105 protein-coding genes, 1 pseudogene and 1 riboswitch (2 of these 107 cut by a window edge) are annotated in these 114416 nt (G+C 64.8%); of the genes and pseudogenes, 78 read left to right on the top strand and 28 right to left on the bottom strand.

The annotated features are described in order from the left end of the window. The 3 genes from FHS03_RS10210 to FHS03_RS10200 all read right to left on the bottom strand — a co-directional run. On the bottom strand, positions 1–306 hold the 5' portion of the coding sequence (locus tag FHS03_RS10210) for a DUF29 domain-containing protein (protein WP_183440863.1). The gene continues 150 nt to the left of window position 1, outside the view; the window shows 306 of its 456 coding nt (coding positions 1–306); the start codon lies at positions 304–306; the stop codon falls past the left edge of the window. 76 nt (positions 307–382) lie between these two features. Continuing rightward, positions 383–838 carry a DUF29 domain-containing protein gene (locus FHS03_RS10205; RefSeq protein ID WP_183440862.1) on the bottom strand — a complete coding sequence of 152 codons (456 nt, stop codon included), beginning with the start codon at positions 836–838 and terminating at the stop codon, positions 383–385. 82 nt (positions 839–920) lie between these two features. Beyond that, entirely contained in the window at positions 921–1664 is a 744-nt protein-coding gene (locus FHS03_RS10200; RefSeq protein WP_183440861.1) for a substrate-binding periplasmic protein, read from the bottom strand. 212 nt (positions 1665–1876) lie between these two features. Between FHS03_RS10200 and FHS03_RS10195 the strand changes: the two genes are divergently transcribed. The 11 genes from FHS03_RS10195 (at position 1877) to FHS03_RS10145 (ending at position 16852) form a co-directional block, all read left to right on the top strand. Beyond that, positions 1877–3904: a methyl-accepting chemotaxis protein gene (locus FHS03_RS10195; protein ID WP_183440860.1), complete on the top strand. Its 2028-nt coding sequence runs from the start codon at positions 1877–1879 to the stop codon at positions 3902–3904. A gap of 7 nt (positions 3905–3911) precedes the next feature. Next, the gene (locus FHS03_RS10190) at positions 3912–4748 is read left to right on the top strand and encodes an HDOD domain-containing protein (RefSeq protein WP_183440859.1); all 837 of its coding nucleotides are present in this window, start codon (positions 3912–3914) and stop codon (positions 4746–4748) included. Between the two features lie 125 nt (positions 4749–4873). Further along, positions 4874–5995, top strand: a complete 1122-nt coding sequence (locus tag FHS03_RS10185) for a hybrid sensor histidine kinase/response regulator (protein WP_371871644.1) — start codon at positions 4874–4876, stop codon at positions 5993–5995. Further along, entirely contained in the window at positions 5992–8565 is a 2574-nt protein-coding gene (locus FHS03_RS10180; RefSeq protein WP_229426140.1) for a hybrid sensor histidine kinase/response regulator, read from the top strand. The genes FHS03_RS10185 and FHS03_RS10180 overlap by 4 nt, the downstream gene beginning before the upstream one ends. 94 nt (positions 8566–8659) lie before the next feature. Beyond that, positions 8660–10177, top strand: a complete 1518-nt coding sequence (locus FHS03_RS10175; RefSeq protein WP_183440857.1) for a RecQ family ATP-dependent DNA helicase — start codon at positions 8660–8662, stop codon at positions 10175–10177. A 19-nt stretch (positions 10178–10196) separates the two neighbouring features. Further along, positions 10197–11258: a ligase-associated DNA damage response exonuclease gene (locus tag FHS03_RS10170; RefSeq protein WP_183440856.1), complete on the top strand. Its 1062-nt coding sequence runs from the start codon at positions 10197–10199 to the stop codon at positions 11256–11258. Next, positions 11251–12882 carry an ATP-dependent DNA ligase gene (locus FHS03_RS10165; protein ID WP_183440855.1) on the top strand — a complete coding sequence of 544 codons (1632 nt, stop codon included), beginning with the start codon at positions 11251–11253 and terminating at the stop codon, positions 12880–12882. Before FHS03_RS10170 ends, FHS03_RS10165 begins: the two co-directional genes overlap by 8 nt. Beyond that, a complete protein-coding gene (locus FHS03_RS10160; RefSeq protein ID WP_183440854.1) occupies positions 12879–15362 on the top strand; it encodes a ligase-associated DNA damage response DEXH box helicase in 2484 nt (827 codons plus the stop codon). The genes FHS03_RS10165 and FHS03_RS10160 overlap by 4 nt, the downstream gene beginning before the upstream one ends. Beyond that, on the top strand, positions 15359–16012 hold the full coding sequence (gene pdeM / locus FHS03_RS10155) for a ligase-associated DNA damage response endonuclease PdeM (RefSeq protein ID WP_183440853.1): 654 nt from the start codon (positions 15359–15361) through the stop codon (positions 16010–16012). The genes FHS03_RS10160 and pdeM overlap by 4 nt, the downstream gene beginning before the upstream one ends. Positions 16013–16154: 142 nt before the next feature. Next, positions 16155–16508: a KGG domain-containing protein gene (locus FHS03_RS10150; protein WP_183440852.1), complete on the top strand. Its 354-nt coding sequence runs from the start codon at positions 16155–16157 to the stop codon at positions 16506–16508. A 110-nt stretch (positions 16509–16618) separates the two neighbouring features. Then, positions 16619–16852, top strand: a complete 234-nt coding sequence (locus tag FHS03_RS10145) for a hypothetical protein (protein WP_183440851.1) — start codon at positions 16619–16621, stop codon at positions 16850–16852. A gap of 87 nt (positions 16853–16939) precedes the next feature. Here the strand turns inward: FHS03_RS10145 and FHS03_RS10140 are convergent, their stop codons facing one another. Continuing rightward, on the bottom strand, positions 16940–19240 hold the full coding sequence (locus FHS03_RS10140; protein WP_183440850.1) for a catecholate siderophore receptor Fiu: 2301 nt from the start codon (positions 19238–19240) through the stop codon (positions 16940–16942). A gap of 261 nt (positions 19241–19501) precedes the next feature. On the opposite strand from FHS03_RS10140, the gene FHS03_RS10135 reads away from it, so the two are divergent. The 5 genes from FHS03_RS10135 to FHS03_RS10115 are packed head-to-tail and all read left to right on the top strand — an operon-like array spanning position 19502 to position 23904. Then, positions 19502–20143 (top strand): PepSY-associated TM helix domain-containing protein, encoded by a 642-nt coding sequence (locus tag FHS03_RS10135; RefSeq protein ID WP_183440849.1) that lies wholly within the window; start codon positions 19502–19504, stop codon positions 20141–20143. A gap of 8 nt (positions 20144–20151) precedes the next feature. Next, entirely contained in the window at positions 20152–20667 is a 516-nt protein-coding gene (locus FHS03_RS10130; protein WP_050412078.1) for a DUF2271 domain-containing protein, read from the top strand. 9 nt (positions 20668–20676) lie between these two features. Further along, positions 20677–21495: a DUF4198 domain-containing protein gene (locus tag FHS03_RS10125; protein WP_183440848.1), complete on the top strand. Its 819-nt coding sequence runs from the start codon at positions 20677–20679 to the stop codon at positions 21493–21495. Positions 21496–21526: 31 nt separating this feature from the next. Then, a complete protein-coding gene (locus FHS03_RS10120) occupies positions 21527–22546 on the top strand; it encodes an FAD:protein FMN transferase (protein WP_183440847.1) in 1020 nt (339 codons plus the stop codon). Further along, entirely contained in the window at positions 22543–23904 is a 1362-nt protein-coding gene (locus tag FHS03_RS10115; protein WP_183440846.1) for a sulfite reductase subunit alpha, read from the top strand. Before FHS03_RS10120 ends, FHS03_RS10115 begins: the two co-directional genes overlap by 4 nt. A gap of 81 nt (positions 23905–23985) precedes the next feature. Here FHS03_RS10115 and FHS03_RS10110 read toward each other — a convergent pair whose 3' ends face one another. The 6 genes from FHS03_RS10110 to FHS03_RS10085 all read right to left on the bottom strand — a co-directional run bounded on the left by FHS03_RS10110 (position 23986) and on the right by FHS03_RS10085 (position 28305). Beyond that, complete coding sequence (locus tag FHS03_RS10110) at positions 23986–25194, bottom strand: DUF2325 domain-containing protein (protein WP_183440845.1); 1209 nt, start codon at positions 25192–25194, stop codon at positions 23986–23988. Positions 25195–25209: 15 nt separating this feature from the next. Then, a complete protein-coding gene (locus FHS03_RS10105) occupies positions 25210–25554 on the bottom strand; it encodes a hypothetical protein (protein WP_183440844.1) in 345 nt (114 codons plus the stop codon). Between the two features lie 68 nt (positions 25555–25622). Then, positions 25623–25805, bottom strand: a complete 183-nt coding sequence (gene hemP / locus FHS03_RS10100; RefSeq protein ID WP_176346825.1) for a hemin uptake protein HemP — start codon at positions 25803–25805, stop codon at positions 25623–25625. A gap of 165 nt (positions 25806–25970) precedes the next feature. Continuing rightward, entirely contained in the window at positions 25971–26786 is an 816-nt protein-coding gene (locus FHS03_RS10095) for a helix-turn-helix domain-containing protein (RefSeq protein WP_183440895.1), read from the bottom strand. 323 nt (positions 26787–27109) lie between these two features. Further along, positions 27110–27754 (bottom strand): response regulator, encoded by a 645-nt coding sequence (locus FHS03_RS10090; protein WP_050412086.1) that lies wholly within the window; start codon positions 27752–27754, stop codon positions 27110–27112. 83 nt (positions 27755–27837) lie between these two features. After that, positions 27838–28305, bottom strand: coding sequence for a universal stress protein (locus FHS03_RS10085; RefSeq protein WP_183440843.1), 468 nt, complete (start codon positions 28303–28305; stop codon positions 27838–27840). Between the two features lie 383 nt (positions 28306–28688). Between FHS03_RS10085 and FHS03_RS10080 the strand changes: the two genes are divergently transcribed. From FHS03_RS10080 to FHS03_RS09990, 19 genes are all read left to right on the top strand, one after another. Next, positions 28689–29510, top strand: a complete 822-nt coding sequence (locus tag FHS03_RS10080) for a protein phosphatase CheZ (RefSeq protein WP_183440842.1) — start codon at positions 28689–28691, stop codon at positions 29508–29510. Next, entirely contained in the window at positions 29510–31381 is a 1872-nt protein-coding gene (locus tag FHS03_RS10075) for a chemotaxis protein CheA (RefSeq protein WP_183440841.1), read from the top strand. Before FHS03_RS10080 ends, FHS03_RS10075 begins: the two co-directional genes overlap by 1 nt. Positions 31382–31621: 240 nt before the next feature. Continuing rightward, positions 31622–33022: a 3-isopropylmalate dehydratase large subunit gene (gene leuC / locus FHS03_RS10070; RefSeq protein WP_183440840.1), complete on the top strand. Its 1401-nt coding sequence runs from the start codon at positions 31622–31624 to the stop codon at positions 33020–33022. A 33-nt stretch (positions 33023–33055) separates the two neighbouring features. Next, positions 33056–33178, top strand: a complete 123-nt coding sequence (locus tag FHS03_RS10065; protein ID WP_082219731.1) for an entericidin A/B family lipoprotein — start codon at positions 33056–33058, stop codon at positions 33176–33178. A 52-nt stretch (positions 33179–33230) separates the two neighbouring features. Then, positions 33231–33878, top strand: coding sequence for a 3-isopropylmalate dehydratase small subunit (leuD, locus tag FHS03_RS10060; RefSeq protein ID WP_183440839.1), 648 nt, complete (start codon positions 33231–33233; stop codon positions 33876–33878). A 12-nt stretch (positions 33879–33890) separates the two neighbouring features. Then, on the top strand, positions 33891–34961 hold the full coding sequence (gene leuB, locus FHS03_RS10055) for a 3-isopropylmalate dehydrogenase (RefSeq protein ID WP_183440838.1): 1071 nt from the start codon (positions 33891–33893) through the stop codon (positions 34959–34961). Between the two features lie 66 nt (positions 34962–35027). Then, positions 35028–36155 carry an aspartate-semialdehyde dehydrogenase gene (asd, locus tag FHS03_RS10050; RefSeq protein ID WP_183440837.1) on the top strand — a complete coding sequence of 376 codons (1128 nt, stop codon included), beginning with the start codon at positions 35028–35030 and terminating at the stop codon, positions 36153–36155. Positions 36156–36467: 312 nt separating this feature from the next. Beyond that, positions 36468–39338 (top strand): motility hub landmark protein FimV, encoded by a 2871-nt coding sequence (locus FHS03_RS10045; protein ID WP_229426139.1) that lies wholly within the window; start codon positions 36468–36470, stop codon positions 39336–39338. A gap of 64 nt (positions 39339–39402) precedes the next feature. Further along, positions 39403–40224 (top strand): tRNA pseudouridine(38-40) synthase TruA, encoded by an 822-nt coding sequence (truA, locus tag FHS03_RS10040; protein WP_183440835.1) that lies wholly within the window; start codon positions 39403–39405, stop codon positions 40222–40224. A 13-nt stretch (positions 40225–40237) separates the two neighbouring features. After that, complete coding sequence (locus tag FHS03_RS10035) at positions 40238–40930, top strand: phosphoribosylanthranilate isomerase (protein ID WP_183440834.1); 693 nt, start codon at positions 40238–40240, stop codon at positions 40928–40930. Then, complete coding sequence (trpB, locus tag FHS03_RS10030) at positions 40914–42155, top strand: tryptophan synthase subunit beta (protein ID WP_183440833.1); 1242 nt, start codon at positions 40914–40916, stop codon at positions 42153–42155. Before FHS03_RS10035 ends, trpB begins: the two co-directional genes overlap by 17 nt. Positions 42156–42190: 35 nt before the next feature. Next, on the top strand, positions 42191–42991 hold the full coding sequence (trpA, locus tag FHS03_RS10025) for a tryptophan synthase subunit alpha (protein WP_183440832.1): 801 nt from the start codon (positions 42191–42193) through the stop codon (positions 42989–42991). A 293-nt stretch (positions 42992–43284) separates the two neighbouring features. Beyond that, positions 43285–44157: an acetyl-CoA carboxylase, carboxyltransferase subunit beta gene (accD, locus tag FHS03_RS10020; RefSeq protein ID WP_050412101.1), complete on the top strand. Its 873-nt coding sequence runs from the start codon at positions 43285–43287 to the stop codon at positions 44155–44157. 76 nt (positions 44158–44233) lie between these two features. Further along, complete coding sequence (folC, locus tag FHS03_RS10015; protein ID WP_183440831.1) at positions 44234–45523, top strand: bifunctional tetrahydrofolate synthase/dihydrofolate synthase; 1290 nt, start codon at positions 44234–44236, stop codon at positions 45521–45523. Positions 45524–45558: 35 nt separating this feature from the next. After that, on the top strand, positions 45559–46614 hold the full coding sequence (locus tag FHS03_RS10010; RefSeq protein ID WP_183440830.1) for an SPOR domain-containing protein: 1056 nt from the start codon (positions 45559–45561) through the stop codon (positions 46612–46614). A 29-nt stretch (positions 46615–46643) separates the two neighbouring features. Further along, positions 46644–47132: a CvpA family protein gene (locus tag FHS03_RS10005; RefSeq protein ID WP_183440829.1), complete on the top strand. Its 489-nt coding sequence runs from the start codon at positions 46644–46646 to the stop codon at positions 47130–47132. Between the two features lie 39 nt (positions 47133–47171). Next, positions 47172–48695, top strand: coding sequence for an amidophosphoribosyltransferase (gene purF, locus FHS03_RS10000; RefSeq protein WP_183440828.1), 1524 nt, complete (start codon positions 47172–47174; stop codon positions 48693–48695). After that, positions 48695–49927, top strand: a complete 1233-nt coding sequence (locus tag FHS03_RS09995; RefSeq protein WP_183440827.1) for a cystathionine gamma-synthase family protein — start codon at positions 48695–48697, stop codon at positions 49925–49927. The genes purF and FHS03_RS09995 overlap by 1 nt, the downstream gene beginning before the upstream one ends. Positions 49928–50070: 143 nt before the next feature. Further along, positions 50071–50607, top strand: coding sequence for a hypothetical protein (locus tag FHS03_RS09990; protein WP_183440826.1), 537 nt, complete (start codon positions 50071–50073; stop codon positions 50605–50607). 6 nt (positions 50608–50613) lie between these two features. Here the strand turns inward: FHS03_RS09990 and lexA are convergent, their stop codons facing one another. Further along, entirely contained in the window at positions 50614–51255 is a 642-nt protein-coding gene (gene lexA / locus FHS03_RS09985; protein WP_183440825.1) for a transcriptional repressor LexA, read from the bottom strand. A 238-nt stretch (positions 51256–51493) separates the two neighbouring features. Here lexA and rpsF point away from each other — a divergent pair, with 238 nt between their 5' ends. The 10 genes and pseudogenes from rpsF (at position 51494) to FHS03_RS28130 (ending at position 58027) form a co-directional block, all read left to right on the top strand. Beyond that, a complete protein-coding gene (gene rpsF, locus FHS03_RS09980; protein ID WP_050412109.1) occupies positions 51494–51880 on the top strand; it encodes a 30S ribosomal protein S6 in 387 nt (128 codons plus the stop codon). Positions 51881–51898: 18 nt separating this feature from the next. Further along, positions 51899–52189 (top strand): primosomal replication protein N, encoded by a 291-nt coding sequence (gene priB / locus FHS03_RS09975; RefSeq protein WP_183440894.1) that lies wholly within the window; start codon positions 51899–51901, stop codon positions 52187–52189. 30 nt (positions 52190–52219) lie between these two features. Further along, a complete protein-coding gene (gene rpsR, locus FHS03_RS09970) occupies positions 52220–52510 on the top strand; it encodes a 30S ribosomal protein S18 (RefSeq protein ID WP_050412111.1) in 291 nt (96 codons plus the stop codon). Positions 52511–52541: 31 nt separating this feature from the next. Further along, positions 52542–52994, top strand: coding sequence for a 50S ribosomal protein L9 (rplI, locus tag FHS03_RS09965; protein WP_050412112.1), 453 nt, complete (start codon positions 52542–52544; stop codon positions 52992–52994). 121 nt (positions 52995–53115) lie between these two features. Continuing rightward, positions 53116–54504: a replicative DNA helicase gene (locus tag FHS03_RS09960; RefSeq protein WP_183440824.1), complete on the top strand. Its 1389-nt coding sequence runs from the start codon at positions 53116–53118 to the stop codon at positions 54502–54504. Positions 54505–54568: 64 nt separating this feature from the next. Continuing rightward, positions 54569–55195: a DUF47 domain-containing protein gene (locus FHS03_RS09955; protein ID WP_050412114.1), complete on the top strand. Its 627-nt coding sequence runs from the start codon at positions 54569–54571 to the stop codon at positions 55193–55195. Positions 55196–55232: 37 nt separating this feature from the next. Next, positions 55233–56243, top strand: a complete 1011-nt coding sequence (locus tag FHS03_RS09950; RefSeq protein WP_183440823.1) for an inorganic phosphate transporter — start codon at positions 55233–55235, stop codon at positions 56241–56243. Between the two features lie 276 nt (positions 56244–56519). Further along, positions 56520–57065 (top strand): helix-turn-helix domain-containing protein, encoded by a 546-nt coding sequence (locus tag FHS03_RS09945; protein ID WP_229426138.1) that lies wholly within the window; start codon positions 56520–56522, stop codon positions 57063–57065. Then, positions 57053–57532, top strand: a pseudogene (locus FHS03_RS28135) (GNAT family N-acetyltransferase); the annotation flags it as partial. The gene FHS03_RS09945 and the pseudogene FHS03_RS28135, both read left to right, overlap by 13 nt. 21 nt (positions 57533–57553) lie before the next feature. Continuing rightward, positions 57554–58027: a GNAT family N-acetyltransferase gene (locus tag FHS03_RS28130; protein ID WP_229426147.1), complete on the top strand. Its 474-nt coding sequence runs from the start codon at positions 57554–57556 to the stop codon at positions 58025–58027. On the opposite strand, the gene FHS03_RS09935 is transcribed toward FHS03_RS28130, so the two are convergent. Both FHS03_RS09935 and FHS03_RS09930 read right to left on the bottom strand, forming a co-directional pair. Then, a complete protein-coding gene (locus FHS03_RS09935) occupies positions 58020–60383 on the bottom strand; it encodes a GspE/PulE family protein (RefSeq protein WP_183440820.1) in 2364 nt (787 codons plus the stop codon). The genes FHS03_RS28130 and FHS03_RS09935 overlap by 8 nt on opposite strands. A 14-nt stretch (positions 60384–60397) precedes the next feature. Further along, a complete protein-coding gene (locus FHS03_RS09930; RefSeq protein ID WP_183440819.1) occupies positions 60398–61291 on the bottom strand; it encodes an MBL fold metallo-hydrolase in 894 nt (297 codons plus the stop codon). 205 nt (positions 61292–61496) lie between these two features. Between FHS03_RS09930 and FHS03_RS09925 the strand changes: the two genes are divergently transcribed. The 9 genes from FHS03_RS09925 to FHS03_RS09885 all read left to right on the top strand — a co-directional run bounded on the left by FHS03_RS09925 (position 61497) and on the right by FHS03_RS09885 (position 79425). Next, complete coding sequence (locus FHS03_RS09925; RefSeq protein WP_183440818.1) at positions 61497–63095, top strand: GAF and HD-GYP domain-containing protein; 1599 nt, start codon at positions 61497–61499, stop codon at positions 63093–63095. Beyond that, positions 63092–65347, top strand: a complete 2256-nt coding sequence (locus FHS03_RS09920) for a CHASE2 domain-containing protein (protein ID WP_183440817.1) — start codon at positions 63092–63094, stop codon at positions 65345–65347. The genes FHS03_RS09925 and FHS03_RS09920 overlap by 4 nt, the downstream gene beginning before the upstream one ends. 131 nt (positions 65348–65478) lie before the next feature. Beyond that, positions 65479–66171, top strand: a complete 693-nt coding sequence (locus tag FHS03_RS09915) for a ShlB/FhaC/HecB family protein (RefSeq protein WP_183440816.1) — start codon at positions 65479–65481, stop codon at positions 66169–66171. Positions 66172–66391: 220 nt separating this feature from the next. Next, positions 66392–67966, top strand: coding sequence for a ShlB/FhaC/HecB family hemolysin secretion/activation protein (locus tag FHS03_RS09910; RefSeq protein WP_183440815.1), 1575 nt, complete (start codon positions 66392–66394; stop codon positions 67964–67966). A 27-nt stretch (positions 67967–67993) separates the two neighbouring features. Further along, positions 67994–73513 carry a two-partner secretion domain-containing protein gene (locus tag FHS03_RS27920; protein WP_221208091.1) on the top strand — a complete coding sequence of 1840 codons (5520 nt, stop codon included), beginning with the start codon at positions 67994–67996 and terminating at the stop codon, positions 73511–73513. Then, complete coding sequence (locus FHS03_RS09900) at positions 73479–74363, top strand: FecR family protein (RefSeq protein ID WP_183440814.1); 885 nt, start codon at positions 73479–73481, stop codon at positions 74361–74363. Before FHS03_RS27920 ends, FHS03_RS09900 begins: the two co-directional genes overlap by 35 nt. Positions 74364–74484: 121 nt before the next feature. Beyond that, the gene (locus FHS03_RS09895; RefSeq protein ID WP_221208103.1) at positions 74485–76656 is read left to right on the top strand and encodes a heavy metal translocating P-type ATPase; all 2172 of its coding nucleotides are present in this window, start codon (positions 74485–74487) and stop codon (positions 76654–76656) included. Continuing rightward, positions 76653–77048, top strand: coding sequence for a Cu(I)-responsive transcriptional regulator (gene cueR / locus FHS03_RS09890; protein ID WP_183440812.1), 396 nt, complete (start codon positions 76653–76655; stop codon positions 77046–77048). Before FHS03_RS09895 ends, cueR begins: the two co-directional genes overlap by 4 nt. A 21-nt stretch (positions 77049–77069) precedes the next feature. Further along, positions 77070–77288, top strand: a riboswitch (cobalamin riboswitch). 70 nt (positions 77289–77358) lie between these two features. Next, positions 77359–79425 carry a TonB-dependent receptor gene (locus FHS03_RS09885; protein WP_183440811.1) on the top strand — a complete coding sequence of 689 codons (2067 nt, stop codon included), beginning with the start codon at positions 77359–77361 and terminating at the stop codon, positions 79423–79425. 16 nt (positions 79426–79441) lie between these two features. Here FHS03_RS09885 and FHS03_RS09880 read toward each other — a convergent pair whose 3' ends face one another. Then, entirely contained in the window at positions 79442–80203 is a 762-nt protein-coding gene (locus FHS03_RS09880; RefSeq protein WP_183440810.1) for a sulfite exporter TauE/SafE family protein, read from the bottom strand. A 210-nt stretch (positions 80204–80413) separates the two neighbouring features. Between FHS03_RS09880 and FHS03_RS09875 the strand changes: the two genes are divergently transcribed. Then, entirely contained in the window at positions 80414–81070 is a 657-nt protein-coding gene (locus tag FHS03_RS09875) for a PEP-CTERM sorting domain-containing protein (protein WP_229426137.1), read from the top strand. A 6-nt stretch (positions 81071–81076) separates the two neighbouring features. Here the strand turns inward: FHS03_RS09875 and FHS03_RS09870 are convergent, their stop codons facing one another. Beyond that, on the bottom strand, positions 81077–81766 hold the full coding sequence (locus tag FHS03_RS09870; protein ID WP_183440809.1) for an FMN-dependent NADH-azoreductase: 690 nt from the start codon (positions 81764–81766) through the stop codon (positions 81077–81079). 118 nt (positions 81767–81884) lie between these two features. On the opposite strand from FHS03_RS09870, the gene gcvA reads away from it, so the two are divergent. Both gcvA and FHS03_RS09860 read left to right on the top strand, forming a co-directional pair. Next, positions 81885–82787 (top strand): transcriptional regulator GcvA, encoded by a 903-nt coding sequence (gene gcvA / locus FHS03_RS09865; RefSeq protein WP_183440808.1) that lies wholly within the window; start codon positions 81885–81887, stop codon positions 82785–82787. Positions 82788–82798: 11 nt separating this feature from the next. Further along, positions 82799–83518 (top strand): glutathione S-transferase, encoded by a 720-nt coding sequence (locus FHS03_RS09860; protein WP_183440807.1) that lies wholly within the window; start codon positions 82799–82801, stop codon positions 83516–83518. Here FHS03_RS09860 and FHS03_RS09855 read toward each other — a convergent pair whose 3' ends face one another. From FHS03_RS09855 to FHS03_RS09845, 3 genes are all read right to left on the bottom strand, one after another. Continuing rightward, positions 83519–83719, bottom strand: a complete 201-nt coding sequence (locus tag FHS03_RS09855) for a heavy-metal-associated domain-containing protein (RefSeq protein WP_183440806.1) — start codon at positions 83717–83719, stop codon at positions 83519–83521. 63 nt (positions 83720–83782) lie between these two features. After that, positions 83783–84661 carry a haloalkane dehalogenase gene (locus FHS03_RS09850; RefSeq protein WP_183440805.1) on the bottom strand — a complete coding sequence of 293 codons (879 nt, stop codon included), beginning with the start codon at positions 84659–84661 and terminating at the stop codon, positions 83783–83785. 1 nt (position 84662) lies between these two features. After that, positions 84663–85253, bottom strand: a complete 591-nt coding sequence (locus FHS03_RS09845; protein ID WP_183440804.1) for a TetR/AcrR family transcriptional regulator — start codon at positions 85251–85253, stop codon at positions 84663–84665. 130 nt (positions 85254–85383) lie between these two features. Here FHS03_RS09845 and FHS03_RS09840 point away from each other — a divergent pair, with 130 nt between their 5' ends. The 3 genes from FHS03_RS09840 to FHS03_RS09830 are packed head-to-tail and all read left to right on the top strand — an operon-like array spanning position 85384 to position 86764. Further along, complete coding sequence (locus FHS03_RS09840; protein WP_183440803.1) at positions 85384–85635, top strand: AbrB/MazE/SpoVT family DNA-binding domain-containing protein; 252 nt, start codon at positions 85384–85386, stop codon at positions 85633–85635. Then, the gene (locus tag FHS03_RS09835; RefSeq protein ID WP_183440802.1) at positions 85629–85976 is read left to right on the top strand and encodes a type II toxin-antitoxin system ChpB family toxin; all 348 of its coding nucleotides are present in this window, start codon (positions 85629–85631) and stop codon (positions 85974–85976) included. The genes FHS03_RS09840 and FHS03_RS09835 overlap by 7 nt, the downstream gene beginning before the upstream one ends. 8 nt (positions 85977–85984) lie before the next feature. Then, on the top strand, positions 85985–86764 hold the full coding sequence (locus FHS03_RS09830) for a DUF4349 domain-containing protein (protein WP_371871641.1): 780 nt from the start codon (positions 85985–85987) through the stop codon (positions 86762–86764). A gap of 45 nt (positions 86765–86809) precedes the next feature. Here the strand turns inward: FHS03_RS09830 and FHS03_RS09825 are convergent, their stop codons facing one another. From FHS03_RS09825 to FHS03_RS09815, 3 genes are all read right to left on the bottom strand, one after another. Further along, positions 86810–88630 (bottom strand): PhoH family protein, encoded by a 1821-nt coding sequence (locus FHS03_RS09825; RefSeq protein WP_183440801.1) that lies wholly within the window; start codon positions 88628–88630, stop codon positions 86810–86812. Between the two features lie 239 nt (positions 88631–88869). Beyond that, positions 88870–89340 (bottom strand): peroxiredoxin, encoded by a 471-nt coding sequence (locus FHS03_RS09820; protein WP_183440800.1) that lies wholly within the window; start codon positions 89338–89340, stop codon positions 88870–88872. A gap of 69 nt (positions 89341–89409) precedes the next feature. Further along, positions 89410–89793 carry an Mth938-like domain-containing protein gene (locus FHS03_RS09815; protein WP_183440799.1) on the bottom strand — a complete coding sequence of 128 codons (384 nt, stop codon included), beginning with the start codon at positions 89791–89793 and terminating at the stop codon, positions 89410–89412. Positions 89794–89982: 189 nt separating this feature from the next. Here FHS03_RS09815 and FHS03_RS09810 point away from each other — a divergent pair, with 189 nt between their 5' ends. Continuing rightward, positions 89983–91206 carry a pyridoxal phosphate-dependent aminotransferase gene (locus FHS03_RS09810; RefSeq protein ID WP_183440798.1) on the top strand — a complete coding sequence of 408 codons (1224 nt, stop codon included), beginning with the start codon at positions 89983–89985 and terminating at the stop codon, positions 91204–91206. A gap of 46 nt (positions 91207–91252) precedes the next feature. Continuing rightward, positions 91253–92575 carry a homoserine dehydrogenase gene (locus tag FHS03_RS09805; RefSeq protein WP_183440797.1) on the top strand — a complete coding sequence of 441 codons (1323 nt, stop codon included), beginning with the start codon at positions 91253–91255 and terminating at the stop codon, positions 92573–92575. A 102-nt stretch (positions 92576–92677) separates the two neighbouring features. Here the strand turns inward: FHS03_RS09805 and FHS03_RS09800 are convergent, their stop codons facing one another. The 5 genes from FHS03_RS09800 to FHS03_RS09780 all read right to left on the bottom strand — a co-directional run bounded on the left by FHS03_RS09800 (position 92678) and on the right by FHS03_RS09780 (position 97356). Further along, a complete protein-coding gene (locus tag FHS03_RS09800; protein ID WP_183440796.1) occupies positions 92678–92995 on the bottom strand; it encodes a BON domain-containing protein in 318 nt (105 codons plus the stop codon). 212 nt (positions 92996–93207) lie between these two features. Then, a complete protein-coding gene (locus FHS03_RS09795; RefSeq protein WP_307729536.1) occupies positions 93208–94596 on the bottom strand; it encodes a sigma 54-interacting transcriptional regulator in 1389 nt (462 codons plus the stop codon). Then, on the bottom strand, positions 94593–95204 hold the full coding sequence (locus FHS03_RS09790; protein ID WP_183440794.1) for a hypothetical protein: 612 nt from the start codon (positions 95202–95204) through the stop codon (positions 94593–94595). The genes FHS03_RS09795 and FHS03_RS09790 overlap by 4 nt, the downstream gene beginning before the upstream one ends. Then, complete coding sequence (locus tag FHS03_RS09785) at positions 95194–96615, bottom strand: HAMP domain-containing sensor histidine kinase (protein ID WP_183440793.1); 1422 nt, start codon at positions 96613–96615, stop codon at positions 95194–95196. The genes FHS03_RS09790 and FHS03_RS09785 overlap by 11 nt, the downstream gene beginning before the upstream one ends. 90 nt (positions 96616–96705) lie before the next feature. After that, the gene (locus FHS03_RS09780; RefSeq protein WP_183440792.1) at positions 96706–97356 is read right to left on the bottom strand and encodes an energy transducer TonB; all 651 of its coding nucleotides are present in this window, start codon (positions 97354–97356) and stop codon (positions 96706–96708) included. Between the two features lie 152 nt (positions 97357–97508). On the opposite strand from FHS03_RS09780, the gene FHS03_RS09775 reads away from it, so the two are divergent. Both FHS03_RS09775 and FHS03_RS09770 read left to right on the top strand, forming a co-directional pair. After that, complete coding sequence (locus tag FHS03_RS09775; RefSeq protein ID WP_183440791.1) at positions 97509–98159, top strand: response regulator transcription factor; 651 nt, start codon at positions 97509–97511, stop codon at positions 98157–98159. A 1-nt stretch (position 98160) separates the two neighbouring features. Then, positions 98161–99522 (top strand): sensor histidine kinase, encoded by a 1362-nt coding sequence (locus tag FHS03_RS09770; protein WP_229426136.1) that lies wholly within the window; start codon positions 98161–98163, stop codon positions 99520–99522. Here the strand turns inward: FHS03_RS09770 and FHS03_RS09765 are convergent. Together FHS03_RS09765 and FHS03_RS09760 are read right to left on the bottom strand one after the other, a co-directional pair. Further along, positions 99494–100954 carry a sensor histidine kinase gene (locus tag FHS03_RS09765; RefSeq protein ID WP_183440790.1) on the bottom strand — a complete coding sequence of 487 codons (1461 nt, stop codon included), beginning with the start codon at positions 100952–100954 and terminating at the stop codon, positions 99494–99496. The genes FHS03_RS09770 and FHS03_RS09765 overlap by 29 nt on opposite strands. Next, a complete protein-coding gene (locus FHS03_RS09760; protein WP_183440789.1) occupies positions 100955–101650 on the bottom strand; it encodes a response regulator in 696 nt (231 codons plus the stop codon). 89 nt (positions 101651–101739) lie between these two features. Here FHS03_RS09760 and FHS03_RS09755 point away from each other — a divergent pair, with 89 nt between their 5' ends. From FHS03_RS09755 to FHS03_RS09690, 14 genes are all read left to right on the top strand, one after another. Continuing rightward, complete coding sequence (locus tag FHS03_RS09755) at positions 101740–102807, top strand: porin (protein ID WP_183440788.1); 1068 nt, start codon at positions 101740–101742, stop codon at positions 102805–102807. A 3-nt stretch (positions 102808–102810) separates the two neighbouring features. Continuing rightward, positions 102811–103773 (top strand): tripartite tricarboxylate transporter substrate binding protein, encoded by a 963-nt coding sequence (locus FHS03_RS09750; protein WP_183440787.1) that lies wholly within the window; start codon positions 102811–102813, stop codon positions 103771–103773. A gap of 26 nt (positions 103774–103799) precedes the next feature. Beyond that, positions 103800–104885 carry an ABC transporter substrate-binding protein gene (locus FHS03_RS09745; protein ID WP_183440786.1) on the top strand — a complete coding sequence of 362 codons (1086 nt, stop codon included), beginning with the start codon at positions 103800–103802 and terminating at the stop codon, positions 104883–104885. Positions 104886–104912: 27 nt separating this feature from the next. Next, positions 104913–106688 carry an ABC transporter permease gene (locus FHS03_RS09740; RefSeq protein ID WP_183440785.1) on the top strand — a complete coding sequence of 592 codons (1776 nt, stop codon included), beginning with the start codon at positions 104913–104915 and terminating at the stop codon, positions 106686–106688. Positions 106689–106716: 28 nt separating this feature from the next. Further along, positions 106717–107787, top strand: coding sequence for an ABC transporter ATP-binding protein (locus tag FHS03_RS09735; RefSeq protein WP_183440784.1), 1071 nt, complete (start codon positions 106717–106719; stop codon positions 107785–107787). A gap of 338 nt (positions 107788–108125) precedes the next feature. Next, positions 108126–108872 carry a beta-ketoacyl synthase chain length factor gene (locus FHS03_RS09730; protein ID WP_183440783.1) on the top strand — a complete coding sequence of 249 codons (747 nt, stop codon included), beginning with the start codon at positions 108126–108128 and terminating at the stop codon, positions 108870–108872. Then, positions 108865–109638: a lysophospholipid acyltransferase family protein gene (locus FHS03_RS09725; RefSeq protein WP_183440782.1), complete on the top strand. Its 774-nt coding sequence runs from the start codon at positions 108865–108867 to the stop codon at positions 109636–109638. Before FHS03_RS09730 ends, FHS03_RS09725 begins: the two co-directional genes overlap by 8 nt. Beyond that, the gene (locus FHS03_RS09720; RefSeq protein WP_050412155.1) at positions 109631–109885 is read left to right on the top strand and encodes a phosphopantetheine-binding protein; all 255 of its coding nucleotides are present in this window, start codon (positions 109631–109633) and stop codon (positions 109883–109885) included. Before FHS03_RS09725 ends, FHS03_RS09720 begins: the two co-directional genes overlap by 8 nt. A 13-nt stretch (positions 109886–109898) precedes the next feature. Continuing rightward, positions 109899–110174, top strand: coding sequence for an acyl carrier protein (locus FHS03_RS09715; protein ID WP_229426135.1), 276 nt, complete (start codon positions 109899–109901; stop codon positions 110172–110174). 1 nt (position 110175) lies between these two features. Further along, positions 110176–110721 carry a COG4648 family protein gene (locus FHS03_RS09710; protein WP_183440781.1) on the top strand — a complete coding sequence of 182 codons (546 nt, stop codon included), beginning with the start codon at positions 110176–110178 and terminating at the stop codon, positions 110719–110721. Further along, positions 110711–112471 carry an ApeI family dehydratase gene (locus FHS03_RS09705; protein WP_229426134.1) on the top strand — a complete coding sequence of 587 codons (1761 nt, stop codon included), beginning with the start codon at positions 110711–110713 and terminating at the stop codon, positions 112469–112471. The genes FHS03_RS09710 and FHS03_RS09705 overlap by 11 nt, the downstream gene beginning before the upstream one ends. Positions 112472–112485: 14 nt before the next feature. Continuing rightward, positions 112486–113574, top strand: a complete 1089-nt coding sequence (locus FHS03_RS09700) for a class I SAM-dependent methyltransferase (RefSeq protein WP_183440780.1) — start codon at positions 112486–112488, stop codon at positions 113572–113574. Next, entirely contained in the window at positions 113567–114310 is a 744-nt protein-coding gene (locus FHS03_RS09695) for a glycosyltransferase family 2 protein (protein WP_183440779.1), read from the top strand. The genes FHS03_RS09700 and FHS03_RS09695 overlap by 8 nt, the downstream gene beginning before the upstream one ends. Further along, positions 114307–114416, top strand: partial view of a lysophospholipid acyltransferase family protein gene (locus tag FHS03_RS09690; protein WP_183440778.1) — the start only. The gene runs 832 nt beyond the window's last position; the window shows 110 of its 942 coding nt (coding positions 1–110); its start codon is at positions 114307–114309; its stop codon lies beyond the right edge, outside the window. Before FHS03_RS09695 ends, FHS03_RS09690 begins: the two co-directional genes overlap by 4 nt.

The following is a 114416-nucleotide window of genomic DNA, read 5'->3' as shown; positions in this document are numbered from 1 at the left end:
GCTTGGACTTTGGTCGAGAAGCAGCCGGATATGCTTGCGTTGTATGCGGATAGTGGCCTCCCAACTGCTGGTTTTTCTGTGCGGCTGGAATTGGCATTTCAGCAGGTGCTGGATCAAGATCTCCAGCCGGCTGGCCAAGGCGTGGCGGTGGTTTGCTGACATGCCGTTCAACTCTTCGATGAGATGTTCCCTGTCCAGCTGTTCAAGCTGGCCGCTGCGCAGCAGCGCGGTCTGGGCCTCCAGCCACAGCACGAAGTCGTCTTCGTAATCGGGCAGGGCGGGTGTTTCGTCTTTGAAGTCGAGCATGGTCGGCACCTCCTCGAATCAAACTAGCAGTGAGGGTGGGGATGTCCAGGGAAATTCGGCCGGTGTATGTTGAATGTCAGGGCAGGAAGTCGGCATTCAGCAGTTTTTCGATGGTGTATGGCAGCTGGGGTGGAAAGCTGGCATCCGGCAAGCCGGTTTCGTTCGCCGCCTCCTTGAGCACGTGCGGATAGGCTTTTTTGCAGTATTCCGGCAGTCGATGGCGCAGGCTGGGACTGGTTTCCAAGAGCGCGTCGATTTCCCTGCGTTGCTCGTGGATGGTGGAATGCCAGCTCCGGCTCTTGCGCTTGGGCTGGAATTCGCACTTAAGCAGATGCTTGATGAGCACCACCAATCGGCTCCCCAGCTCGCGATGTAGGCTGCTTGACATGCCGTGCAATTCCTCGGTCAGGTTCTCGATATCCAGTTGGCCAAACTGGCCGCTGCGCAGCAGCGCGGCCTGGGCGTCCAGCCACAGCGCGAAGTCTTCTTCGTAGCCGGGCTGGATGGGCGTTTGGTCTTTGAAATCGAGCATGATCGGCACCTCCACTAATCAAGCTAGCAGCGCAGGGGGCGATGTCCAGGGAAATGCAGCGGGCTTATGTGGAATATCAGCGCTACTCGTATTTGCTGAGAATGCGCAGCCAAGCCGGATCGTCCTTGAGCTTGCGGATCACGGGCGCCAGGCGCTCGTAGACTTCGGCCTGCCCCTGCGGCACGAGGAAGCGGCGTTCGGTTTGCCGGCCCGGAAGATTGAACAGCGTGAAGCGGTTTTCGGCATTGTGGCTCTTGAGGTAGTAGCGCGCCACCGATTCCGAGACGGCGACGCAGTCGATGCGGTCCAGGCGCAGTTTTTCCAGATTGATTTCTTCGCTCAGGGCGTCGGCGCGGTGCAGGCCTTCGCGGCGTATCCATTCATCGATGCCGGGATAGACATAACCCAGCGTCAGGCCAATGGTCTTGCCATACAGCGCGCCGGCCACGGCCGGGTTGGCGGGCTGTTCGCGGCGCGACACCAGCACGAAGCGGTCAATGGCGAACGGGGTGGTCCACAGGTATTTGCGCTGGGCTTCGTCGTTGAGCCAGGCCGGCATCATGCCGATGACGATGCCGTCAAGCTTGCCGTTTTCGAGCTGCATTTGCAGGCGCTTGCGCGGCAGGTAGTTGAGGCGGAAGCTGAGGTCGCCGAGCTGCTGCCGGTTGAGATAGTCGATCAGGTCGGGATACAAGCCCTGGCCGCCGCCGCCGATGAGGAGGGGCGCGAAATTGGCGCTGGTGTAGACATTTACCACCTCGGCCCGCGCCGGCAGGGCCGTGAGCATGGCGCAAAGGAGCGCCAGGGCGGACAGGACTTGTCTCATAATGGGCAATATATCACTGCGGTTTCTGGCCGGGTAGCCAAGCTTTCCGGTACGGTTGAGAGTTAGTGTTTGATAGTTGTTGCAAAGCAACATGAATTTTGCAACGGATTCTCACCAAATGTCACGTCGAGACGGTAAATCGGCCTATGATGGAAACAAGCCGTATCGCACGGCAAGCTAAGTGCTCCCCACGACTGTAGCGAGGTTTTCTCATGAATACCAATTCCCTTCTGGCCAGGCTCAAGCTCTGGCAAAAATTCCTGATTCTGAGTGTGATCGCGGTGGTGTTGGCCGCCATTCCTACCTATTTGTATATGAACGAGGCCGGCAAGGCGCTGGCCGCCTATGAAAGCGAGCTCGATGGCTTGCCGGCCGCCGTCAACGGCCTGCGCGTTGTACAACTGACGCAACAGCACCGCGGCCTGTCGGCGCTGGCCCTGGGCGGCATCGCGGCGGCGCAGGAAAAACGCCGCGCCAAGCAGGCCGAAGCCGACGCCGCTTACGCCGAGCTGGATAAGCTGGTGGCCTCGCTCAACGACCGCGCCATCAGCGAGGCCAAGGATGTGGCCAAGCGCGAATGGGAAGCGCTGCGCGCCGCCGTCAGCGACGGCAAGATCACGGTGCCGCAAAGCTATGCGGCGCATACGGCCCTGGTGCCCAAGCTGCTGAAGATGAATGACTTGATCGGCGATGCCTTCGGCCTGAGCCTGGACCCGGACAAGGAAGGCTATCAACTGATCCAGGCCATGTTCTACCAGTTGCCTTACCTGACCGAGGAACTGGGCAAGACGCGCGCCAAAGGCGCCGGCCTGCTGGCCAAAAAAGAAGCCAGCATCGAAGACCGCCAGATGCTGTCCGGGATCACCGGGCGCGTCACCGACCGCCTGGACCAGACCGTGACGGCCTTCGGCAAGGCCGCCGCTGCCAGCCCGGAAATCGGGCGCGAGCTGGGACCGGCGATGCAGGAAGCGGCCGACATCGCGCGCAAGGCCATCGAGCTGGCGCAAGAAAACATCGTCAAGCCCGAGCAACTGAGCTACTCCGGCGAGGAATACGTGGCCTTCACCACGCGCGCCATCGATATGCAGTTCGCCTTGAACGCGGCCGCCGCCAAACTGCTCGACAAGATGCTGACCGAGAAGATCGCGCGCTTCCACCAGCAGCGCTGGATGATGCTCGGCTCCATGTTTGCGCTGGTGCTGCTGGCGGCCTATATCGCAGTGCTGATCGCGCGGTCCATCACGGTGCCGCTGCATTCGGCCATCGGCGTGGCGCAGCAGGTGGCGCAGGGCAAGCTGGGCACGCAGTTTGAGGTGGGGCCGGAAAATGAGGTCGGTTCCCTGCTGCGGGCCTTGAAGACCATGAGCGAGAGCTTGCGCGGCATCGTCGGCGAGGTGCGCGGCAGCATCGACAATATCAACGCCGCCAGCCGCGATATCGCCACCGGCAATGCCGATGTCTCCTCGCGCCTGGAATCGCAGGCCTCCAATCTGGAGGAAACCGCGTCCTCGATGGAGGAACTGACCTCCACCGTCAAACAAAATGCCGACAATGCGCGCGAGGCGAACGGTCTGGTGGCCACGGCCGCCGGCGTGGCGGAAAAGGGCGGTGAAGTGGTGTCGCAGGTGGTGCGCACCATGGGCGAGATCAACGACAGCTCGCGCAAGATCGTCGACATCATCGGCGTCATCGACGGCATCGCGTTCCAGACCAATATCCTGGCCTTGAACGCGGCGGTAGAGGCGGCGCGCGCCGGCGAGCAGGGGCGCGGCTTTGCGGTGGTGGCGTCCGAGGTGCGCAATCTGGCCCAGCGCTCGGCCAGCGCCGCCAAGGAAATCAAGGATCTGATCGGCCATAGCGTCGAGCGCGTGGAGCTGGGCAACAAGCTGGCGGGCGACGCCGGCCGCGCCATGCAGGAGGTGCTGAACAGCGTGCATGGCATCACGCGCATCATGGCCGACATCGCCAGCGCGTCGCAGGAGCAGGGCATGGGCATCGACCAGGTGAACCAGGCCGTCACGCAGATGGACGACACCACGCAGCAGAACGCCGCCCTGGTGGAGCAGACCGCCGCCGCTTCGGCCAGCCTGCAGGAGCAGACGCAGACGCTGGTGAAGGCGATCAGCATCTTCACGCTGGGCGACGAGTCGCCGACGGCGTTGATGAAATTGCCGCCGCCAGCGCCGCCGGCGCCGCGCCGCCAGGGCAGTATGCGCACCTTGCGCGCGGCCACAGTATAATTTTGGAATGGAGAAGATCAAGGACTTTGCACTCATCGTATCGGAGGCCCAGCGCGGCGAGCTGGTTTTTCCCACCAGCGTCAATGCGGCGCTATCCCTGCAGCTGACAGTCGCCGACCCCGACTGCCATGATGAAGACGTCATCCGCAAAGTCCTTGCCGAGCCGGTGCTGGCGGCGCGCGCCGTCGCCCTGGCCAATTCCGCCGTGTTCCGCTCCAATGGCGCCGCCCTCGTCACCAGCGTGCGCGCCGCCGTGCAGCGTCTGGGCTACCGCAATCTCTACACGCTGGCCGCGGCCATGGTGGTGCGCCAGTTCGGCAGCCGCATCCGTGATCCGCAATTGCGCGCCAAGGCCGAGCAATTGTGGAAGTACTCGGCCCATGTGGCCGCGCTGTCCTACCTGATCGCCAAGCGCATCACCCTGGTCGATGCCGACACCGCGCTGTTCGCGGGTATCATGCATGAAGTCGGTGGCTTCTATCTGCTGTCGCGCGCCGACACCATGCCCGGCCTGCTCGAAGAGCCGGAAGACTGGATGGGCGCCGCGCTCGAAATCGTGGCGCGCGAGCTGATGAAAAAGCTGATGGTGCCGGAGCCGGTCAGCGCCGCCATCGTCGCCCTGCGCGGCGGCGCGGTCAGTTTCCCGCCGGCCGGCCTGCGCGACACGCTGCTGCTGGCCAAGCACCTGTGTCCCGTGCTCTCGCCCATGCCCCATTCCGACGACCATGTGCTGCTGCGCACGGCCGCCCTGGCCCAATACCTGGCCGACTATCCCGCCATCTCGGCCCTGCTGCAGGAAGCCACCGGCGACGCCGACGCCATGAGCGCCGCGCTGCTGGTCTAAGCCGCCCCCTGTCCGTCCAGCGGTCGCACAGGGGGCGTGTACGCTTGAACATTTTGTTGGCAAAAGGTAAAAAACTGGTAGCATGGAATGCTGCCCAACCTTAGCAAACAATGAAGAGCTGTAAAGTGAGCGCCCCCGTCCCCCCCATCCATATCCTGCTTGTCGACGATACCGAGGCCAATCTGCTGGCGGTCGAGGCCCTGCTGACGCGGCCGGGCGTGGTGGTGCTGAAGGCGGCTTCCGGCCCGCAGGCGCTGGAACTGCTGCTGGTGCACGAGGTGGCGCTGGCCCTGGTCGATGTGCAGATGCCCGGCATGGACGGCTTCGAGCTGGCCGAGCTGATACGCGGCAGTGAGCGCACCCGCGCCATTCCCCTGATTTTCCTGACCGCCGCCACGCGCGAAGCGGGTTACAGCTTCCGCGGCTACGAGGCGGGCGCGGTCGATTTCATGTTCAAGCCGATCGACAACCAGGCCTTGCTGAGCAAGGTGAATGTCTTTGTCGAGCTGTATCAGCAAAAGCGCCAGATGGCGCAGCAGATGGCCGAGCTGGAACGCGCGCTGCGCCTGAACGAGATGTTCACCGCCGTGCTGGGCCACGACCTGCGCACGCCGCTGTCGGTGGTGATGAACGGCGCCATGCTGCTGCCGCTGATGACCGACCACCCCAAGGTAGCCGTGACGGCGCAGCGCATCCAGAGCAGCGCGCGGCGCATGGCGCAGATGGTGGACCAGCTGCTCGACCTGGCGCGCATCCGTTCCGGCCAGTTGCAGCTCAACGCCAAGCCGCAGGATGTGGAAGCCTTGTGCCGTGCCATCGCCGACGAGTTCCATCCGCCCGATAAGCCGGTGCGGGTGCGCATCGCCAGCCAGGGCGATACCCAGGCTTGCATTGATGCCGGCATGTGCTCGCAGATCATGTCCAACCTGATCGGCAATGCGCTGCTGCATGGTGAACCGGATCACCCGGTGCAGCTGCTCATCGACGGCAGCGCGGTCGGGACGATTCGTCTCGCGGTGCACAACCAGGGCGTGATCGAGGCCGCGCGCCTGGCGCATCTCTTCGAACCGTTCCAGAGCGCCGAGAACCGCCGCTCCGGCCAGGGGTTGGGCTTGGGCCTGTACACCGCCAGCATGTTCGCGCGCGCCCACGGCGGCGATATCGGCGTCGCCTCCGATGCGGCCCTGGGCCAGACCGTGTTCACCGTCAGCTTGCCGCGCCGCCAGGTTGCGGAGGCGGCCGCATGAGCGGCCGGATGCAGGCGCGCATGAGCGGGCAGATGGCCGGCGCGCTGGCGGCCGGACGTGGCGAACAGACGGCGCCGCAGGGCTGGCGGCCCGTGGGCGGCGGCGCCTGCGGCCAGCTGGTGCGCGATTTCGACTGGGCGGCCACCAGCCTGGGACCGATGGCGCAGTGGCCGGCGGGCTTGCGCAGCACAGTGGAGCTGGTGCTCAATTCACCCATTGCCATGGTGCTGATGTGGGGACCGGATCACATCATGATTTATAACGATGCCTATGCGATCGTCGCGGGCGGCCGCCACCCGGCGGCGCTGGGCGGCTCGGTGCCGCTGATCTGGCCCGAGGTGTGGGATTGGAACCAGGCGGTGCTGGAGGCGGGTTTTCGCGGCGAGCCGCGCGAGCATCGCGGCGCCCACCTGGTCCTGGAACGCAACGGCGTGCCGGAAGATGTCTGGCTCGACCTGTATTACAGCCCGGTGCGCGATGGCGGCCAGGTGGGCGGCGTGCTGGGCACCGTGGTGGAAATCAGCGACCGCAAACAGGCCGAGCAAGCCTTGCGCACCAGCCAGGACCGGATGGCGGCCATCTTCGGCCAAGCTTCGGTGGGCCTGGCGGAGCTGACGCTCGATGGCCGCTTCCGCCGCGTCAACGGCGCGCTGTGCCAGATGCTGGGCCGCGGGCGCGACGAGCTGCTGGTCCTGCATATGGACGACATCATCCATCCCGACGATATGAACGAGAACCGGCGGCGCGTGGCGCGCCTGGTGGCCGACGGCACGCCCTTCACGCTGGAAAAGCGTTACCGCAAGCCGGACGAGAGCTGGGTCTGGATTTCCAGCTGCATGAGCCGCCTCGATGACGAGCAAGGCCAGCCCCTGGCCCTGATCGCCGTCAAGACCGACATCACCGAACGGCGCCGCGTGGAAGTGGCGCTGCGCGATCTGAACGACACGCTGGAACAGCGCGTCGGCCGCGAAATCGCGGAGCGCGACAAGGCCGAGGCGGCGCTGCGCCAGTCGCAGAAGATGGAGGCGGTGGGCCAGCTCACGGGCGGCGTGGCGCATGACTTCAACAACGTGCTGCAGATCATTTCGGGTAGCCTGCAGATGCTGTCGCAGCAGCTGGACGGCGATGCGCTGGCGCGCAAGCGCCTGGCCATGGCCGTGGCGGCGGTGGAGCGCGGCGCCAAGCTGTCCTCGCAGCTGCTGGCCTTTGCCCGCCGCCAGCCCTTGCAGCCGGTGGTGGCCGACCTGGGCCGGCTGGTGACGAATATGGATGAACTGCTGCGGCGCGCCCTGGGCGAGGCCATCGACATCGTCACCATCGGCGGCAGCGGCTTGTGGAATACGCTGGTCGATCCGGGCCAGATCGAGAACGTGATCCTCAACCTGGCCATCAATGCGCGCGACGCCATGGCCGGCGCCGGCCGCCTGACCATTGAACTGGGCAATGCGGTGCTGGACGAGTACTACGTCAACAATCTGCTGGACGTGGCGTCGGGCCAGTACGTGCTGCTGTCGGTCAGCGATACCGGCTGCGGCATGGCGCCCGAGGTGCTGGAGCGCGCCTTTGAACCCTTCTTCACCACCAAGGCCGAAGGCGAGGGCACGGGCCTGGGGTTGTCCATGGCCTACGGCTTCGTCAAGCAAAGCCGCGGCCACATCAAGATCGTCAGCGAGCCAGGCCAAGGCACGACGGTGCGCATCTATCTGCCGCGCAGCATGCAGGCCGAAACGCCGGAGGCGGCCGAGGTTTCGCCCGCCGTCAGCGGCGGCAGCGAAACCGTGCTGGTGGTGGAGGACGACGCCGGCGTGCGCGGCGTGGTGGTCGATATGCTGCAAGCCCTTGGCTACCGCGTGCTGCAGGCGGAGGACGCGCAGGACGCCTTGCAGGTCTTGCAGGGCGATGCCGCTATCGACCTGCTGTTTACCGACGTCGTCATGCCTGGTCCGCTGCGCAGTACGGAACTGGCGCGGCTGGCGCGCGAAAAGCTGCCGGATCTGGCGGTGCTGTTTACCTCCGGTTATCCGCAGGACGCCATCGTGCATGGCGGCCGCCTGGATGCCGGGGTCGAGCTGCTGAGCAAACCGTACAAGCGCGAAGACCTGGCGCGCAAGCTGCGCCAGGTGCTGCAGGCGCGCAGCCAGGCCATGCAGCAGCGCCGCCGCCAGCAGGAGATGGAGAGCCGCGACCGCCTGCTGCCGCCGCAGCCGGTGCTGCCGCATCACGGCTCGCTGCGCGTGCTGGTGGTGGAAGACAATCCCGATTCGCTGGAAATGGTGTGCGAGCTGGTGGGCATGCTGGGCCACACCGTGACCGGCGTCGGCGACGGCGAGCGCGCCTGGACGCTGCTGGAGGAACAGGGCTTCGACATCCTGTTCACCGATGTCAGCCTGCCCGGCATATCCGGCATCGAACTGGCGCGGCGCGCCCTGCGCGGCGGCTGCGCGCGCCGCATCATCTTCTCCACCGGGTACGGCAAAGATGCGGTGGAGCAGCTCGATTTCAGCGCCAGCCTGCTGCGCAAGCCCTACGATCTGGCCGACTTGCAGGCGGCACTCGATATGCCGCTGTGACGCGCTGCTGAGCGGGCGATGTCCGCCGTTTTCCTACGCGCGCACCGCGCCGAGTCCTATGGCGCGCCGCCGCGCCGCGGCCTACATTGAGGGCATGAAAACGGATGAGATCAAAACTGCCGGCCATATCCAGCGCCTGCTGCGCGAGGTGTTTGGCCTGAAACGCCTGCGCCCCGGGCAGCAGGCGGTGCTCGATAGCGTGCTGGCCGGCCGCGATACCCTGGCCCTGATGCCGACCGGTAGCGGTAAATCGCTGTGCTACCAGTTGCCGGCCGCGATGCTGGACGGGACGGTGGTGGTGGTCTCGCCGCTGATCGCGCTGATGCAGGACCAGACCGATAAATTGCAGGACACGGGACTGGACGCGGCTCAGCTCAACAGCAGCCTGGCGCGCGCCGAGGAAGAGGCGGCGCTCGACAGCATCCGCGCCCGGCGCAGCGACATCGTCTTCTGCACACCGGAGCGCTTGGCCACGCCGGAGTTCCTGCAGCTCTTGCGGCGCACGCACGTTGCCCTGCTGGTGGTGGATGAAGCGCATTGCATCTCGCAATGGGGGCATGACTTTCGCCCCGCGTATCTGGAGATCGGCGCGGCGCGCGCGGCCCTGGGGCGCCCGCCGGTGCTGGCCTTGACGGCGACCGCCACCGAGGAAGTCGTGGCCGATATTGCGCGCCAGCTCGACGCGCCCAGCCTGCACGTGGTCAATACCGGCATTTACCGCAGCAATCTGCATTACCGCGTGATCCAGAGCACCAATCCGCGCGAAAAACTGGCGCTGGCGCTGGAGATCGTGCGCGAAACGGCGGGCGCCGGCATCGTCTACGCCGCCACTGTCAAGGCGGCCGAGGAAGCCCATGCCCTGCTGCGCGAAGCCGGGGAAAGCGTGGCCTGCTACCATGGCAAGCTGCGCGCCGTGGAACGCCGCCAAAGCCAGCAAGCCTTCATGGACGGCGCCTGCCGCGTGCTGGTGGCGACCAATGCCTTCGGCATGGGCATCGACAAGCCCGATATCCGATTCGTGCTGCATCTGCAGATCCCTGCCACGCTGGAAGCTTACTACCAGGAGTCGGGCCGCGCCGGCCGCGATGGCGCGCCGGCCGTCTGCATGCTGCTGTATCTGCATGAAGACAAGCGTGTGCAGCAGTATTTCCTGGCACGCTCGTATCCCTCGGCGGCGGAGCTGCGCCAGGTGCATGAGGCGGTGCTGGGGCAGGCGCCCGGCCGTTTGGCCGATCTGAAACAGGCCTTGCCGGAGATGGGCGATCTGCGTCTCAAGGTTTGCCTCAAACTGCTCAAGGATGGGGAACTGCTGCGGCAGAACCGCCAGCTCTGCTATCTGGCCGGAAAGGCTGCGGCGAAAGCCGCGCTGTTCGATGCGCTGGCCGCCGGCTACGAGCAGAAACAGGAGCGCGACCGCGCCGCGCTGGAACAAATGGTAGGCTATGCGCAAAGCGGCTATTGCCGCTGGAAGCTGCTGCTCGATTATTTTGGCGACGAGACGGCCGGCGTCGAACGCTGCGGCGTGTGCGACAACTGCCTCGCGCCGCCGCAGGTGCAGCCTTTGCCGGGTGAGTGGGTGGAGCCTATGCCGGCATCGGCCGCCTTTCTTTAACGGGGAGGATGGACGCGCCATGTCCGATATGGTGGTCGTGCGCAAGGAGGGCCTGTTCTGCGTGCCGGGCGGCTTTTACATCGACCCGTGGCGGCCGGTGGAGCGCGCCGTCATCACGCATGCCCACAGCGATCATGCGCGCTTCGGCCATGGCCGCTATTTGGCGGCTGTACCCGGCGTCGGCGTGCTCAAGGCGCGCCTGGGCGAGATCGCCGTGCAGGGCCTGGAATACGGCGAACAGATCGACCACAATGGCGTACGCATCTCGCTGCATCCGGCCGGCCATGTGCTGGGATCGGCCCAGGTGCGCATGGAATGCGGCGGCGAAGTCTGGGTCGCATCGGGCGATTACAAGGTCGAGAGCGACGCCACCTGCGCGCCCTTCGAGCCGGTGCGCTGCCATACCTTCATCACCGAATCGACTTTCGGCCTGCCCATCTACCGCTGGGAAGCGCAGCAGGAAACCTTCGCGCAGATCAATGCCTGGTGGCGCAGGAACGCCGCCGCCGGCCGCTGCAGCGTGATGCTGTGCTATTCCTTCGGCAAGGCGCAGCGCATTCTCAGCGGCCTCGATGCCGGCACCGGGCCGATTGTCTGCCATGGCGCGGTGGAAGCGCTGAACCGCGTCTACCGCGCGGGCGGCGTGGCGCTGCCGCCAACGCGGATGGTGCATGAAGTGGAGAAGGCCGACCTGGCGCGCGCCATCGTGATTGCGCCGCCGTCGGCCGCCGGCTCGCCCTGGATACGGCGCTTCGGCGATTTCAGCGATGCTTTTGCCAGCGGCTGGATGCTGCTGCGTGGCGCGCGCCGGCGGCGCGGCGTGGATCGCGGCTTCGTGCTGTCCGACCACGCCGACTGGCCAGGGTTGATGCAGGCCATCCATGCCAGCGGCGCGCAGCGTGTGATCGTCACCCACGGTTCGATCCCGGTCATGGTGCGCTGGCTGAACCAGAATGGTTTCGATGCCCATGCTTTCGACACGGAATACGGCGACGACGAGGCCGAAGACGCCGCCGCCGATGCGCTGGCCGGCGAGGGCGCGGGCCTGGCCACGGCGGCAGCGGGAGAGCGCGATGCGTGAGTTCGCCGCCCTGTACGCCGAGCTGGATGAGACCACCTCCACCAGCCGCAAGCTGGAAGCGCTGATTGCCTACTTTCGCAGCGCGCCGCCGGAGAACGCCGCCTGGGCCGTCTACTTCCTTGCGGGCGGCAAGCCGCGCCAGGCCGTGCCGCTCAAACTCCTGCGCCAGTACGCCACCGAATACGCGGGACTGGATGAATGGCTGTTCGACGAGTGCTATCACGCCGTCGGTGATCTGGCCGAGACCATCGCCCACATTCTGCCGGCGCCGCGGCAGCGCAGCGATGCCGGCCTGGCCGAATGGGTCGAAGGCCGTATCGCGCCCTTGCGCGGCGCGCCGCCCGGTGTGATCCGCGAGGCGCTGTTCCGTTATTGGGACGAACTCGAAACACGCGAGCGCTTCCTGCTGCTTAAGCTGATCGGCGGCGGCTTCCGCGTCGGCGTCTCGCGCCTGCTGGTGACGCGCGCGCTCAGCACCCTGGCCAATCTGGACAACAAGCTGATGGCGCAGCGCCTGATGGGCTGGACCGATGGCAGCGTCAAGCCCACGGCGCAGGGCTTCCAGAATCTGCTCAGCGCCGCGCCGCAGGAAGGGGCAGGGCAAACGGGCGGCCAACCCTATCCCTTCTTCCTGGCCCACCCGCTGCAAACGGCGCCCGCCACGCTGGGCGATCTGCACCAGTGGCAGGCCGAATGGAAATACGACGGCATGCGCGCCCAACTGGTGCGGCGCGGCGGCCAAAGCTGGCTATGGTCGCGTGGCGAAGACTTGATCACCGACCGCTTCCCTGAACTGGCCGCGCTGCCGCTGCCGGACGGCACGGTGGTCGATGGCGAAATCCTGGTCTGGCGCGAGGGCGACGTTCCCGCCTCCTTCGCCGATCTGCAAAAACGCATCGGCCGCAAGACCCTGTCCACGCGCCTGCTGGCCGAGCTGCCGGCCATGCTGGTGGCCTACGATCTGCTGGAGCAGAATGGCCGCGATCTGCGCCGCCTGCCGCAGGCGGAACGGCGCGCGCGGCTGGAGACGTTGTTGCGCGAGCGGCCAGCGGCACACTGGCGTTTGTCGCCGTTGATCCGGGCCGAAAGCTGGGAAGAGTTGGCGCGCATCCGCGCCGAGTCGCGTGCGCGTGGCGTTGAAGGCATGATGCTGAAGGCCATCGATGCGCAATATGGGGTGGGCCGTGTGAAGGATGTGGGCACTTGGTGGAAGTGGAAAATCGATCCCTACAGCGTGGACGCGGTGCTGATCTACGCCCAGACCGGCCATGGCCGGCGCGCCTCGCTCTACACTGACTACACCTTTGCCGTCTGGGATGGGAAGGACGGCGAGCGCAAGCTGGTGCCATTTGCCAAAGCCTATTCCGGCTTGAGCGACGCCGAAATCGCGCAGGTGGATAAAGCCATCCGCAGCACCACGATAGAAAAATTCGGTCCGGTGCGCAGCGTGCGGCCGACCATGGTGTTCGAAATCGGCTTTGAGGGCATTGCGCTTTCTCCGCGCCACAAGTCCGGCATCGCCGTGCGCTTCCCGCGCATTTTGCGCCGCCGCGAAGACAAGGCCATCGAGGATGCCGATACGCTCGGCGTGCTGCAAGGCTTGCTGGCGCAAGGTGCCGCGTGAACAGCCGTTTCCTGCCCCCGCTTGAAGCCTGGTTCGCCGCGCGCGGCTGGCAGGTTTTTCCTTTTCAGCGCGAGGTCTGGCAGGCGGCGCAGGAGGGACAATCCGGCCTGCTGCATGCCAGCACCGGGGCCGGCAAAACCTATGCGGTCTGGTTCGCGGCCTTGCTGCGCGCGGCAGCATTGGCAGCACCGGCAGCACCGGCAGCGCGCAAGCCACCACGCGGCCTGCGCCTCTTGTGGCTGACGCCCATGCGCGCGCTGGCCGCCGATACCCTGCGCGCCTTGCAGGAGTCGTCCGCAATGCTGGCGCCGGACTGGCGCATCGAGTCGCGCACCGGCGATACCTCGTCGGCGGCGCGGGCGCGCCAGGCCAGGCAGCTGCCGGAGGTGCTCATCACCACGCCGGAAAGCCTGTCGTTGATGCTGAGCCAGAATGCAGCGCGCTCCCAGTTCGAGCGCCTCGACATGGTGGTGGTCGATGAGTGGCATGAGCTGATGGGCAATAAGCGCGGCGTGCAAGTGCAGTTGGCGCTGGCCCGCCTGCGCCGCTGGCAGCCGCAGCTTGTGGTGTGGGGCTTGTCGGCCACGCTGGGCAATCTGGAACGCGCCCGCGACGTGCTGCTGGGCGGTGCGCATGGCGTGCTGGTCGAAGGCGCGCTGCGCAAGCAAATCCTGGTCGATACCTTGATTCCCGAGCACCCGGCGCGCTTTCCCTGGGCCGGCCATCTGGGCTTGCAGATGTTGGAAGCGGTGGCGCGGGAAATCGCAGGCCATGGCGCCACGCTGGTGTTCTGCAATACCCGCTCTCAGGCCGAGCTGTGGTATCAGAACCTGCTGGCCGCGCGTCCCGACTGGGCCGGCCTGATCGCCCTGCATCACGGTTCGCTGGATAAGGAGGTGCGCGACTGGGTGGAACTGGGCCTGAAACAGGGCAGGCTGCGCGCGGTGGTCTGCACTTCCAGCCTGGATCTGGGCGTGGACTTCCTGCCGGTCGAACGTGTGCTGCAGATCGGCAGCGCCAAAGGCATCGCGCGCCTGCTGCAAAGGGCGGGACGCTCCGGCCACGCGCCAGGACGCTCTTCGCGCCTGACCCTGGTGCCCACGCATAGCCTGGAGCTGCTGGAAGCGGCCGGTGCGATCCAGGCGGTCAAGGAGCGCGATATCGAAGCGCGGCGCGCGCCGGACAAGCCGCTGGATGTGCTGGTTCAGCACCTGGTGACGGTGGCCTTGGGCGGCGGCTTCCGCAGCGAGGAGCTGCTGGAGGAGGTGCGCGGCGCCTGGTCCTACCGCGCCCTGGGCGATGAGGAGTGGCAGTGGGCGCTGGACTTCGTGGCGCGCGGCGGACAAAGCCTGATTGCCTATCCCGAGTACCGGCGCGTGCTGCCGGACGAGGAAGGCGTGTATCGCGTCCCAGACCAGGCCATCGGACGGCGGCACCGCATGAGCATCGGCACCATCGTCTCCGACGCCAGCATCCAGGTGAAATTCCTGCGCGGCAGCCGCATCGGCAGTGTCGAGGAGTCCTTTATTTCGCGCTTGAAGCAAGGCGACCATTTCCTGTTTGGCGGCCGCATACTCGAATTCGTGCGCGTGCACGAGATGACGGCCTATGTGCGGCGCGCCAGCGGCAGCCGTGGCGCCGTGCCGCGCTGGCAAGGCGGCAAGATGCCCCTGTCCTCGGAATTGGCGCATGCGGCGCTGGAGCAGTTGCGGCGCGCCGCCACAGGCGAATACGCCAGCGCCGAGATGCGGGCCATCCGTCCGCTGCTGGAGATCCAGCAGCGCTGGTCGGCCCTGCCTACGCCCGGACAAACGCTGGCCGAAAGCCTGCGCAGCCGCGAAGGGCGGCATGTATTCATCTATCCCTTTGCCGGACGCTCGGTGCATATCGGACTGGCGGCCTTGCTGGCCTACCGTCTGGGGCAGCGCAAGCCGGCCAGCTTTTCGATTGCCGTCAATGACTATGGCTTTGAACTGCTGAGCGCCGATGCGGACAGCGACTGGGCCGAGTACTTCGATCTGCCCCATGGCGCCGAGGTGGCGCTGTTCTCGTCCGAACACCTGCTGGAAGACGTGTTGGCCAGCCTGAACGCGGCCGAATTGTCGCAGCGGCGCTTTCGCGAGATCGCGCGCATCGCGGGGCTGGTGTTCGGCGGCTATCCCGGGCAGCCGAAAAGCCAGCGTCAGTTGCAGGCCTCTTCCTCGCTGTTCTTTGAAGTCTTCCGCAAGCACGATGCAGGCAATCTGCTGCTGACGCAGGCGCAGCGCGAAGTCCTGGAGCAAGAGCTGGAATTGGGTCGTCTGCGCGTCACGCTGGACGAATTGCGGCAACGCGCCGTGAGCTGGCATGAGACGGCGCGTCCCACCCCATTCGGCTTTGCGTTGATGGTGGAGCGCTTCCGCGAAAAGCTCAGCACCGAAAAGCTGTCCGACCGCATCGCCCGCATGCTGCGCGAGCTGGAAAAGGCGGCCGGACCATGAGCGCGCACGCCATCGAGCTGGCCGGGGAGAGCGTGCTGCTGCTGGCGCAAAAAGCCCTGTACTGGCCGCGCCAGCGCACCCTGGCCGTGGCCGACATCCACTTCGGCAAGGCGGCCAGCTTCCGCGCACAAGGCATTCCCGTACCGCGCGGCACCACCACGCAAAATCTGCAGGCGCTGGATGCCTTGCTGGCCGCGCATGCGGTGCAGCGCATCGTCTTTCTTGGCGACTTTCTGCATGCGAAAGCGGCCCATGCCAGGGCAACTTTGCAGGCCATGCAAGCGTGGCGCGCACGCCATGCGGAGCTGGAACTGTTGCTGGTACGCGGCAATCATGACCGCCATGCCGGCGATCCCGCGTCCTCGCTGCGCATTGGCGTGGTGGACGAGCCTTACAGCATCGGCCCCTTCGCCTTCTGTCACCATCCCGATACAGCGGCGCCGGGCTATGTGCTGGCGGGCCATGTGCATCCGGTGTTTGTGCTGCGCTCCGCCTGGGAGCACTTGCGGCTGCCCTGTTTCCTGCAGGGGGCGGCACGCATGATCTTGCCCTCATTCGGTGCATTTACCGGCGGCCATGTGGTTACACCGCTGCCGGGGGAGCGGATTTTCTTGACGGCAGATGATCTTGTTTTCCCGATAGAAAGTTGATCGTGGGAATGTAAGGAAAAATCGCTAAAGATTTGAAACCGGTACACAGATTCTTCCTACAGTTGCTCTTGCGGGCGTCCTATACTTTCCCTCAAGGGCATGCACTACTATAGGCCCTCCTTTATAGATCAGGAGAAGTATCATGGCTTCGACGAATCAGGGAAACCGGCAGGGCAATAAGACAGGCAGCAAGCAGAGCGGTGACACCAGCACGCGCGGCTTCGCCTCCATGGACCCGCAACGCCAGCGCGATATCGCCTCGGCGGGCGGCCGCGCCGCGCACGAAAAAGGTACGGCCCACGAGTTCACGCCGGAAGAGGCGCGCCGCGCCGGCGCGATGAGCCACAAAAACGACGGCAACCGCCAGAGCGCAGCGGCCGGCAGCCGCAGCGGCGGCAACCGCAATGAGCAGAGCGCCGACACGGCCGACAAGTTACAGGGACAGGAAAATCTGGCCAGCCAGCAAGGCGGCAACCGCAGCGGCGACAAGGCGTAAGCCGGTCGCGTCACCTGGAGCATCCCGCTCCACCCATGAAAAACGGGGACCGGCGCGCGCACGGCGCGCAGTCCCCGCTATCCCCCTACAGCCTGCTGCAAGGAGGCAATATGAATTCCCAACAGGACAAGTCCAGCCAAAATTTTGTGCTGGTTGATACGGAACATCCCGAAATCGGCAATGTGGACCTGATCGGCGACGTGGCCGACCTCGAAGTCCGCCCCGTCAACAAGCCCCTGCCCGGCAACCGCCAGAGCACGCTCAACCCCGGTTCGCGCCAGGGCGGCGAGCCCCCCGGCAGCGAAGGCGGCGCCCCCGGCCCCGACGCCAGCTCCGGCGTCTAAGCCCCTTTGATCTAGCGCAAAAAATGTCCCACCCCAGTGCCTGACACCAGGGTGGGACATTCTTTGATTTAGCGCAAACCCGAGGGCTTAGAAGGTGAAGTTGGCGCTGACCTGGCCGGAGCGGCGGGCGCCCAGGACGACGCGGCTGCCGCCACTGTTCAGCGATTCGAGGTAGAACTTGTCGAACAGGTTGTAGACGTTGAACTGGAGGCTGACGTTCTTGTTGACCTTGTAGCTGAACATGGCGTCGGCCACGAAGTAGGATGGGATGCCTTGGGTGCCGGCGATCACCGGGGTCTTCGGATCGACATTGCGCTTTTGCTCGGAGGAGTAGCGCATGCCGCCGCCGAAGGTGAACTGCTCGCCCAGCTTGTAGGTGCTCCACAGCGTGGCGGTCAGATCCGGGGTCCAGCGCGTGGCCACGCCGGCCGCGTTGCCGCCGGTGGTGCCTTCGATGATCTTGGAATTCATGGTGGCGATGCCGGCCGTGATGTTCCAGTTCGGCGTGATCTGGCCGACGGCGCCCAGTTCCACGCCTTCCACGCGGCGCTTGCCGAGCTGGGACCAGGTGTGGCTGACCGCGTCTTCCAAGGTCAGCTCGTTCTTGTTCTCGCTGCGGTAGACGGCGGCGGTCAGGGCCAGTTTCTTCTCCAGCACATCCCACTTGGTGCCCAGTTCGGCATTGCTGGTTTTCTGCGGCGCCATATTCGGATTGGCGACGGAACCGGCGGAGGCGGCCAGCGAGAAGTTGGCGCTGCCCGGCGGCGTCTGCGAATTGGCGAAGGACAGGTAGATGCTGCCGTTCTCGGCCGGCTTGTACAGCGCGCCCGCTTTCCAGCTCACCAGCTTGCCCGATTTTTCCAGGCGGGAACCGACCAGGGTGCCGACCGGAATGGTTTGCGGGACGGACGCGGCTTGCACGGTGGCGCCCGTGGTTTCGGTGTTGTAGCGTTCGACGCGCAGGCCGCCATTCAGCTGCCATTGGGCGTTCAGCTTGATGGTGTCGAAGGCGTATACGGCGGCGGTGCGGGTGCGGCCCTTGGTGAAGGCGCCGGTCAGGGCCGGGGCGTAGCCGGGCAGGGCGTCGTCGCGGTTAGGTTGGTACAGATTGGCGTTGCCGGCGGTGCCGAGGCCGCCGCGTACCGGGGCGAATTGTTCTTCCGACAGCAGTTCGAAGCCGGTGGACAGGGTGTGGCCGATGGCGCCGGTATTGAATTCGCTGACGATATTGGTGGTGTTACCCATGATTTCGTTTTCCTGCAGCACGCTCTGGCGGATGCGCATCACGCTCCAGTCGGCCTGGGCCAGCGGCACGACCACGTCCTTGCCGTCGACTTTCACGGTCTTGCTGGTGGTGACCGAGTGCACGCCGGTCAGGATGCGGTCCATCTTGGTCTTGCCGTAGCGCGTGGTATTGGTCAGCGTGGTTTTGCCGCCCAGTTCATGCTCGATCTTGGCCGTGACCATATCGGCGTCGACCTTGGCGAAATCGCTGGCGTAGCCGTAGAAGTTGTTGCGGTCCACGCGCGGCGCGGTGCGCAGGCGCTCGTCGGTCTGATAGTAGCTGGGCACGCCCACGGCCGGGGTGCCGCCATCCGGCGTATTGTCCTGGCGCACGTGTTGCGAGTACAGGTAGAGGCGGGTGCCGCCGCCCAGACCCCAGGCGATGGACGGGGCCAGCGCATGGCTCTTCTTCTGGATCACCTTGCGGCCCATGACGCCGCCATCCTGGACCATGGCGTTGATGCGGAAGGCGCCCGAGTCGCCGAAGCGGCGGTTCAGATCGATGGTGCCGCGCTTGGTTTCGCCGCTGTCGTAACCCAGGGTGGCGCTGGTCGCGTCTTCGCGCGAGGGCAGCTTGGTGACCAGGTTGACGTAGCCGGAAGCGGCGCCGCGGCCGATATCGGCGCCGGCCGGGCCTTTCGCCACTTCCACTTGTTCCACATTGAAGGCGTCGCGCGTGACGGCGCCCAGGTCGCGGATGCCGTCGACGAAGATCGAGCTTTGCGCCGCGAAGCCGCGCATCTGGAAGGTGTCGCCGGCGCTGGTGTTGCCGTTTTCGCCCAGTTGCAGGGTGATGCCGGGGGTGTTGCGCAGCGCTTCGACGATGGAGGAGGCGCCTTGTTCCTGGATCACGTCCTTTTTGATGACGGTAATGGTCTGGGTGGTGTCGAGCAGGGGCTGGGTCAGCTTGGGCGAGGAGACTTTTTCGACCTTGTACGGCGCTTCGGCATTGGCTTTGGCCTCAACCTTGACTTCCGACAGGGTTTTCTCGGGGCTCTGGGCCTGGGCGGCCAGCGGCAGGCCGACGGCGGCCAGGGCAAACAGGGATTGGCTCAGCAGGGGCTGAGCTGCAAGCGTATGCTTGCGGCTGCGGATATGGGACAAGGGATTCTCCAGGTGACGTGGTGTGGCTGGCGGCTTCGGTCTGCAACTGGAGCTGGCTGGCTGAATATTTTTAAGAGCGTAGATGATAATGCTTCTCAGTTGCATTATCAAGGTAACTTTCATGTATCAAGCTACATCTGTTGCGGCAAAAGTATCGTAATGTAACGGTTGTCCAGCCTACATTGACTCCGCAAATGATAATCATTATCATTTAGTGTTCATGTCAGTTAATTTGAAGGAAAGTGCAAAGTGAGCGGTCCCATGCAAGTCCCCGCGGCAGCCCGTCAAGCCAGCCGCGCCGTCTGGTTGCGGCATTTACACCAGTGGCATTGGATCAGCTCCGCGCTTTGCCTGCTGGGCATGTTCCTGTTCAGTATCACCGGCATCACGTTGAACCACGCCTCCCAGATCGAAGCCAAGCCCAGCGTGGTGCGCAAACAGGCCAGCGCGCCGGCGCCGCTGCTGGCCCAGCTCAAGACCTTCGGCGCGGAACATGACGGCGAAAAAGCCCCCTTGCCCGAAGCGGCCGAACGCTGGCTGCTCGACACCTGGTCGCTCAAGGCGGGCGGGCGCAGCGCCGAATGGTCGGCCGACGAAGTCTATCTGCCGCTGCCGAAGGCGGGCGGCGACGCCTGGGTGCGCATCGGCTTCGAGGATGGCGCGGCCGAATTCGAAAACACCGACCGCGGCTGGATCTCCTGGCTTAACGACGTGCACAAGGGGCGCAATACCGGCGCCGCCTGGAACTGGTTCATCGACATCTTCGCCGCCACCTGCCTGGTGTTCTGCATTACCGGTTTGCTGATTCTGAAATTCCACGCCACCAACCGTCCCTTCACCTGGCCCATGGTCGGACTGGGCGTGCTGATACCATTTGTTATAGCCCTGCTGTTTATTCATTAAGGACCACCATGAAATTACGCTACTCCATCGCGCTCAGTCTTCCCCTGGTCAGCGCCACGGCCATGGCTGCCGACCTGTCGCTCAAATTTGAAATTCCCCAACTGAACGTGGCGGAGTACCACCGTCCTTACGTCGCCGCCTGGCTGGAAAACGCCGACCAGAAAGTGGTCGCCAACCTGGCCGTGCTGTACGACACCAAGAAGAAGGACAATGCCGGCACCAAGTGGCTGAAGGACATGCGCCAGTGGTGGCGCAAGAGCGGCCGCGACGTCGCCATGCCGCTGGACGGCGTGAGCGGCGCCACGCGCGCGCCGGGCGAGCATACCCTGAGCTTCCCGGTCGCCCAGGAAGCGATCAACAAGCTGCCGGCCGGCCAATACCAGCTGGTGGTGGAAGCGGCGCGCGAAGCCGGTGGCCGCGAGCTGGTGAAAGTGCCGGTGGCGTGGCCGCCGAAATCGGCGCAGAACTTTGCCGGCAAGGGCAAGGAAGAACTGGGTGCCGTATCCGTGCTGGTCAAACCATAAGAGGCGCAGATGAAACTGACTAAGACCCTGATCGCGCTGGCCCTGGCCGGCGCCGCTTTCGGCGCCCAGGCGCACCGCGCCTGGATGGTGCCGTCGTCCTCCCTGGTGGAAGCGAAGGAACCGTGGGTGACGGTGGATGCCGCCATCTCCGAAGGCCTGTTCGACATCGACCACGTGCCGCTGAAACTGGACGGCATCTTCGTGCTCGCTCCGGACGGCGCCCGCGTGCCGCTGGAAAACGCCAGCACCGGCCGCCTGCGCTCGACCTTCGACGTGAAGATGGCCAAGCCGGGCACCTACAAGATCGCCCTGGTGTCGCAAAACGTGACGGCCAGCTGGAAGGTCAACGGTGAAGTCAAGCGCTGGCGCGGTTCGGAAGAAGCCTTCGCCAAGGAAGTGCCGGCCAATGCCGACGAGCTGAAAACCACGCGCACCAACGCGCGCCTGGAAACCTTCGTCAGCGCCAATTCGACCGACGAGGCGGTGTTCAAGCCGACCGGCACCGGCCTGGAACTGGTGCCGGTGACGCACCCGAACGATATGCGCGCCGGCGAGAAGGCCACCTGGCGCTTCCTGCTGGACGGCAAGCCGGCGGCCAACCTGGGCTTCAGCCTGGTGCCGGGCGGCGTGCGCTATCGCGGCACGCTGGGCGAGATCCGCCAGAACACCGACGCCAAAGGCGAAATCACCTTCACCATCCCGGCAGCGGGCATGTATATGGTGAACGCCAGCTGGCCGGCTGCCGCGCCTGCGGTAGCGGGCCAGGCGCCGCAGATGCCGGCGCGCCGCGTGACCTACGCGGCCACGGTGGAAGTGCTGCCGCAGTAAGCGGCGCTTCCCCGCCAAAACAAGAGTAGCGATGCGCCGGGTTCTCCTGCCTCACCATATCTCCCCCGACCCGGCGCCCGCCGACGGCGTCTTGCGCGAATTCGGCGGCGCCAGCATGGGCACCAGCTGGTCGGTGCGGCTGGTGGAGCAGGGCGCGTCCGCGCCGCTGCAGGAAGGCTTGCAGCGGCAGCTCGACGCGGTGGTGGCCGAAATGAGCCACTGGGAAGCGGACTCCGACCTGGGCCGCTTCAACCGTGCCGCGGCGGGCAGCTGGCAGGCCTTGCCTGCGGCCTTCTTTGACGTGCTGTCCTTTGCCATGAACGTGGCGCGCGATTCCGGCGGGGCTTACGATCCCTGCGCCGGGGCGCTGGTCAATCTGTGGGGCTTCGGCCCCGGTTCCCGTTTCAAGGACGACGATTTCGCGCCGCCCGCGCCATTCCAGGTGCAGGCCGTGCTGGCGCAGCGCGCCGGCCAGGGCGTGAAGCTGGACCAGGCTTCGCGCGCCGCGTGGCAGCCGGGCGGCGTCCAGCTCGACCTGTCGGCCGTGGCCAAGGGCTATGGCGTGGATCGCCTGGCGCAGTATCTGGAAGCCCTGGGCATCCGCCATTATCTGGTGGAAGTGGGCGGCGAATTGCGCGGCGCCGGCGTCAAGCCGGACGGCCAACCCTGGTGGGTGGCGCTGGAACAGGTGGGTGCCGCAGTGCAGGACGCGCTTGGCGTGGCGCCGATTGTCGTCGCCCTGCATGGGCTGGCGATCGCCACCTCGGGCGACTACCGCCGCTTCTTCCAGCAGGGCGGCCAGCGCTACTCGCATACGATAGACCCGCGCTCGGGCGCACCGATAGAAAACAGTCTGGCTTCCGTCAGCGTGGTGCATGCGCACTGCATGGCGGCCGATGCCTGGTCCACCGCGCTGACGGTGCTGGGGCTGAAGGACGGACTGGCGCTGGCCGAAAGCCGGGGCCTGGCGGTGCGCTTTGTGGCGCGCGAAGGGGAAGGGCTGCGCGAATATATGAGCAGCCATTTCCGTGCAATGCTGGAAGAAGAATGATCCTTACCAATGATCCCGGCAGGCTGGCGCTCACCGCCGCCTGCGTGTTCGGCTACGGCCTGGTGTGCCTGCTGCCGTATCTGCGCGTGCGCCGCAAGCGGCTGGCGGCGGCTGCCGCCAAGGCCGCGGCGGCGCGCAATCCCGGCTGGATAGTCGCCTACGCCAGCCAGACCGGCAATGCCGAAGAACTGGCGCGGCAGACCGCCGACACGCTCGGCCTGGCCGGCATTACCGTGCGCCTGGCCGAGCTGGGCGAGCTGACGGCGGCCGAGCTGCAGGGCGCGGAACGCGCGCTGTTCCTGGTCAGCACCTATGGCGAAGGCGATGCGCCCGACGCGGCGGCCGCTTTTGCCGGCCGCCTGATGGGCGGCGCCGTGCCGCTCAAGCAATTGCACTACGCCGTGCTGGCGCTGGGCGACCGCAGCTACGGCCACTATTGCGGCTTTGGCCGCAGCCTCGATCAATGGCTGCAGGAGCAAGGCGCGCAAAGCCTGTTCGAGCGTATCGAAGTGGACCGCAGCGCGCCGGCCGCGATTGCCGCCTGGCGCCAGCAACTGAGCCATCTGGCCGGCACCAGCGACGCGCCCGACTGGAGCGCGCCCGCCTTCGACGGCTGGCTGCTGGCCGAGCGCCGCCTGCTCAATCCTGCCAGCGTGGGCGCGCCGCTATACCACCTCGAATTGCAGGCGCCAACTGACGCGCCCTTGAACTGGCAGTCGGGCGATCTGGTGCAGATTGCCGCGCCGGGCGATCCGGCGCGCGCGCGCGAATACTCGATCGCCTCGATTCCGCAGGATGGCCGCGTGCACCTGGTGGTGCGCCTGCATCTGCACGAAGACGGCAGCTGCGGCATGGCCTCCGGCTGGCTGTGCCGCCAGGCTGAAATCGGCGACACGGTGCAGATGCGCCTGCGCCAGCACAAGCGCTTCCGCCTGGAGGGCAATGCCGGCCGGCCGCTGATCCTGATCGGCAACGGCAGCGGCATCGCCGGCCTGCGCGGCCACCTCAAGGCGCGCGCCCTGGCCGGACAAGCGCGCAACTGGCTGCTGTTCGGCGAACGCAATGCCGAGCACGACGCCATCTACAGCGAGGAGTTGGACGCCTGGCAGCGCGCCGGCCTGCTGCCGCGTCTGAACCTGGCCTATTCGCGCGACGCCGAGCGCAGCTATGTGCAAGACCAGTTGGCCGCCCACGCCGACGAGTTGCGCGCCTGGGTCGACGATGGCGCCGCAATTTATGTCTGCGGCAGCCTCGACGGCATGGCCGCCGGCGTCGACAAGGCGCTCGAAACCATCCTCGGCCGTCCCGCCCTCGACGCCCTGACCGCCTCCAGCCGCTACCGCCGCGACGTCTACTAAACCCCCAGCAAACAGCCGAGCCCGTGTCCACCTTGGGGTCAGACCCCAATCGGACACGGGCTCGGCTGTTGGAGCGGGGGCTTAGGGAGTGAGTTCTTCGAGGCCGCGCTGCAGGCTGGAGATGCTGGGGTTGTCGATGAAGACGCAGCGTTTGCCGGTGCGTTTGCAGAAATCCTTCACGCGCCAGTAGGCGCTGTGGCTGATGCAGCCGGTTTGGCAGATGACGAGGTCGGCGGCGGCCAGGCTCGCTTCGAGCTTGTTGGCATTGTCTTCGAGCCCGCCGTCGTGGTGGGCGAACTGGGCGCCGACGCGCTCGATCAGGGCGCGGTAGGTGGCGACATTGCCGCTGCGCCCGCCCACGCACAGCACGCTGCGCTCGTTGAGGCTGACCGGCATCTTCATGATGTGTTCGACCACGGGCGGCGCTTGCGGCGGCGTGTCGGCGGCCAGGGCGGCGTTCAGCGTGGCGTCCTGGGCCTGGGCTTGCAACTGGGCTTGCGCCAGGCTCAGCTCGCGGCGCAGTTCAGCCACCTGGTTGCGCAGTACGCGTTCGCGTTCGTCGGTCTGGCTCAGGCGCTGGGCCAGGCGTTCGCGCGTTTCCAGGCCCGGAATCGAGCTGCGCAACTGCTCCAGTTCGCTGCGCAGCGAGTCGATGATGCTGTCGCGGCCCACGAGTTGGGCGCGCAGCTGCATCAGCTGGCTGGCCTGCTGTTCCTGCTCGGCCGTGCGTTCCAGCTGCACGGCGGCGCTGCGCTGCTGCAGACGGACGATTTCGCGCGCCTGGCGCGTATTTTCTTCGAGGGTGCTGTTAAAGCGGTTGAGGTCGGCGCGCACGCAGGCGCCCGCCTGGTGCTGGATCATGTGCAGGTCGCGGCACATTCTTTCTTCCAGCTCGGTGCTGCAGCGCGGATGGGTCAGGCCGGCCCAGAAGGCGCCCGCCACATCGCCATTGGCGACGGCGGCACGCCACAGCTCGGCGAGCTGCTCGGTGCATTTGGCGGCGCGAAAACGCAGCAAGACGGCCGCGTAGCGCCGTTCCAACTCTTTTTGCACCGCTTCCGACAGCTTGTTGCGCGTGCCGCATTCGCTGACCGTGCCGACGTGGATTTCGTAATCGTCGGCCAATACCTTGCCGCCCGTGATCTTGCCCACCAGCTTGCGCAGGACGGCCAAGGGCAGGCCCACGCCCACCAGCGGACAGTGGCAGGTATGACCCAGTTCCCAGATGCGGCGGCGGCGCGAGGTTTGGGCCTCGGCCGGCGCGGCTGGCAGTTGGTGTTTATCGCACATGCTCGCTGGCTCCGCTTAGCAGGCGGCTTGGGCGCTGCCGCGGCCGCGCGCCATGATGCGGCTGAGGAAGGTCGATTCCTCCTTGGCCGGCTGGGGCGGGGGCAGGGAGCGCTCGACCACGGCGGCCCACTGTTCGGACAGCTGCTGGCAGGTGGCGCTCAGCACGGGCGCCAGGTCGGGCAGGCTGGCCAGGGCCTTGAGGTGGCGTTCGATGACGGACGCCAGCTTCACGCAGGCGCCGCTGTCATTGGCGCTGGACGTGTAATGCGACATCAGGTGCAGCACCGCGGACAGCATCAGTTCGGGATGCTGGCCTTTCTGAGGCGCGAGAAAAATCGGATCGGTACGGTCGATGGCCATCGGGGCACTCCTCGGGTCGGTGTGGCTGGCGCGCGCGGATGGCTTGGCTGGCTGGGGCTGTCGGGGATTTAAGCGGTCAGAATCAGTTTATTGAGCTGGGTGATGCGCAAGCGGTAGATGCGGCCGGCATGTTCGATCTCGACTTCGCGCTGGTCCTGCATCAGGCCGGCGGTGGTCAGGCGGCGCACCGGTTGGGCAACGGCGGGAGCGGCAACGGTCGGGCGGATGGCGGGCGATGGGCTGGTGTGCATGAAGTTTTTCCTTAAATAAGAATGATTCGCATTTGCATTATTAGCTGCCGCTGCCAGAAATGCAAGTGCTTTTTGACATGTGAAAGTCACTTTTTTGCACGGGATAAAAAAAGGCCCGCCGAAGCGGGCCAAACGCTGGGTGAAACGAGAGTAATGCAGGGGAAATCAGTAGGCGGCCAGCAGCGGTTCGGCCGGCAGTTCGGCGGTGGCCGGTTCGGCGCGCGCCGTGGCGCGCAGGCGCGCCTGCACGCTCTTGCCGCGCGTGCGCGAGGGCGGCAGACGGCGCAGCGAGCGCAGCGCTTCGGCGTCCTTGATGCCGATGGTGCGCTGGTCGACGCTGATCATGCCGATTTCATTGAAGGCCGACAGCGTGCGGCTGACCGTTTCCAGCGTCAGGCCCAGGTAGCTGCCGATTTCATGGCGCGTCATGCGCAGGTTGAACAGCTTGCTCGAATACCCCATCTGGGCAAAGCGCTCCGACAGCGAGACCAGGAAACGCGCCACGCGCGCTTCGGCGCTGAGCGCGCCCAGCATGCCGATCATGGCTTGCTCGCGCACCAGTTCGCGGCTCATCACGCCGTACAGCATGTTTTCCAGTTCCAGGTGCGCGCGGCTGAGCGCGGTCAGTTTCTTGAAGGGCAGCAGGATCAGGTCGCAGTCCGACAGCGCCACCGCCTCCGAGGTGTAGTGGCGGCTATGGATGCCGTCGACGCCGAGCAGGTCGCCCTTCATCGGGAAGCTCAGCACTTGCTCATTGCCGAATTCGTCGATGAGGACGGTTTTCAGGAAGCCCGAATTGACGATGTACAGGGTATCGAAGCTTTGGCCGATAGTATGGATGCGCTGTCCGGTCTTGAATTGGACATGCTGGAACAGCAGCTCTTCCGCATTGAGCGTGCTGATGGCGGGCAGATGCAGCAGCTCGCAGACTTCCTTCATATTGGACCAGAGCCGACCTTGGCGCTGGCGGCCAGCTTCCATCGAGGATGAAGCCGACACGGCGGGGCGAAGCTCGGACATGGGCGTAGAGAACATGCTTATCTCCTGTAGCACGGCAAGGCAATGAAGCTGAATCGGGACTTGGACCGCTGCCCTGGGGCGGCGGAAAGTGTTCTTGTTCGCTGACCAGAAGCCTATGGCCTACTGGAAACTTTAGCTTGGTTTCAGTATGCCAACACGACCCGACAATTGATATCAGCGGGTGCTGAATATGGCGTAGGAGCTGGCGCAGGCGGGTAGGAGTATTCCTAGTGGGGCGGGAAGCGCGGCCGGACGGGCGTCCGGCCGCGCGGGCGGAACCGGACTTAGCTGCCGAATGGGGACAGCAGCCGGTGCGCCACGGCATACTGCACCATCTCCGACAAGGAGCCCATGCCCATCTTCTGCATGATGCGCGTCTTGTGCGTGCTCACGGTTTTCACGCTCAGGTGCAGGCTGTTGCCGATGTCGGTGATCGACTTGCCGGCCACCAGCAGCGAGAACACTTCGAACTCGCGGTCCGACAACTGTTTGTGCAGCAAGCTCTCGTTGGGCGTCATGATGTTGAGCGCGAGCTGCTCGGCCACTTCGGTGCTGATGTAGGGCCGGCCCGAGGCGACCTTGTGGATGGCGCCCACCAGCTGCGTGCCGGCGCTCTCCTTGGTCAGATACCCCTGGGCGCCGGCGCGGATGGCGCGCACCGCGTACTGCTCCTCCTCGTGCATGGTGAGGATGAGGATGGCCAGCTTGGGCGCTTCGCTGCGGATCTGGCGGATCAGGTCGACGCCGCTGCGGCCCGGCATCGACAAGTCCAGCAGTAGCAGGTCGAAGCCGCCCTGGCGCACGCGGTTCAGCACTTCGAAGCCGTCGATGGCTTCGCCCACGATTTCTATATCCTCGGCGCCGTCGAGGATGCGCTTCAGGCCTTCGCGCATAATGGTGTGGTCGTCGGCGATGACTATTCTGATCATGGCAATGGGTTTTGGCGGAAAAAGGGAAAATACTACTACGAACTCCCGCGGGAGCTTGCTTTTTTTGTAAGGATGGGCCGCCCCTAGTCGGGCAGCGGTTCCTTGACCAGGCGGTGCACCAGGACCGGTATGCGCGTATGCGACAGCACCTTGTTGGTGACGCTGCCCAGCAGCAGCTGGCCCCAGCCGCTGCGCCCGTGCGAGCCGATGAAGATCAGGTCGCAGCCATGGCGCGCCGCCACGTCGATGATTTTCAGCGCGGCGCTCTCGGCAAAGGCGGTCATGCCCTCGGCCCGCACCGCCTTCTTGGCGCAGGCGTCGAGGATGGGTTGCACATGCTCGCTGCCGGCGCGCTCCATCGCGGCGCGGTATTCCTCCTCGCTGGGATAGCTGGGCGGAATGATTTCGACATAGATCGGGTACTGGTATTCGGGCGCGACGAACAGCACCAGCGCCTCGGCGCCCATCTGCTGGGCGAAGGAGACGCCGGCGCAGGCAGTCATGCGGGACACGGCCGAACCGTCGGTCGTGATCAGGATTTTGCGGCACATATCACTCTCCTTGTGAAAGCCCTTCCCACTTCATTGTAGTCTGATTTTGCATATTGTCTGGATGCAAAGACTTGATGTAGATCAAGAAAGCACCAGGAAGCGACAGGGGCGGGCGGCCGCCGACATTTATGCCGCATTTGTTGTCGCCATGGATAGATTTGTGGCCGGCCGAGGGGCAGCAATGCTAGTATCCCCAAATACAACAGAAAGTCCGGCTTTTGCGTTCGCGCTGCGGCTTTGCCTTTCTTTTCCCTAAGGGAGATTGAACAAGGGGGGCGCGCCCTGCTACACTCGCGTAAATGCGGTAATATTGCCAGGCGTCATCTACGATTGCGCCGGGCAGCAGTTTAGGCAGCAATTTTTTACATGGAGAAGCAGGAATTATGACCGACGCCGCTGATGATTTCGACGCCTTATTTGAAGAAGTGTCCGCGCAACGCGCCACAGCCGCTCCTGCTCCGGCCCCGGCCCCGGCTCCTGCCGCAGCGGCTGAAGATGACCTGGAAAGCCTGTTCGACGAAATTTCCTCGACCCGACCGCCCGACGCCGCCGCCGCTGAGCCTGCGCCGGCGGCCGCAGCGGCCGGCGAGGCCGAGGGCCACGCGGCCGACAAGCCGATGTTCGAGCGCCTGGGCGGCATCGTGCGCCTGCTGCACGATTCGCTGCGCGAGCTGGGCTACGACAAGGCCCTGACCGAAGCGTCGACCCAGATCGTCGACGCCCAGGACCGCCTGGAATACGTGGCCAGCTTGACCGAACAGGCCGCCAACAAGGTGCTCAACACCCTGGACGACGGCATGCCGGCCCAGGACGTGCTGTCGAAAAAATCCAAGGAAATGGAAGACCGCTGGGCCGACCTGTTCGCCGGCAAGCTCAGCATCGACGAATTCAAAACCCTGGCAGGCGACTCGCGCGCTTTTGCCCAGGCCGTATCCGAAGCCACCGAGGCCGAAAAAGCCCGTCTGCTGGAAATCATGATGGCCCAGGACTTCCAGGACATCACCGGCCAGCTGATCAAGAAGGTCGTGGTCATCACCAAGACGGTGGAAGCGGAACTGGCCCAGCTGCTGCGCGACAATGCGCCAGTAGAGGTGCGCGAGAAGATTGCGCAAAAAGAGGTGTCCCTGATGACAGGCCCGTCGGCTCCGACGGTGGCCCTGAGCCAGGACAGTGTCGATGATCTGCTTGCCGATCTGGGATTCTAATGGACGATATGCTGAAGGAGTTCGTCGTTGAGGCGATGGACTTGGCAGTCAACGTCGAGGAGCACCTGCTGCGCCTCGAACGTGACCCTGACAATAAAGAAACACTGAACGCGGTTTTCCGCTCCTTCCACACCATCAAGGGCGGCGCCGGTTTCATGAACCTGGGCGCCCTGGTGTCGGCCTGCCACCTGACCGAGAACCTGTTCGACGCGCTGCGCACCGGCGCCGCGCCGGTCACGCCGCTGTCGATCGAGGCGGCGCTGCAAGCGTCCGGCTTCGTGGCCGACCAGCTGGCCGAACTGAACAACGGCGCCGCGCCGGAAAGCCTGGGCGGCATGCCGGGCGACTTGGAAGCGATCCTGAAGGACGCCATCGAAGGCAAGAGCGAAGCCCCGGCCAAGGCCGCCGCCCCGGCGCCAGCGCCCGTGGCCACCGCGCCGACTCCTCCCGCTGCCGCGCCGGCTGCCGCGCCCGCCGCCCCGGCCTCGGCCGATGGCCTGGACTGGGAAGGCATGTACGAGGCGGTGATGCCGCCCGGCAGCTACACCCGCTCCGCCGCGCCGGCCGCTGCCGCCGCGCCCGTGGCCGCTGAAGCGGTCGCCCCGGCCGCCGCCGAAGCCGCACCGGCCGCCGCCATCGCCAAGCGCGAAGCCCCGGCCCGCGAAGAAAAACCGCACGCCCCGCCGGCCAAGGAAGAAAGCATCCGCATCGACGCCGTCAAGCTCGACGCGCTGCTGGAAGTGGCCGGCGAATCGGTGCAGGCCGCCAACCAGGCCGCCGTGCTGCTGGAACGCCTGCAGCAGTTCAAGTTCGAAGGCCAGGCCGCCTCCCTGATGTCGGCCCTGACCGAGACCCTGGAACGCGCCTCGCGCTATTCCACCGAACTGCAGCGCGCCACCCTGGCCACCCGCATGCAGCCGGTGGGCCGCCTGTTCCAGAAATTCCCGCGCCTGGTGCGCGAGCTGGCGAAAGACCTGGGCAAGGAAGTCGAGCTGACCATCGAGGGCGCGGAGACCGAAGTCGACCGCGTGGTGGTGGACAGCCTGTACGACCCGCTGGTGCACATGCTGCGCAACGCGCTCGACCACGGTGTCGAAGCGCCGGACGTGCGCCTGGCCGCCGGCAAGCCGGCCAAGGCCTTCATCTCGCTCAAAGCCTGGCAGGAAGCCAATAGCGTCATGATCGTGCTGCAGGACGACGGCAAGGGCATGGACCCGGTCGGCCTGCGCAAGAAGGCGGCCGAAAAAGGCCTGATCTCGCCGACCGCCAACCTGAGCGACGAAGAGTCCTACCAGCTGGTCTTCCTGCCCGGCTTCTCGACCAAGGAAGTGGCGTCTTCCGTCTCCGGCCGCGGCGTCGGCATGGACGTGGTGAAGACCGCCGTCGAGAAAAACCGCGGCGCCATCCACATCGATTCGGCGCTGGGCAAGGGCACCAAGTTCGCCATCCGCCTGCCGATCGAGCTGTCGATCGTGCCGACCATGCTGGTGTCGACCTCGGGCGCCTTGCTGGCGCTGCCGATGGCCGTGGTGCAGCGCGTGGTCGAACTGCCGGAAACCTTCATGGAAGTGGGCGGCGCGCCGGTGCTGAAAGACCAGGGCCGTCCGCTGCCGGTGCGTTCGCTGGCCGGCGCCTTGGGCTACGAACTCGGTTCGGAGCGCGTCGGCATCGTGGTCAATTCGCCGCAACCTTACATCCTGGCCGTGGAAGCCGTGGACGGCACCGCCGACCTCGTGATCAAGCCGATGACCGCGCTGGCGGTGGAAGGCATTACCGGTACGGCGCGCTCGGCAGAGGGCGAGCTGGTGCTAGTGGTCGGCCTATCCTTCCTGATGGACGGTTGCAGGGGAAGTGTACGCATGGCGGCATAAGCATCAAGCACCAAGCAAGACACCAAAGCCTGCGGCCCACACCGCAGGCTTTTTTTTCGCGTAGTCTTTTGTATTTATTTTCACAAGCTTTATATAAACATCAACAAAGGGCGCCAGATAAAACAGGCAAATTCCCAGGACGCATCGGCTCACGAGGCGGAAAGACGGGCTTGGTTTTGCGTTGCACAAATATGGCATAATCAAATTGGATCACTCAAAAATTAGGCAGCAGCAGCAACCATGAAGACGCTTTACGACAAACTCTGGGAATCCCATGTGGTGCGCACCGAAGACGACGGCACCGCCATCCTCTACATCGACCGCCACCTTGTGCACGAAGTGACCAGCCCGCAGGCCTTCGACGGCCTGCGCGCCGCCAACCGCCAGCCATGGCGGCTGTCCGCCAACCTGGCCGTGGCCGACCACAATGTGCCGACCACCGACCGCTCGCACGGCATCGCCGATCCGGTCTCGCGCCTGCAGGTCGAAACGCTGGACAAGAATACCCAGGCCTTCGGCCTGACCTACTTCAATATGAACGACAAGCGCCAGGGCATCGTCCACGTCATCGGCCCGGAGCAGGGCGCGACCCTGCCCGGCATGACCGTGGTGTGCGGCGACTCGCATACTTCGACCCACGGCGCTTTCGGCGCGCTGGCGCATGGCATCGGCACCTCGGAAGTGGAGCACGTGCTGGCCACGCAAACCCTGCTGGCCAAGAAATCCAAGGCCATGCTGGTGCAGGTGGACGGCGCGCTGCCGGCCGGCGTGACCGCCAAGGACATCGTGCTGGCTGTGATCGGCGTCATCGGCACCGCCGGCGGCACCGGCTACGCGATTGAATTCGCCGGTTCGGCCATCCGCGCGCTGTCGATGGAAGGCCGCATGACCGTCTGCAATATGGCGATCGAAGCGGGCGCGCGCGCCGGCATGGTGGCCGTCGACGACATCACCATCGATTACGTGAAAGGCCGTCCTTTCTCGCCGGTCGGGCCGCACTGGGAACGCGCCGTCGAATACTGGCGCACCCTGCATTCCGATGCCGGCGCCAGATTCGACCTGGTGGTGACCCTGAACGCCGCCGAGATCAAGCCCCAGGTGACCTGGGGCACCTCGCCGGAAATGGTGGTGGCGGTCGATGGCCGCGTGCCCGATCCCGACCAGGAAAAGGACAGCGTCAAGCGCGACGCCATGGAAAAAGCCCTGGTGTATATGGACCTCAAGCCGAATACGGCGATCGAGGACATCCGCATCGACAAGGTCTTCATCGGCTCCTGCACCAACTCGCGCATCGAGGACTTGCGCGCCGCCGCCGCCGTGGTGCGCGGCAAGCAGCGCGCCTCGAACGTGAAGCTGGCGCTGGTGGTGCCCGGCTCCGGCCTGGTGAAGGAACAGGCCGAACGCGAAGGCCTGGACAGCATCTTCAAGGCCGCCGGCTTCGAATGGCGCGAGCCGGGCTGCTCGATGTGCCTGGCCATGAACGCCGACCGCCTCGATCCGGGCGAGCGCTGCGCTTCCACCTCCAACCGTAATTTCGAAGGTCGTCAGGGCCAAGGCGGACGCACCCACCTGGTGTCGCCCGCCATGGCGGCCGCCGCCGGTATCGCCGGCCATTTCGTCGACGTGCGCGCCCTGCGCTGATTACCCGATTACCCGATCCAAGAGAACATCATCATGAAAACCCTATTCGCCATCGCCATCACCGCCCTGTTCCTAAGCGGCTGCAACACCGTCGCCGGCATCGGCAAAGATGTGCAAAAGGTCGGCCAGGCCGTTGAAGGCGCCGGCAAAAAATAACACCGCAGTACGGCGGGCCCGACGGTCCGCCGTCGCTCTCCTTTAGAGAATCATGGAAAAATTTACTGTCTATGAAGGCCTCGTCGCACCGCTCGACCGCGCGAATGTCGATACCGACGCCATCATCCCCAAGCAATTCCTGAAGTCCATCCACCGCACCGGCTTCGGCCCCAATCTGTTCGACGAATGGCGCTATCTGGACCACGGCGAACCAGGCATGGATAACAGCGGCCGTCCGCTCAATCCCGACTTCGTGCTGAACCAGGCGCGCTACCAGGGCGCTTCCGTCCTGCTGACGCGCAAGAACTTCGGCTGCGGCTCCTCGCGCGAGCACGCGCCGTGGGCGCTCGACCAATTCGGCTTCCGCGCCATTCTCGCGCCCAGCTTCGCCGACATCTTCTACAATAACTGCTTCAAGAACGGCCTGCTGCCCGTGGTCTTGAGCGAAACCCAGATCGATCATCTGTTCAATGAAGTCAAGGCCTTCCCCGGCTACCGCTTGGTGGTGGACCTTGAACAGCAGCGCGTTACCACGGCCAATGGCAGCGTCTCCTACCCCTTCGAGATCGACGCCTTCCGCAAATACTGCCTGATGAATGGTCTCGACGACATCGGCCTGACGCTGCGCCACGCCGACAGCATCCGCGCCTTCGAAGAGCGTCATCTGGCCAACCAGCCCTGGCTGGCCAACGTCATCTAAACAAAGAACAATATGAAAATTGCTATCTTGCCGGGCGACGGCATCGGCCCGGAAATCGTGGCCCAAGCGGTGAAGGTGCTCAACGCACTGGACGAAAAATTTGAACTCGAAAGCGCGCCGGTGGGCGGCGCCGGCTATGCCGCGCATGGCCATCCGCTGCCGGAAGCCACGCTGGCGCTGGCGAAAGCGGCCGACGCCGTGCTGTTCGGCGCCGTGGGCGACTTCAAGTACGACACGCTGGAACGCTCGCTGCGTCCGGAACAGGCCATCCTGGGCCTGCGCAAGAACCTGGGCCTGTTCGCCAACCTGCGTCCGGCCATCCTGTATCCCGAGCTGGCCGGCGCTTCCACGCTGAAGCCGGAAGTGGTGTCGGGCCTGGACATCCTGATCATCCGCGAGCTGACCGGCGACATCTATTTCGGCCAGCCGCGCGGCGTGCGCGAATGCCCGGACGGCCCCTTCAAGGGCCAGCGCGAAGGCTTCGACACCATGCGCTATGCGGAAGGCGAAATCCGCCGCATCGCCCACGTGGCTTTCCAGGCGGCGCAAAAGCGCGGCAAGCGCCTGACCAGCGTGGACAAGGCCAATGTGCTGGAAACCTTCCAGTTCTGGAAGGACATCGTCACCGACGTGCACCAGGAATACCCGGACGTGGCGCTCGACCATATGTACGTCGACAACGCCGCCATGCAGCTGGTGCGCGCGCCGAAGAAATTCGACGTCATCGTCACCGGCAATATGTTCGGCGACATCCTGTCCGACGCGGCGGCCATGCTCACCGGTTCCATCGGCATGCTGCCATCGGCCTCGCTGGACGCCAACAACAAGGGTCTGTACGAGCCTTCGCACGGCTCGGCGCCGGACATCGCGGGCAAGGGCATCGCTAATCCGCTGGCGACGATTTTGTCGGCGGCCATGATGCTGCGCTTCTCGCTCAACCGCGCGCAGCAGGCGGACCGTATCGAAGCAGCAGTCAAGAAGGTGTTGGCGCAAGGCCTGCGCACGCCGGATATCCATGAAGCCGGAACCCACAAGGTCGGCACCGAAGAAATGGGCGACGCCGTGGTGCGCGCACTCGCATAAACAAAGCGAAGAAGGCAGGGGCGGGAGCCACTGCCGATCTTCTCATTCAACCCAAGGGAAAGCAAAATGAAACTCGTAGGTCTAGTTGGTTGGCGTGGCATGGTCGGTTCGGTCCTGATGCAGCGCATGCAGGAAGAGGGCGATTTCGCCCATATCGAGCCGGTATTTTTCACCACTTCGAACACCGGCGGCGCCGCGCCTGCCATGGCGAAGAACGAAACCACGCTGAAAGACGCGACCAATATCGATGAGCTGAAACGCTGCGAGATCATCATTTCCTGCCAGGGCGGCGACTACACGTCCGACGTGTTCCCGAAACTGCGCGCGGCCGGCTGGAACGGCTACTGGATCGACGCCGCGTCGACCCTGCGCATGGAGAAGGACGCCGTCATCGTGCTCGATCCGGTCAACCTGAACGTGATCAAGGACGCCATGGCCAAGGGCGTGAAGAACTTCGTCGGCGGCAACTGCACCGTGTCCTGCATGCTGATGGGCTTGGGCGGCCTGTTCAAGCACGATCTGGTGGACTGGATGACCTCCATGACCTACCAGGCCGCGTCGGGCGGCGGCGCCCAGCATATGCGCGAGCTGCTGACCCAGTTCGGCACCATCAACGCTTCCGTCAAATCGCTGCTGGACAACCCGGCTGCCGCGATCCTGGAAATCGACCGCCAGGTGCTGGCTACCCAGCATGGCCTGTCGGCTGAAGAGACCAAGCAGTTCGGCGTGCCGCTGGCCGGCAACCTGATCCCGTGGATCGACAAGGACCTGGGCAATGGTCAGTCGAAGGAAGAGTGGAAGGGCGGCGCCGAGACCAACAAGATCCTCGGCCGCGGCCTGGACTTCGGCAGCCAGCCGATTCCGGTCGATGGCCTGTGCGTGCGCATCGGCGCCATGCGCTGCCACTCGCAGGCGCTGACCATCAAGCTGAAAAAGGATGTGCCGCTGGACGAGATCAACGACATCATCGCCAACGACAACCAGTGGGTGAAGTTGGTGCCGAACACGCGCGAAGCGTCGGCGCGCGACCTGACCCCGGCCGCCGTCACCGGCAGCCTGACCATTCCGGTTGGCCGCGTGCGCAAGATGGCCATGGGCGGCGAGTACATCTCGGCCTTCACCGTGGGCGACCAGCTGCTGTGGGGCGCGGCCGAACCACTGCGCCGCATGCTGCGCATCGTGCTCGATAAATAAGCAGTTTCAGCGCGCAGTTCCAGCGGTTGGGGCGCCGTTTGGCGCCTCTCCCGAAAGGCCGATTTCATAGGGAAATCGGCCTTTTTTCTTGGTTTTGCACGAAAGATTCGGCATTGTGGGGACACCAAGGGCTTTTCCAAGGGGGCGAATGCTTGCACGCTTGATGCCATGATGTTATGTTGGGATATCCGGGAAAGTAACTTTTCCCCAGCTAACCCATTTAAGCCCCACACTATGCCTGTACAAAAACGCTCCAAGCTGGTTTCGTTCGCATTGAAAACTATCACCGGCGCTGTCGCCAGCGCGGTTTTATTGTCTGCCTCTGCAAACGCCGCCGGCCTGGGCAAGTTGACTGTGCTGTCATCGCTGGGGCAGCCGCTGCGCGCCGAAATCGAACTGACGGCCGTCACGCCGGAAGAGGCGGGCGAGCTGGCGGCCAAGCTGGCCTCGCCCGATGCCTTCCGTCAGGCCAATATTGATTTCAACCCGGCACTGCTGTCGCTGAAGTTCGATGTCGAGCAGCGCAATGGCCGCCAATTCATCCGCGTCAGCTCCAGCCAGCCGATCAACGAACCCTTCGTCGACATGCTGCTGGAACTGAGCTGGACCAACGGCCGCCTGGTGCGCGAATACACCTTCCTGCTCGATCCGGCCGACCTGCGTTCGGCCCAGTCGCCGCAGGCTGCGCCGTCCGAAGCGGCCCGTCCGGTCGCGCCGGCCACCGCTGCCGCCACCGCGCCCGCCGCGGGACCGAGCGCCGCCGAGCGCGCGGCCGCGGTGCGCGCCAGCCGTCCCGCGCCGGCCGCCAGCCCGGCCAAGCCGGCGGCGGAAGAGGACGAATACCGCGTCAAGCAGGGCGATACGCTGGGACGCATCGCGCGCCAGCTCAAGCCTTCCGATGTATCGCTGGACATGATGCTGGTGGCGCTGTACCGCGCCAATCCGGAAGCCTTCTCCGGCAAGAATATGAACCGCTTGAAGTCGGGCACCATCCTGCGCGTGCCGGATGCCGACACGGCGCGCGCCACCGCCCAGGGCGAGGCGCATGGCGTGGTGGTGGCCCATGCCGCCGACTTCAACGCCTACCGCGCCAAGCTGGCCGGCCAGGTCGCCTCCAGCACCCCGGCCAAGGCGCCGGAAGCGGCGCAAAGCGCCACCGGCAAGATCACGGCGCGCGTGGAGGAGCATGCGAAAGCGGCCAGCGAATCGAAGGACAAGCTGAAACTGTCGAAGGCCGGCGAGCAGTCGGCCCGCACCGGCAAGACCGGCAGCGCGGAAGACAAGATCGCCAAGGACCAGCAAGTGGCCGAGGCCAGCGAGCGCGTCAAGGAACTGGAAAAGAACGTCAGCGATCTGGAAAAGCTGATGGCCGTGAAGAGCAAGGCGGCGACCGAGGCGCAGAACAAGGCGTCGGCGCCGGCCAAGCCGGAAGCGTCGGCCGCCGCCTCGGCCAAGGAGCAGGCGGCGGCTGCGTCGGTGGAAGCTGCCGCGTCAGCCGCCGCCAGCGAACCCGCCGCCAAGCCGGCCAAGCCGCCGCGCAGCGTGGTGGGCGCGGCCAAGTCACCGGTGCAGGAGCCGTCCCTGATCGAGACCCTGACCGAAAACGCGCAGTACATCGGCGTGGCCCTGGCCGCGCTGCTGGGCGGCGCGTTCATGCTGGCGCGCCGCCGCAAGCAGCAGAAAGCCGAGATGACCGTGCCGCAGGAAGAGAGCAGCGTGCTGGGCGACCCGGGCGTGACCGCGCCCGCCATGTTCGCCGAAGCGGGCGGCCAGAGCGTGGATACCAGCAACAGCGTGTTCAACTCCAACTTCGCGCCCTCGGCCAGCCAGCTCGATACCAATGAAGTCGACCCAGTGGCCGAAGCCGACGTCTACATTGCTTATGGCCGCGACGCCCAGGCCGAGGAAATCCTGAAGGAAGCGCTGCGCAACCATCCGGAACGCCATCCGGTGCGCCTGAAACTGCTGGAGATCTACGCCAACCGCCGCGATGCGCGCGCCTTTGAAGCCCAAGCCAGCGAGCTGTATTCGCAGACCAGCGGCGAGGGAGAGGAATGGGCGCAGGCGGCGCAGCTGGGCCGCGGCATCGATCCAACGAATCCGCTGTACGCGGGTACAGCTTCGGCTCCGGCTGCGGCCAGCGCTGATGTGGCGGCCGGCCTTGGTCTGACGGCCGCTGGCGCTGCCGGCGCCGCCGCGCTGGCTGACGACGATCTCTCCATCTTTGCCGCGCCGCCGCCGGCGGAAGCCGCTGCCGAGGAAGGCTTGGACCTGGACCTGAGCAAGGACGCCACGGCCCTGGCCGCGCAGGCCGACAGCGGCCTCGATTTCGCCCAGGAGCAGACGGCGCTGCCGACCGAACCCGCGCCGGCCGCCGAGACGCCCGACTGGGCCACGCCCGGCGCCGCTGCCGCCGAGCCGGCGTGGGCGCAGTCGGCCGCCAAGCCGGAAAGCGATCCAAGCAGCTTCCTCGACTTCGACCTGGGTGGCTTGAGCTTCGACCAGGCGGCCGCTCCGGCTCCGGCTCCGGCGCCCGCCGCCGAAACCGCATCCAGCCTGACCGAGCAAGACAAGGCCGCGCCGGACCTGGACCTGGCGCTTGATATGCCGTTTGAAAGCGCCGCCGCGCCGGCTCCCGCGCCGGCCGACGACCTGGGCATGGATTTCAATCTGGACCTGCCGGGCGAGACCCCAGCCCCAGCGCCGGCGCCGGCCGCCGAGCCTGAGGCGCTGGCCGACCTGGATATGATGGACTTCGACCTGCCGGCCAGCGCCCCCGCGCCAATCGCCGCGCCGACCATCGCCGCGCCGGGCCTGGACGATCTGCGCCTGCCGGATATCGAGGACATGAAGCCTGCCGCCGCCGCGCTGCCCGATATCGAAGACATGAAGATGGGCGAAGCGCCGGCCCCGGCGCCCGCCGACTTCGACCTGAGCGGCATCGACCTGGACCTGCACGGCGGCGCCGCCCAGCCGGCCGAAGCGCTGACCGCCGCCCCGGTGGCCAGCGAGGAAGCCCTGTCGGCCCACCATATGGAGATGGACACCAAGCTCGATCTGGCCATCGCCTACCAGGAAATCGGCGACAAGGAAGGCGCGCGCGAGCTGCTCGATGAGGTCATCCGCGGCGGCAACGACGACCAGGTCGGCCGCGCCAGCTCCATGCGCGCGCTGCTGGGGTGAGCCAAGGCGCGGGGCGGCACGGCTGTATAATGCCCCTCTCGCAGACCACACCATAGAGCAGGAATTGAAACGGATCGCACTAGGAGTCCAGTACAACGGCGCCGACTGGCACGGCTATCAGATACAGCCCCACGGCATCACCGTGCAGGACAAGCTGGAACAGGCGATCCAGCAATTCGCCTGCGCCCACCTGCCCACCACCTGCGCCGGCCGCACCGACGCCGGCGTGCACGCGCTGGGCCAGGTGGTCCATTTCGACACCGATCTGACGCGCGAGACCCATGCCTGGGTGCGCGGCATCAACGCCTTCCTGCCCGAGTCCATCGGCGTGCGCTGGGCCAGGGAAGTGCAGGAGCTGGAACCGGTGGCCGAGGGCGAATACCGCGAAGGCGAGTTCCACGCCCGCTTCAGCGCCCGCTCCCGCACCTACCACTACCTGCTGTACAACCACCAGGTGCGTTCGCCGCTGCTGGCGGGCCGCGCCGGCTTCTGCCACCGCCCGCTGGACGTGGAGCTGATGCGCGCCGGCGCCGCCCACCTGATCGGCGAGCACGACTTCAGCGCCTTCCGCGCCGCCCAGTGCCAGGCCAAGACCCCGGTCAAGCAGATGTACGAGGTCGGCGTGGCGCGCCACGGCGACATGATCCTGTTCACCCTGCGCGCCAGCGCCTTCCTGCACCATATGGTGCGGAATCTGGTAGGCTCCCTGATCTATGTGGGGCAGGGCAGGGAACAGCCGGAATGGATGGCCGAACTGCTGGCCGGCCGCGACCGCACCGTCGCCGCGCCCACCTTCATGCCGGATGGCTTGTATCTGGCGAATATCGAATACGATGAAAAATGGGGCTTGCCGGCCGAAGCGGCCAGCATCTTGCCCGCTTTTTAAAGGACGAAGATAGATGCAGCGTACCCGTATCAAGATTTGCGGCCTGACCCGCGAGGAGGACGTGCAGGCGGCGGTGGCCGCCGGCGCCGATGCGGTGGGCTTTGTCTTTTATCCCAAAAGTCCGCGCCATGTGACGCCGCAGCGCGCGGCCGAGCTGATTGCGCTGTTGCCGCCCTTCGTGACGGCGGTCGGCCTGTTCGTCAACGCCAGCGCGGACGAGGTGGCGGCCACCGTGGCCGTGGCCCCGATCGGCCTGCTGCAATTCCATGGCGACGAGACGGCGCAGCAGTGCGCCGAGGCGGCGGCGGCCGTCAACCGGCCTTTTATGCGCGTGTTTCGCGTGAAGCCGGACAGTTCTTCCGCCGAACTGCTAGAATACGAACAACAGTGCCGCGCATCCAGCAAGCTATTCAACGGCTTGCTTTTCGATACCTTCGTGGATGCCTATGGCGGCGCAGGAAAGGTTTTTGATTGGTCTCTCATTCCAAAAGAACTCGCGCGTCGGGCCGTTTTGAGTGGTGGCTTGAACGCACAAAATGCGACTGGCGCAGTGGTGCGCGTTCGCCCTTGCGCGGTTGACGTCAGTAGCGGCGTCGAAGCGGCCAAGGGCATTAAAGATTCCCGCCTGATCGACGGTTTCGTCCGCGCGGTCCGGGAAGCCGATGCCACTATCGAAAGAGACACCTATCATGAAAGATCTGCCTGACGGCGTTTCCGCCCTGTTCCACACCCACGACTATCAGCAACCCGACCTGAACGGCCACTTCGGCCCTTACGGCGGCTCCTTCGTTGCCGAAACCCTGACCTATGCGCTGGACGAGCTGAAAGCCGCTTACGCGCGCTACAGCAAAGACCCGATCTTCCTCGACGAATTCCGCTATGAGCTGAAGCACTTCGTCGGCCGTCCTTCGCCGATCTACCACGCCAAGCGCTGGTCCGATCTGGCGGGCGGCGCGCAAATCTACTTCAAGCGCGAAGACCTGAACCACACCGGCGCCCACAAGATCAATAATGTGATCGGCCAGGCCTTGCTGGCCAAGCGCATGGGCAAGCCGCGCATCATCGCCGAAACCGGCGCCGGCCAGCACGGCGTGGCCACGGCCACCATCTGCGCCCGCTTCGGCCTCGAATGCGTGGTGTACATGGGCAGCGAGGACGTCAAGCGCCAGGCGCAGAACGTCTACCGCATGAAGCTCCTGGGCGCGACCGTGGTGCCGGTGGAATCGGGCTCCAAGACGCTCAAGGACGCGCTCAACGAGGCCATGCGCGACTGGGTCACGAATATCGAAAACACCTTCTACATCATCGGCACCGTGGCCGGCCCGCATCCTTATCCGATGATGGTGCGCGACTTCCAGTCCGTGATCGGCGAAGAGTGCCTGCACCAGATGCCGGAAATGGCCGGCCGCCAGCCCGACTACGTGCTGGCCTGCATCGGCGGCGGCTCCAACGCCATGGGCATCTTCTACCCCTACCTCGACCACAAGGAAACGCAATTGATCGGCGTGGAAGCGGCGGGCGAGGGCCTGGACACCGGCAAGCACGCCGCTTCGCTGACGGCCGGCGTGCCGGGCGTCCTGCACGGCAACCGCACCTACCTGCTGCAGGACGAGAACGGGCAGATCATCGAAACCCACTCCGTCTCGGCCGGCCTGGATTACCCGGGCGTGGGGCCGGAGCACGCTTACCTGAAGGACGCGGGACGGGCGCAGTATGTCTCGATCACCGACGAGGAGGCGTTGAAAGCCTTCCACGACTGCTGCCATATCGAAGGCATCATCCCGGCGCTGGAATCCTCGCACGCTCTGGCTTACGCGGCCAAGCTGGCGGCCACGCTGCCCAAGGATAAGATCGTGCTGGCCAATCTGTCCGGCCGGGGCGACAAGGATATGCACACAGTAGCGGCCCGCATGGGCCTGAACTTCAACTGAACTTCATTTGAACCCATACTACTGAGAGCATAACCATGTCCCGTATCGCACCAACCTTCGCAAAACTGAAAGAGCAAGGCAAGACTGGCCTGATCACCTTCATCACCGCCGGCGATCCCGCGCGCGAGCAGACCGTGCCCCTGATGCACGCCCTGGTCGCGGGCGGCGCCGACGTGCTGGAACTGGGCGTGCCGTTTTCCGACCCGATGGCCGAAGGCCCGGTGATCCAGCGCGCCTGCGAACGCGCACTGGCGCTGGGCGTCACCATCCACGATGTCTTCGGCTACGTGCGCGAATTCCGCCGCAGCAACGCGCACACGCCCGTGGTGCTGATGGGCTACGCCAACCCGATTGAGCGCATCGGCGCCGACGCCTTCATCGTCGCCGCGCGCGAGGCCGGGGCGGACGGCGCCATCGTGGTCGACTACCCGCCGGAAGAATGCGAGGAATTCGCCGCCAAGATGCGCGCGGCGGGCCTCGACCTGATCTTCCTGCTGGCGCCGACCTCGACCGAGAAACGCGTGCAGCAAGTGGCGAAAGTCGGCGGCGGCTTCAGCTACTACGTCTCGCTGAAAGGCGTGACCGGCGCCGGCCACATCGACACCGCCGAAGTGGCCGAACGCATCGCCGGCATTCGCCGCCACGTCGCGCTGCCGATCGGCGTCGGCTTCGGCATCCGCGACGCCGCCACCGCCAAAGCCCTGGCCAAGGTGGCCGACGCCGTGGTGATCGGCAGCCGCATCATCCAGGAAATCGAAGCCAGCCCGCCGGGCCAGGCCGTGGCCGCCGTCCAAGCCTTCACCAGCGGCATCCGCAGCGCCCTCGACGCCGCATAAGGACGCGCAGGTTTGATCTCCCTCAACAAATGTCCAACCCTGGTGTCAGGCACCACGGTTGGACATTCTTTGATCTAGCGCAGAAAATGTCCGACCCTGGTGCCTGACACCATGGTTGGACATTGTTTGATTTGGCGCAAAGGGATGCGCGTCGCCCGGCGGCAAACGCGGCAAGCCCGATGGCGATGCGGCCAAATAGCTGATAAAGCTTAAATATTGCCAAATTGCAATGTTCGACAGGGCAGGCAGAAACGGCTACACTGCGGGCCTAAGTTAGTGCAAGAGGAGAAATTATGAGCTGGTTGGAAAAACTGCTGCCCCCGCGCATTCAGCGTTCGGAAGCTGCCGCACGCAAAACCATGCCGGAAGGTCTGTGGGTCAAGTGCCCCTCCTGCGAGGCCGTTTTATACCGTACCGATCTGGAATCGAACCTGCACGTCTGCCCGAAGTGCGACCACCATATGCGCATCCGCGCCCGCGAGCGCCTCGACGCGCTGCTGGACGCCGGCGGCCGCTATGAAATCGGCCAGGAAACCCTGCCGGTCGATACGCTCAAGTTTAAAGACAGCAAAAAATACCCCGACCGCCTGAAACAGGCGATGGAAGCGACCGGCGAAACCGACGCGCTGATCGCCATGGGCGGCTCCATCATGAGCCTGCCGGTGGTGGTGGCTTGCTTCGAATTCGAATTCATGGGCGGTTCCATGGGCTCCGTGGTCGGCGAACGCTTCGCGCGCGCCGCCCAGATCGCGCTGGAACAGAAAGTGCCGTTCATTTGCATTACCGCCACCGGCGGCGCGCGCATGCAGGAAGGCCTGCTGTCGCTGATGCAGATGGCGAAAACCACCTCCATGCTGACCAAGCTGTCCGAGAAGAAGCTGCCCTTCATCAGCGTGCTGACCGATCCGACCATGGGCGGCGTGTCCGCTTCCTTCGCCTTCATGGGCGACGTGGTGATGGCCGAGCCGAAAGCGCTGATCGGTTTCGCCGGCCCGCGCGTGATCGAAAACACCGTGCGCGAGAAGCTGCCGGAAGGCTTCCAGCGCGCCGAGTTCCTGGTGCAGAAGGGCGCCGTCGATATGATCGTCGACCGCCGCAAGATGCGCGAAGAAATCGCCCGCCTGCTGGCCCTGCTGCAAAATCAGGCTGTCGAGGTTCTGGCCTAAGCCATTCCTTGCCGCCTCCATCGGCACGCCAGCGGTTCCGCCGCCTGCGTGCCGATTGTTTTCTGAAGTCCCCGCCATGACCAATCTCCCGAGTACTCTGAATGACTGGCTCGCGCTGCTGGAATCGCGCCACGCCGAAACCGTGATCAATATGGGCCTGGAGCGCGTGCGCGCCGTCAAGGAACGCATGCGGCTGCAGTTCAGCTGTCCGGTCATCATGGTGGCCGGCACCAATGGCAAGGGCTCGACCTGCTCCATGCTGGAGTCGATCCTGATGCGCGCCGGTTACAAGACCGGCCTGTATATCAAGCCGCACTTCCTGCACTTTAACGAGCGCGCCCGCCTCAATGGCGATATGGCCAGCGACGCCGAGCTGGTGGCCAGCTTCAACGCGGTGGAAGCGGTGCGCGGCGATACGCCGCTGACCTATTTCGAATTCACCACCCTGGCCATCCTGCACCTGCTGGCGCACGCCGGCCTGGATGTGGCGATCCTGGAAGTGGGCCTGGGCGGCCGCCTGGACGCGGTGAACGTGATCGATGCCGATGTTTCCATCGTCACCAGCGTGGATATCGACCACGTCGATTACCTGGGCGGCACGCGCGAGCAGATCGGCTTCGAGAAGGCCGGCATTTTCCGCACCGGCAAAACGGCCATTTGCAGCGACCCGGTGCCGCCGCAGGCGCTGATCGACCACGCGACGGAAATCGGCGCCGACCTGTGGCTGATGGGTCGCGATTTCAATTATTCGGGCGACAAGCAGCAGTGGAATTACGGCGGCCGCGGCATGCGCCGCAATTCGCTGGCTTATCCGAGCCTGCGCGGCGCCAACCAGCTGCTGAACGCCTCGGCCGCGCTGGCCGCGCTGGAAGCGCTCAAGCTGGAGCTGCCGGTGGGCGCGCAGGAAGTGCGCCATGGCCTGGTGACGGTGGAATTGCCGGGCCGCTTCCAGGTGCTGCCGGGCCGTCCTTCGGTGATTTACGATGTGGCGCACAATCCGCACGCGGCGGCGGCGCTGAACCAGAATCTGGGCAATATGGGCTACCACCCCTACACCTACGCGGTGTTCGGCTCCATGCACGACAAGGATATCGACGGCGTGATCAAGGCCATGTCCGAGCATGTGGACCACTGGTGCCTGTGCACGCTGCCCTCGCCGCGCGCGGCTACCGCTTCCGAGCTGGCGGCCAAGGTGCAGATGATTCAGCCGGACCAGCATGAAAAAACCGTCAATATTTTCGATGATCCGGCCCAGGCGTTCGCAAATGCGATCAGCCGAGCCGGCGAGAATGATAGAATTGTGGTCTTCGGATCATTCCTGACTGTCGCCGGCGTCATGGCCGCGCAAAAATCCGCACTCCACTGACGCACCGATTGACGCACTGACAGAGATAATCACGCATGGGCTTGTTCTCGAAATTTGGCAAAAACAAGCAAGAGTCCACTGGCGAAGACAGTGGCTATTACCGCGCAGCCGACGACCAGTCGGTGCTTGAAAAAACAGCCCGTTCCAAGCGTGCCTCGCATGCGGGCGGCGCCACCCGCGGCAGCCGCGCGCGCGCCGGCCGCGACGCCGCCGATCCGGTGCTGCCTGAGAAAAAACGCGCGCGCCGCCGCCTGGTCGGCGCCATCGCGCTGGCGCTGGCCGTCGTCATCGGCCTGCCCATGGTGCTGGACTCGGAACCGCGCCCGGTCGCCAACGATATCGCCCTGCAGATTCCATCGAAAGACAAGCCATTGGAGCAGGGCGCGCCCGCTCCTGCGGCATCCGCGCCCGAATCGCGCGTGGCGCCGGGCGCCGCCCTCGACCAGAGCGAGGAAATCGTCAACGAGCCGGCGGCCAAGCCTGCCGCGATGTCGGCCGCACCCTCGGCCGCACCCGCCGCCGCGCAAGTGACGCCAAGCGCCAAGCCGGCCGCCACGCCAACGGCGACCGCCGCCCATACCGTCAGCGAAGTGAAGCTGGCCGAACCTGTCAAGCCGCCAAAAGCGGAAGTGAAAGAGGCGCCAAAAGCCGCCGACACCAAGACTGCCAAGGCTGAACACAAGCCGGAAGCGAAAGAATCCAAAGACAAGCACGAGAAGCCGGAAGCCAAGCCCGAACCCAAGCACACGGAGCCCAAGCATGCCGAGGCCAAGCCGGAACCGAAGGACGCCAAACCCGCCCACAGCGAGGATGCGCGCGCCCTGGCCATCCTGGAAGGCAAGCCGGCCGCCGCCGACAGCGGCAGCAAGTATGTGATCCAGGTCGCGGCGCTGGCGGCGCAGGACAAGGTGGACGAACTGCAGGGCAAGCTGCGCGACGCCGGCATCAAGTCCTATTCGCAGAAGGTGAATACAGCCAACGGCGAACGCACCCGTGTCCGCGTCGGACCCTTTGCCAGCAAGGAGGAAGCGGAAAAGGTCCGCGCCAAGCTGAGCAAGATGGGCCTGAACGGCAGCCTGGTTCCCGTCTAAGCCCCGCATACTGAACGGACCTGACTGAAGTGACGATTTTCGATTATCTGGTGATATTCGTGCTGATCGCCTCAGTGGTCATCAGCACCATGCGCGGCCTGGTGCGCGAGATGCTCTCGCTGGCCAGCTGGATTATTGCCTTTGTCGTCGCCAATGCCTACGGCGCCCAGCTGGCGCTGATGCTGCCGGCTTCCGTGCCGGGCGAAGTGCTGCGCCTGATCCTGGCCTTCATCGCCCTGTTTATCGGCACGCGCATCCTGATGAGCCTATTCACGCTGGCCGTCGACGCCCTGATCAAGGCCGGCGGCCTGACCCTGGCCGACCGTGGCCTGGGCAGCCTGTTCGGCTTCGGCCGCGGCTTGCTGATCGTGCTGGCCGCCGTCATATTGTGCGGGATGACCACCATCCCGCAGCAGGATTTCTGGAAAAACGCGCTGTTGAGTCCCTTGGCGGAATCCGGCGTGCGTACCCTGAAACCTTTCCTGCCTGCTGAATACGCGCAGCATGTGCATTACTGAATTCTTTAAATCCGTAGCACCAGTCTAGGAGCAGCTTCCATGTGTGGCATCGTCGGCGTCGTTTCCCACCAACCCGTCAATCAACTGCTGTATGACGCATTGCTGCTGCTGCAGCACCGCGGCCAGGATGCGGCGGGCATCGCAACCAATCACAGCAGCATGTTCTCCATGCACAAGGCCAATGGCCTGGTGCGCGACGTGTTCCGCACCCGGAATATGCGCGCGCTGATGGGCAATTCCGGCATCGGCCATTGCCGCTATCCGACCGCCGGCTCGTCCAGCGAGGAAGAAGCGCAGCCGTTCTACGTCAACGCGCCGTTCGGCATCACCCTGGCCCACAACGGCAACCTGACCAACTGGGAACAGCTCAAGAACGAGATGTTCAAGAACGACCGCCGCCACATCAACACCGATTCCGACTCGGAAGTGCTGCTCAACGTGCTGGCCCACGAAATCCAGAAAGCCACCACCGGCTACTCGCTGGAACCGGCCACCCTGTTCCAGGCCGTGACGGTGCTGAACCGCCGCGTGCGCGGCGGCTATGCGGCCGTGGCGCAGATCGCCGGCGTCGGCATGCTGGGCTTCCGCGATCCTTTCGGCATCCGTCCGCTGTGCCTGGGCGTAAACGAAACCCCTGAAGGCGTCGAGTACCTGATCGCCTCCGAATCGGTGGCGCTGGAAGGCGTGGGCTTCCGCTTCGTGCGCGACGTGGCGCCGGGCGAGGCCATCTTCATCGACGCCGACAACAAACTGCATTCGCAGATCTGCGCCGACAATCCATCGCTCAATCCTTGCGTGTTTGAATTCGTCTACCTGGCCCGTCCCGACTCCGTGATCGACGGCGCCTCGGTGTACGCCACCCGCCTGAAAATGGGCGAGTACCTGGCCGAGAAGATCAAGCGCGAAATCCCGGACGGCGATATCGACGTGGTGATGCCGATTCCAGACTCCTCGCGTCCGGCCGCCATCCAGCTGGCGCTGCGCCTGGGCGTGGAATACCGCGAAGGCTTCATCAAGAACCGCTACATCGGCCGCACCTTCATCATGCCGGGCCAGGCCGCGCGCAAGAAATCGGTGCGCCAGAAGCTGAACGCCATCGGCGACGAATTCAAGGGCAAGAACGTGCTGCTGGTGGATGACTCCATCGTGCGCGGCACCACCAGCCGCGAGATCGTGCAGATGGCGCGCGAAGCCGGCGCCAAGAAAGTGATCTTCGCCTCCGCCGCGCCGCCGGTGATCTACCCGAACGTGTACGGCATCGACATGCCGACCCGCGATGAGCTGATCGCCTACGGCCGCACCACCGAGGAAGTGTGCAAGGAAATCACCGCCGACTACCTGGTGTACCAGGACATCGACGCGCTGAAGCAGTCGATTGCCGACGTCAATCCGGCGCTGACCAAGTTCGAGGCGTCCTGCTTCGACGGCGTGTACGTCACCGGCGACGTGTCGGCCGATTACCTGGACAAGCTGGAATACGCGCGCCACCATCCGAAAGAGAAGGGCGCCGAGGACGCAGCGCGCACCCAGCTCAATCTGAATATCGCCACCACGGAAGCGTAATGAAGAACTACGGTTTCACCACCACCATCCTGCACAACGACCGTCAAAAGACGATCGAGCAGGGTTCGCTGCACAAGCCGGTGCACACCTCGGTCGCCTTCGGCTATGCCGATGCGCGCCAGTTGGCGTCGGTGTTCCAGGGCAAGGAGCCGGGCTTCCGCTACGGCCGCCAGGGCAATCCCACCGTCTCGGCGCTGGAGGACAAGGTCAACAAGATGGAGCAGGGCGTCGCCACGCTGTGCTTCTCGACCGGCATGGGCGCCATCGGCGCCGTGTTCCAGGCTTTGCTGCGCGCCGGCGACCATATGGTGTCCTCGGCCTTCCTGTTCGGGAACACCAACTCGATGTGGCAGACGGTGGCGGGGCAGGGCGTGGGCGTGGACTTTGTCGACGCCACCGGCGTCGCCAATGTTGAAGCGGCGCTGAAACCGGAAACCCGCATCGTCTTCGTTGAAACCGTGGCCAACCCGCGCACCCAGATCGCCGATCTGAAACGCATCGGCGAACTGTGCGCCCAGCGCGGCATTCTCTACGTGGTGGACAACACCATGACCACGCCCTATCTGTTCCGACCCAAGGACGTGGGCGCGGGCCTGGTGGTCAACTCGCTGACCAAGTCGATTGGCGGCCATGGCCACGCCCTGGGCGGCAGCCTGACCGACACCGGCGCCTACGACTGGAGCAAGTTCCCCAACATCTACGAGAACTACAAAAAGGCCGCGCCGGCGCAGTGGGGCATCGCCCAGATCCGCGCCAAGGGCCTGCGTGACTTCGGCGCGGCGCTGGGGCCGGAAGCGGCCCACCACATCGCCGTCGGCGCCGAAACCCTGGCCCTGCGCATGGAGCGCACCTGCGCCAACGCCCTGGCCCTGGCGCGCCTGCTGGAGCAGGACGAACGCGTGGCCGCCGTCTATTATCCCGGCCTGGAATCGCATCCCCAGCACGGCATCGCCAAGGAGCTGTTCAAGAGCTACGGTTCGCTGTTGAGTTTTGAGCTCAAAGACGGCATCGACTGCTTCGACTACCTGAATCGCCTGAAGCTGGCCGTGCCGGCGTCCAACCTCGGCGACACGCGCACCCTGGTGATCCCCGTCGCCCACACCATTTTCTACGAGATGGGCGCCGAACGCCGCGCCTCGATGGGCATAGCCGAATCCCTGATCCGCGTCTCCGTCGGCATCGAAGACCCCGCCGACCTGCTCGACGACTTCGCCAGCGCCCTCGACGCCTAAGCCAGCGTTTCATCTCCGCCACAGTCGAGCCTGTGTCCACCCTGGTGCCAGGCACCAAGGTGGACACGGGCTCGACTGTTTTGTTTTTCTTGCAAATGAAAAGTGATTAAATAGGCGGATATGGCAATAAAAACGAAAGGGAGATGATGAAGCGGATTACTCTGGCATTGCTGACCTTGGCTTGCCTGCCCAATCTTTGGGCGGCTGAAGCGGCGGATCGCGCGGCGCGCAAGGCGGACATCGATTTCTATCTGAGCCAGTACGAGGGCAATGATGTGGAGCTGGAGAAGTTCCAGTGCGCGCGCCCCGTCTTCCCCGAGCTGTCGCGCACCAAGGCGGAAATCGCGGCGGTGGGCCAGTCGGTCGATGCCTGGCTGGCTTGCTATAACCGCTTTGTCCAGGGCTTGAACGACGCGCTACCGGTGGGCAAGGGCATTCCGGCGGAGCTGCAAGCCTTGATGACGCCGGCCGAATTGGCGCAGGCCAAGCAGCGCATGGGCCGGGTGTACCAGGTGCTGTCGGAGGAGGGCGAGGAGACGCTGCAAGCCGTGCTGGCCGCCAGCGCGGCCTGGAAGGAAAAGACCGATGCCTATGTCAACGCCGAGGCGGCCAAACTGAGCACGGTGAAGAACCATCAGGACACGGCCGAGCGCATGCGCATCCTGAAGGGCAAGCAGTAAGCCGGCTCAGTGCCAGCTGCGCAGCAGGCCGACGGCCAGGCCTTCGAGCGCGAATTCGTCGGCTTCGGGGTGGACGGTGATGATCTTGAAGTCGGGATTCTCGGGCAGCAGCTCGATGGTGCTGCCGGTCTTGCGGTAGCGCTTGACCGTCACTTCGTTGCCGATGCGGGCCACGACGATCTGGCCGTTCTTGGCGCTATCGACTTTTTTTACGGCCAGCAGGTCGCCGTCCATGATGCCGATGTCGCGCATCGATTCGCCGCGCACCTTGAGCAGGAAGTCGGGCTTGGCCGAGAACAGTCCCGGGTCGACGTTGTAGCTGGTTTCCAGGTTTTCCTGCGCCAGAATCGGCGAGCCGGCGGCCACGCGGCCGATCAGCGGCAGGGCCAGCAGCGGCGTGGCGGGCGCGGCGGCAACGGCCGGGGCGTCGGCATGACCGCCCAGCAGGCGGATGCCGCGCGAGGTGCCGGCCGTGATTTCGATGGCGCCCTTGCGCGCCAGCGCCTTCAAATGCTCTTCGGCCGCGTTGGCGGACTTGAAGCCCAGCTCGGCCGCAATCTCGGCGCGGGTGGGCGGGAAGCCGGTATTGGTGATGGCATCCTTGATCAGGTTGAGAATTTGTTCTTGCCTTGCAGTGAGCTTGATCATGATGCGGTAGCTGTGGATATAGACAGACTGTATTTTTGTACAGTGGGGCGCCGATTGCAAGGGGATTTCTTGTTTTTGGCGAAATATTTTCATCTTGCTTCCCTCTCGGGGCGCGGCCCGGCGTCCCCCAGCGGCTTGAGTTGGCGCGCAAAAGCTGCTATGCTTGCGGGCTTACCTCTTCCCACACTCGTCTTGACGCCGGGGTGGGCTATTTTTTACAGTCCTTAAGGGAGTTTTCATGCGTCACTATGAAATCGTATTTATCGTCCATCCGGACCAAAGCGAGCAAGTGCCCGCGATGATCGAACGTTACAAAGCCAGCGTGACCTCGCGCGGCGGTAACGTGCACCGCGTGGAAGATTGGGGCCGCCGTCAAATGGCGTACTCGATCCAGAAACTGGCTAAAGCACACTACATCTGCCTGAACATCGAATGCGACAACGAGACCCTGGTCGAACTGGAAACCGCATTCAAATTCAATGATGCCGTGCTGCGTCACCTGACCGTGAAAATGAAGAAAGCGGAAACCGCTCCTTCGCCGATGATGAAATCGGTACAGCGTGAAGACGCGGCCAAGAGCCATCGCGCCGAAGCCCCAGCCGCTCCTGCCGCCGCTGCCGCTTAATTCTGCCCGGGAAAGCAACTGAACCAGACACAGTTTGTCGCCCTCATCGCCGAACGGGAAATGCTGCGGTATACCCCGGCCGGCCTGCCGATCGTGAATGCTGTTTTACAGCACCGCTCGCAGCAGATGGAGGCCGGCATCGCCCGCCTGACCGAGTTTGAAATTGCCGCGGTAGCCGCCGGCGAAATTTCGAGCCGCTTCAGCCAGGCAGCCCTCGGGGGCATGTATGAGTTCAGGGGATTTCTGGCCAAGAAAAGCCGCAATAGCAAAAGCCTGGTGTTTCACATCATTGATTTTCGTGCTGTTTAACAGCGCAATTTTTAAATACAGGAGCCTAAAATGGCATTCGGTAAAAAGTTCGACAAAAACAAGCTCAAGCTGAAAGAAAAGCGCAAGCAACAAAACCCACTGTTCAAGCGTAAAAAATTCTGCCGCTTCACCGCCGCTGGCGTGGTGCAAGTGGACTACAAAGATGTAGACACGCTGAAAGATTTCATCCAGGAAAACGGCAAGATCATGCCAGCCCGCCTGACCGGCACCAAGGCGCACTACCAGCGTCAAGTGGACACCGCTATCAAGCGCGCACGCTACCTGGCCCTGCTGCCTTACACCGATCTGCACCACGCTTAATTAGCGGTCAGATAAGATCCTGGAGAGAACTATGCAAATCATTCTGTTGGAAAAAGTCGTTAACGTCGGCAACCTGGGCGACGTGGTGAAAGTCAAGGACGGTTACGCCCGTAACTTCCTGATCCCGCAAAAGCTGGCCCGCCGCGCTACCGCTGCCGCCGTGGCGGAATTCGAAGTCAAACGCGCTGAACTGGAAAAAGCCGCTGCCGAGAAACTGGCCGCTGCGCAAGCCCAAGGCGAAAAACTGGCTGGCATGACCGTGACCGTGTCGCAAAAAGCGGGCGTGGACGGCCGTCTGTTCGGTTCCGTGACCAACTTCGACATCGCTGAAGCCCTGAGCAAAGCCGGCTTCGCTGTGGAAAAAGCTGCCGTGCGCATGCCAACCGGCCCGCTGAAGGTCGTGGGCGAGCACCCAGTGTCCGTGGCACTGCACACCGACGTCGTGGTCGAAGTGACCGTGGCCGTCGTGGGCGAAGCTGCCTAAGTCTGGTCCGGATTTTCCTCCGCCAAGACTGTTGCACAAATAAGAAAGCCGGGTTCGCCCGGCTTTTTTATTGCCAGCAAAAAACCAAATCCGAGCACCGAACGCAGGTATAATTCGCGCCATGAACGCCGCCCCATCCGACCCGCAAGTCGACTCCCTGCGCATTCCGCCGCATTCCATCGAAGCAGAACAGTCCGTCATCGGCGGCCTGCTGCGCGATAACGCGGCCTGGGACCGTATTGCGGACTTCATGCACGCGGACGACTTTTACCGCTACGACCACCGCATCATCTTCGAACAGATGATCCGCCTGATCAACGCGGGCAAGCCGGCTGACGTCATCACCGTCTTCGAGGCCTTGACCATGCTGGGCAAGGCCGACGAGGTGGGGGGCTTGGTGTACCTGAACGCGATGGCGCAGAACACGCCGTCGGCGGCGAATATCCGGCGCTACGCCGAGATCGTGCGCGACCGCGGCGTGCTGCGCAAGCTGATCACGGTGGCCGACGAAATCTCCGGCAACGCCTTCAATCCCCAGGGTAAAGAAGTCAAGCAGATGCTGGACGAGGCGGAGTCGAAGATCTTCGCCATCGCCGAGCAGGGCGCGCGCGGCTCATCGGGCTGGACGGCGGTGCAGCCGCTGTTGACCCAGGTGGTCGAGCGCATCGACGAGCTGTACAGCCGTGAAAGCACCAGCGAAGTCACGGGCGTGCCGACCGGCTTTATCGACCTGGACCGCATGACCTCGGGCCTGCAGGCGGGCGATCTGGTGATCGTGGCCGGCCGTCCTTCGATGGGCAAGACGGCGTTCTCGGTGAATATCGGCGAGAACGTGGCGATTGAGGCGGGTTTGCCGGTGGCCGTGTTCTCGATGGAGATGGGTGGCGCCCAGCTGGCCATGCGTATGCTCGGTTCGGTCGGCCAGCTCGACCAGCACCGCCTGCGGACCGGCAAGCTGATCGATGAGGATTGGCCGCGCCTGACGCACGCCATCCAAAAGATGAACGAAGCCCAGCTCTACATCGACGAGACGCCGGCGCTGAACCCGATCGAGATGCGCGCCCGCGCCCGCCGTCTGGCGCGCCAGTGCGGCAAGCTCGGCCTGATCATCGTCGACTACCTGCAGCTGATGACGGGCAGCCAGGCCGGCGATAACCGCGCCGCCGAGATTTCCGAGATTTCGCGCAGCTTGAAAGGCTTGGCCAAGGAGCTGCATTGCCCGGTCATCGCGCTGTCCCAGCTGAACCGCTCGCTGGAGCAGCGTCCCAACAAACGTCCCGTGATGTCCGACTTGCGCGAATCCGGCGCTATCGAACAGGATGCGGACGTCATCATCTTCCTGTACCGCGACGAGGTGTACAACCCCGATTCGCCGGACAAGGGGACCGCCGAGATCATTATCGGCAAACAGCGTAACGGTCCTATCGGCGCGATCCGTCTGACATGGATGGGCATGTATACCAAGTTTGGCAATTACAGCGGCAATCTGTCTATCTATCAGGGCGACTAATACCCCCAGGCGGCCATGGACGGCGGCCTGTAGCAGTAAAACGAATCAACCAACGGAGAATAAAATGTTTGGACGCTTGATGCCCACCGAGGGCAAGTTCTTTGATCTGTTCAACCAGCACGCCGAACTGTGCGTGAAGGGCGCGAAAGAGATGCTCGGTCTGATGACCAATTTCGACGACCTGGAGAACCGCGTACACGCCATCGAAAGTATCGAAAAACAGGCCGACAAGATCACCTACACCTGCGTCGACCTGCTGCACAAGACCTTCATCACCCCGATCGACCGCGACGACATCCACAAGCTGATCACGCGCATGGACGACATCCTGGACCTGATGGAAGACGCCGGCCAGACCGTGTCGCTGTACGACCTGCACTCCGTGACCCCGGAAGCCAAGCGCCTGGCCGAACTGGTGCTCGCTTGCACCGAGAAGGTCAAGGAGGCCGTGGCCCTGCTGCACAATATGGACAATGCGCGCCAGATTGTCGCCATCTGCGAAGAGATCGACCGCCTGGAATCGGACGCCGACCACGTGATGCGCGCCGCCATGTCCAAGCTGTTCCGCGATGAGCCGGACGTGCGCAACCTGATCAAGATGAAAGCCATCTACGAAATCCTGGAAACGGTCACCGACCGCTGCGAGGACGTGGCCAATATCATCGAAGGCATCATCGTCGAAAACGCATAAGCACGCGCCTGTCCTGAAAAGATAACAAAAGATAACCATGCAAACCCTACAAATCAGCATCTACGCGCTGGCCATGTTGATCTTCCTGGCGCTGGTGTTTGACTTCATGAACGGCTTCCATGATGCGGCCAATGCCATCGCCACGGTGGTCTCCACCGGCGTGCTGAAACCGCAGACCGCAGTGGCGATGGCGGCCTTCTTCAACTTCATCGCCATCTTCATCGTCGGCCTGAAAGTGGCGACGACCATCGGCAAGGGCACCATCGATCCGGCCGTGGTCGACCATTACGTGATCTTTGGCGCGCTGGTGGGCGCCATCGTGTGGAACCTGATCACCTGGTACTACGGCATTCCCTCCTCGTCCTCGCACGCCCTGATCGGCGGCCTGGTGGGTGCGGCGGTGGCCAAGTCCGGCACCGGCGCCCTGATCTCCGGCGGCCTGATCAAGACCGTCACCTTCATCGTGCTGGCGCCGCTGCTGGGCTTCGTGCTCGGTTCGGTCATCATGCTGATCGTGTCCTGGATCTTCGTGAAATCGACGCCGCGCAAGATCGACGGCTGGTTCCGCCGCCTGCAGCTGGCCTCCGCGGCCGGCTACAGCCTGGGCCACGGCGGCAATGACGCGCAGAAAACCATGGGCATCATCTGGATGCTGCTGATCGCTTCCGGCCACGTCGCCGCCAGCGACGCCACGCCGCCGACCTGGGTCATCGTTTCCTGCTACGCGGCGATCAGTTTCGGCACGCTGTTCGGCGGCTGGCGCATCGTGAAAACCATGGGCCAGAAGATCACCAAGCTGAAACCGGTGGGCGGCTTCTGCGCCGAAACCGGTGGCGCCATCACCCTGCTGATGGCCTCGTTCTGGGGCGTGCCCGTCTCCACCACCCACACCATCACCGGCGCGATTGTCGGCGTCGGCTCGGCGCAAAAGATGTCCGCCGTGCGTTGGGGCGTGGCCGGCAACATCGTCTGGGCCTGGATCTTCACCATCCCCGCGTCCGCCTTCGTGGCCGCGATCGCCTGGTGGATCGGCACCCACATCATGTAAGCAGCCAGCAACGGCACAGAAAAGGGAGTCCACGGACTCCCTTTTTTATTGAGAAAAATCAAACAATGTCCAACCCTGGTGTCAGGCACTGGAGTAGGACATTGTTTGATCTTGCTCAAGGAATGTCTCACTCTGGTGCCTGACACCAGGGTTGGACATTGTTTGATCTGGCGCAAAGGGTTTGACTCTAGAGCTGGCTGGCGGTCAGCAAAAGCGCGAATGGCTTGTTTTTATTCTCGTATTTGAGATATATTCTCTATTATGGGAAATTTATCAATGGAAGAACGTCTGGTGCAGCGGCTGGCCGGACTGCGCGAAGCGCGCGGCTGGTCGCTGGAAGAATTGGCGGCGGCGAGCGGGATCAGCCGTGCTACCTTGTCGCGCCTGGAGCGTGGCGAGAGCAGTCCGACGGCGGCCCTGCTGGGCAAGCTGTGCGCGGTGTATGGCATGCCGATGTCACGTCTGATCGCCGAGGCCGAGGCGCAGCCGGCGCAGCTGATCCGCCAGAGCGAGCAGGCCGAATGGCGCGATCCGGAGACGGGTTTCGTGCGGCGCATGGTGTCGCCGCCGGCGCGCGGTTTCGGTGCGGAGCTGATCGAGGGCCGGCTGCCGGCCGGCGCAGTCATCGACTACGAGCAGCCGCCGGTGCGCGGCATGGAGCAGCATCTTTGGCTGCTGGACGGGCTGCTCGATTACACGCTGGAGGGCAAGGTCTACCACCTGCAGCCGGGCGACTGCCTGCGCTTCCACCTGTTTGGTCCCACGCGCTTTTCCGCCGGCCCGGACGGCGCCCACTATCTGATAGCCATATGCGAACCATAGAAGAACTGGACGGCGCCGGCCTGCGCGCCAATCTCGATGCCCTGGCCGAGGTGCTGCACGACTGCGTGCGGCAGGGCGCCAGCGTCGGCTTTGTCTTCCCTTTCGCGCTGGACGATGCGCGCCGCTTCTGGCGCGAGCTGGCGCCGCAGATCGAGAGCGGGGCGCGCAAGCTGCTGGTGGCGCGCGATGCCGATGGCGCGGTCTGCGCCACGGTGCAACTGGGCCTGGCGATGCCGCCGAATGGCCGCCACCGCGCCGACGTCAACAAGATGCTGGTGCATACGCGGGCGCGCCGCCAAGGTTTGGCCGGCGCGCTGCTGGCGGCGGCCGAGGACCATGCGCGCGCCCTGGGCCGCAGCCTGCTGGTGCTCGATACCTGGAGCGGCAGCCCGGCCGAGGATTTGTACCGCAAGCAGGGCTACCAGCTATGCGGCCAGATTCCGCAATATGCGTTGGCGGCCGAGGGCGGCCTGGGTGCGACGACGGTGATGTACAAGCTGCTGGCGCCAGCCGTGCAGGTGGTCGAGGAAGACCCGTCTTCAGATGATGCCCGTCTGCTGCTCGATGAATTGTCCGCCACGCTGGCCGGCATCACGGGCGACAGCGGCGCCGCTTCCTTCAACGCGGACGATGTGCGCGGTGCGGGAGGATGCTTCGTGGTGGCGCGCGATGCGCAGGGGAGGGCGCTCGGCTGCGGCGCCATCCGCCCCTTGCAGGAGGGCGTGGCGGAACTGAAGCGCATGTATGCCCGTCCCGGCACGCGCGGCGTGGGCAGTGCCGTGCTGGCGCATCTGGAGCAGACCGCCGCTGCGCTGGGCTACCGCGAACTCTGGCTGGAAACGCGACTCGTCAACGCCCGCGCCCTCGGCTTCTACGCGGCGCGCGGCTATCTGCGCATTCCCAACTTCGGCAAATACGCGGGCAACAACGCCGCCGTCTGCATGGCCAAGCGATTTACTTGATGCACACCGCCCGCACCATCTTGATATCGGTGATGCCCAGCAGGACTTTCTCGATGCCGTCCATCTTCAAGGTCAGCATGCCGTCTTCCAGCGCGGCGGCCAGCAGCTCGGCCACGCGCGCGTGCTCCTGAAGCAGCTTCTTGACGCGGTCGGTGCCGAGCATCAGCTCATGCAGGCCGACGCGGCCCTTATAGCCCTTGTTGCACTCCTCGCAGCCCACCGCGCGGTAGAGCGTGAAACGGCCATCCTCGCCGCCATAGCGTTCGCGCCAGCCGGCCAGCACGGTGGCGCGGCTGGCCTTGGCGTCCTTCTGGAAGCTGGCCGTGTGCTGCAACTCGCTGCAAAACTCGGTCAGCAGCAAGTCCAGTTCCGCCGCGCCCGGATGGTAGGCCTGCTTGCACTTGCCGCACAGGCGCTTGGCCAGGCGCTGCGCCAGGATGCCGAGCAGGGCGTCGGCGAAGTTGAATGGGTCCATGCCCATATCGAGCAGGCGCACCACCGATTCCGGCGCGCTATTGGTGTGCAGGGTGGCGAACACCAGGTGGCCGGTGAGCGAGGCTTCGATGCCCATGCCCACGGTTTCCTTGTCGCGCATCTCGCCCACCATGATGATGTCGGGATCGGCGCGCAGGAAGGCGCGCATCACGGTGGCGAAATCGAGGCCGGCCTTGCGGTTGACCTGCACCTGGCGCAAGCCTTTTTGCGTGATCTCGACCGGGTCTTCCGCCGTCCAGATTTTCGTGTCGGGCGTGTTCAGATAGTTCAGCACCGAGTGTAGCGTGGTAGTCTTGCCCGAGCCGGTCGGGCCGCAGACGAAGAACAGGCCATACGGTTTTTCCACCGTGGCGCGCAGGCGGTCCAGATTGAAGGGCAGCACGCCCAGCTTGTCGAGCGGGATCGGTTCGCCCGCCGCCAGAATCCGCATCACCACGTCTTCCACGCCGCCGGTGGAGGGAATGGTTGCCACGCGCAGCTCGATGTCCAGCGGCCCGTATTTCTTGAACTTGATCTTGCCATCCTGCGGCTTGCGGCGTTCGGAGATATCGAGGTCGCACATGATCTTGATGCGCGCCACCAGCGCCGCGCGGTAGGCGGCGGGAATCTCGATATACGGCACCAGCGTGCCGTCCTTGCGGAAGCGGATGCCGGTCTTGCCCTTGCCCGGCAGCGGTTCGATATGGATGTCGGACACGCCCTGGCGGTAAGCGTCCGTGATCACCTTGTTGAGCAGCTTGACCAGCTCATTTTCCACCGCCTCCGGCACTTCGGCGCTGTCGAATTCCTCGTCGCCTTCCTCCATGCCCGAGAGCAGTTCGCCCACGCTGGAACTGTCGCCCACGGCGCCGTAGAACTGGTCCACGGTCTGCTGGAATTCGCGCGCCGTGGTCACGCGGAACAGCAGCTTGGCCTTGGGGAAGATCTGGTTGACGACGCGCGCCCCCATCACCCGTTCCGGATCGTGGGCCAGCACGCTCAAGCCGTCCTTGCCGTCTTCCAGCGGCAGCCAGCCGGCTTCCTGCACGTACTGGCGCTTCAGGTTCTTCAGCAGTTCCACCGGCTTCATGCGCTCGGCCTTGAACGGCTCGTAGGGCAGGTGGTGGAAGTGCGCCAGCGACTGGCCGATGTCGGGCACGCGCACCTGGAACTGGTCGAGCAGCACCTCTTCCAGTGGCAGGCCTTTTTGCCGCGCCGAGCGCACCGCCAGTTCCAGTTCGCCCGCCGCCAGCACGCCATCGGCTACCAGGCCGTCGTACTTGGTGCGCACCAGCTGCGGCGGTTTCATGCGCTGGCTGAAGGCCACCGACAGGGTGTCGCACAACTCCTTCACGCCTTCCAGCACGATGGAGGAGAACGGTCCGCCGTCGCGGTTGTTGATGAACTGGACCACGCCGAGCAGATCGTGCGATTCCACCGAGATCAGCGGCGCCACCAGCATTTCGCGCGTGCGGTAACCGGTGCGCTGGTCCACGCCTTTCTGAAAGCGCAGGTCGGCCGAGATGCGCTGCAGCTCCGCTTCGTCGTACACGTCGGCGATGTTCAGGGTTTCGCGCGTCAGCGCCACATAGCCAGCGATGCTGTGCGGCGACACCGCCAGCTTCAGGTCGCGGAAGGTGGTCAGGCCGGTCTTGACCTTGGAGACGATGTAATCCTTCTCGTGGTCCATGGCATACAGGGTGAAGCGGTCGCAATGCAGCAGGTCGCAGAATTCCATGCCCAGGTCGAGCATGATTTCATCGAGGTTGCTGGTGGCGTGGATCTTGGTGCTGACGGTTTGCAGCTTGCGGAAAAAGGCCAGGCGCAAGCTGGTGTCACTGGGTTCGCTGACGGGATCGCGGGGAATATAGGCGTCATTCATCGGCTGCTCTGCTCTTAGAGTTCGACTTCCAGACCTTCATATGCGAGAAAGACCTGCAGTCCTTCCGGCAGCGGCGCATGGCGCGCCATCACTTCGGCAAACACGGCTTCCAGCTCATCGTCGCCGCGGGTCGGCTCGTGGTGGGTGCAGTACAGGGCTTTGGCGCCGGTGCGGATGGCCATGGCCAGCGCCGCGTCGAAGGTGCCGTGGCCCCAGCCGCGCTTGGACGGATACTCTTCCCGGGTGTAGGAGGAATCGACGATCAGCGCATCCACGCCCTGGGCCGCCGCGTCGATGGCGCGCGTGCGCTGGTCGACCTGCGCCTGGCAGGCGGCGTGCTCGGGATGGCCGGCGGGGAAGAGGTTGTACAGCGGTTCGTGATCGCCGGTGAAGAACAGCGACTTGCCGCCGCTCTCGACGCGGTAGCCCAGATCGGTGACGGGATGGCTCATCACCACATTGCTGATGCGAGCGTCGCCCACGTCCACGGTTTCGCCGATTTCCAGCGTGCGGTAATCGATGGTAGCGTCCATCTCGGCCTCGCCCACCGGGAAATAGCTGTTCTGCAGCTGTACGCCCATCACATGGGCGATGCCGTTGCCGGTGGCCGGATCGCTGGCGCCGTAAATGCACACGCGGCTGCCCTTGATGAACAGCGGCGTGAAAAAGGGCAGGCCGTGGATATGGTCCCAATGGCTGTGGGTGATGAAAATGTTCGCCTGCACCGGCGCCTTGCCCTCGGCTAGCAGTGCCTGCGCCAGCGCGAAGATGCCGGTGCCGGCATCGAGCACGATCAGGGTGCCGTCATCGCTGCGCACTTCGATGCAGGTGGTATTGCCGCCATAGCGTACGGTGCGCGGGCCGGGGGAAGGAATCGAACCGCGCACCCCCCAGAATCGGAATTTCATTGCCGGACTCCCTCCTTGCTGTCTCGCGTGTTTTTATGTTTTTGTCGGCTGTGTCGTGCATGGTAAAGACTTGCCGATGATAGCCTTTTTTTCACAATTCCTGGCCGATTCCTTGCGAATTTCCTGCCTTGCAGGCAGGATTCCACTTGGTAGGCCGCGTGCAGTACTGGCGCGGCGCGCATCGATATTGCCGAGGATAAACTTCATGCATGAACCGACGCCCAGCCAGATCGCCCAGCGCCTCGACCAGCTCACGGAATTGAGCGTGGCCCTCGGCGCCAGCGAGGACACGACCCTGCTGCTGGAGCGTATCCTGCATGCGGCGCAAAGCCTGACCCATGCCGACGGCGGCACGCTGTATCGCCCCAGCCGCGACCGGCGCAGCCTGCATTTCCATATCTCGGTCAACAATAGCCTGAAGCTGCGCCAGGGCGGCAGCAGCGGCGTGACGGTCGATATTCCGCCCGTGCCGCTGTACGACGCCGAAGGGCGGCCGAACCTGGCCTCGGTGGCGGCGTGGTCGGCGCATCAGGGCCGGGCCGTGAATATCGAGGACGTGTATCTGGACGACGTCTTCAATTTCTCCGGCATGCGCAGCTTCGACCGCCAGTTCGGCTACCACTCGCAATCCTTCCTGACGGTGCCGATGCGCGACCACGAGGGGGAGCTGGTGGGCGTGCTGCAACTGGTGAACGCGCAAGACCCGGCCAGCGGCCGGGTGCAGGCCTTCAGCGCCACCGACCAGCGCTTTATCGAGGCGCTGGCGGCGCAGGCCGGCGTGGCGCTGACCAACCAGCAACTGCTGCGCCAATTGGAAGAGCTGCTGCTGGCCCTCGTCAACCTGATCAATATCGGCATCGACGAGAAATCGCCTTACACCGGCCGCCACTGCCAACTGGTGCCGGTGTTGACCATGATGCTGGCCGACGCCGTGCACCAGACCGACGCCGGCCCCTTGGCCGATTTCCATATGAGCGACGCCACTCGGCGCGAGCTGTGGCTGGCCGGCCTGCTGCACGATTGCGGCAAGATCACCACGCCGGTGCACGTGGTGGACAAGGCCACCAAACTGGAAACCCTGTTCGACCGCATCCACCTGATCGATACCCGCTTCGAAGTGCTGTTGCGCGATGCCGAACTCCGCGCCCTGCGCGCCGTGGCGGCCGGCGGCGACGCGGACGCCCTGCGCGCGGCGCTGGACGAGGAGTGCACGGCCTTGCGCGCCGACCGCGCCTTCCTGCGCCATGCCAACGTCGGCACGGAAAGCATGAGCAACGCCGACCAGGAGCGCGTGCGCCGCATCGGGCCGGATGGCCAGGAGCAGCCCTTCCTCAGCGATGATGAGCTGAAGAACCTGCACATCCGCGCCGGCACGCTGACCGAGGATGAACGCAAGATCATCAACAACCATATCGTGATGACGGTGCGCATGCTGGAATCGCTGCCCTGGCCGCGGCATCTGCAGAACGTGCCGGAATTCGCGGGCGGCCACCACGAGCGCATGGACGGCAAGGGCTATCCGCGCGGGTTGACCAAGGAACAGATGTCGGTGCCGGCGCGCGTGATGGCGATCGCCGACATTTTCGAAGCGCTGACCGCGCGCGACCGGCCCTATAAAAAAGGCAAGATGCTGTCCGAGTCGCTGCATATCCTGGGCAAATTCAGCGAGAACGGGCATATCGATCCCGACCTGTTCGACATCTTCATCCGCCGCAAGGTCTATCTCGACTATGCGCGCAAGCATATGGACCCGCGCCAGGTCGACACCATCGACGAGGCGCTGATCCCCGGCTATATCCCATGAAACGGCTGGCGCTGCGCTATGGCGCGCGCTGGCTGCTGGGCCTGGGGCTGGCCCTGCTGGCGGGCCTGCAGGTGGCGGGCGTGCTGCACAGCGATGCGGTCGAGCGCATGGATGCCTATTTCTCCGGCCTGCGCATGCGGGCCGAGGCGCCCACGCTCGATCCGCGCATCGTCATCGTGGATATCGATGAACGCAGCCTGGCCGAAGTAGGGCGCTTTCCCTGGAGCCGCGATGTGATGGCGCGCCTGGTGCAGCGCCTGACGGGCGGCTACCAGGCCGCCGCCGTCGGTTTCGATATCTCCTTCCCCGAGGCGGATACCAGTTCCGGCTATGGCGTACTGCAAGGTTTGGCCCAGCGCGAACTGAAAGGCGTGCCGGGGCTGGACGCGCAACTGGCCCGCCTGCAGCCCCAGCTCGACTACGACGGCCTGCTGGCCGCCGCCATGCGCGGCCAGCCCGTGGTGCTGGGCTATAACACCTCGGGCGGCCAGCCCAAGGGCGCGCTGCCCCAGCCGGCCTTCACCGCCGAACTGCTGAATGGCCGCCGCCTCGACGCTTTCGAGTCCAGCGGCTACGAGGCGAATATCGCGCGCCTGCAGCAGGCCGCGCGCGGCGCGGGCAGCTTCACCGTGCTGCCCGACAGCGACGGCGTGGTGCGCAGCGTGCCGCTGCTGCGCAAGATCGGCGACGGTTATTACCCAGCTCTGTCGCTGGCCACCGCCGCCGTCGCCCTGCAGGCGCGCGCCATCGCCCCGGTGCTGGACAATACCGTCGACACCCTGTCGCATGCCGAACGCGAATACGGCGGCCTGGAAAGCATCGCCCTGTTCACGCCCGAGGGCATGCTCAGCATCCCGGTGGGGGAGGGTCTCAGCACCACCGTGCAGTTTCGCGGCAAGGGCGGGCCGCAGGGCGGCGCTTTCCGCTACCTGTCGGCTGCCGACGTGCTGCGCGGCGTCAGTGCGCCGCAGTTGCTGAACGGCGCCATCGTCCTGGTGGGCACCACCGCGCCCGGCCTGAACGATCTGCGCGCCACGCCGGTCAGCGCCGTGTATCCCGGCGTGGAAATCCATGCCAACATTATCAAATCCATCCTCGACGGCAGCTTCAAGGCGCGTCCAGATTTCGCGCTGGCGGCCGAACTGCTGCAAGTGCTGCTGACCGGGCTGTTGCTGAGCATCGTGCTACCCCTGCTGGCGCCTTTCTGGACGGTGGCCGTGGCGGCGGCCAGCGCGGCGGCGGCGCTGGGCTTCAATTTCTGGCTGTACCGCGCCGCCGACGCGGTATTGAATGTCGCGGCCATCCTGTTGCTGATCCTGGCCTTGTTCATCCTCAACCTGGCCTGGGGCTATTTCTTCGAGGTGCGCCGTGGCCGCGCCCTGGTGTCGCGCTTCGGCGAATACGTGGCGCCCGAGCTGGTAGCCGAAATGGCGCAAGACCCCGAGCAATACAGCATGGAAGGCGAGAGCCGCGAGCTGACCGTGATGTTCGTCGACGTGCGCGGCTTCACCACCATTTCCGAAGGCCTGCCGCCGCGCCAACTGCGCGAATATATCAATCTTTATCTTACGGCCATGTCGCGCGATATCCGCGACAGCCATCGCGGTACCCTCGACAAATACATCGGCGACGCGGTCATGGCCTTCTGGGGCGCACCGGTGCCGTTTGCCGACCATGCCAGCCGGGGCGTGGCGACGGCCTTGCTGATGCAGGCCAGCGCCGCCCGCCTCGACCACAGCTTTCGCCAGCGCGGCTGGCCGGCGCTGAACATCGGCATCGGCTTGAACACGGGAGCGATGCATGTGGGCGATATGGGTTCGGAAATCCGCCGCGCTTATACGGTGATGGGCGATGCCGTGAATCTGGCGTCGCGGCTGGAAGGCATCACCAAGGTGTATGGCGTGGGCATCGCGGTCGGCCAAGCCACGCGCGAGGCGGCGCCGAACTTCGTGTACCGCGAATTGGACCGGGTGCGCGTCAAGGGCAAGAACGAGCCGGTCGCCATCTTCGAGCCGCTGGCCCATGCCGGCCAGGCCGATGCCGCCGCATTGACGCGGCTGGAACGCTGGCACGCGGCGCTGGCGCTGCTGCGCGATCAGCACTGGGACGGCGCCGCTGCCATTTTGCTGGAACTGCGCGTGGCCGATCCGGCCTGCCAGCTCTACCAGTTATACATGCAGCGCATAGACTATTACCGTCTGCATCCTCCCGGTGAGAACTGGGACGGCGTCACGAGCTTTGACAGCAAATAGCGTTTCGCGCACGCCACGCCGGCGAAAAATATTCCGCTACGCCGCGCAAACCGGATTAAACTGAAAAGTAACAACAATTACACTCCGCTCAAGCCGGAGAGAGTTTGTTGGGTAGACAGGAGGAGGCTCAAATGACATCCTGCGACAAGCTCGTGCTGGCCGGCGCCGCATGCGTCGACCTGTTGGCTGTCCTTGCATCTTCAGCTGCAATGGCGGCCCCGCCCGAATCCTTGCCCATCGGCGCACCCGGATATAGCAGCGTCTATACCCGCGATAAGCGCGACTGGAAATCCACTTTCGAATTAAGCAGCGCGCGCGCCCAGCCCGACGAATTCGGCATGCAGGCCGGCCCGCCGCCGGAAGGCTATACCGTGCGCCTGGCCGCCACGCTGACGCACGCGTTGCCGCGCGACTGGCAATTGCGCGCCACCGTGAACGGCCAGTACACCAGCGAGGCGCCCACCGAGCAGCAGTTGTACGGCGCTCCCGCCACGCGCGCGCTGCGCATCTACAGCTCGCGCGAGGTGCTTACCGACAGCGGCCTGGCCGGCAATGTGGAGCTGCACTCGCCGAATCTATGCGGCAGCTACCTGCGCAACGAATGCCGCGCCCTGATGTTCTACGACCGCACTTATTTCAGCCGCGTGCGCGAGGTGCATGGCGTGTTGCGCACGGGCTGGGTGCGCAGCGTGGGCGTCGGCCTGCGCATGAAAATGACGCGCCATACCGACCTGCAGCTCGATTACGGCCGCGTGCTCGGGAACAGCGCGGTCGGACCGGAAGACCGCAACCGCATCAATCTGCGCCTGGGCTTCTCCTTCTGATCCCTCCGCCCGCCGCCTTGCAAAAAGGGAGGCGGGCGGTCTTGTCTGACCGTCATCGCGGCTGTCGCATGGACGGTACAAACTGTCGCATCCGCGGCAAAAATTTCCTCAAAGCACGATCAAATCTAGGGCGCGCGGCTCGGGATGCGCAATAATTTTCCCATCGCCGCAGCGTTGCAGGATCTGGGTATTTTTATCCATATTGATCGTGAGACCATAGATGACATCTCGCTTCGCGCACCTTGCCGCCAGCACTGTCTTTGCCGCCGCCTGCTTTTCCGTCCAGGCCCAGGAGGGCGTGATCCGCTTCGAGATCAGCCGCTTCGATGTGCGCGGCAATACCCTGCTGGCGGAGGACGAAGTGGCGCGCGTGCTGGCGCCCTTCACCGGCCGGCAGCGCGATTTCGGCGATGTGCAGCGCGCGCTGGAGGCGCTGGAAGCGGCCTTCCATGTGAGCGGCTACCAGGTGGTGACGGTGGAATTGCCGGAACAGGAGCTGGAGCGCGGCGTGGTGCGCCTGAACGTGGTGCAGACCCGCATCGGCCGCGTTGTCGTCAAAAACAACCGCTACTTCGACGAGGCCAATGTGCGCCGCGCCTTGCCCGGATTGCAGGAGGGCCGCACGCCGAATCTGCCCCAGGTGTCGAACAGCCTGAAACTGGCGAACGAGAATCCGGCGCGCAAGCTGACCTTGAAACTGCAAAGCGGCGAACAGCATGATGAAGTCGACGCCGCCGTCGAGGTGGTGGACGAGAAGCCATGGAAGGCCATGCTCAATGCCGACAACAGCGGCACCCGCCAGACCGGCCGCACGCATCTGGGCTTCGTGCTGCAGCATGCCAATCTATGGGGCCGCGACCACGTCGCCAGCCTGCAGTACACCACCACGGCCGAGGAGCCGGGCCGGGTCAAGGTATATGGCCTGGGCTACCATATTCCGCTATACGCGCGGGGCGACGCGCTGGACTTTTACGCCAGCTATTCGAATATCGATTCGGGCAATGTGGCGGCCGGCGTGCTTAGTCTGGCCGTCAGCGGCAAGGGCGCGGTGTACGGCGCGCACTATACCCATAACCTGGCCAAGCGCGGCGAGTATGAATCGAAGCTGGTGTATGGACTCGATATCAAGGCTTTCAAGAACAGCGTGCAGTTCGAGGGCCTGGAGCTGGGCAACGACGTGACCGTGCATCCGCTCAGCCTCACTTACGCGGGCGAGTGGACTTTGCCACAAGGGGAACTCGATCTTTCGGCCACCTTGCTGCATAACGTTCCCGGCGGCTCGCGCGGCGGTCAGACCGACTTCACGCGTGCGCGTATCGGCGCGCGCGACAACTACAACATCCTGCGCCTGGGGCTGAGCTACAGCCGGGTGCTGCCGCGCGACTGGCTATTGCGCGCCATCGTCAACGGCCAATACAGCGGCGATGCGCTGATCCCGGGCGAGCAGTTTGGCGCCGGCGGCGCCGGTTCGGTGCGCGGCTTTGCCGAACGCGAACTCTCCAACGATGTGGGCGTCAACGCCAATCTGGAACTGTACACGCCCAATCTTTGCGGCGGCGAAGGCAAGCGCCAATGCCGCCTGCTGGCGTTCTACGACAGCGCCTACCTCAAGCGTAACAAGGCCTTGGCGGGCGAATTGCGCAGCACGTCCATCGGCAGCGCGGGCCTGGGCCTGCGCTTGTTGCTATCGAGTTATGCCAGCTTGCAGCTGGATTATGGCCATGTGCTGAAGGAGGGCGCCACCGCGCGCTCCGGCGGCAACCGCCTGCATGTGCGGCTTGGCCTGGCGTATTGACTGTTTATCGAGTAGCGGAGCAAGACCATGAGGCATCAGCGTTTTTCCAGCGCCGCGAGCCGGCGCCATCGTCTGCAGCGCACCATGCTGGCGGCGGCCATCGCCGCCGCTTTCGGTGCGGCACAAGCCAATCCCACCTTGCCGCAAGTGGTGGCGGGACAGGCGGCATTCAGCCAGGACGGCAAAACCTTCTCGGTTCGCAATGCACCGAATACCATCATCAACTGGCAAAGCTTCTCGATCGCGAAGGACGAGATCACGCGCTTCATCCAGCAGGGGGCGGACAGCAAGGTGCTGAACCGCATTACCGGGCAAGACCCCAGCCGAATTCTGGGCGCGCTGCAATCGAACGGCCAGGTCTTCCTGATCAATCCCAACGGCGTCCTGTTCGGCCGCGATGCGCGCATCGATGTGCAGGGGCTGGTGGCATCCAGCCTGGCGATTTCGAATGCCGATTTCCTGGCCGGGAAGCACAGCTTCAGCGGCGCGCCCGGCGCGGGCAAGGTGGAAAACCAGGGCAGCATCGTGACGCCGCAGGGCGGACGCGTGTTCCTGATCGCGCCCAATGTGGAGAACAGCGGCATCATCGCCTCGCCCCAGGGCGAAGTGGTGCTGGCGGCCGGGCATAGCGTGCAGTTGGTGGATTCCGCTAATCCGGTCTTGCATGTGGTGGTCTCGGCGCCCGCCGACCAGGCGCTGAACCTGGGCCAGGTGGTGGCGCAGGGTGGCCGCATCGGCATCTATGGCGCCTTGCTCAGCCAGCGCGGCACGGTGAACGCCGACAGCGCGGTGGTCGGCGCCAATGGCAAGATCGTGCTCAAGGCCAGCAAGACGGCCCTGCTGGAAGCGGGCAGCCGCACCTCGGCGACCGGCGCGGGCCAGGGCGGCGCCATCGAAGTGCTGGGCCAGCGCGTCGGCGTGATGGGCGATGCGCGCATCGACGCGAGTGGCGCGCAGGGCGGCGGCAGCGTGCTGCTGGGCGGGGATTATCAAGGCAAGGCCAGCGCGGAGCGCGGCAATGCGCTGCAAAGCTATGTGGCCAAGGATGCGCAGGTGACGGCCGATGCGCTGGAAATGGGCGACGGCGGCAAAATCATCGTCTGGGCCGACGATACCACGCGCGCTTATGGCAGCTTGTCGGCGCGTGGCGGCAAGGCGGGCGGCAAGGGCGGGCTGGTGGAAACCTCGGGCCATTACCTGGACGTGGCGGGCATCCGCGTCGATACCCGCGCCGCCAAGGGCGCAGTAGGTACCTGGCTGCTCGATCCTTACGACATCGAAGTGAAGGCAGGCGGCACGGCAGCGGTCGGCGACGTGGCCGCCTTCGCTTCGGGCGCCTCGGGCGGCGTGACCCTGGTCGATCCAGCCTCTCTGGCCTCGACGGCCAGCAATGTGCTGCTCCAGGCCAGCAACGACCTGACCATCACCGATGCGCTCGACCTCACCACACCGGGACTGGACATCAAGGCGCAGGCGGGCAATCACATCAACGTGAACGCGGCGCTGAAAACCACGGCGGGGCGCATCACCCTGTCGGCCAACGATGCGGGCGCGCCTGGCAGCGATCCGCTGCTGGGTAATCTGAATATCAACGCGCCTATCGATACGCGCGGCGGCACGCTTTCGCTGAGCGGCGCGAATTTGAACTTGAATGCTATCGCCAGCATTGGCACTGGCAGCGCCGATCTGCGTACCAATGTGGCCGACGGCACGATCACGATTGCAAGCACCGGCGGCGTGAACGGCCTGGCCGCCGTCGCCAATGTGCCGGTGCTTTCCTTCCTCGCGAATAATGTGGTGATCGAGGGCAGTGTGAGTGCCGGTGGCCCGGGCGACAACAGCGTGGTGTCCTTCGCGCCATTGGACAGCAGTCGTCCAATGGAAATTGCCGCCAACAAGACCGGCAGCAGCCTGGTACTGAGCGCCGATGAATTGAACCGCATCGCCGCTTCCGAGATCGTTCTTGGCAGTTCAGCGCACAGCGGCGGCATCGCCGTGTCGCAGGCGATCAACCTGCATGCCGAGGTGCGCAAGCTGTCGCTGCGCAGCGCCAAGGACGTGGTGTTCAATCAAGCACTGATGATGGCTAATGCCAACGGCAGCCTGGAGGCGGCGGCGTACGGCAGCGCGGGACGCATCGCTTTCACCAGCATGGGCAAGGCGAGTGCGGCGGCGGTAAGCCTGCGTGCCGACAATATGGACCTGGGCAGCGCGGCAGGCACGCTGAGCGCTTCCAGCTACGTAACGCTCGATACCGATTCCGACAGCGCCGCCATCCGGCTGGGGCAGGGGGCCAGCGGCGCCATGGGAACCCTGGTGCTGGACGAAGTGGAACTCAAAGCCATTGCCGCGCCGGTTCTGGGCATCGGCACGCGCGCCACCTATAGCGGCGCATTGAGCGTGGACGGTCCGCTCAATCTCGCGTCCATCAGTAATCCCGCGCTGGCGGCGCCCATGCAGAACGCTCCCAACCGCGTTACCAGCGGCGGCGTGATAGGCGGTTCCGCCATCGCTTCCCTCAAGCTGCGCGGCGGCAGCCTTGCGTTGACGGGCGATATTGCCGTGAGCAATGAACTGGGCCTGTCCAGCGCTGGCGCGATCAGCCAGGGCGGCAAGCTGACGGCGCAGAGCCTGAATGCCAGCGGCACGTCGGTCGCGCTGGAAGGCGATAACCAGATCGCCAATATCAGCGGCAGCGCCAGCGGCGGCGACTTCCTGTTCCGCAGCAATGCCAGCTTCCTACGTGTCGGCAATGGACAGACGGCGCAAGGCATCAGCGCCAGTGGCCGCGTCAAGCTGACCGGCGCCGGCTTTATCGGACAGTACGACAATGCGCCATTGAGCGCCGCCGCGCTGTTGCTGACGGCGCCAGACGGTGTGGATATGATGGCGGCCAACAATCAGGTTGGCGCGGTGGCCGCGCAGAATGTGGCCCGCTTCAATTTCCGCAATGCCGGCGTGCTGAAAGTGGGTGTGGACGGCAAGGGCGTTTCGCTCTCATCCAGCGGCAGCGGGAGCGGCACCAATGCTGCCTTGAACATCGAAACCGGCGGCCAGCTCGATGTGGCCGAGGCGTTGAACGGCGCCGGCCAGATGGTGCGCCTGGGCGGCAGCGCTATCCATATCGGCAACAAGGATGCGCCCTCGCACGCCAGTGTCGCCGGCTCGAACGTGACGCTGGATGCAAAAGGCGGCGCCGTCGCGCTGGACAGCGGCGCCACGGTGGCGGCGCGCCGCGTGAACCTGATCGCCGGCCAGGTCAGTCTTGACCCGGCATCGTCCATCAGCGCTGAAGGCGGTGCGGCGACAGCCGATGGCGCCGTCACCATCATGCCGGGCAGCGGACGATTGGTGAAGATCGGCGCGGGCGCGATCGACGATGCCTCCACCCTCGGCCTTTCCAGCGACGAAATCAAAACCATCAGCGCCGATGCGCTGTTTGTGCAATCGGCTTCCGGCAGCAGCGGCACCAGCATCGTGGTCGATGCGCTGGACCTGAGCGCGGCGAAGCTGCGCAGCGGCCTGTGGCTGAACGCCAGCGACAATATCAATCTGAATGACAGCGTCACCTTGCCGGTCGACCTGTTTGCCACGGCGGGCGGCTATATCGGCAGCACCGGTCTGATCACGGCGCGCAATATCCATCTGAACGGCAGCGATTTTCTGCTGGCCAGCGGCGCGGGCAAGGGACTGGTGGCGAACGGCCAGACCGGCGTGGTGGCGCTCGATTCTGGCACATCGTCCAAGGCCTTGCAGCTGGGCGGCGCGGGCGTGACCACCGGCTCCATTCTGTTGTCGCAGGAGATGTTGGCTTCGATCCAGGCAAATGAGGTGGCCCTGCTGTCGGCCAGCGCGATCAATGTCGCGGGCGATGTGAGCCTGCCGGGCGCCAGCCTGGATCTGAAAGCGCCCGCGCTGGGCGTGCAAGCCACGCTGAACGCGGCAAAAATCGATATTCGTACCGATAGCGCCGACATTGCGGGCAAGCTGAAGGCCGATATGGTCAGCATCGCACCCGTCACCTCGGGCAAGGCGATTTCGGTCGGCGCGGTCTGCGCCAACTGTTTGTCGCTGACCCAGCTGGCGAATATCGAAGCGCCGACCGTGGGCATCGGCTCCAGCGATCAGCAGAACGCGGCGGGTGCGATCAGCGTGGCAGGCATCGGCAGCAGCGCCGGCATTACCCAGCGCAATGCCATCACGACCCGTATCGGCCTGATTACCGGCGCGGGCATACTGCAAACCGGCGCCATCGATGTGCGCGATCTTGGCATTGATGCCGGCAATGGCGTGGTGCTGAACGACGCCGGCAACAAGGTAGAAAATCTGGCCGGCATGGTGAAAGGCGATTTCAGCTTCAATAACAGCCAAGGCCTGACGATTGCCCGCATGACCGGCGCCGCCGGCAGCCGCGCCCACTACGATGTGAGCGGCCTGAAAGTGGATGGTAATGTAGCGCTGGACGTGGCCGGATCGCTCTCGCGCAGCGATGGCGCCACTGCGGCCGACAAGGGCGTGATTGTCGCCAATCGACTGGATATGAAGGCTGGCGGCAGTATTGGCGGCGCGTCCCTGGCGATGCTGACCAGCGTGGCCGGTCTGTCGGCGGAGAGCACGGCCACCAGCGGCGCCATGCCGATCAATATCACCAATGTCAACAACACCGCCTACGACAGCAAGCTCACGGTGTACAAGTTGAAACTGGCCGACGGCAATACCGGCTCCGTCACCTTGAACAATACCGGCGCGACCGACGTGCCGGCCGCTGGCCTGGTGCGCAGCGATAGCGGCAAAATCACGCTGGTGGCGCATAGTCCGCTCAGCATCGCCGGCACGGTCAGCAGCGCCAGCGGCGATATCGAGCTGGTGGCAGGCGCCAGCGGCTCCGCTGCGGACGTGCTGTCCTTCGCTTCGGGCGCGTTGGTCACGTCCGCCAGCGGCGCCATCAAGCTGGCGGCGGGCCAGTCGATTACTGGTGTGGATGCGACCACGGTGCAGGCAGCGCCGGGCAGGCTGGTGACGCTGCCGAACCAGAACACGCCGCCGCCGGTCGATCCACCGCCGACCAATCCGCCGCCGCCAGTGGAACCGCCGCCGGTGACGCCACCGCCGCCGGTCGAGCCGCCGCCGACCAATCCGCCGCCACCGGTCGAGCCGCCGCCGGTCACGCCGCCACCACCGGTTGAACCGCCACCGGTGAATCCACCGCCGGTGAACCCGCCGCCGGCCGAGCCGCCACCCGTTACGCCTCCGCCGGTCAGCGTCGACCTGTGCCAGCTCACGCCCTCGCTGCCGATCTGTCAGGTGATTGCGCCGCCCACGGCACAGGAGCCGGTCAAGCCGGTGCAGCAGGCGGTGAACCAGGTCGTCAGCGTCGTCAATACGCAGACGCAGATGCTGGCCGACGCCTCCGGCTCAAGTTCTTCCACAGCGAAGAGCGAGGACAAGAAGCAGGAGAAGAAGGAAGAGGGCAGCAAGGGCAATTCCGCCACCGAGAAGACTGGAAGCAAAAATGAGAAAGCCGCACCCAAAATGTACTGCAATTGAGGCAGCCGTCCTTGGCCGCCTGCTGCTGCAGGCCGGCCTGTGCGCCGCCCTGTGGCTGACCGCGATGCAGGCCTGGGCGGCGGTGGCCGGCACGGTGGTGCAGCTGAGCGGGCCGCTGCTGGCGAAGAAAACCAATGGCGCGGTCAAGATCCTCTCGCTCAAGTCCGAGGTGGAGAACGGCGACACCCTGGTCACCGAGAAAAACACTTACGCCATGCTGCGCTTCATCGACAATAGCGAGATCACGCTGCGGCCCGCGTCCACCATGACGATCGAGAACTTCAGCTTCGACAAGGGCAAGCCCGAAGGCGACCAGGCCCATTTCAGCCTGGTGAAGGGCGGCCTGCGCTCGATTACCGGCCTGCTGGGGCAGCGCAATAAGGAAAAATTCTCGCTCAAGACGCCGGCCGCCACCATCGGCATCCGCGGCACCACCTTCATCGTCGAGTATGTGGCGCCGGACGAGGCGCCGGCGCTGGCCTCGGCCCGGCGCTTCCTGGGCGCCAGCACGGCGGCGCTGGCGCTGGACAGTTTGCCGCCCGCGCCGCTGCAACTGGCCCAGATGGCGCAACCCGCGCTGCCGGCAGGCGGAGCGCGTCCCGCCGGCCTGTATGTGCAGGTGGTGGCGGGCCAGATCAATGTCAGCAATGGCGGCGGCGGGCTGAATTTCAGCGCCGGCCAGTTCGGCTACGTGCCCAGCACGACGCTGCCGCCCATCGTCTTGCCGGCTAATCCGGGCCTGCAATTCACCCCGCCGCCGGCCTTCAGCGCGCCCGCCAGTCCGGCCGCCCAGGCCAATCCCGGCAGCGAGAGCGGCAAGGGCAAAACGGTCGATTGCGAGGTGCGCTGAACCGTTTCGCAAAAAATGCTTGACCTTCCCATCATGGGATACTTGATGCTGGCGCTATATTCAGGCAGAGGAGTATCCCGTGACGAGTTCCACCTATACCCAGACCGTCCGCATCGACGGCATGACCTGCGCCTCCTGCGTCGCCCGCGTTGAAAAGGCGCTGGCCGCCGTGCCCGGCGTGGGCAAGGCCAGCGTCAACCTGGCGACGGAAACGGCCCGCATCGAGTCGGCCGATCCGCTGGAGTTTGGCGCGCTGCGCCAGGCGGTCGAAAAAGCCGGCTACGACGCCGCGCCGGTGGCGCCTGACGCGCCGCCCAGCGCTGCCGCCAAGGACGCCGAGCCGGCGTCGGCCCTGCCGCTCATCCTTTCCGCGCTGTTGTCCCTGCCGCTGATGGCGCCCATGGTGGCCGGCTGGTTCGGCGGCCACCTGATGCTGGACGGCTGGCTGCAATGGCTGCTGGCCACCCCCGTGCAATTCGTCTTCGGCGCGCGCTTCTACAAGGCCGGCTGGAAGGCGGCGCGCGCTGGAGCGGGCAATATGGACTTGCTGGTGGCCCTCGGCACCAGCGCCGCTTACGGCTTGAGCGTCTATCTGGTGCTCTCGGGCGGGGCCATGGCCCACCTGTATTTCGAGGCGTCGGCCGTGGTCATCACCCTGGTCCTGCTGGGCAAGTGGCTGGAGGCGCGCGCCAAGCGCCAGACCACGTCGGCCATCCGTGCCCTGCAGACCCTGCGTCCCGAAGCGGCGCGGGTGCGCGGCCCGCAAGGCGATGTGGATATGCCGATCGCCGAAGTGCGCCTGGGCGACCTGGTGGTGGTGCGGCCCGGCGAGCGCATCGCCGTCGATGGCGAGGTGGTCGAGGGCAGCAGCCATGTGGATGAATCCCTGATCACCGGCGAAAGCCTGCCGGTGGCGCGCCATGCCGGCGACCGCGTGACGGGCGGCGCCATCAACGGCGACGGCCTGCTGCTGGTGCGCACCAGCGCCACCGGCGCCGAAACCACGCTGGCGCGCATCATCCGCCTGGTGGAGGATGCCCAGGCCGAGAAGGCGCCGGTGCAGCACCTGGTGGACCGCGTCAGCGCCGTCTTCGTGCCGGTGGTGCTGGTATTGGCCCTGCTTACCCTCTTGGGCTGGTGGTTCGTCAGCGGCGATATCGAGCGGGCCACCATCAATGCGGTGGCAGTGCTGGTGATCGCCTGTCCCTGCGCCCTCGGCCTGGCCACGCCGGCCGCCATCATGGCCGGCACCGGCGTGGCGGCGCGCCACGGCATTCTGATCAAGGACGCGGAAGCGCTGGAAATGGCCTACCAGGTCGGCACCGTGGTATTCGACAAGACCGGCACCCTGACCCAGGGCAAACCCGCATTGGCGGCCCTGATCCCGCATGGCATCGATAAAGAACGCCTGCTGCAACTGGCCGCCGCCGTGCAGCGCGGCAGCGAACACTCGCTGGCGCGCGCCGTGCTGGATGCGGAGCGCGGCGCCATCGAGGCGGGCGGCGCCCCGGCCAGCCTGGATGGCAGCGCCATTACCGCCCTGGCCGGACGCGGCCTGGCCGCCAGCGTGGACGGCCTGCGCCTTCTGCTGGGCAGTACCCGCCTGCTGGAAGAACAGAAGATCGATACCGCGCCGCTGCAAGCCCAAGCCGAAGTGCTGGAGCGGGGCGGCCACACCGTGTCCTGGCTGGCCGACGCGCGCGGCAAGCAGTTGCTCGGCCTGTTGGCTTTTGCCGACCAGGTCAAGCCGCATGCCGCCGCTGCCGTGCGCCGCCTGCACAGCCGCGGCATCGCCACCGTCATGCTCACCGGCGACAATCAGGGCAGCGCCCAGGCGGTCGCCGCGCAGACCGGCGTGGGCAGCTTTGTCGCCGGCCTGCTGCCGGCCGATAAGACCCAGCACATCGAACGCATCAAGACCGAAGGCCGGGCCGGCGCGCGCATCGCCATGGTGGGCGACGGCATCAACGACGCGCCGGCGCTGGCGGCGGCCGATGTGGGCATCGCCATGTCCACCGGCACCGACGTGGCCATGCACGCCGCCGGCATCACCCTGATGCGCGGCGATCCGCTGCTGGTGGCCGACGCCATCGACATTTCACGCCGCACCTTCAACAAGATCCGCCAGAACCTGTTCTGGGCTTTCGTCTACAATCTGGCGGGTATTCCGCTGGCGGCGTTCGGCCTGCTGAATCCCATGCTGGCCGGAGCGGCGATGGCGCTCAGTTCCGTCAGCGTGATCAGCAACGCCTTGCTGCTGCGCCGCTGGCAAGCACTCAAGGAGCAGGAATGAATATAGGACAGGCGGCCACCGCATCGGGCGTCAGCGCCAAGATGATCCGCTATTACGAAAGCATAGGACTGGTCAGCGAGAGCCGGCGCAGCGACAGCGGTTACCGCATTTACACCGACAAGGACCTGCATGCGCTGCGCTTCATCAAGCGCGCGCGCAACCTGGGCTTTTCGCTGGAGCAGATCCGCGACCTGCTCTCGCTGTGGCAGAACAACGAGCGCGCCAGCGCCGACGTCAAGGCCATCGCCCTGGCCCATGTCGATGAACTGAACCAGCGCATCCGTGAACTGAGCGAAATGCGCGACACCCTGGCCAGCCTGGCCGATTCCTGCCACGGCGACCAGCGCCCCGACTGCCCCATCCTGCAGACCCTGGGCAAACCCTGCCACTAGACCGGCTGGTGTTGATAAACGTATAATGCCCACCGTTTGGTGCCCGGGCGCGAACTCTCGCGCCCAGTTAAACGGGAAACACAAGCCGCATCGCGGCCAAGGTGTGCTGCCCCCGCAACGGTAAGCAAGCGCCGTCTTCCGACGGCAGGCTGTCCCTCAACAACCACTGTGCATTCGGCATGGGAAGGTGGGACGGTTCGACTTGCCAGCCCGGATACCGGCCAGACAGGTGGAAGCGCGCCATCCCGCGCTTCTGTTCAATCGCGCCCACGGGGAGGTGGGCCGGATTGCATTCAAAGATGGATTTTCCATGACCGTGCGCAGCACCATTCTGGCCGCATCCCTGCTGGCCGCCTTCCCTCATGCCTACGCCGAAGAGGCGGACAAACCCGTTCCCGTCGTCCCGCTGGACGTGGTGGAAGTCACCGGCCATTACAACAACAGCGTCGGCACATCGGACGCCGCCAGCCAGGGCCAGGTCAAAGCCTCCCTGATCGCCAACCGCCCGGCCCTGCGTCCCGGCGAGCTGCTCGAATTCGTGCCGGGCGTGATCGTCACCCAGCACAGCGGCGACGGCAAGGCCAACCAATACTTCCTGCGCGGCTTCAATCTGGACCACGGCACCGACTTCGCCACCTTTGTCGACGGCATGCCGGTGAATATGCGCACCCATGCCCATGGCCAGGGCTATACCGACCTGAATTTCCTGATCCCCGAGCTGGTGGAGCGCATCGCCTACCGCAAAGGCCCGTACTACGCCGACGAGGGCGACTTCGCTTCGGCCGGCGCGGCGCATATGTCCCTGTTCAACCAGCTGAAACAGAATATGGCGACGCTCACCGTCGGCGAAAACCGATATATGCGCGGCATGCTGGCCGGTTCCAGTGCGGCCGCCGGCGGCACGCTGCTGTATGGCCTGGAGCTGGCGCATAACGATGGCCCATGGGTCCATCCCGAAGCCTTCCGCAAGAACAGCGGCGTGCTGCGCTACAGCACCGTGAGCGGCGCCGACCAGTATGCCGTCACCGCCATGGCCTACAAGGGTTCCTGGCACGCCAGCAACCAGATTCCGCTGCGCGCCGTGGAAAGCGGGGCGCTGAATCCCTTCGACGCCATCGACCCGACGGATGGCGGGCGCACCGCGCGCTATAGCCTGTCTGGAGAGTGGAAACGCCGCAGCGGCGAGGCGCAGAGCCAGGCCAATGTGTACGCCGTGCGCTCTGACCTGACCCTGTTCAACAACCACACCTACTTCCTCGACGATCCGGAAAACGGCGACCAGAACCGCCAGACGGAACGCCGCCGCATGCTGGGCTTTGCCGCCTCGCACAGCTGGCCTGCCACGCTGGGCGGTTTCAGCATGAGCCACAAGATCGGCGCGCAAGGGCGCTACGACCATATCTCGCCGCTGTCGCTGCTGGCCACCAAAAACCAGCAGGTGCTCGGCACCGTCAGCGAATCGAAGGTGAAGGAAGCCAGCCTGGCCGCTTATTACGAGAACACCCTGCACTGGACGCCGTGGCTGCGCAGCATCGCCGGCCTGCGCTACGACAGCTACCGCTTCGACGTCGCCAGCAATATCGCGGAAAACTCGGGCAAGGTGAACGCCCATATCACCTCGCCCAAGCTGTCCCTGGTGCTGGGCCCATGGCAGAGTACCGAATTCTTCCTGAATTACGGTTCCGGCTTCCACAGCAACGACGCGCGCGGCACCACGGCCCACCTGTCGCCTAAGGAACGCGAGCCGATCGAGCCGGTGACGCCGCTGGTGCGCACGCGCGGCGGCGAAATCGGCGCGCGCAGCGAGATGCTGCCCGGCTTGCAAAGTTCGCTGGCGTTGTGGACGCTGCGTTCGGCCTCGGAGCTGGTGTTCTCTGGAGACGCGGGCGACACGGCGCCGAGCCGCGCCAGCAAGCGTTCCGGTATCGAGCTGAATAACCATTACGTGGCGCGCAGCTGGCTGCTGTTCGACCTGGACCTGGCTTACTCGCGCGGCCGTTACAGCGAAGCCGATGCGGCGGGCGACCATATCCCCGGCGCGGTGGAGAAGGTGGCGTCTTTCGGCGCCACGGTGAACGATATCGGCCCATGGTCGGGCGCCTTCCAGATGCGCTATTTCGGCCCGCGTCCGCTGATCGAAGACAATAGCCAGCGCTCCAAAGGCACGGCCATTGCCTATCTGCGCGCCGGCTACCGCTTCAACCGCAACTGGCAGATGTCGCTGGATGTGTTCAATCTATTCGACCGCAAGGCCAGCGATATCGACTACTTCTACGCCTCGCGCCTGCCGGGCGAAGCGGCCGAAGGCGTGCAGGACGTACACTACCACCCGGCCGAGCGGCGCAACTTCCGCCTGACCCTGCGCGCCAGCTTCTGAACCCGGGCGCGGATCGTCAGCGCAAGAACATATAGACGGTCAGCACCGCGCCCACGATGACGACGAAAATCCGCATCAGGCGCGGCGGCAGGCGGTAGATCAGCCAGGAGCCGGCCAGGCCGCCGGCAATGCCGCCCGCGCACAGGGCCAGCGCGGCGGGCCAGCTGATCAAGCTGGAAAAGGCGAAGATGGCGGTGGCCGCCGCGTTCATCGCCATCGCCAGCATATTCTTGGTGGCGGTGGCGGCGCGGATCTGCTGTCCGGCGATGGTCAGCGCGGCCAGCATCAGGAAGCCGATGCCGCCGCCGAAGTAGCCGCCATAGATGGCGATGCAGCTTTGCACCAGCACCAGCACGCCTTTCGGCATGCTGCTGGCGGCGTGCATGGGCTGCTTGCGGAAGGCGCCCCAGGCGAACATCGACGTGGCGAACAGCACCAGCCATGGCACCAGGCGCGCAAAGAAAGTCGGCGGCGTAATGCGCAGCAGGATGGCGCCCAGCACGCCGCCCACCACGCTGATGACGAACATCTGGCGGAAAGTCAGCGGTCCCACATCGTCCACCAGCTTGCGCCCGGCAACGGCCGACGTGGCCTGGCTGGGGAACATGGCGATGGTGGAGGTCATATTCGCCGCCAGCGGATTCAGGCCGGCCAGCAGCAGGGCGGGGAAGGTGATGAAGGAACCGCCGCCGGCCAGCGCATTTTGCACCCCGGCGAACAGGCCGGCGGCGGCGATCAGGACGATGGTATGCAATTCCAGCGGCGGGACAGGAGGCATGAGTGCTTTCGGTAGCGAAATTTCACGTCCGATTATAACTGTGGCGCCTGCCGCGTCCGGTAGGTTTTGTCAATACGCAACAATGCAAAAACAACCTTGTTGAAATTATTTCATTGAAATTATTGCATCATTTCCGTGGCTGAGATACAGTGAAAGCGTAGTGGCTTTTATCTTAAACAACGCACTATCTAGAGAGGAGTTGCCTTGCTTATGATGTCCCATACCTTGAAATCGATCGCCGTAGGTGCAATGCTGCTGGCCGCTGGCGCAGCCAATGCAGATATCACAGTCTACACCGACAAATACGATTATCGCGGCGCCGTGACCGTGTCCGGCCTGGACAGCTTCAACGATCTGTCGGTAGACCCTATCGACGGTCCTCTGTCGCGCAGCGCCGGCAGCTTTAACTACACCGCCACCGTGGGTCCCGGCTCGACCTCGTTCTGGGGCGGCAGCGGCAGCAGCGTGGATGGCTGGCTGACCACCGACAACCGCACCGACACCATTGTCTTCAAAGACTTTGGCGGCAAGGTGAATGGCGCCGGCCTGTTTGCCTTCGGCAGCAACTCGGCAGGTGCATTCGCGGCCGCCAACAGCATCACGCTGACCGCCAAAGACGAATTCGGCAAGCTGGCAAGCTACACCATCGACAAGCCAACCCAATCGTCCTTCATCGGTTTCGTCTCCACCGGCAAGCTGCTGGAACTGACGGTCAAGCTGACCGCGCAAGCCGGCGTATGGCCGACCGTGAACGACCTGTATCTGTCCTCCGTGGTGGCCGTGCCGGAACCCGGCACCTACGCCATGCTGCTGGCAGGCCTGGGCATTGCCGGCGTGGCTGCGCGCCGCCGCCGCAACGCCCAGTAATCTCCCTCAGGCTGCGGCAGGTTCCCTTTGCGGGGCCAGCCGCAGCACCAGGCCATCCACGTCCGCCTCCGCGCGGGCGATGGATTGCGCCAGACGCTCATCGCCGAATTCATCGTACTCGATGGCGGCGCCAAAACTCTCCCATATCCCCATATAGCCGAAAGCGGTGCGCACCGACGGTTCGACATGGTTGATGGCGGCGACCCGTCCACCCATGTCATAGCCAAAATCGCCGCGCGCGGACAGGATGACCAGCTTTTTGCCCGCTTCCGCCAGCAGCGGCCAGTACGGATCGCCCGGACGGCTGCGGTCGAAGCCGAAGGTGCGGCCGACGCGCACGACATTGTCGATATAGGCCTTGAACTGGGCAGGCGGACCGAAGTTATACATCGGCACGCCGGCCACGATCACATCGGCCTGCAGCAGCTCATCGATCAGTACATCGCTTTCGGCCAGCACCTCGTGCATCCACGGTTCGCGTTTAGCGGGCGGCGTGAAGGCGGCCTGTATCCAGCTGCCCGTGACCGGCGCGGGCGGCTGCATGCCGACATCGCGATAGATGATTTTCGTTTCCGGAACTTGCTCCTGCCAGCGGTCCACGAAGCGCTGGCTCAGGCGCCGCGTGTGGGAACCGTAAGGGTCGCTGCCGGAGCGGCCGTTGCGGGCGCTGGAATCAATATGCAGAAGGGTTGTCATGATCTCTCATCCGTTTCAGTAGGGTCTCGATGGACTCTACTGTGAGGCTTGGGGCAGGTCGGGACAAACGATCATTTTTTCGCTTACGGATGAATTGGATTCAGGTATATTCAGTACCATGAAACGACGTCTTCCCTCCCTCTCCGCGCTGCGCACTTTTGAAGCGGCGGCGCGCCTGCAAAGCTTCAAGATGGCGGCCGAGGAACTGGCCGTTACCGCGACCGCCGTCAGCCACCAGGTGCGCGCGCTGGAAGAAGAACTAGGCTGCCCGCTATTCCTGCGCAAGACGCGCGCCGTGGAATTGACGGCCGCCGGCCAGCTGTTGCTGCAGGCCGTGCGCGAAGGGTTGGACGTGATGGCGGCCGGCGTCGAGCGCCTCAAGCAGCGCGCCCGCAGCACGGTCACGCTGTCCGTCATGCCGGCCTTTGCCGCCAAATGGCTGGTGCCAAGGCTGGCCGGCTTTCATCAAGCGCATCCCCAGATCGACCTGCATGTGCAGGCCACTGGCCAGCCGGTCGATCTGCTGGCCGGCGCCGCCGATCTGGCTGTGCGCGGCGGCAGCGGCCATTATCCGGGACTGGATTCCACCTGGCTGATGCAGGCCGGCTTTGCGCCGGTGGCGAGCACCCGCCTCAAGCTGCGCCGTCCCGCCGATCTGTTGCGCCACAATCTGATCCACTTCGACTGGCAGCGCGGCTTTCGCGGCGCGTTGACCTGGGCGCGCTGGGCGCAGGCGGCGGGCATGCCGCAGCTCGACACGGGCAGCGGCGTGCGCTACACCGATGAAAGCCACGCCATCCAGGCCGCCGTGGCGGGGCAGGGCGTGGCCCTGATTTCCCTGGCCCTGGTGCGCGATGAGATGGAGATGGGCTTGCTGCAAGCGCCTTTCGGCCCGGTGCTGGATGATTTCGCCTACTACCTGGTGCATCCGGCCGGACGCGAACCCGCGCCCGCCGTGGCGGCGGTCGCAGCGTGGCTACAGGCGCAGGCGCAAGCCGCTAAAATCGGCACGAGGCAATAAGGGGAGGGCATATGCAGCCATACATCCTGTACTACTGGCCGAGCATTCAGGGGCGGGGCGAATTCGTGCGACTGGCGCTGGAAGAAGCGGACGTGCCGTACCGCGACGTGGCGCGCGAACCCAAGGGCATGCCGCAGCTGCTGGCCGCCATCGATCCGGCGCAGACCGGGTATCCCGCGTATGCGCCGCCGGTACTCAAGGCAGGGGCGCTGCTGATCGGCCAGACCGCGACTATCCTGTTGTACCTGGGCGCGCATCACGGCCTGGCGCCGCGCAGCGAAGCGGGCCGCCTGTGGTGCAACCAGCTGCAACTGACCATCGCCGACGTCGTCAACGAGGCGCATGACAGCCACCATCCGATCTCCACCAATCTGTATTACGAAGACCAGAAAAAGGAAGCGAAGCAGCGTTCCCGTGATTTCACCGCCGAACGCATTCCCAAATACCTCGGCTATTTCGAGCAGGTCTTGCAGGCCAATGCGGGCCGTGGCGGCTTCATGGTGGGATCGCGCCTATCCTATGTGGACCTGTCGCTATTTCAGTTGATGGAAGGCTTGCGCTACGCCTTTCCCAAGGCAATGGCGCGCCAGCAGGCTGCATGGCCAGGCTTGCTGGCCTTGCGCGACAAGGTGGCGCGCCGTCCGCGCATCGCCGCCTACCTCGCGTCCGAAAGGCGCTTGCCCTTCAGCGAGGAAGGCATTTTCCGGCATTATCCGGAACTGGAAAGATAATCAGGCGGCAGCGGTAACGGGGTAACCGGCTTGCACGATGGCCGCCTTCACCTCGTCCAGCGAGGCGCTGCTGTCCACCATCACTTTTTTGTCGGCCAGGTTGATTTCCACGCCAGCCGTCATATCCAGGGCGCGTACCGCATCGCTGACTTTGGCGATGCAGTGGCCGCAGCTCATGTTTTCTACTTGCAGTTCATACATTTGAAGCTCCTTTCGCAGGGTTGATGACGCCACTGTAAGCCTTCCCACGGAGGGAAGGTCAAGCTAGGCTTGCGAATTTATCCAATCGGCGATTTCCCGACCGATGCGCATGGCATGGTCTTCCTGCACATAATGGCGTCCCTCGCCCAGGTCCACCAGCCGGCAGTGGTGCAGGACGGCGGCATAAGCTTGCGCCACGGCGGGCGGCGTCAGCACGCCCGGTGCGCTTTGGAACAGCAGCTTGGGATAGGTGGAGGCGCGCAGGGCGCGGTCGTTGGCCGCGATCAATTCAAAGACGTCGGCCGGCTCGCCGGCGATCGGCAACTGGCGCGGCAAGGCCAGGATGGGACGGCGTGACTCGGGCGTGGGGAAGGGCGTGCGGTAGCCTGCCATTTCTTCCGCGCTCAGTTGGCGGATCACGGAATTGGGCAGCACTTTTTCGATGAAGACGTTCTGTTCCAGGATCAGCGCCTCGCCTTCGCCCGGCGTGCGGAATTTACGGAACAGCTCCCGCACCTGTGGCTGCGGATGGAAGTCCTCCCAGGAGGACATGGGGCGCATGAATTCCATGAAGGCCAGTCCCAACACGCGCTGCGGATGGCGCGCGGCGAAATGGAAGGCCAGCGCGCTGCCCCAGTCCTGCGCCACCAGATAGAAGCGCTCCAGTCCCATCTTTTCGATGAAGGCGTCCAGATAACGCGCCTGGTCCTGGAAGCTGTAGGCGATGTCCGGCTTGCCCGAGGCGCCAAAGCCGATCAGGTCGGGCGCTACGCACCAGCGGCCCGGCGCTACCTCGGGCATGACGTCGCGCCAGACATGGGAGGAGGTGGGATTCCCATGCAGGAACAGCACGGGCGTATCGCCCGCCCTGCCCAGCGCGCGGTAAGCCATGCTCGAATCGAGTACCGGCAGCGATGCCCTGATCCATTCGCGTATTTCCATTTCATGCCTCCTTGGGTTTAAGAAAACTCGAAAATGCTACGGTCTTGAATTGTTCCAGCGGGCGCGGGTCATGCTCGACCTTCATGCGCAGCATGGCGCCTTGCCAGGCCGCGAGCACGAAGTCGGCCAGGTCGTCCGCCGCCAGCGTGCTATCGAGCTGGCCGGCCTGCTGCGCCTCGGCGATGCAGGCGGCGAAGGGCGCGCGCCATTCGCCGAAGATGCGCGCCAGCTGCAGGCGCAGCGCCTCGCTCTGCGGCGGCGCCTCCAGGCTGAAATTGCCGATCAGGCAGCCGCGCGCCCAGCCGGCCGCCGCCAGTTTGCCGCTGATCAGATCGAGGTAGGCGCGGATGCGCTCCAGCGGCGCCAGGCTGGCGTCGCCCAGGGTTTGCGCCATCAAGCCTTTGACGTAATCGAAATAGCGTTCGATCACCTCGGCCGCAAACGCTTCCTTGGAGCGAAAATGGTTGGTGAACGAGCCTTGCGGCGCTTCGGCCGCCGCCACGATGTCGCGTACCCCGGCGCCATAGCCCTGGCTGGACATGACTTCCAGCCCGGCTTGCAGAATGTCTTCGCGTAGCGATGCTTTAGGCATGTTTTTACTCCATTTACGCCAATGTCTTATTTATACGATAACAATGCGTACGAACGTATTAAAGGTCAAGCGAAATGTTTTGGGCATCCGTCTGTATGGGTCTACAATGTATCGACATCAGGAGGTTGTTATGGAATTGTCAATTCAAAAATGGGGCAATAGTGCTGCGGTGCGCTTGCCGACAGAATTGCTGGGCTTGATGAAGGTTTCGCTGGGCGACAAGCTCAGCGTTAATGTTTTGCCGGAGGGCGTGTTGCTCAAGGCGGCGCGGCCATCGTATTCCCTGGCTGAACTGGTGGCGCAGTGCGACAGCAAAGCGGCGGAACCTGCCGACTTGGCAGCCTGGCATGAGGCCAAGCCGGTAGGGCGCGAAGCGTGGTAGGCCGCAGCAAATTCGGGCGTGGCGATGTGGTGATGGTGAATCTGGATCCCACGCTCGGACACGAGCAGAAAGGCATGAGGCCTGCGCTGGTGCTGTCCACGAGCGTATTCAATGCCCTCGGAACGGTGCTGGTGGCGCCCATTACCCAGGGCGGCGATTTTGCCCGCCACGCCGGATTTGCCGCGCCACTTACCGGTACAGGCACGAAGACGCAGGGTGTCGCACTGGTCAACCAGATTCGCATGCTGGATCTTGAAGCGCGCAAAGCCAAGCGCGTTGAAACCGTGCCTGAATTTGTCATAGAAGACGCGCTGGCACGCCTGCGCGCAATTACTGATTGAGGATTTTTGTGAAACGTTTTCTTTTGATGGCGGCCCTGCTGGCGCTGCTGAGCGCCTGTTCGTCCAAGCAGGAGGCGGGCGGCGCGCAAGGCGGTGGGGCCAACGCCAGCCAGCCGCGCGGCAAACACCTGGCGTATGAGCACAGCATCGCCGTCGATGCCGCCGAAGACGCGGTCAAGCCGCTGATGGACAAGTTGGTCGCCGCCTGCAACGCCGAGGCGCAGCAGGGCTGCGTGCTGCTCGAAGCCAGTCTGGATACGGGACGCGAGAAGCAGGCCCATATCCGCATGCGCGCCAAGCCGGAAGCCGTGGTGCGCCTGAGTGCCCTGGCCACGGCCGGCGGCACGGTGGCGCGCCAGGAGACGCGGGCCGAAGACCTGGCCCGTCCCATCGCCGACAGCGAAAAGCGCCTGGCCATGCTGCGCTCCTACCAGAAAAAACTGGAAGAACTGGAAAGCCGCTCCGCCAACAACGCCGACAATCTGATCAAGGTGTCGAAAGAGCTGGCCGGCGTGCAGTCGGAGCTGGAGCAGGCCAGCGGCGAGAACGCGCGCCTGCTGGAGCGCGTCAACCTCGATGTGCTGAGTGTCGCCATCTACTCGCAGCGCAGCCGCTCCTTCTGGTCGCCGATAGCCCGCGCCTGCGACGAATTCGCCAGCAACCTCTCGCAGGGCATCGCCAGCACCGTGGTGGGCCTGGCCTACATCATTCCGTGGACTCTGATCCTGCTGGCGCTGTTCTTCGGCGGCCGCAAGCTGTGGCGCCGCGCGAAAAGCAAGCGCGCATGAAAAAGCCCCGCGCGAGGCGGGGCTGGTAGATGAAGCGGGCGGCGCTTACAGCACGTCGCTCGCGTGGTCGGCCAGGCGCGAACGCTCGCCGCGCGCCAGGGTGACGTGGCCGCTGTGCGACCAGCCTTTGAAGCGGTCCACTACGTAGGTCAGGCCGCTCGAACCCTCGGTCAGGTAAGGCGTGTCGATCTGCGCGATATTGCCCAGGCAGAGAATCTTGGTGCCGGGGCCGGCGCGCGTCACCAGGGTCTTGACCTGCTTCGGCGTCAGATTCTGCGCCTCGTCGATGATCAGGAACTTGTTGACGAAGGTGCGGCCGCGCATGAAGTTGAGCGACTTGATCTTGATGCGCGAACGGATCAGATCCTGGGTCGCGGCGCGGCCCCATTCGCCGCCTTCGCCGTCGGACTTGTTGAGCACTTCGAGGTTGTCGTCGAAAGCGCCCATCCATGGCGACATCTTCTCTTCCTCGGTGCCGGGCAGGAAGCCGATATCCTCGCCCACCGGCACCGTGACGCGGGTGACGATGATCTCGTTATACAGCTTGGTTTCCAGCACCTGGGCCAGGCCGGCGGCCAGGGCCAGCAGGGTCTTGCCGGTACCGGCCTGGCCCAGCAGGGTGACGAAATCGCACTCGGGGTTCATCAACAGGTTGAGCGCGAAGTTCTGCTCGCGGTTGCGCGCGGTCACGCCCCACACGCTGTTCTTGTTGTGGCTATAGTCGCGCAGGGTTTGCAGCACGGCGGTCTTGCCGTTGATCTGCTTGACCTGGCCGTAGAAAGGCGTCTCGCCGTTCTTCGGCTCCAGGAACACGAACTGGTTCACCAGCAGAGAAGGCACGAATGGACCGGTCACGCGGTAGAAGGTGGCGCTTTGGCCGTGCTTGTTCTCCTGCCACGACTCCATGTCCTTGCCGTGCTTGTTCCAGAAATCGTCCGGCAGCTGGACGATGCCCGAGTACAGCAGATCGGTGTCTTCCAGCACATGGTCGTTGAAGTAGTCCTCGGCCGGCAGGCCGAGCGCGCGCGCCTTGATGCGCATATTGATGTCTTTCGACACCAGCACCACGGCGCGTCCCGGCTGCTCCGCTTCCAGCGAACGCACCACGGCCAGGATCTGGTTGTCGGCCTTCCCTTGCGGCAGGCCTTCCGGCAGGTCGGCAACCTGCAGGCGGGTCTGGAAGTGGAGGCGGCCCTTGGCGTCCTTGTTGCCGAGCTTGGACAGCGGGATGCCTTGTTCGATGGCGTCGTCGTCGGTATTGGCGACCAGCGCGTCGAGGGTGCGCGAGACCTGGCGCGCATTGCGCGCCACCTCGGACATGCCCTTCTTGTGGTTGTCCAGCTCTTCCAGCGTCATCATCGGCAGATAGACGTCGTGCTCTTCAAAGCGGAACAGCGAGGACGGGTCGTGCATCAGCACATTGGTGTCGAGTACGAACAGCTTGGTCGTGCCGATCTGGTCGGCATGGCGGCTGGTGGACGACTTGAGCACCACCTCCACCGGCTTATGCTTGGCCGGATGCGGCGCTTCGGCCTTGACCGGCGTGGCTTTGCCGCGCGCGGCCGGCGTGGCCTTGGCGCGCACAGGCGCGGCAGCTGGCGCCGGCGCTTCGGCCGCGGGGGCGACCGGCGCGACCAGGATGGCCGCCTTGCTCTTGCTGGTTTTCTTGGCCACGGTCGGCTCGGCCGCGGGCGCGACTGCTTTGGTTTTCACGGTTTTGGCAACCGCCTTGGTGGCCGCTTTCTTCGGCGCGGGCGCTGCTACTTCTTCGGCGGGGAAGGGGACCGGATTCGCTCCGCTCGCCTTCGGATAATCTTTGGCCAGCAGCAGGGTGGCTGGCTTGCTAGGCAGTTTTGGCAGTGGCATCAGGATCTCAATCTGAAAAAGTTCCGCCCGCGCTTGGCCGCCACGGGGACGGAACGCGGGATGGATGCGGTAAATCGGAATAATAAGGCTGCCTGCGGGCGCTGATCTGGCCCGTTAAACATACCGGGTGGTGGCCCTGCGGCCACCGGGTACAGTGAGAGGAAGAACTCTGTTGACTCAAAATGGTCTTTTATTTGCTGCGGTTAAGCTATGTTGCGGAGCTTGCAGCGCGCCCCTTTTCAAGCCTGGCTTGCCACAAATTCCAGCACTTCATCGACGTGACCTGGCACCTTCACGCCTCTCCATTCTTTCACTATTTTGCCGGTAGCGTCAATCACAAACGTGCTGCGCTCGATGCCGCGCACCTGCTTGCCATACATTTGTTTCAGCTTCATGACGCCGAACTGCTGGCATAAGGCTTCCTCCGGATCGGAGATCAGTTCGAAAGGCAGTTCCAGCTTGGCCTTGAAGTTCTCGTGCGAGCGCAGCGAATCGCGGCTGACGCCGTAGATCTCGGCGCCGGCCTGGGCGAATTGCGCATGCAGGTCGCGGAAAGCCATGCTCTCGGTGGTGCAGCCCGGCGTATTGTCTTTCGGGTAGAAATACAGCACGGTGTATTGGGCCGGACGGCCGCTGAGCTGGAAGGTCTGGCCGCTGGTCATGGCGGCGGAAAAATCGGCTAAGGGGGCAAGGGTAGGGCGTTCAGCCACAGCTTCTCTCCTGGGCGGGGTGGTTGATGTTCTTGTTAGTGTTTTTATGTTGGGGCAACTCCGGCCCTTTCAAGCGGCCGGTTTTTCGATGATCAGCGCGAGCATGGCTTTGCGGCCCTCGCCCATCAGGATGTTATAGGTGCGGCAGGCGGCGTTGGTGTCCATGCACTCGACGCCGATGCGGCGCTCGGTCAGCGGCGCGGTCAGTTTCGGATGCACGAAGCGCTGGCGCTCGCCGGTGCCGAGGATGACCACGTCGGGCGCGTCGGCCAGCATCTGTTCGAAGTGCTCCTGGCCCAAGTCCTCGAAGCGCGCCACATTCCAGGCGCGCGGCGCCGTTTCCGGCAGCACCAGCAGGCTGTAATCGAAAGGTTTGGCGTTGATTTCCACGCCGCCGGCGAAGTAGCCGGTCACGGTCTGGTATTGTTGGGTGCTGCTGGAATGGAGCTTCATGGGGACTATTTCGCGCCGGGCGGCGCCTATCTGTTCGCAAAAGAGCGCCTATTGTAACGTTTACCTTTTATTTACGGACCCGGAAGGTTGATTAAATCAGGCGCTTTCGGCAGAATGGGTATTTTCGCAATGCAGCATCGGGCCGAGCGCCCGGCGCCATTGGGCCTCAGACGTGATAGGGATGTGATTTTGCGACCGATTCAAAAATCGAACAAGCTGGCGGAAGTCTGTTATGAAATTCGTGGTCCGGTGCCGGAAAAGGCGCGCCAGATGGAAGAAGAAGGCCACAAGATCACCAAGCTGAATATCGGCAACCTGGCGGTGTTCGGCTTCGATCCGCCCGACGAAATCGTCCACGACATGATGGTCAACCTGCCCAATGCGGCCGGCTATACCGATTCCAAAGGCATGTTCGCGCCGCGCAAGGCCGTCATGCACTACAGCCAGAGCAAGAACATCGCCAATGTCGGCATCGACGACATCTACCTGGGCAATGGCGCGTCCGAACTGATCGTGATGTCGATGAACGCGCTGCTCAACAACGGCGACGAAGTGCTGGTGCCGGCACCCGACTATCCGCTGTGGACGGCGGCGGTCAGCCTGTCCGGCGGCCGTCCGGTGCACTATATCTGCGACGAGCAGCAGGACTGGTATCCCGATATCGAGGATATGCGCCGCAAGATCACCGCGAACACCAAGGCCATCGTCGTCATCAACCCGAACAACCCGACCGGGGCGCTGTACCCGGACGAGGTGCTGTTGCAGATCATCGAGCTGGCGCGCCAGCACCAGCTCATCATTTACGCCGACGAAATCTACGACAAGGTGCTGTACGACGGCAACCAGCACACTTCCATCGCCTCCCTGTGCGAGGACGTGCTGTGCGTGACCTTCAACGGCCTGTCGAAGAACTACCGGTCCTGCGGCTACCGCGCCGGCTGGATGGTGGTATCGGGCGAAAAGAAGCATGCCAAAGACTATATCGAAGGCCTGAACATGCTGGCATCGATGCGTCTTTGCGCCAATGCACCGGGGCAGTTTGCCATCCAGACTGCACTCGGCGGCTACCAGAGCATACAAGATTTGGTGGGGCCGGGCGGGCGCCTGCTCAAGCAACGCGATCTCGCTTACCAGCTGCTGACCGATATTCCCGGCGTCAGCGTGGTCAAGCCGAAAGCGGCGCTGTACATGTTCCCGCGTCTCGATCCGAAGATCTACCCGATCGCGGATGACCAGCAGTTCGCTTATGACCTGCTGGCTCAAACAAAAGTCTTGATCGTTCAAGGCACGGGCTTCAACTGGATCGCGCCGGATCACTTCCGCGTCGTGTTCCTGCCGAATACCGATGACATGAGCGACGCCTTCGGCCGCATCGCCCGCTTCCTGGACGGCTACCGCAAGCGACAGGGCTAACCGATCAACCGCGCCGGCCAGCCGGCGCCGTACTCAAACGAGATTTATGAAACCCATCAAAGTAGGCCTGTTAGGCATTGGCACCGTCGGTTCCGGCACCTTCAATGTACTGTCCCGCAATCAGGAAGAGATTACGCGCCGCGCTGGCCGCGGCATTGAAATCGTGGCCGTGGCCGACCTGAATACCGCGCGTGCCACCGAACTGACCGGCGGCAAAGTGCGCGTGGTGGCGGACGGCAACGAGATCGTCAACGATCCCGAAATCGACATCGTCATCGAGCTGATTGGCGGCTACGGCATCGCCAAGGAGCTGGTGCTGAAGGCGATCGCCAACGGCAAGCACGTCGTCACCGCCAACAAGGCACTGCTGGCCGCGCATGGCAACGAAATCTTCGCCGCGGCGCAAGCCAAGGGCGTGATGGTCGCTTTCGAAGCGGCGGTCGCGGGCGGCATCCCCATCATCAAGGCGCTGCGCGAAGGCCTGACCGCCAACCGCATCGAATGGATCGCCGGCATCATCAACGGCACCACCAACTTCATCCTGTCCGAGATGCGCGACAAGGGCCTGGACTTCGACACCGTGCTCAAAGAAGCGCAGAAGCTGGGCTATGCCGAAGCCGACCCCACCTTCGACATCGAAGGCGTGGACGCCGCGCACAAGGCCACCATCATGTCGGCCATCGCTTTCGGCATTCCGGTGCAATTCGCCAAGGCCCACGTGGAAGGCATCACCAAGCTGCAGGCGGTGGACATCAAATACGCCGAACAGCTGGGCTACCGCATCAAGCTGCTCGGCATCACCAAGCGCACCGTGGTCAACGGCGCCGAAGGCATCGAGCTGCGCGTGCATCCGACGCTGATTCCGGCCAAGCGCCTGATCGCCAACGTCGAAGGCGCGATGAACGCGGTGCTGGTGCACGGCGACGCCATCGGCGCCACGCTCTACTACGGCAAGGGCGCCGGCGCCGAGCCGACCGCCTCCGCCGTGATCGCCGATCTGGTCGACATCACCCGCCTGGCCACGGCCGACCCGGAACACCGCGTGCCGCACCTGGCCTTCCAGCCGAACGCGCTGACCGATATCGCGATCCTGCCGATGAGTGAGATCACCACCAGCTACTACCTGCGCCTGCATGTGGCCGACCGTCCCGGCGTGCTGGCCGACCTGACCCGCATCCTGGCCGACGGCGGCATCTCGATCGACGCCATGCTGCAAAAAGAGCCGGCCGAAGGCGACACCCACACCGACATCATCATGCTGACCCACCAGACCCAGGAAAAGCACGTCGATGCCGCCATCGTCAAGATGGAAGCCCTGCCCACCGTGGTTGGCAGCGTCACCCGCATCCGCCTCGAAAACCTCAGCTAAAAAAAAGCGGGCGCTGTCGGTGAACAGCGCCCGGTAAGGGGAGGTACTTCTACTACTCTCTCGGTACAACTACTGCGGCACTACGGGTACAACGGGGAAAGCTTATTTGCTGGCGACGGTCAGTTCGCTTTTCACTTCCTTGACCCCAGCCACGGCGGAGGCGGCCTGAATCGCCTTGGTGCCGACATCGGTGTTGGCGACAGTGCCGCTCAGTACGACCACGCCTTGGGTGCTGGTGACGTTGATCTGTTTCTGGTCGGCCAGGGCGGCCTTCACTTTCGCGGCCAGCGCGGCATCGGTGGTGGCGCCTGCGCCAGCCAGAGCGGCGTCTTGTTGCGGATCAGCGGCAACGGCGGCCAGCGAAGCGGTGCCCAGGGCGGCGGCGGTCAGCAGGGTAGCGATCAGATTGGTTTTACGCATGCTCTTATCTCCTTTGAGTTGATGAAAACGCCGTGTGACGTTACTGCTCATGTAGCAAAGGGCGTGCCAGCCTTAAAAATCTCAACAAAATCAAGGGTTTGAGATGGCGGCCTGATTTTGCCACCGGATTCCGGCCGGAAAACCCGGTGAATCTGTCGTGATACAGCGACAGATTTCGCCGTCCTGCGATTAAGTGCTTGATATTGCGGGAGTTATTCCTGTCGCTCCGGGGCGACAGCGGTATTTTCGCTGCGGAATTGGCTGGCGTTCAGGTCGTATTTCTGCAGCAGGCGGTAGAACTCCGTGCGGTTGCGTTCGGCCAGGCGGGCGGCGTCGGCGACATTGCCGTCGGTCAGCTTGAGCAGCTGCACCAGGTAATTGCGCTCGAAGCGCTGCTTGGCCTCGGTGTAGCTGAGCACTTCGAGTGAGGGCACGCGCAGGGCGCGCTGCACCAGCGACAGCGGCACCAGCGGCGCTGTCGCCAGCGCGCAGACGTGTTCCACCACGTTATATAGTTGCCGCACATTGCCGGGCCAGGATGCCCGCGTCAACGCTTCCAGCGCGTCGGGCGCATAGCCTTTCACCGATTTTTGATACTTGGCGGCCAGCGCGTGCAGGAAGCGCGTCGCCAGCAGGCCGATATCCTCGCGCCGCTGCGCCAGCGGCGGCAGGGTCAGGGTGATCACGTTCAAGCGGTAATACAGATCCTCACGGAACTGGCCTTCGAGCATGGCCGCATCCAGGTCGCGGTGGGTGGCCGACAGGATGCGCACATCGACCGGCCGCCCCGCGTCGGAGCCGAGCTGGCGCACCACGCGCTCCTGCAGCACGCGCAGCAGCTTCACTTGCAGCAGCAGCGGCATATCGCCGATCTCGTCGAGGAAGAGGGTGCCGCCGTCGGCCGCCTGCACCAGGCCTTCGCGACTGGCGACCGCGCCGGTGTAGGCGCCTTTCACATGGCCGAACAATTCGGATTCGAGCAGCTGTTCGGGAATCGCGCCGCAGTTGACGGCGATGAAGGGCGCGGCGGCGCGCCGGCTGGCGCGGTGGATGGCGCGCGCCAGCAGCTCCTTGCCGGTGCCGCTCTCGCCGCGTATCAGCACGCTGGCGTCGGAGGCGGCCACCAGGCGCGCTTCGGCCAGTAGTTCGGCCATGGACTGGCTGCGGCTGACGATCTCCTCGCGCCAGCTTTCGTCACTGGAGGCGGGCGTGGCGGGCGGCGCGCTCAGGCTCAGGGCCTGCTCGATGCGCTCCAGCAGCACCTTGGCGTCGAAAGGCTTGGTCAGATAGGCGCTGGCGCCCAGCGTGGTCGCTTCTACCGCGTCCGGAATGGTGCCGTGGGCGGTGAGCAGGATCACCGGCAGGGCCGGATACTGCTGGCGGATCTGCTGGAACAGCGCCATGCCGTCGCGTCCTGGCAGGCGGACATCGCTGATGACCAGCGAGGGCAGCTCGATCGACAGCCGCGCCAGCGCCGCTTCGGCGCTGTCCACGCCCGTCACGCGGTAGCCGTTGGCCGACAGGCGCATCGATAAAAGACGCAGCAGGTCGGTGTCGTCGTCCACCAGCAGCAGGCGTGCTCCGTGTTCCATGGCGCTCATCCCTTGCTCCCGCCACCCGAACTGGTGCCGGCGGAAGGCCGTACCGGCAGGCCGCGCTCGATGGCTTTCAGCGCTTCCAGCGTATCGTTGAGTTGCTCGGTCTTGCGCTGGTTGTCCTTCAATTGCACCTGCAGCTTCTCGTTCTGTTCGGACAGGCGGCGCGCCTCGGCGCAATGGCTGGACATGAGCTGGGCCAGCGGCTTGAGCGTCAAGGCTTCGGCCTCGCCGGCGCCGGCCACGCTGTCGAACAGGGACTGGGCGCGCGCCAGGTCGCCGCCGCCGCGTGTGAGCATCAGGATCATGCCGGTCTGCAGCGCGAGCTTGGGCGTTTTCTGCTGCAGGCTGATGCCGCTCAATTCCTTCAGCAGTTCGCCCTGGGTCATGCGCCGCAGCGACTGGTGATAGGCCAGCAGCGGCGCCACCTCGTCTGGCGGCGCCACCGGCAGCATGGCTTGCGCCTGCGGCGCGACGGCCGGCAGGGCCGGCATGGCCGACGGCTGCGGGCGTGGATGGTAGGCGCAGGCGCTCAACAGCGACAGGCAAAGCGGCAGCAGGCCTAGCCAGCGGCCGGACGGCGCATGCGCAATGGTGCGGAGTTTAGTCGTCATAAGGCAGTTCGAGATGGAAGTGCGCTCCTTGCAGGGAGGGCAGGAGTTGCAAGCTGCCACCGTGCGCCGCGATGTACTCGCGCACGATGGACAGGCCAATGCCATTGCCGCGGCGCGCGCCCTGCGGCTGGCGTTCGCCCTGATAGAAGGGCTCGAAAATATGTTCGGCGTCGGATGGCGCCACGCCGGCGCCCTGGTCCATGCAGTCCAGGTGCAGGCGGCCGCCATGCTCGGCCAGCGTAAAACGCACCGTGCCGCCGCGCGGGCTGAAACGCACGGCGTTCGACAGCAGGTTGCCGATGACCACGGCCAGCTTGTCGGCATCGACGGCGATGGGCGGGGGCGCGCCTTCCAGCGCCACGCTGACGCCTTGCGCCTGCCATTGCAGGCGCTGGCTGTCCACCACGCGCGACACCAGGGCCGCCATATCGGTGCTGGTGCGGCGCAGATGCTGGGCGTCGAAGGTGGCGGCGTTGTAGCGCAGCAGGTCTTCGATCTGGTTTTGCAGCGAACCGGTGTTCTGGCGCAGGATGGCGGCGATTTCGCGCTGGTTCGGCGTCAAGGGGCCGGCCACCTGGTCTTCCAGCAGGGAGACGCCTTCCACCAGCGCCGCCAGCGGGGTTTTCAGCTCGTGCGAGATATGGCGCAGGAAGCGTTCCTTGTCGGCCTCCAGCCCGGCCAGGCGCTGGCGCAGCCAGTCCAGGTGGCGGCCCAGGTGCTGCAGGTCGTCCGGTCCCTGCACCTCGACCGGCAGGTCGTAGCGCCGCCCGCCCAGTTGGCCGATGGCGCTTTCGATCTGGCGCAGGGGGCGCGACAGCCACATGCCAAAGCCCAGGGCCAGGGCCGCCGCCAGCGCGATGGAGAACAGCACCTGTCCGGTCAGCACATTGCGGCGCTGTTCCAGCTCGGCCAGCAGCAGGCCGTTGCGGCGCTCGACTTCGCGTTTGACCTCGTCGGCCAGCGTGTCGTTCAGGACGGGCAGGCGGGCCAGGGCCTGGTTCAGGATCTGCTGGCGCGTGCCGCGCCGTCCCTTGGCCGTTTGCAGCACGGCCCATGCCGCTTCGCCGTGCTGGCGCCACTCGGCAAAGGCGGGCGCCGCGTCGCCGGGCAGGCCGGCGGCGAGCGCGTCGAGGGCGAGGCGGGCATCGCGCCAGGCTTCGACATAGCGTTCGCGGAAGGCGGCGTCGTCGAGCACCAGGAATTGGCGCGCGCTGCGCTCCATGGCGATGCTGCGCTCGGCCAGGCGCTGGGCGCTGGCGCTCAGGGCCAGCGCATCCTGCCCCATGGCGCGGCTGTGCGCGGCCAGCCGGTCCAGCGTCAGCAGGGCGTGTATCGAGGTGGCGCTCAGCAATAGGGCTATCAGCAGGAAGGCGCCCAGCAGCAATTGGCGAAACGAGAGTTTCGTGAACATGAAGATGGCGGGCTTGGAAGCGTTAACCCGGCCATCTTAGACAAGTCGGGGGAAGTCCGGCGTCCGATTGGCGGGCGCCGGCCGCAAGGCCTACTCGTCCAGGTTCCACACGTACTGCATGCGGGTCCAGGATTCCTGGGCCACCCCGTCCACCGTGCCCGGCTTGAAGCGGCACAGGCCCAGCCCGGCCTGGGCGGCACGGTCCAATTCGCGCGAGCCGCTCGATTTCTCGATGCGCGCCTCTTTCACCTTGCCGTCCACGCCGATCAGGAAAGCCAGCATGACGGTGCCGGCGTCGCCGTTGCGCAGCGCCTTGGGCGGGTACTCGGGCTTGGCGCAGGCGCTGGCGTCGACCACGGCGGCCACGCGCAGCGGTGCATGTGGCGTCTCCCTGGCGGTTGGCGGCGCGTCCGTCGCGGCGCCGCTGCGCGTGCCGCTCTCCGGCGGCGGCGCGTCGTCGGTGGGGCGGGTGCGGATGGTCGGCTCGGTGGAAGGGATGATGTTGTCGAGCAGGGGCGGCGCTACCGGCGCTGGTGGCCGGCGCAGATCCTGCGTTTCGGGTGGCGGTTCCGGCAGCTTCGGTTCTTCCTTGTGCGTCTCCACCAGGTTGACGATGCCGGGCGGTGTCCGGGGCAGGCGGATGGTGTTGTTCTGCAGCAGAAAGCCGAAGGCGGCCAGGTGCAAAAGGGCGATGGCGATGGCGCTGTTTTTATTGCGCGGCTGCTGGAGGGAATAGCTCATGCCGGACTCCTTGGTTGTTAATGGAAGATTGAATTGCTAGTGCGTGGAAGAATATTATTCCAGTAAATGGTAATTGAAAAGGGGTTTTGTTGGCGTTGTGATGGTGGGATAATCTTCCTTTAGATAGAAATCCAATTTCCTTTAGGTGGAAGATGAAGAAGAAAAACGCAGCCGTGCGGGTATTGCTGGCGGACGACCATCCGGTCGTGATGACGGGTTTCGCCTTGTCCCTGTCCGAACAGGGCATCGAGGTGGTGGCGCAGGCGCGCTCGCCGCAGGAAGCGCTGGAGCAGTACGATGAGCAGCAACCCGACGTGGCAGTGCTGGATATCCGCTTCGGCGCCGAGCTGACCGGCCTGGATGTGGCGCGCCAATTGCTGGCCGCCGATGCCGGCGCGCGCATCGTTTTCCTGACCCAGTTCGACCAGGACAGCATGATCCGCGAGGCTTACCGCATCGGCGCGCGCGCCTTCATCACCAAGGATTGCGATCCCGCCGAACTGGCGGCCGCCGTGCAGCGCGCGCACCAGGGTGAGCTGTATTTCATGCCGCGTATCGCCGAACGCCTGGCTACGCTCTCGGTCAGCGGCGACCAATCGCCGCAATCGCAGCTCGACGAGCGCTCGCTGGAGATTTTCACCATGATGGCAGAGGGACTGACCAATACCGAAATCGCCGAGCGTCTGGACGTATCGAGCAAGACCATCAGCAATACCAGCCAGGCCATCAAGGAAAAGCTGGGCGTGCACCGGGCGGCCGATATCACGCGGCTGGCGGTGCGCCATGGCCTGATCCAGGCCTGAGATGGCGGGCTTCTCCGTCTTGCGCGCCCGCTTCTGGATGCGTTGGAGCACCCGTACCCGCCTGCTGCTGATCACCGTGCTGCCGGTAACGGCTATGTGCCTGACTCTGGTGTGGTACAGCTACCAGTCGCGCCAGAACGAGGTGCGCGCCGAGCTGGCCGAACGCGGCCTGCTGCTGGCGCGCGTGCTGGCCGACGGCAGCGAGGTGGGTCTTGGCACGGGCCGTTACGCGGAGCTGCGCCAGACGCTGGAAGGCGTGGTGCAGTCCGACGCCAGCATCTATCGCGTGGCCTTGTTCGACGCGGGACACAAGGAGCTGCTGCGCGTCGAGGGGCGCGCCGGCGGCCAGCCGGAAATGCGCCTGTATGAAGCTGCGGTGCTCAAACGCCTGGTCTGGGTCAGCATGCCGGACTTGCGCGCGGCCACGCCCGCGCTGCCGGGACGTTCGGTCGAAACCATCGGCTATGTGCGGGTTACGATGTCGCCCACGCGCCTGCTGGAGCGGCAGGAAAGCCGTTTTTACCTGGAGCTGCTGGTGGCCGTGGCCGGCTTGCTGGTCTGTGGCCTGCTGGCGGCGCGCATGGCGCAGGGCTTCGATGCTTCGCTGCAGGCTTCGTTAAGCGCCTTGCGCGAGGCAGACGCGGAGAAGCGCCGCCTGATCCGCCGGGTGAATAGCGCGGTGGAGGAGGAGCGCAAAAGCATCGCGCTGGAAATCCACGATGAATTGAACGCGACCTTGATCGCGGTGCGGCTGGAGGCCCAGGGCATTGCCGGACTGGCGCGGCAGGAACTGGCCGATGCGGAGGCGGCGGCGCAGGCGGCCAGTCCGCGTCTGGCGCTTATCGAAAGCAAGGCGCAGTCGATCACGAAGCTGGCGCTGGGCCTGTACAACAGCGGCCGCACCCTGGTGCGCCGCCTGCGGCCCGAGATGCTGGACATGCTGGGCCTGCAGGGCGCCGCCGAGGAAATGGTGCGCCATTATGACGAGACGCATCCATCCTGTCGATTCAGCTTCGCGGCCGAGGGCGACTTTTCTCGGCTCGATGGTGCGATGGCGATTTCCGCGTACCGCATCATCCAGGAAGCACTGTCGAATGTCGTCAAGCATGCGCAGGCCAGCCGCGCCACGGTGACGCTGGCACTGCGCGGAGGCAGTCTGCATATCGAGGTGCGCGACAATGGCCGTGGCTTCGATCCGTCGCAACAGGCCGAGGGCATCGGCATCGTCGGCATGCGCGAACGCGTGGCGGCGTTCGATGGATGCTTTGAACTGCATAGCGGTGGCGAGGGCAGCGTGCTCGCCGCCAGTCTGTCGCTGAAGGACGGAACCGCTCTCAGTGCGCCGGGAAGCGCAGGCGGATAAGCAGGCCGCTGCCGGAAGCCGCGTCGTCCAGCTCCAGGCTGGCGCGGTGCAGGTCGGCGATGTCGCGCACGATGGCCAGGCCGAGGCCCGCGCCGCCGGGATTCGTTTCCAGCGCGGCGCTGGCGCGGTAGAAGGGCGAGAACACTTTCTCTCTTTCGGCGGGGGGAATGCCGGGACCGCTATCCTCCACCTCCAGCACCGCGCCGCCATCATCCTGGCGCACGCGCAGCGTGACCTGGCCGCCGGGCGGCGTGTAGCGCAAGGCGTTGTCGACCAGATTGGCTACCAGCTCGTGCAGCAATAGGGCTTGCCCCTGCACGGTGGCCTCCTGCTCGCCTTCCAGCGCCAGGTCGATGCGGCGGTTGACGGCGCTCAGCGCGAATTCCAGCGCCACCTGCTGCACCATGGCGCGCAAGGCAACCGGCTCAGGCGCAGCGCCGCCGCTATGTTCTATGCGCGCCAGCATCAGCAGGCGGTTCGCCAGGTGGACGGTGGAATCGGTGGTGCCGGCGATACTGCGCACGATTTCGCGCAGCGTGGCTTGATCGCCGCCATTCTTTTCGCGTTCCAGTTCGCGCTGCGCCAGCTCGGCCTGGGTTTTCAGCACCGTCAGCGGCGTGCGCAGCTGGTGCGAGGCGTCGGCGATGAAGCGGCGCTGGCCGGCGATCAGATTCTGGATGCGCGTCATCGAGGCGTTCATGGCCGCCACCAAAGGCCGCACCTCCTTATGCACCAGGGCGGGATCGAGATCGGACAGGTCGGACACCTCGCGCGACTCGACCGCGATCTTCAGCCGCATCAGCGGCCGCAGCACCAGGCGCACGGCGAACCACACCAGCAGGGCGGCGGCAGCCAGGACGATGGCCTGCCACAGCAGGGTGTCGAACAGGATCTGGTTGGACAGGCCGCGCCGCGCATCGAGCGTTTCGCCGACCTGAATCAGGGCGATGCCGCGCATGGTGTCGTCATACACCGGCTGCAGCAGGGCGGCGATGCGGATAGGCTGGCCGTTGTAGTCGGCGTGATAGAAGCGCACCAGCGCCGGATAATTTTCCGAACGCGGCACGTTCGGCGGCACCGGCGGCAGGTCGGCATAGCCGGACACGGTCTCGCCGCGTATGCCCGTTACCTTGTAGTAGATGCGGCCCAGGGTGTCGGTCTCGAAGCTGTCGAGCGCCACATACGGCACATCGGCCACTACCTTGCCGCCGACGATGGAAACCCGTTCCGCCAGCGCCCGTGTGGAGGCCAGCAGTGAGCGGTCGTAAGCCATATCGGCTGCGTCGAGCGCGTTGCGGTAGACCGATACCGCGTTCAAGGCTTCCAGCAGGATCAGCGGCAGCAGCAGCCAGCGCAGCAGCTGGCCGCGCAAGCTGCCCAGCGCCTGCGGTGCTCCCGCCTTCCCGCGCAGCAGTGCGGCCAGTGCGCCCATTCAGGCGGTCGCGTTGCGTGGTTGGAGCAGGTAGCCGATGCCGCGCAGCGTGGTGATCGCCGCCGCGCCATCCTCCGGCCTTTCGAGCTTCTTGCGCACGCGGTGGATATACAGTTCGATCGCATCCAGATTGGCGTCGTCGGCCAGCGAGAACACTTCGTCAAACAGTTTTTCCTTGGAGACGGCGCGGCCGCTGCGCGTGATCAGCGTCTCCAGCACCGCATGTTCGCGCGGCGTCAGGTTCAGCGCCGTGCCGAAGTAGCTGAACATGCGCGTGACGGTGTCGAAGCTGAGCTGCCCGCATTGATAGACCAGGGCTTCGCTGCCCTGGCTGCGGCGCAGCAGCGCTTTCACGCGCGCTTCCAGCTCGGCCAGTTCGAAGGGCTTGGCCAGATAATCGTCGGCGCCCAGATTCAATCCCTGCACCCGGTCTTCCAGGCCGCCGCGCGCGGTCAGGATCAGCACCGGCGTCTTGCCGCGCGCGCCACCACGGGCGCGCAGGCGCTTGAGCACTTCCAGCCCATCCATTTTCGGCAGCGTCAGATCGAGGATGAGCAGCGCGTATTCCTGCGTATGCAGCAGGGCGTCGGCATCGGCGCCGTTGTCGGCGCATTCCACGCTGAGGTGGGCGTCGCGCAAGGCTTTGGCCAGCCAGTGTTGCAGTTCGGTGTGGTCTTCAACCAACAGGATACGCATGAAAGCCTTTTGAAAGGTAGACGATTTTATAGTGGCATCGTGCCAATGCAGCAGGGCACCTTAGAAAACTATAATCCAGGAGACAGCTTGTGAAAAGAACTTCCATCACCTTGGCCGTGCTGGCGGCTGCGGCCGCGCTCAGCGGCGGCGCGCATGCGCAATCGAATGTACAGATCTACGGCCTGCTCGATACCGGCGTCGATTACGCGTCCGATGCGAAACCGGGCGGCGGCGCCATGACCCGCGTCAGCTCGGGCGGCATGAACACTTCGCGCTGGGGCTTGCGCGGCACGGAAGATCTGGGCGGCGGCCTGAAAGCCGTGTTCCAATTGGAAGGCGGCATCCTGATGGATACCGGTGCCATGGACGGCACGCTGTTCCGGCGCCAGGCCAATGTCGGCGTGGAAGGGCGTTACGGCCGCATTGTGCTGGGCCGCTCCTTCACCAGTGTCTATGACACCGTGATCCAGTTCGACCCGATGGGCTTCGCGCCTTTCTATTCCTGGGCGACGACCGGCAACGCCACTGGCCCCAGCAAATACGGCATGACCACCGGCTTTGACAATATGGTCAAGTACTCCGGCAGCACGGGTGCATTCAAATACGGGGTTTCTTACGGCTTCGGCGAGCAGACCGGCAGCGCCCGCGACGGCGCCAAGATCGCCAGCGCCGTCAGCTACAGCGCCAATGGCCTGGGCCTGATGGCGACCTGGGAGAAGGTCAACGGCAGCACCGTGGCCGCCACCGGCCGCCGCGATGAAACCACGGTCTACCACCTGGGCGGCAATTATGAAACCGGTCCGTTCAAATTCACACTGGCCGGCCGCAATTACCGCAGCGAGTCCGGCAAGGCCGCCACGCCCGACGTGAAAGCCACGACCTATTGGACCGGCCTGGCTTACAAGCCGGTGGAGAACGTCACGCTGACAGGCGCCATCTACTATGTCGATGTGAAGAACGTTGCCGCCGGCAAGGACGCCGATCCGATCATGTATGTGGCGCGCTACCGCTATGCCGCCTCCAAGCGCACCGACCTGTATGCCACGCTGGCCTACGCCAAGTCCAAGCACGGCCAACTGGTCGGCCTGTCGCGCGACGATGCCGGTTTCGGCGATAGCCAGCGCGGCCTGATACTGGGCATCCAGCACCGCTTCTAAGCCATGAGCAAAGCTGCCATCGCCGCTATCGCCACCGCCGGCTTGCTGGTGGCCGGCGCCGCCCACGCTGCGGGTGTGGAGTGCATCGTGCCGTCCAAGCCGGGCGGCGCGATGGACCTGACCTGCAAGCTGGCGCGCAAGGGGCTGCAACTGCTGCCGGAGCAGGAACAAAAGCCCATGCGCATCAGCTATCTGCCGGGCGGCATCGGCGCCGTGGCCTGGCACTCGCTGGTGTCGCAGCGGCGCGCCGAGCCGGACACCCTGGTGGCATTTTCCGGCGGCTCTTTGCTGAATCTGGCCCAGGGCAAGTTCGGCAAGGCCAAGGCGGACGATGTGCGCTGGGTTGCCGCGCTGGGCGCGGACTACGGCATGATCGCCGTGCGCGCGGACTCGCCATACAAGACGCTGGCCGAGCTGTTGGCCGCGCTGAAAAAGCATCCGCAGAAGGTGCTGATCGGCGTCAGCGGCACCATCGGAAGTCAGGACTGGCTCAAGGTCGCAATGCTGGGCCGCGCCGCCGGCATCGATCCCAAGAGCCTGCGCTTTGTGGCGCTGGAAGGCGGCGGCGAAGCTTTCACCGCCATGCAGGCCAATTATGTGCAGGTGGTGTCGGGCGACGCTTCCGAAGCGAGCCTGCAGGGCAAGGGCATCCGCGTGCTGGCCGTGCTGTCGGAACAGCGCCTGCCTGGCGCCTTGGCCGCCGCGCCAACCGCGCGCGAGCAGGGTTACGACCTGGTGTGGCCGGTGATCCGTGGCGTCTGGATGGGACCACAGGTGGCGGAAGCCGATTACCGCCACTGGGTCGCCCGCTTCGACACCATGATGGCCAGCCCCGAATACGCGCAACAGCGCGCCGCTTCCGGCCTCTATCCCTTCAGCCTGACCGGACAGGCGCTCAGCGATTACGTGAAAAAAGCCGTGGACGACTACGGCAAGCGCGCCAGCCAGTTTGGCCTGATGCGCTGATCTATATAAAACCAGAGGAGACAAGCATGTTCAAGCAAACCGCCATCGCCACCGCAGCCTTTCTGTTCGCGGGCGCGGCCCTGGCCCAGGCGCCGGCCGGCTATCCGGCCGACTACCAGAAAATCATCGACGCGGCCAAGAAAGAGGGCAAGCTGGTGGTTTATGGCGCCACCGACAGCAAGGCTACGCAGCCGCTGATCAAGGATTTCAACGCCCTCTATCCCGGCATCACGGTCGAATACAACGATATGAATTCCACCGAGGTGTACAACCGCTTCATCTCGGAAGTGGCGGCGGGCGGCAATACGGCCGACGTGATGTGGTCCTCGGCCATGGACTTGCAGATGCGCCTGGCCTCGGACGGTTACGCGCTGAAATACAAATCGGTGGAAGCGCCCAAGGTTCCCGGCTGGTCGGTATGGGACGACCAGGCTTATGGCACGACCTTCGAGCCGGCCGCCATCGTCTACAACAAGCGCCTGGTCGATGCCAAGGAAGTGCCGCAGAACCACGCCGACTTCGTCAAGCTGATCCAGCAGCCCAAGTTCAAGGACAAGGTCACGACCTACGATATCGAAAAATCCGGCGTCGGCTTCATGTTCATGACCCAGGATGCGCGCGAGTTCGGCAAGTACATCGACTTGGCGAATGCCTTCGGTGCGGCCAAGGTGCGCGTGCAATCCTCGACCGGCACCATGATGGAGCGCATCTCCTCCGGCGAAAACCTGATCGGCTACAACGTGCTGGGCTCCTACGCGCTGGTGCGCGCCAAGAACGACCCTTCGATCGGCGTGGTACTGCCCAAGGATTACACCCTGGTGATGTCGCGCGTGGTCTTCATCAACAAGGGCGCGAAGAATGTGAACGCTGCCAAGCTGTGGCTGGACTATATGCTCTCGCATCGCGGCCAGACCGTGATCGCCAACGATTCCCGGCTGTACGCCATCCGCGCCGACGTCACGGGAGAAGCCACCTCGGCTGAGCTGATCAAGCAGATCGGCAAGGACAATGTGAAGCCGGTGCCGGTGCACCCCATCCTGCTGCAATTCCTTGGCCCGGCCAAGCGCATGGCTTTCCTCAAGCAGTGGAAAGAAACCGCAGGCAAGAAGTAATCGCAGTCCGACACCGGGGAATCCGCCATGCATACCGCAAGCCTGGGCAAGCCGCCCATACTCAATCTGAACTGGCCGCGCGGCCTGGTGGCGGCGCTGACCGCGCTCGCCATCTTCGTGCCGCTGTTCCTGATCTTTTACCAGAGCTTCCTCTCCGCGCCTTTCTTCATGCCGGGCAAGGAGCTGGGACTGGAAGCTTACCGCTTCATCTTCGACGATCCCGACTTCATCATGGCCTTCAAGAATGGCCTGATGCTGGCCACCGGCCTGGCCCTGATCGCCGTGCCATTGGGCGGCATGCTGGCCTTCCTCATGGTGCGCACCGATCTGCCGGGCCGCAGCTGGATCGCGCCCATGCTGCTGGTGCCGATCTTCGTTTCGCCCATGGTGATGGGCTTCGGCTATGTGGTGGCGATGGGACCGGTGGGTTTCTATTCCACTTGGGCCAAGGAGCTGCTCGGCTTCATTCCCTGGAATATCTACTCTTTCACCAGCATCGTCGTGATCGCGGGCCTGACCCACGTGCCGCATGTGTATCTGTACGCCTCCTCGGCGCTGAAAAGCCTGGGCTCGGACGTGGAAGAGGCGGCGCGCGTGGCGGGCGCTTCGCCGCTGCAGGTGATGTTCAACGTTTCGCTGCCGATGATCATGCCGGCACTGGCTTATGCCGGCGTGCTGGTGTTCTTCCTCGGCTTCGAGGTCTTCGGCCTGGTGCTGGTGCTGGGCGACCCGGAGGGCCATCTGGTGCTGCCCACCTATCTGTACAAGCTGACCAACAAGCTTGGCACGCCGTCCTACCACCTGATGGCCGCCGTCGCCGTCTGTTTGGTGATGGTGACGCTGCCGCTGGTGATGCTGCAGCGCCGCCTGCTGAAGTCGGCCAATAAATACGTGTCGATCAAGGGCAAGGGCGCGCGCAGCAAGGCCATGCCGCTGGGGCAGTGGAAGTGGCTGGCCTTCGCCCTGCTGGCGGCCTGGCTGCTGTTCACCATCATCCTGCCGATTTCCGGCATCGCGCTGCGCTCCTTCGTGCAGTACTGGGGCGAGGGCGTGAAGCTGGCCGATGTGCTGACCCTGCAGCACTTCCGCGATATCTTCGAGCAGCCCGCGCTGATACGCGGCATCGTCAACACCATCCTGATCGGCGTGATCGGCGGTGGTCTGGCCGTGCTGTGCTACAGCTTTATCGCGCTGGCCATGCACCGCAAGCAGGATCTGGTGGCGCGCCTGCTCGATTACAGCGTGCTGGTGCCGCGCGCCGTGCCTGGCCTGCTGGCCGGCCTGTCCTTCCTGTGGGTCTTCCTGTTCGTGCCAAGCTGGCTGGATGGCATGTTCAAGGGCATGGACAACGGCCTGGCGCTCTGGCTCAGCGAGCACCTGATTCCGGCCCTGCGTTCGCTGCGCTCCACCATCTTCGCCGTCTGGCTGGCTTACTCGGTGGTGTGGATGGCTTACGGCATGCGCCTGATCTCCACCGCGCTGCTGCAGGTCGGCCCCGAACTGGAAGAAGCGGCGCGCGCGGTCGGCGCCCGTCGTGGCCAGGTGACGCGCGACGTCACGCTGCCGCTCATCAAATACGGCTTGCTGGGCGCCTGGCTGATGATTTTCCTGATCTTCGAACGCGAATACTCCACCGGCGTGTATCTGCTGTCGCCCGGCACCGAAGTGATCGGCGCTATGCTGGTGTCGCTGTGGGCGGGCGGTTCCACCGATCTGGTGGCGGCTCTTTCCTTCATCAATATTACGCTGGTCGCCATCGGCCTGGGTATCGCGCTACGCTTCGGCGTCAAGCTGCACAACTGAGCGAACAATCATGAAACGAGATCTGATTATGAATGAACTGACCGTCAGCGACCTGCATCTGGACTACGGCAGCGGCGCGCATGCGAATCCCATCCTGAAGGGCGTCTCCATGCACCTGCACAAGGGCGAGGTAGTGGCCTTGCTCGGTCCCTCGGGCAGCGGCAAGACCACCTTGCTGCGCGCCGTGGCCGGACTGGAAAGCCCGAAGCTGGGCTGCATCGATATCGGCGAGCGCCGCGTCTTCGACGGCGCGCGCAATTACGAGATGCCGGCCGAGCAGCGCAATCTGGGCCTGGTGTTCCAGTCCTATGCGCTGTGGCCGCACAAGACCGTGGCCGAGAACGTGGCCTACGGCTTGAAGCTGCGCCGCATGGCCAGCGCGGAAATCGCCCAGCGCGTGGGCGAGGTGCTTAAGCAATTGGGCCTGGGCCACCTGGGCGAGCGCTATCCGCACCAGCTGTCCGGCGGCCAGCAGCAGCGCGTGGCGATCGCGCGCGCCCTGGTCTACAACCCGCCCGTGATCCTGCTCGACGAGCCGCTGTCGAATCTGGACGCCAAGCTGCGCGAGGAGGCGCGCGCCTTCCTGCGCGAGCTGATTGTGCGCCTTGGCCTCTCGGCCCTGATGGTGACGCACGACCAGGACGAGGCGATGGCGATTTCCGACCGTATCCTGCTGCTCAATAACGGCAAGATCGAGCAGCAAGGCACGCCGCAAAGCATGTATGAAACGCCGGACACCCTGTTCACGGCTGAATTCATGGGCAGTAACAATCGCCTGCCCGCCAAGCTGCTGCAGCGCGAGGGCAGCGCGGTGCGCATCGAAGTGGGTGGCGTGGTGTTGCAGGCCACGGCGCGCGGCGCCAACAGCGGCAGCGAAATCGCGCCGTTGATCCGGGTCGAGGATGTGCGCGTCAGCAGCACGCCGGTGGACAATGCCCTGCAACTGGGCCTGTCCACCTGCATGTATCTGGGCGACCGCTGGGAATGCCTGTTCAAGAGCGCGGCGGGCGAAATCGCCCTGCGCGCCCACAGCAAATACCGCCTGCAGCCGGGGAGTTATTGGCTGCAGATGCCGGCCGACCGCCTTTGGGTTTTCTGATGGATGGACCGCGGCGCCGGGCGCTGCGGTCCATGAAAATTCCATATTTTCAAATGTAATTATAGGTAGTAAAAATTAGTCGATCACCTTTACGCGAGCTTAAGGGCCTGCTGGCTTTGCTTGCTATTTTTGCAGGGTAAAACTATCAATATTAACTAAATCTCGGCAATTTCGTGATAATTGGTGAGATTTGTCGGTAATTTTCATAAGAATTGCCATTGTTTTGCGTATATTTCTCTTAGTCAACCGACATCCCTTCGATTATAATTTTGCAGACTAAATTTGCCTGTTGGTAAATAAGTAAGGCATATAAAAATATTTCGGGATCGTCAACACTGATGCGTGTTCAGTCAGTTTCTTTTTCCATTGCGGCGCATGCCGCATGGGCGCCGGGTCTATGCTCGCCTGAGGCGTGGCTGGACTGGAGCGCGTCCCCATTTCGCATAGAGGGCGCGGCCGAACCGGCCGTGCGCGCGATGCCGCCCATGCTGCGCCGCCGTGCCGCGCCGCTGGGCAAGATGGCGCTGGAGGCGGCCTACGCCTGCCTGGGCGAACAGCGCGGCATTCCCATGGTCTTCAGTTCGCGCCATGGCGACGTGGCGCGCGCGGTGGAGCTGCTGGGCCAATTGGCGCAGGGCGAAACGCTGTCGCCGACGGCTTTCGGCATGGCGGTGCATAACGCCACGGCCGGACTGTTTTCCATTGCCCGCAGCGAGCGTGCCAATCACGTGGCGCTGGCCGCCGGCGCCAGCTCGCTGGAGCATGCGGTGATCGAAGCCTGCGGCCTGCTGGCCGACGGCGCGCCGCAGGTGCTGCTGGTGGCGGCCGATTGTCCTTTGCCCGAGGTGTTTGGCGCATTTGCCGATTGCGACGAGCAGCCGTTTGCCTTTGCCTGGCTGATGGCGCCTGCTGCCGCAGGTGGCTTGCGCCTGTCGTGGGAAGGCTGCGCCGCGCCGGAGGCCGCGCGCGCCGTTACTGAGCAAGGCCCGGGCGAACTCGATGTGCTGCGCTTTTTCCTGGCGCGGCAAACGGAATTGACGCGGCAGGCAGAGCGCCGACGCTGGCGCTGGCAGCGCGATGTCTGAGCGCCTGGGGCGCTGCTGGCGCGTATTTGCCACCGGCCTGAGTTTTGCACTGTTCGGCATTGGCGGCCTGCTGCTGCGGGTGATGGTTTTCCCCGTGCTGCAATTGCTGGTGCGCGATCCGGCGCGGCGCGTAGCGCTGTCGCGCGGCGTGATACGCGCCAGCTTTCGGGTGTATGTGGAGATGATGCAGGCGCTGGGCGTGCTGCGCTACGAGCTGTCCGGCATGGAGAAGCTGGAGCGCGGCGGCCTGCTGATCCTGGCGAACCATCCGACCCTGATCGATACGGTGTTCCTGATGGCCTTCGTCAAGAATGCCGACTGCATCGTCAAGGCCGATTTATGGAACAACCCCTTCATGCGGGGACCGATCCTGGCGGCCGGCTATATCGCCAACCACGGCGGGGTGGAACTGGTGGATGACTGCATCGCTTCTTTGGAGCGGGGCAATAACCTGATCATCTTCCCGGAAGGCACGCGCACGGGCCGCGATGGCGTGATCAGCATGAAACGCGGCGCGGCCAATATCGCCGTGCGCGGCGCGCGCGACATCACGCCGGTGGTGATCGGCTGCCAGCCGGCCACGCTGGGCAAAGGCGAAAAATGGTGGAAGGTGCCGCCGCGCGTGGTGCGCTTCCGCATCGAAGTACAGGAAGACCTGCCGATCGGGAGCTTTATCGGCAATGGCGCGAGCGAGGTATTAGCGGCGCGCCAGCTCACAGAATATCTGCAACATTATTTTACGGGGAAGTCTCAAGGCCATGTTTGAACAGGAAGTCAAGGAACTGATTATTGAAGTGCTTCAGCTGGAGGATATCGCGCCTGACGATATCGACAACGAAGCTCCGCTGTTTGTCGAAGGCCTTGGCCTGGATTCCATCGATGCGCTGGAACTGGGCGTGGCGCTGCAAAAGCGCTACGGGATTTCTTTGTCGGCCGATTCGGCCGATACGCGTCGTCACTTTGCATCGGTACGCGCACTGGCAGCCCTGGTTGAAAGCCAGGGCAAGAAGTAAGAGGAAACGGGAAATGGTAGATCTGAACCAAATGAGCCGCGACGAGATGCAGCAATGGGTCGTCAAGCTGCTGGCTGAAATGTTTGAACTGGATGCGGCGGAACTGAAGCCGGAATCGAATCTGTACGCGGACCTGGACATCGACAGCATCGACGCCGTCGACCTGGCTGTGCAACTGAAGCAGCTGACCGGCAAGCGTCTGCAGCCGGAAGTGTTCAAGAACATCCGCACTATCAACGATGTGGTGGATGCGCTGAGCGGCCTGGCCGTGGCCGAACAGACGGCCTGAGATGCTGCTGACCGCGCTCACGGTGCTGCTTACGCTGCTGTATCCCCTGGCCATCTGGCTGGGGCATGGCAGGGTCGAGCCGCGCTGGCTGGCGCTGTTGCTGTTGCTGGCCGCCGCCAGCCGCCTGCCGGCCTTGAAGCTGAGCAGCGCGGCGCGCTGGTCGGTGGCCGGCGCGCTGGTACTGGTGGGCTGCGCGGTGTGGAGCAATCTGCTGCTGCCGCTCAAGCTGTATCCGGTGCTGGTGAATGCCGCCTTCCTGGCGGCTTTCGGCTATAGCCTGACCACGCCGGTTTCCATGGTCGAACGGCTGGCGCGCCTGCGCGAGCCGGACCTGCCGCCGGAAGGCGTGCGCTATACGCGCCGCGTGACCCAGGTCTGGTGCGCCTTTTTCGTGTTCAACGGCAGCGTGGCGCTGGCCACCGCGCTGTGGGCGCCGGAAGCTGTCTGGACTCTGTACAACGGGGTGATTTCCTATATTTTGATGGGCGTGCTGTTCGCGGGAGAACTGCTGGCGCGCCGCCGTTTCCGCCGCCTGCATGATGCCTGATTCACTGTCCAGCCTTGTCCCCGCGCTGCTCCAGCGCGACCCCGCCGCCTGCGTGGGCTGGCGCGCGGATCAGCCCCTGAGCAACGCCTGGCTGCTGGCGCGCGTGCACGCCTGGAGCGCCTTGCTGGCCGGGCAGCCGGGCCGCGATTACGCACTGTACCTGGACGACAGCCTGGAATTCGGCGCGGCCCTGCTGGGTGCCTGGCAGGCCGGCAAGACCGTGTGGCTGACGGCCGATACCCTGGACGCCAGCTGTGCCGCGCTGCAGGGCAAGGTCGACGGTTTCCTCGGCCAGTTCCCGCCGCAATGGCAGCCGCTGGCGGCGCCGGGCGATGCCGCGACGGAGGCCACCACCGTGCCGCCGCCGCGCGCGCTCGACGGCGATTTCCCGGCGCTGGTGGTGCACACCTCGGGCAGCACGGGAGCGGCGCAGGCCGTGCCCAAGCGCCTGTCGCAACTGGCAAGCGAAGTGGCGGTGCTGGAGCGGATGTTCGGCGACCGCCTGGGGGATGCCGCCCTCGTGGCGACGGTCTCGCACCAGCATATCTACGGCCTGTTGTTCAAGGTGCTATGGCCTTTGTGCGCGGCGCGGCCGTTGCAGGCGCTGAGCGTGCAGTATCCCGAAGAACTGGCGCAGGCGCTGGCACAGCGGCCATCGGTACTGGTCAGCAGCCCGGCCCATTTGAAGCGTCTGCCCGCGCATCTGGACTGGACGATGGCGGCGGCCCGCTTGCGCGCCGTATTCTCTTCCGGCGGCCCGCTGCCGGAAGAGGCGGCGCTGGCCGCTGGCGCCATGCTGGGCCAGGTGCCGCTGGAAATTTACGGCAGCAGCGAAACCGGCGGCGTGGCCTGGCGCCAGCGCGCGGCCGGCGTCGCCGCATCGGCGTGCTGGCATGCCTTCCCCAATGTCGAGTGGCGCATTGCCACGGACGCGAAACAGGGCGAAGGCGCGCTGGAAGTGCGCTCGCCCCATCTGCCGGATGCGCATTGGCTGGCGCTGGCCGACCGCGCCCGCCCGGCCGGCCCCCAGGCTTTCGAGCTGCTGGGCCGGGCCGACCGCATCGTCAAGGTGGAAGAAAAGCGCGTCTCGCTCGATGCGCTGGAAGCGGCCCTGCAAGCCAGCGGCCTGGCCGAGCAGGCGCGTATCGTGCCGGACGATGGCGCGCGCATGCGCCTGGCGGCCTTTGTGGTACTGAACCAGGAGGGCAGGGCGCTGCTGGCGGCGCAGGGCAAGGCGGCGTTGAACCAGCGCCTGCGCGCAGTGCTGGCGCCGGTGGCCGAAGCAGTGGCGCTGCCGCGCCGCTGGCGCTATCTGGATAGCCTGCCGCTCAACGCCCAGGGCAAGACCACGCGCGCCGCCTTGCTGGCGCTGCTGGACGATGAAGCTGCCGCGCTGGAACAGCGTCCGCGCCAGCCGCAGTGGCGCGAGCTGGAACGCGGCGAACAGCGCCTGTTGCTGGAGCTGAGCGTGCCGCCTGACCTGCTGTATTTCGAAGGCCACTTCCCCGGTTCGCCCATCCTGCCCGGCGTGGCCCAGCTGGATTGGGCCATCGGCCAGGCGCGCCAGGCCTTCGCGCTGCCGCCTGTTTTCCGCGAAGTCGCGGCCCTGAAATTCCAGCAGGTGATCGCGCCCGGCGCCACCGTGCAACTGGAGCTGCTGCACGACCGCGCCAAGGCCAGCGTGCAATTCCGTTATCTCTCGGCGGCCGGGCAGCATGCCAGCGGCCGTCTGCTGTTCGCCGCACCCTGATCCTGAAAGAACCCATGCAAGACAAGTCCTTCTCTCCGCCCCGCCAGACCGCTTTTGCCGCCCGTTACGAGGCGCAGAAAATCGCTTTCGGCCCCGTGGTGTTCCAGTGCGTGCGCTATGCCTGGAAGCGCGGCATGCTGCAGGCGCTGTCCGACGCCGGCGGCGCGGGCTTGAGCGTGGCGGAATTGGCGGCCGGCGGCCAATGGAGCGAGTATGCGCTGAAAGTGGTGCTGGAAACCTGCCTCTCGGCCGGCGCCGTGCAATTGCAGGGCGGCCGCTATGTGCTGGATAAAGTCGGCTACTGCGTCCTGACGGACACGATCACGCAGATCAATCTGGACTTCAACCACGACGTCAACTACCTCGGCCTGTACGATCTCGATAAATCGCTGGATCAGGAAAAACCGCTGGGCCTGAAGGCGCTGGGCGACTGGTCCACGCTGTATGAAGGCATGTCGCAGCTGCCGGAACCGGCCAAGAGCAGCTGGTTCGCTTTCGACCACCATTATTCCGACACCTCCTTCCCGCAGATTCTGCCGGACGTTTTCGCCACCGGTCCGCGCCGCGTGATGGATATCGGCGCCAATACCGGCAAGTTCACGCTGGCGGCGCTGGGCTATAGCGCCGAGGCGGAGCTGCATCTGGTGGACTTGCCGCGCCAGTTGGCCGTGGCCGAACAGAACCTGCAAGCGGCCGGCCTGCGCGAACGCGCCCACCTGCACGCGGTCGACCTGCTGGATGCGGACAAGCCGCTGCCAGCCGGCATGGACCTGATCTGGATGAGCCAATTCCTCAGCTGCTTCAGTGAGGCGGCCATCGCCACCATCCTGCAGCGCGCCGCCGCCGCGCTGGCGCCGGGCGGGCAGGTGCTGATCATGGACACCTTCTGGGACCGCCAGCAATACGATATCGCCTCCTACTGCCTGATCAACACCTCGCCGTATTTCACGGCCATGGCCAGCGGCAACAGCAAGATCTACGAAAGCGGCGACTATATCCGCCTGGCCGAAGCGGCCGGCCTGCGCCTGCTGACCGCGCGCGACGGCATCGGCTACTGCCATTCCCTGCTGCGCTTCGCCCACGCCGGAGCGGCCGGTGTATAAACCCTGCATCGTCATCCCCGTTTACAACCACGAGCACGCCATCGGCGGCGTGCTGGCGGGGCTGCTGCCGCACGGCTTGCACTGCATCCTGGTGGACGACGGCAGTTCGCCCGCCTGCGCCGCCGTGCTGCGCGAACTGGCGCAGCGTCATGACGGACAGGTAATCCTGGTCACGCATGCGGAGAACCAGGGCAAGGGCGGGGCGGTGATGAGCGGTTTCCGCCGCGCCGCTGAACTGGGCTTCAGCCACGCCTTGCAGGTGGACGCCGACGGCCAGCACAATCTGGACGATGTGGCGTGCTTCCTGGAGCGGAGCCGCCAGCATCCGGACACCCTGATCGTGGGCTGCCCGATCTATGACGATTCCGTACCCAAGGGGCGGTTGTACGGACGCTACGCCACCCACGTCTGGGTCTGGATCAATACCCTGTCGCTGGACATCCGCGACTCCATGTGCGGCTTCCGCGTCTATCCGCTGGCGCCGGTGCTGGCTCTGCTGGAGCGGCGCGCCCTGGGCCGTCGCATGAATTTCGATATCGAGATCCTGGTGCGCCTGTATTGGGACGGCGTGCCGGTGCTGAACCTGCCGACCCGCGTGGCCTACCCGGCCGACGGCGTCTCGCACTTCCAGGCCTGGCGAGACAATGTGCTGATCTCGCGTCTGCACGCCACCCTGTTCTTCGGCATGCTGCCGCGCGCGCCGCGCCTGCTCGCCAGAAAGTGGCTGCGTCCATGAATGCCGCGCCGCGCCACTGGGCCGCCATCAACGAAGTGAGCTTCGTGGCCGGCATGCGCCTGCTGTTCTGGGTGTTCCGGGTGGCGGGGCGCTGGCCTTTCCGCGT

This window comes from Pseudoduganella violacea (assembly GCF_014191875.1).
Classification (GTDB): Bacteria; Pseudomonadota; Gammaproteobacteria; order Burkholderiales; family Burkholderiaceae_D; genus Rugamonas; species Rugamonas violacea_A.
The sequence above is the reverse complement of the archived record's forward strand: the minus strand, read 5'-3'. Positions and strand labels throughout refer to the sequence as shown.

Coding starts and splice junctions, on each gene's coding strand:
- FHS03_RS09745 (WP_183440786.1), top strand. CDS start 103,800: ATGTTCAAGCAAACCGCCATCGCCACCGCAGCCTTTCTGTTCGCGGGC.
- FHS03_RS09815 (WP_183440799.1), bottom strand. CDS start 89,793: ATGAAGCTCCATTCCAGCAGCACCCAACAATACCAGACCGTGACCGGC.
- asd (WP_183440837.1), top strand. CDS start 35,028: ATGAAACTCGTAGGTCTAGTTGGTTGGCGTGGCATGGTCGGTTCGGTC.
- FHS03_RS10110 (WP_183440845.1), bottom strand. CDS start 25,194: ATGTGCGATAAACACCAACTGCCAGCCGCGCCGGCCGAGGCCCAAACC.
- hemP (WP_176346825.1), bottom strand. CDS start 25,805: ATGCACACCAGCCCATCGCCCGCCATCCGCCCGACCGTTGCCGCTCCC.
- FHS03_RS09790 (WP_183440794.1), bottom strand. CDS start 95,204: ATGACGACTAAACTCCGCACCATTGCGCATGCGCCGTCCGGCCGCTGG.
- FHS03_RS10080 (WP_183440842.1), top strand. CDS start 28,689: ATGACCGACGCCGCTGATGATTTCGACGCCTTATTTGAAGAAGTGTCC.
- FHS03_RS09750 (WP_183440787.1), top strand. CDS start 102,811: ATGAGCAAAGCTGCCATCGCCGCTATCGCCACCGCCGGCTTGCTGGTG.
- FHS03_RS09705 (WP_229426134.1), top strand. CDS start 110,711: ATGATGCCTGATTCACTGTCCAGCCTTGTCCCCGCGCTGCTCCAGCGC.
- FHS03_RS09850 (WP_183440805.1), bottom strand. CDS start 84,661: ATGGAAATACGCGAATGGATCAGGGCATCGCTGCCGGTACTCGATTCG.
- FHS03_RS09855 (WP_183440806.1), bottom strand. CDS start 83,719: ATGTATGAACTGCAAGTAGAAAACATGAGCTGCGGCCACTGCATCGCC.
- purF (WP_183440828.1), top strand. CDS start 47,172: ATGTGTGGCATCGTCGGCGTCGTTTCCCACCAACCCGTCAATCAACTG.
- trpA (WP_183440832.1), top strand. CDS start 42,191: ATGTCCCGTATCGCACCAACCTTCGCAAAACTGAAAGAGCAAGGCAAG.
- FHS03_RS10180 (WP_229426140.1), top strand. CDS start 5,992: ATGAGCGGCCGGATGCAGGCGCGCATGAGCGGGCAGATGGCCGGCGCG.
- FHS03_RS09840 (WP_183440803.1), top strand. CDS start 85,384: ATGGAATTGTCAATTCAAAAATGGGGCAATAGTGCTGCGGTGCGCTTG.
- FHS03_RS09880 (WP_183440810.1), bottom strand. CDS start 80,203: ATGCCTCCTGTCCCGCCGCTGGAATTGCATACCATCGTCCTGATCGCC.
- FHS03_RS09760 (WP_183440789.1), bottom strand. CDS start 101,650: ATGCGTATCCTGTTGGTTGAAGACCACACCGAACTGCAACACTGGCTG.
- FHS03_RS09885 (WP_183440811.1), top strand. CDS start 77,359: ATGACCGTGCGCAGCACCATTCTGGCCGCATCCCTGCTGGCCGCCTTC.
- lexA (WP_183440825.1), bottom strand. CDS start 51,255: ATGATCAAGCTCACTGCAAGGCAAGAACAAATTCTCAACCTGATCAAG.
- FHS03_RS09845 (WP_183440804.1), bottom strand. CDS start 85,253: ATGCCTAAAGCATCGCTACGCGAAGACATTCTGCAAGCCGGGCTGGAA.
- FHS03_RS09785 (WP_183440793.1), bottom strand. CDS start 96,615: ATGTTCACGAAACTCTCGTTTCGCCAATTGCTGCTGGGCGCCTTCCTG.
- FHS03_RS09780 (WP_183440792.1), bottom strand. CDS start 97,356: ATGAGCTATTCCCTCCAGCAGCCGCGCAATAAAAACAGCGCCATCGCC.
- FHS03_RS10090 (WP_050412086.1), bottom strand. CDS start 27,754: ATGATCAGAATAGTCATCGCCGACGACCACACCATTATGCGCGAAGGC.
- FHS03_RS09900 (WP_183440814.1), top strand. CDS start 73,479: ATGAGAAAGCCGCACCCAAAATGTACTGCAATTGAGGCAGCCGTCCTT.
- FHS03_RS09725 (WP_183440782.1), top strand. CDS start 108,865: ATGTCTGAGCGCCTGGGGCGCTGCTGGCGCGTATTTGCCACCGGCCTG.
- FHS03_RS10130 (WP_050412078.1), top strand. CDS start 20,152: ATGAAATTACGCTACTCCATCGCGCTCAGTCTTCCCCTGGTCAGCGCC.
- FHS03_RS09735 (WP_183440784.1), top strand. CDS start 106,717: ATGAATGAACTGACCGTCAGCGACCTGCATCTGGACTACGGCAGCGGC.
- FHS03_RS10150 (WP_183440852.1), top strand. CDS start 16,155: ATGGCTTCGACGAATCAGGGAAACCGGCAGGGCAATAAGACAGGCAGC.
- FHS03_RS10205 (WP_183440862.1), bottom strand. CDS start 838: ATGCTCGATTTCAAAGACCAAACGCCCATCCAGCCCGGCTACGAAGAA.
- FHS03_RS09950 (WP_183440823.1), top strand. CDS start 55,233: ATGCAAACCCTACAAATCAGCATCTACGCGCTGGCCATGTTGATCTTC.
- FHS03_RS10170 (WP_183440856.1), top strand. CDS start 10,197: ATGTCCGATATGGTGGTCGTGCGCAAGGAGGGCCTGTTCTGCGTGCCG.
- trpB (WP_183440833.1), top strand. CDS start 40,914: ATGAAAGATCTGCCTGACGGCGTTTCCGCCCTGTTCCACACCCACGAC.
- FHS03_RS10035 (WP_183440834.1), top strand. CDS start 40,238: ATGCAGCGTACCCGTATCAAGATTTGCGGCCTGACCCGCGAGGAGGAC.
- gcvA (WP_183440808.1), top strand. CDS start 81,885: ATGAAACGACGTCTTCCCTCCCTCTCCGCGCTGCGCACTTTTGAAGCG.
- FHS03_RS10010 (WP_183440830.1), top strand. CDS start 45,559: ATGGGCTTGTTCTCGAAATTTGGCAAAAACAAGCAAGAGTCCACTGGC.
- FHS03_RS09825 (WP_183440801.1), bottom strand. CDS start 88,630: ATGCCACTGCCAAAACTGCCTAGCAAGCCAGCCACCCTGCTGCTGGCC.
- rpsR (WP_050412111.1), top strand. CDS start 52,220: ATGGCATTCGGTAAAAAGTTCGACAAAAACAAGCTCAAGCTGAAAGAA.
- FHS03_RS10065 (WP_082219731.1), top strand. CDS start 33,056: ATGAAAACCCTATTCGCCATCGCCATCACCGCCCTGTTCCTAAGCGGC.
- leuD (WP_183440839.1), top strand. CDS start 33,231: ATGGAAAAATTTACTGTCTATGAAGGCCTCGTCGCACCGCTCGACCGC.
- FHS03_RS10115 (WP_183440846.1), top strand. CDS start 22,543: ATGATCCTTACCAATGATCCCGGCAGGCTGGCGCTCACCGCCGCCTGC.
- FHS03_RS09715 (WP_229426135.1), top strand. CDS start 109,899: ATGGTAGATCTGAACCAAATGAGCCGCGACGAGATGCAGCAATGGGTC.
- FHS03_RS09910 (WP_183440815.1), top strand. CDS start 66,392: ATGACATCTCGCTTCGCGCACCTTGCCGCCAGCACTGTCTTTGCCGCC.
- FHS03_RS10195 (WP_183440860.1), top strand. CDS start 1,877: ATGAATACCAATTCCCTTCTGGCCAGGCTCAAGCTCTGGCAAAAATTC.
- FHS03_RS09925 (WP_183440818.1), top strand. CDS start 61,497: ATGCATGAACCGACGCCCAGCCAGATCGCCCAGCGCCTCGACCAGCTC.
- FHS03_RS10145 (WP_183440851.1), top strand. CDS start 16,619: ATGAATTCCCAACAGGACAAGTCCAGCCAAAATTTTGTGCTGGTTGAT.
- FHS03_RS09920 (WP_183440817.1), top strand. CDS start 63,092: ATGAAACGGCTGGCGCTGCGCTATGGCGCGCGCTGGCTGCTGGGCCTG.
- folC (WP_183440831.1), top strand. CDS start 44,234: ATGACCAATCTCCCGAGTACTCTGAATGACTGGCTCGCGCTGCTGGAA.
- FHS03_RS09990 (WP_183440826.1), top strand. CDS start 50,071: ATGATGAAGCGGATTACTCTGGCATTGCTGACCTTGGCTTGCCTGCCC.
- FHS03_RS09915 (WP_183440816.1), top strand. CDS start 65,479: ATGACATCCTGCGACAAGCTCGTGCTGGCCGGCGCCGCATGCGTCGAC.
- FHS03_RS28130 (WP_229426147.1), top strand. CDS start 57,554: ATGTACAAGCTGCTGGCGCCAGCCGTGCAGGTGGTCGAGGAAGACCCG.
- FHS03_RS09730 (WP_183440783.1), top strand. CDS start 108,126: ATGCGTGTTCAGTCAGTTTCTTTTTCCATTGCGGCGCATGCCGCATGG.
- FHS03_RS10120 (WP_183440847.1), top strand. CDS start 21,527: ATGCGCCGGGTTCTCCTGCCTCACCATATCTCCCCCGACCCGGCGCCC.
- FHS03_RS10105 (WP_183440844.1), bottom strand. CDS start 25,554: ATGGCCATCGACCGTACCGATCCGATTTTTCTCGCGCCTCAGAAAGGC.
- rpsF (WP_050412109.1), top strand. CDS start 51,494: ATGCGTCACTATGAAATCGTATTTATCGTCCATCCGGACCAAAGCGAG.
- FHS03_RS09895 (WP_221208103.1), top strand. CDS start 74,485: ATGACCTGCGCCTCCTGCGTCGCCCGCGTTGAAAAGGCGCTGGCCGCC.
- FHS03_RS09800 (WP_183440796.1), bottom strand. CDS start 92,995: ATGCGTAAAACCAATCTGATCGCTACCCTGCTGACCGCCGCCGCCCTG.
- pdeM (WP_183440853.1), top strand. CDS start 15,359: ATGAGCGCGCACGCCATCGAGCTGGCCGGGGAGAGCGTGCTGCTGCTG.
- FHS03_RS09995 (WP_183440827.1), top strand. CDS start 48,695: ATGAAGAACTACGGTTTCACCACCACCATCCTGCACAACGACCGTCAA.
- FHS03_RS09740 (WP_183440785.1), top strand. CDS start 104,913: ATGCATACCGCAAGCCTGGGCAAGCCGCCCATACTCAATCTGAACTGG.
- FHS03_RS09860 (WP_183440807.1), top strand. CDS start 82,799: ATGCAGCCATACATCCTGTACTACTGGCCGAGCATTCAGGGGCGGGGC.
- leuC (WP_183440840.1), top strand. CDS start 31,622: ATGAAGACGCTTTACGACAAACTCTGGGAATCCCATGTGGTGCGCACC.
- FHS03_RS10190 (WP_183440859.1), top strand. CDS start 3,912: ATGGAGAAGATCAAGGACTTTGCACTCATCGTATCGGAGGCCCAGCGC.
- FHS03_RS09720 (WP_050412155.1), top strand. CDS start 109,631: ATGTTTGAACAGGAAGTCAAGGAACTGATTATTGAAGTGCTTCAGCTG.
- FHS03_RS09945 (WP_229426138.1), top strand. CDS start 56,520: ATGGAAGAACGTCTGGTGCAGCGGCTGGCCGGACTGCGCGAAGCGCGC.
- FHS03_RS10175 (WP_183440857.1), top strand. CDS start 8,660: ATGAAAACGGATGAGATCAAAACTGCCGGCCATATCCAGCGCCTGCTG.
- FHS03_RS09805 (WP_183440797.1), top strand. CDS start 91,253: ATGAAACCCATCAAAGTAGGCCTGTTAGGCATTGGCACCGTCGGTTCC.
- FHS03_RS09875 (WP_229426137.1), top strand. CDS start 80,414: ATGATGTCCCATACCTTGAAATCGATCGCCGTAGGTGCAATGCTGCTG.
- accD (WP_050412101.1), top strand. CDS start 43,285: ATGAGCTGGTTGGAAAAACTGCTGCCCCCGCGCATTCAGCGTTCGGAA.
- FHS03_RS10085 (WP_183440843.1), bottom strand. CDS start 28,305: ATGTGCCGCAAAATCCTGATCACGACCGACGGTTCGGCCGTGTCCCGC.
- FHS03_RS09795 (WP_307729536.1), bottom strand. CDS start 94,596: ATGAGCGCCATGGAACACGGAGCACGCCTGCTGCTGGTGGACGACGAC.
- FHS03_RS09775 (WP_183440791.1), top strand. CDS start 97,509: ATGAAGAAGAAAAACGCAGCCGTGCGGGTATTGCTGGCGGACGACCAT.
- rplI (WP_050412112.1), top strand. CDS start 52,542: ATGCAAATCATTCTGTTGGAAAAAGTCGTTAACGTCGGCAACCTGGGC.
- FHS03_RS09935 (WP_183440820.1), bottom strand. CDS start 60,383: ATGAATGACGCCTATATTCCCCGCGATCCCGTCAGCGAACCCAGTGAC.
- FHS03_RS10200 (WP_183440861.1), bottom strand. CDS start 1,664: ATGAGACAAGTCCTGTCCGCCCTGGCGCTCCTTTGCGCCATGCTCACG.
- FHS03_RS10135 (WP_183440849.1), top strand. CDS start 19,502: ATGCAAGTCCCCGCGGCAGCCCGTCAAGCCAGCCGCGCCGTCTGGTTG.
- FHS03_RS09700 (WP_183440780.1), top strand. CDS start 112,486: ATGCAAGACAAGTCCTTCTCTCCGCCCCGCCAGACCGCTTTTGCCGCC.
- cueR (WP_183440812.1), top strand. CDS start 76,653: ATGAATATAGGACAGGCGGCCACCGCATCGGGCGTCAGCGCCAAGATG.
- FHS03_RS09930 (WP_183440819.1), bottom strand. CDS start 61,291: ATGAAATTCCGATTCTGGGGGGTGCGCGGTTCGATTCCTTCCCCCGGC.
- FHS03_RS09870 (WP_183440809.1), bottom strand. CDS start 81,766: ATGACAACCCTTCTGCATATTGATTCCAGCGCCCGCAACGGCCGCTCC.
- FHS03_RS09765 (WP_183440790.1), bottom strand. CDS start 100,954: ATGGGCGCACTGGCCGCACTGCTGCGCGGGAAGGCGGGAGCACCGCAG.
- FHS03_RS09960 (WP_183440824.1), top strand. CDS start 53,116: ATGAACGCCGCCCCATCCGACCCGCAAGTCGACTCCCTGCGCATTCCG.
- FHS03_RS27920 (WP_221208091.1), top strand. CDS start 67,994: ATGAGGCATCAGCGTTTTTCCAGCGCCGCGAGCCGGCGCCATCGTCTG.
- leuB (WP_183440838.1), top strand. CDS start 33,891: ATGAAAATTGCTATCTTGCCGGGCGACGGCATCGGCCCGGAAATCGTG.
- FHS03_RS10095 (WP_183440895.1), bottom strand. CDS start 26,786: ATGGAAGCTGGCCGCCAGCGCCAAGGTCGGCTCTGGTCCAATATGAAG.
- FHS03_RS09955 (WP_050412114.1), top strand. CDS start 54,569: ATGTTTGGACGCTTGATGCCCACCGAGGGCAAGTTCTTTGATCTGTTC.
- FHS03_RS10125 (WP_183440848.1), top strand. CDS start 20,677: ATGAAACTGACTAAGACCCTGATCGCGCTGGCCCTGGCCGGCGCCGCT.
- FHS03_RS10075 (WP_183440841.1), top strand. CDS start 29,510: ATGGACGATATGCTGAAGGAGTTCGTCGTTGAGGCGATGGACTTGGCA.
- FHS03_RS10165 (WP_183440855.1), top strand. CDS start 11,251: ATGCGTGAGTTCGCCGCCCTGTACGCCGAGCTGGATGAGACCACCTCC.
- FHS03_RS09770 (WP_229426136.1), top strand. CDS start 98,161: ATGGCGGGCTTCTCCGTCTTGCGCGCCCGCTTCTGGATGCGTTGGAGC.
- FHS03_RS09710 (WP_183440781.1), top strand. CDS start 110,176: ATGCTGCTGACCGCGCTCACGGTGCTGCTTACGCTGCTGTATCCCCTG.